Source organism: Candidatus Binatus sp., assembly GCF_036567905.1.
Classification (GTDB): Bacteria; Desulfobacterota; Binatia; order Binatales; family Binataceae; genus Binatus.
The window spans coordinates 1-115343 of sequence record NZ_DATCTO010000035.1 but is presented as its reverse complement, the minus strand read 5'-3'; the positions used below and the strand labels follow the sequence as shown (position 1 = coordinate 115343).

Genomic DNA, 115343 nt, shown 5'->3' with positions numbered 1-115343 from the left:
AAGAATTGATCACGAAAGTGCAGGACGCGATTCCACCACAAAGTCATCCGGAGACCAAACCGACAATGTGCCGGCCGATACGCGCAGGTCAGCCCAACAATTCGAGGCCGTGTTCGAACATTGTTGGCGCCGACAGCGCGGTCTCTTCCCATAACGGATCGTCGCGCTTGCCGCGCCGATGCAGCATCAGGTTGAAACAGGTAATCACCCCGAACCGGTAGCCCGCGAATGCGCGAAACCATCGCACTTGCGCCGCGGAGACCGGAAAGCCCGCGACTTCGGCGTATGCATCGACGATTTCGCCGGCGTTGAGAAGCGAGCCGCGGCCCGGGTCAACGCCGACCCAGCTCCCGGGGTCTGAAAAAAAGCAAATCCATCCGAGGTCGAGCAGCGTTGCGCCGACCAGCGAGATTTCCCAATCGATCAGCGCGACGACGCGTTGTTCGTTGAACAGCACGTTCGACCATTGGAAGTCGCCGTGGACGCATCCGATGCGCGCGCCTGCCGGCAGGCTCGAGCGCAGACGCTCGCGAAGCTCGGGGGCGCGCGCGACGACGGCGGGATCGAGAGTCGGGCGGTCGAGCAGGTAGTCCAGGCGTTTGAGCTCTTCGCTGAGCGCGAACGGCTCGCCCCATGCGGCGCGGCGCGGCTCCCACGGGACGTTGTGCAGCGCGGCCATGGTCGCGATACCCTTGCGCGCCAGGCGTTTCAAGTGCGCGGCCGGCAGCGCGGATTCGCCGAGTTTGAATCCATCGACGAAGCCGGCGACGAAGTACGGCCGATCGAAGAACTCGGGCTCGTCGCCGTACCAGATGATCGGCGGCACCGCGACCGGCGTGTCGGCCAGCGACTCCATCACGCGCGCCTGCCGCACGATGTCGGCGGGGCCTGAGATTTTGACCCCGGGAGGCGCGAGGCGCACGACGAACTTCCCCGCCGGCACCGCGTCGGGCGCAGTGCGCTCGAGGACGAAGCTGTAGCTGAAGCCGGCGTGACCGGGCAGCGATTCGAGCGAATGCGCTCGCGCGCGGGAGTCAGCGGTTTTCGCGCGGACCAGGGCCGTCAGCTGCGCGGTTACTTGTTCGAAATTTCCGGGCATATGCGGACTCGGCGCGTGTCACTGGCGGGCCTCGGCGCGTTCCTCGGCTGGCTGCCTGGCAAAAATGGACTCCGGCGGGACTATACAACAGGCGGCTCGAAAGCGGGAACCCGAATCCGGGACGGGTTGCGCTGGGGGGAAGCGGTAATGTAGGAATTTGCTCATGCGATTTTGTCCTCAATGCGGCGCGCCGCTGACGGCTGGAGCGAAGTTCTGTGTGGAGTGCGGCAGCGCACTCGCGGGCACAGCGTCGGGCGGGGGAGAATCGGGCAAGCTCAGGGACAGCGCGGATCGCGGGCGCAATATACCGATTACCACGGCGTTTGTGATTGTGTTCGTTGCGATCACCGTGGTGGGTCTGGCGGCGGCCGCGTGGATAATGATGCGCACGCCTGAATCGGCACGCGAACAAGTCGCCGTCGCCAACGCCCCAGGCGCTGGCGCTGCCGCGCCCAATGCGGCTGCACCGGAGCAGAATGTCACGGCGAATCCAGCGGCGGGTGGAAGTCAGAACGGCAATCTGCCGCCGGGACATCCGAAGATCGAGCTGCCGACAGAGGCCCGCACTTTTGTTGACCAGACCGAAAAAGCCGCGCGCGCGAAACCCGACGACGTCGCGGCATGGAACAAATTCGGCGCAGTCTCGATGCGCGCGGCGATGTTCGATCAAACCTACTACGCCAAGGCCGAGGAAGCTTACGGCCACGTGCTGAAGTTGGAGCCCGACAACCTCGACGCGCTGCGTGGTGTCGGTGATATCGACTACGACAAGCAGCACTACGACGAAGCGATCGCCGCCTACGAGCATTATCTGAAGAAGAGGCCGGACGATCCGGAAGTTCGCACCGATCTCGGCACGATGTATCTCTACACGGGCAACGCCGATCAGGCAGTTGTGCAGTACAAGAAAGTGATCGCCGCCAATCCCGGATTTTTCCAAGCGCACCTCAACATGGGAATCGCGTACGCGCAGGAGAATAAAGCTGAGGACGCGGTCGCCACGCTCAAGCAGGCGCTGGCGCTCGCGCCGGACGACGCGACGCGCGCCCAGGTGAAGGATCTGATCGCAAAGGTCAGCGGTGCGCCGGCCACAAGCGCGTCGATGGGGGCCGCATCTGCCGCGCCGTCGTCCTCGGCGGGAGCGGCGGCGGCCTCGCCAGCGGCGTCTGTAGCGGCGGCGGAGCAACCCTCCGGCTCGCCCGCGGCTGCGCCAGCGGCCGGAGCGAAGGATTTTCACGGCGCGGTCGAGCAGATGATCAGGGGGTTGCCAATCGCGGGACCGAAGGTCGGCTCCGTCCAGTGGCCCGACCAGCTCAAGGCCAGGGTCCTGATGGACAGCTTTCCGATGGACCAGATGCCTCCGAATGCGAAAGAAACGTTCCTGGCCGAGCTGAAGTTAAAAATCCACAAGGCCGAGAAAGACAACAACATTTCATCGCCGGTCGAAGTCGATTTCGTGGATGGCGCCAGCGGACGCGTGATGGAAACTGTTACTCAGTAACCGGCTGCGCGAATAATAATCTCGCCACGGAGCCAGGTGCGGGGCGAACTGGCCAGGCTGCGCGTCGAACTCGAGGTGCATGACGATGGCATCGAAATCCTTCCAACGGCTGCGCCGGGTCGGGGACAGGCAGACGCTGCGTCTGACTCATTATGGACGCAAAACCGGCCGCCCCTACGAAGTGACTATCTGGTACCTGGTCGATGACGACCGGCTATACCTGGTCTCGGCAAATGCCGCGCGCAACTGGGTGCGCAATGTGAAGGTGCGACCCGCCATCTCGCTTCGGGTCGGCGACGAAGTTTTCAACGGCGACGTGCGCGCGATTACGGATACGCAGGAACGCGAGAAAGTGAATGGCTTGGTCGAGCGCAAGTACTGGTTCGTGATTCCGGTGCTTCGGCTGGGACGATTTCTCGCGTCGATGGGAATCATCCGCGACAACAGCGCCGCCTTCGAAGTTATCCTGGCGGACGACTAGCGCGACGCCTGGCGATCGCTACGACGGCTCTCCGCCTTCGGCAACGCGCTTGAGGCTCTCGACCCAGTTCTGATGCCCGCGCTCGAGCATCGGGCGCAGATACCACCACGCGAACTTCGGCACGAGGCCGTTCTGGCATTCCTCGGTGATGACGCGGCATCCGCCGCCGCCATCGGGTTCGATAAGCTAGCCGTGATAGGCGCTCAGCACCCCATGCGCGTCCCATCCGAGTTCATGCGGCGGTTCGAAGACGATCACGCGGCTGGCGACGGTGGCGCCAAACGTCTTCCATCGAAATTCGGTGTCGGGCGCGAGTTCGGGTGGATTGCCGCGAATGAAATTCACGTTGGCGCTGTTGCTGTACCATTGCGGCCACTTGGCGGCGCGAATGAGCCATCGCCATACGCGCTCAGGCGGGGCGGCAATCGCAATTTCATTGCGCGCGTACACCGATGAGTTGTCAGGTTCGAATCCTGCCGGCCATTTCATCGCGATGAGTGCTCCTTAAATCGCCGCCATGGATCAGGCCGCGTTCCATCGAGGTTGGATTTTCAGACGGCTCAAGACGTCGATTACGCGCGCTGGTTCGCCGAGATCGCTCCACTCGCATCCTCGAACTGGAAGCACCGCAAGATTGGTCGAACGCCTGGCCAACACGTCATGAGAGAAGTCCGTAGCATCTATCGAGGCGTACATGCGCTCGACAGTTCGTTCCTCTGAGGTCGTAAGCAGGCTCGAACTTACGCGAGCAAAGGAGCGATAGAGTTCCGGCACCGTCAACATGACGAATCCCATAAGCGTGGATAATCGAGCCACCATTATGAAGCTATTCCACAGGCAACCGCGATCCAGAAGTCGTTTGGCCAATTCCGCAGACGGTTTCTCCCAGAACTGATGAACGTCGAAAATGTTCGCATGCGCAGTGCCTATAGGCTGCCCGGGTTCGATCCAGCCGTACGCAGTTTCGCCTCGGTCCGCGGCGATGCCCAGTAACACCGTCAGTTCGGGCCTGGATCTGACGGCGTCGAAGGCCTGATCGACGTGGCGCATGAAATGACGATCGTCGCTTACGAAGTGATCCGAAGGAAACAACGCTACGTATGCGGTGGGCTCCAATTTTGACAATCGGAGCAGCGAATAGAGGATCGCTGCGCCGGTGCCACGGTTGTCGGGCTGAATCACGAGATTTCGCTGCCGTATATCTGCGAGCAGGGGTCCGTAATAAAGCTCATGCGCGCGAGTCACCACGACTAGGGTGTGGTCGTCCGCGACGGACAGGCAAACGCGACGACGCGTTTGCTCGATCAACGATGAATCGCCGAGCACAGGGCAGAACTGTTTCGGCCTGCCGTCACCGGCTATCCGCTGCGTCAGCAAAGATAGGCGCTTTCCTTCTCCGCCCGCCAAGATGATTGCCCAACGTCTTTGATTTTCATTGTAGGACTGCATCGGCTGATATCCCTTCAGCGCCAGGGCTGCCCTTAAGCGGTCCGAGCCGCCTGCTTGGCGGGCTCTCCGGCTGGATGAAGGCTGGCGTTGACTCTGGCCAAGTGGCGCTGATGGCGTGCCGTCCCCAGATGCATCAGGCGGTAAACCTCAACCTTCACCATGTCGTTGATGAAAAACCATACGAGCGCATAGCCCCACAGTAACAGTGCGTACTTCCATCCCAGCGGCGTCATGCCCCATCCGTAGACCGCGGCCAGGGTTCCGATGACCTGGGTTGTTTCGCAGGCAACGACCAGGCGCCAATTGGGCCACGGGCGCTGCCAAAACGTTCCCACGCTTCGCGTGATGTAAATGGTGAGGTGACCGGCGACCAACAGCTTGAGGAAGATAAGGCTCTGAACCATGGGCCGGGGCAGGTGAAGGTATTTCTCTGCGATCCAGAAAAGGCCGAATGCAGAGATAACTCCCATCACGCCGAGAACCGAGCTTACCGTGAGTACGCGTTCCATGTCCCAGCGCACCGGGCGTGGAGCTACGATGGTGTTGTCGTAGGCGATCATCATGATCGGGAAGTCATTGAGGACCGCGATGAGCACGATCATGACTGCGGTTACCGGGTAGAAGTTAAACACCACAATCGCGAGCGTCATGAAGAGCAGTACGCGGATGGTTTCGGATATCCGGTAGATTGCATAGCTGTTCATGCGTTCGAATATCTTGCGTGCTTCTGAAATGGCGGCGGTGATTACAGAGAGACCGGTCGCCGTGAGCACCAGATCCGAGGCCGCACGAGCGGCGTCGGTCGCGCCGCTTACCGCGATTCCGCAATCAGCCTGTTTGAGCGCGGGAGCGTCGTTGACGCCGTCACCGGTCATTCCGACGATATGTCCACCCGCCTGAAGGGCCTTTACGATTTTGAACTTGTGCTCAGGAAAAACCTGTGCGTAGCCGTCGGCCACGTCTATCTTTTCAGTGTCGTCAACCTTACCGTCAGGAAAGAGATCGCCCGCAACCGCGATGTTGGGTCCGAGCTTGAGTTCGAGCGATACCTCGCGAGCGATTGCAAGGTTGTCGCCGGTTACCATGCGAACCTGCAGTCCCATCTTTCGCGCGGCCGCGATGGTAGAGGCTGAATCGTCGCGGGGCGGATCGGACAAAGACAGTAGTCCAAGGAATTCCCACTTTCCCTGCGCATCGGTGCGGGCGACGCCAAGCGTGCGATAGCCTTTGGCCCCAAGCTCGTTAACCTGCCCTTCGGCTTTTTTGCGAGCGTCCGCGTCGGGATGGACCAGATCCAGAATCACCTGCGGCGCCCCCTTCGAGACTTTGAAAGTGGCGTTGTCGTGTTTCACCTCGGCCTCGGTTCGCTTACTGATAGGATCGAAAGGCGTGAAATGAGTGATTTGATAGCTCTTTAACACCGACTGATCGCTGAGGCCTTTGAGGACGGCCTCGTCGATGCCATCGCCGCCCTCCCTTCGCGACGCCAAAGCCCCGCCTAGGATCAGGTCCTGCTCGTTGCTCGCCTTGAAAACTACCGGACTGCCCAGCTTGAGCTCGTTCTTGGTCAGCGTTCCGGTCTTGTCCGAGCAGAGAATGTCCATGCCGGCCATCTCTTCGATCGCGACGAGGCGGGAGACGATTGCCTTCATTCTAGCGAGCACGGATGCGCCGACGGCCATCGTGACGGATAGAACGGCGGGCAAGGCGACCGGGATTGCAGCTACCGTAAGCATCAGGCAAAAGAGCACGGTTTGAACGAACGGATCACCACGAAACAGCGCGACCGCCAGGATCAATGTGACCAGGCCGAGCGTGATCAGAATGAGGAAATTGCCTATCTTGAGCACCGCTTTCTGAAAGTGGGAAACGGTCTGAACGCTCTCGACCAGTCGCGCGGTGCGGCCGAAGAGCGTGTTCATTCCGGTGGCGACGACGAGCCCATTCATCTGGCCCATTCGCACGATTGATCCTGAATACGCGACGTCATTTTTCTTCTTGTCGACCGGCAGTGACTCTCCCGTCAGCGCCGCCTGATCGATGCTGAGGTAATCGCTATCGACCAGCTTCAGGTCGGCGGGGATGACGTTGCCGAGTTTGACCATGACAATATCCCCGCTCACCAGGGTCTTTGCTTCGACGTCGCTCCACTTGCCGTCGCGTAGTACTCGCGAATGCAGCGCGAGATTCTTTTTCAGCGCCTCGATCTCGTTGTCGGCCTTGAATTCCTCCCAGAAGCCGACGACCGCATTCAGCGCCAGCATGAAAAAGATGATGACGAAGTCTTCCCAATGTCGAACTACCGCGGAGAGTATCGCGGCAATTTCGATCATCCAGGCAATAGGACCCCAGAGGAACGATAGGAACCGCTTGAGGGGGCTTATGCGCTTTTCTTCGATTGCATTGGGACCGTCATGCTTGAGCCGGTTCGCCGCCTCTTCCTGGGTCAGTCCGTGCTCGAGACTTGACTTGAACTTGGTGAGCGCCTCTTGGATCGTCCCGGTATCAGCTGGCATCTGGACACCTTTGGACGCGTCAGCCTTGGGCGTATCTGCGGAAGCTGACGCCTCTGCCTTTTGCCAGGCGCCGCGCGCGCTCCCGGGCCCACCATGGCGCGCTTGGTATAATTCGTAGGCGTGGTTGCGAGTCTCGTCCGCACTGAGCTTCGACTCATCGGACTTAGCGACAGCCTTGGACCCGTTTGGCGCGGAGTCAGTTAAAGCGTCTGAGGTTTTAGCATCATCTGCGGAACTCTTTTCGGTAGCCATCCTTGAACCCCTGCCAAATTCCTTCCATACAGCGACGACTGACCTTGGTTATGAGTGTAAGAGTAGGTCAATAGCTGGCCGCGCGGGTTCGATAACTAACGGTTGAACACTTAATCCAGGACTTCCACCAGCGTTCGACAAAGGGCGTCGCTTCGGGAAGCTGATTTACGAACGCTCCCGACTGCTAAAAAGTGATCAATGGCTTGATGACTCCATCCAATTTCTTGTCCATTACCTGGAACGCCCTTTCCAACTGGTCGAACGCGAATGTATGAGTCGTCAGCCTGGTAGGATCAACTCGTCGGCTCTGAAGGATGCGCAACAAACGTTCCATACGCAGCCGGCCACCCGGACACAGCCCCGTCCGGACAGTTTTTTCCGCCATGCCGACGCCCCAGGCGAGGCGCGGGATGCCGACGAAATCACCCTTCCCGTGATAGCCGGCATTGGAAATTGTCCCACCGGGTTTCGTGACTCTGACCGCATTCTGAAACGAGAGCTCGGCACCAAGCGCTTCGATCGCGCAATCGACGCCCTGACCGCCGGTGAGTTCCATGATTCGCGCCACGGCGTCTTGTTTTGTGAAATCGACGATCACGTCAGCACCATAAGATCGCGCCAATTCCTGGCGCTTGGGCACCGAATCAACGCCGATCACGAGCCCCGCGCCACGCAGCTTCGCGCCTGCAACCGCCATCAGCCCAATCGGGCCGAGCGCGAACACCGCGACCGTTCCCCCGATTGGTATTTCACCGTTCTCGGCCGCCATAAATCCGGTTGACATCATATCGGAGCAATATACGGCGCTCTCTTCAGCTACATCCTGCGGAATCATCGCCATATTTGCGTCGGCTTCATTGACGTGGAAATACTCGGCAAACACGCCATCTTTCACGTTGGCAAACTTCCAGCCGCCGAGCGCACTCCCCGACTGCGACGAGTGACCGGCTTGTGAGGCGAGTTCTCCCCAATCCGGGGTGATAGCGCCCACAACCACGTGGTCACCCGGCTTGAACAACTTGACTTCGGAACCCACGGCATGGACGAGTCCCACGGCCTCGTGCCCCAGGGTCAGATTTTCCCGGGGTCCGATGGCTCCGTGCGCGGTGTGCGAGTCCGAAGTGCATACCAGCGCCTTGGTCGTTTTAATCACGGCGTCGTTAGGGCCGGGCTTGGGAATCGGCTTGTCCACGAAGCCAACTGTATCGAGCGATTTCATTACGAATGCTTTCATGGTCACCGACTCTTTTTGGCTCGTAACGCTGGTGTTCCAGCGCTGCTCGACGCCGACGCTTCGGGTTTTAGACGAGTTTTAGCAGATTAGATGTCAGACTTTGCCCGCGATTTGCATCATTTGGTTCCTCCGATAACCAAAGGCACTTTCATCTTGATGGCCGTTGCACGCACGTTGGTAATGCGCAGGTGCTTGCGGTGCTCGGCGGGAAAGTCAAAGAGCCCGGCTAAGCGTTCCCCGGTTGGCAGTAAGCGACTCGACCGCTTGGGGCTGCTTGGCCTGATACTGCGCCTCGAAACGAGTCCTGGCGGTCTCGTTATCCGCGCGCAATCTCCCGCTGCATCAAAAGAAGCCCGGAGTACTTCACAAGTAACCCAATTGCCGCGCGCCGAGACGAAGTTGCGCGCGAAATTTTGGATGAGCGATTGCGATCAACGCCTCGGCTCTTTCCGTTGTCGATTTGCCGGTGAGGCAAGCCACTCCATACTCGATAGCGACATACTGAGTATCGGTTCTTGGATCGGTGGTGGGTCCTTCGATCTTTGGGACGATGCGCGAGACGACGCCTTTGGCCGCGGTCGAGTACGCGGTGAGAATCGATTTGCCGCCCTTGGATAGCTGAGCGCCGCGCACGAAATCCAACTGGCCGCCGGGAGCGCTGAACTGCTTGCCCATGATCGCTTCGGAATTGACCTCGCCGTCAAGGCCGAGCTCAAGAAACGCGTTGATCGAGATTACGCGATCGTTCTGCCCGATGACGTTCGGGTCGTTCACATAGTCAACCGGGCGGGCCTCCATGCTCGAATTGTCGTTGAGAAATTCGTAGAAAGGCTGGTCGCCGACCGCCAGGGTGTACACGTTCTTGTATCGATTGAGGTTCTTGTACCTGTTGGTGACGGTACCCGACTGAATCAGCGCCGCCAGCGGCGGCATCATGAGTTCACTGTGTATGCCCAAATCCTTGCGGCCGTGCAGGGCGGCGCATACAGCGCTGGGTACTCCACCGATTCCTACCTGGAGTGTCGCGCGGTCCGGGATCATCTCCACGATGCTCTTGCTGATCACATTGTCCAATGGCGTCGGCGGCCGGGAAGGCAGCGAGAACAGCGGACTTTCATTTTCGACAATCGCCGCGACTTCCGATATGTGCACCGACGAATCGCCGAACACCCGCGGCATCCTGGGATTGACTTCGACGATCAGATGCTTTGCGATTCGTGCGGTCGGGATCGTGTAGTCGGCGTTGGTGCCGCAACTGAAGAATCCGCCTTTGTCCATCGGCGCGACCATCATAATGAATGCGTCGATTCCTATTTCGCGCAATACCCGCGGCATCGCACTGAAATTGCCCGGCATGTAGAAGACCACGCGCCGATTGTCCCGTTGGCCCCGCTCGAAGAGCGTTCGTTCGACAATCGTAGGGAAGAATGGATGCGGCTTGATGACGTCCATGTATTCGTACTTGAGAATCGTGAAGGCGGCGGCTGCGACCGAGTGCGAATAGTAAACGCGAAGCTCCTCGATCTTGCGGCTCTTCACTCGATTCTCGAGCGCTGCTAACAAGGCGGGCGGTTCGCTGAACGCCATGCCCATCGAGAGGGTGCCTCGCGCCGGGATCAATTCCACCGCCGCCGCTGGCGTCCTCAACTTGGATTTGTACTCCGTTTCGTACATGTACTGTCCGTTCCCCTGCCCCATTACCTGGGGATTTCCGTACGGCGTCGCGAAGCAGGCGTGTAGTGGGTCATCTTCTTGTAGATGGCCATCACTATACTGTAGAACTGCCTGCCGCGCGCGTTGGGATATTCCTCGCGCGCGCGGGCCTTCGCGCGTTCCCACGCGATCTCGTCTTCTGGAGTTTTGACTACGCCGACCGGCATAAGCTGGACCTCCTGCTGACTATCCGATCGCACCACTTGGACGCGGAGGCAAGCCCTATGGCAGGTGAATGGATCAACAGCTTGCCTGAGTGTTAGTCTTCGCCGACGATGTTGTCGCGTCACCCCACCGGGAAGCAGCAGTGGACCGAGGAGCGCCGGTATTTCGAATCCGACGGCCGCCCGCTGTACGCAGTGATGTATCGCGCCGAGCGGCCGGGCGCGCCGATTGTGCTCTTCTGTAACAGCTTCTCCGAGAATCATTGCGAGGGGAGAGCCGAGGCGATCGCGGCGCGGATCATCGCGGCAAACGGCTACTCCGCCTTCCTGTATCATCCGCGGGCGCATGGCGATTCGGCAGGCGACTTGGAGGACGTAACGTTCGAGGACTTGATCGATGACGCGGTGAACGCCGCTATCTACGCGCGCAGCCGATCCGGCGCGTCGCAAATCGTGTGGGTCGGCGTTCGGTTCGGAGCGCTGGTTGCCGCCAATGCGATCCGCAGGATTACTGACTCCACCGGGCTTGCGCTCTGGGAGCCCGTGCTGAGCGCGCGCGATTACTTCCGCAAGTCGATGCGCCACGTTATGTATTTCGAAATGTCGCAAGGCGATCGGCCGTCGCTGACCGTCGATCAGATGAGTGAGCGTATTAGGCGCGAGGGCAAAATCTCCGTGCTCGGATTCGACCTCTACCGGAAGTTCTTGGAGAGCGCCCAGGAGGCGGACCTGCTGGACGCTCTCCAACCCTGGCGCGGCCCGACTCTGATCGCGCAGTTTCAGAAGCACTCCAGGCTCTCGCGCGAACACAACCAGTTGCGTGAGACTCTCGTCCGGCGCGGTCTAAGCGTGCGCGCAGTTCTACATCGCGGGCCAGACGGAAGCGACCCCTGGTGGACGCCGGAGGTTATCGCACGACAGATGGGAGACTGGCTCGATGAATTGGCGTGAAACTCCCGCCACGCTGAGCCGCGCACGCGCCGAGCAGCCGCTTGAATTCAAGGGCCCGAAGGGCGCTCTGCATGGGATCTTCACGCCACCGGCGCCTGACGCGTCGCCGGCGAGCGCGTGCGTCGTGTTCCCGGGCGGCCCGCGTTCGGGGGTTCGCCGTCTTCCGGTACTCGCCACCCGAATCCTTGCCGCCGAGGGATTCGCGGCCCTGAGATTCGACCTGCGAGGTCGCGGCGAGAGCGCCGGCGAGGTTGCGCTGCCGAACCGCAACGAGCCGCTTGGTGAGGACGTGGTTGCCGCGATTCGTCACCTGCGTGAAGCGCACGGACAGAAGCAGTTTCTGCTGGCCGGCTACTGCTTCAGCGCGCTGAGCGCGCTCGATTCATTCAAGGATGAGGCCGACGCGATCTCCGGCATGTTCTTTGCCACCGCAGCGGTGCTCGAGGAGAAGCCTGGCGGACCGCTCGGATACAGCCGCGCGGGCAGCGCCACATCGCGCCTGCGCTCAATGGTCGGGCGCGCGCGTGCCCCAAAGATACGGGACAGTTTCGAGATTTCCTTCAGAGCGCTGGCGTGCTCGCATGCGCGCGCGCTCTTTCTCTACGGAGAGCAGGACCGGCTGCGCGCGGAGTTCCGCGTCGCCGAGCAGGCTCTGTTCTCGCAGCTCGACAGCGAAGCGCGCGGGCGGCTCGAGATTGAGATCCGGGCCGGCCGAATTCATACCATCGAGGGCCAGTTCGCGGTCATCGAGCGTGCAATATCGTGGCTGCGCGGATTTCATCCCGCGCGAAGCGAGAGCGGCACTCGGCGCCAGCCGATTTCCCAAGAGTCCTAGGTCGATGCCGCCGCTGCCATCTTTTCTCACCGCGACGGCCTCGCGTCACGGCGCGCGGCCAGCGCTGATAATGGACGATCGGGTTCTCACTTATGCCGAACTTGACGCAAGCGCCAACCGGGTTGCGAACTCGTTGATTCGCCACGGCGTCCACGCCGGAGATCGCGTGGCTCTGTGGATGCCAAAGTCGCTCGAGGCGATCATTTCCATCTGGGGCGTTCTCAAGGCTGGGGCAGCCTTCGTGCCGGTTGACCCGGCCGCGCCCGTGGCGCGCCTGGCGACCATCGCGCGTGATTGCGAAATCCGCGCCCTGGTCACCGCGATGGACCGCGCCGACGATCTGCAGCAGGCATTCGGTGCCAGCGCGCCGATGCGCGCGGTTCTCTACGCCGGCGATGGGACCAACCCAACCCCCGCCGCGAAATGGTCCTCCCAGACATGGAACCAAGTCGAGGCCGAGAGTGCACAGCCGCCGCCGGTTCACATCGACGATGCCGCCCTCGCCCTCGTGCAGTATACTTCGGGTTCCGCCGGGACGCCCAAGGGCGCGGCGATTTCGCATCGCGCTCTAATCGCGCAGGCGGAGTGGACGGTGCCTTCCCTTGGGCTTTCGAACGAGGACCGCATCCCCGGCTACACGCCTCTCAGCAGCGCTATGTCGACGTTCGAGATCTTCAGCGGCGTATTCGCGGGCGCGACCGTGTATCCGGTTGCGCTGCGGCTGGCGCCGTTTCCGGCCGCGGTCGCGAAAGGCTGGAGCGATCAGAGAATCACCGTCATCTATGCAGTGGCGAGCGTTTTCCAGATGCTGCTAAGCCGCGGAAATCTCGGCGCGCTCGACTTCTCCGCGCTTCGAATCATCATGATCGGAGGCGAGCGCTTGCCGGCGCAGCGGCTCGGCGAGCTGATGCGGCTTTTGCCCCGCGTTCGTTTTGTCATCACCTACGGCCGCACCGAAGCGAAGCTTCGCTGCTTGCACGAAGTGAAATTTCCACCCGAAGAAATTGACACGCGCACGATCGGCAAGACTGACGCGGATACTCGCCTGCTGGTGCTGGGCGAGGACGAAAAGCCGGTGGCGGACGGCGCGATTGGAGAGCTGTGGATCACCGGACCGGGCCTGATGCTCGGCTACTACGGACTTCCGGAAATGACCGCGGAGGTTACGCGAACCGTCAGGCTCGGCCCGAGCCAGAGCGTGCGCGCGTGCCGCACGGGAGATTTGGTGCGTCGGCACGCGAATGGAACGCTGGAACTGATCGGCCGCGCCGATGAGCAGATCAAAGTACGCGGTTACAGGGTTGAAACCGCAGAGATCGAATCCGCACTCTGCCGTCATCCTGCCGTCCATGCAGCCGTGGTGATTGCCGTCCCCGAGCCGGAGACCGGCAATCGGCTGAAAGCGGTGGTGGTGCTGAAGGTCGGTTCGGACGGCGGCGAGCAAACGCTGCGCAATCATTGCGCCGCGGAGCTGCCGCCCTACATGGTGCCCGAGACCATCGAATTTCGCGCGAGCATTCCCCTGATGAGCAACGGAAAAGTCGATCGCCGCAGTCTGCGCGAGAGCTGACGCCGATGAAGAGCATCGAAAGCGCCATCCGCGAATTTCTGCTCCAGCTTCCCACTGCGCGGAAGATCCGCGAGCTGAAACCCGGCGACTCGCTGTTCCAACGCGGCCTGCTCGATTCGCAGGGAGTCATCAATACGGTGGCATTTTGCGAGGAGACCTTCGGCATCGAGATTCGCGACGAGGAAGTGATTCCGGAGAATTTCGAAAGCGTGCGCGCCCTGTCGCGCCTGATCAAGCGGGCGCAGTCGCGATGAGCCTTGCTCGCTCAGGCTGAATCGCAGATTTGCGAGGCGGCGCCGGTGAGCGCATGCGCCGAAGCTGGCATTCTGACAAATGGATCGGGAAACGCCCTATCACTCGAGGCTTTAGGAGTTTGCCGATCGCCGTGGGACCTGCTTGAATTCGCTTCGAGGATGGCACCATGAATTCAGAAATCGAGCTGCGCGACCATGTGTTCGTCGGCCCGTTGCGCCGATCCGTCAACAACGCCCGCAATGTTTCGGGCAGCATCCATGATGACGCGATGGCGACCAAGCTCGGTTTTCGCGGTGGCACCGTCGCCGGATCGATCCACCTGGAACTGTTTCCGCCGCTCCTGCTGAAAGCGTTCGGCCAGCGCTGGTTTGAACGCGGCACTATCTCGATGTATTTCCTGAATGCGACCACCGACCGCGAAGCGGTCCGCGCGTTCCTCAAAGAGCCGCCCCGCGATGCGGCCGACGCGCAAGTCGATGCCTGGATCGAGCGCGATGACGGCATGCGTGTAGCCGAAGGCACCGCGTCGGTCGGACGCCCCGAGGATCCAACCGCATTGCTGCGCCGTCCGCTCGATCGATTCGACGCGGGCCAGTTACGTATCCTGGGACCGCTTAAAGCCGGCGATCGCTTCGAGGAATGCGACGCATTTCTGACCAAAGATGCGACGGCCGAACGGATGAAAGTCATCACCGACCCGCTGGAATGGTACACCAAGCCCTCGCCGTGGGGTGGTGCAATCGCCACCCCGGCGACGATGGTGCATCTTCTCTACACGCAATCGATCGCGACTCTGCGCGGCAAACTCGGCCAGGCAGTGGGCCTGTTCGGCGCGATCGAACTGCGCAACATCAACGGCCCGGTCCTGGTCGAGCGTCCATACCGCGTGAGCGGGAGTATCGTGGCGCTGGGCCAGAGCCCCAAGACCGAATTCATGTGGTTCGAGAGCGCGCTGAATGAAGCGGCCGGCAAGCGCATCGCCGAGATGAGGATGCTGCTGCGCTTCATGAAAGCGTCGTCGCCGCTGTACAAGGACGCGATCGCAAGCTGATCCGTCGCGGGTCAGGCGCCCATGCGCCGCTCGTAAGCCCAGTCCTCGGTTATCAGGTAGGCCCTGAGGCCAGCGGCGATCGCCATCCGGATCGGTTCGGGCGGCCACGGAATCACTCTTCGGTTAACGAACGGGCACTGCAGTTCGCTCTTGCGCTCCAGCACCAGGTCGCGCAGCACCTGCGCGTTCAGGTGACTCATCGAGACCCCGTGGCCGATACAGCCGAGCGCGTAAACTGCGCGATGGTCGCCCAGATAGCCGACTGCGGGGGTAAGATCGAGCGTGATCGAAAACGGCCCGCCCCATCGATGGGTGATCCGAACGCCGCGCAGCGACGGGAAGAGGAAGGCGATGTGCTCCTCGAGATGGCGCCACGCGGACTCGGAGCGATCGCCTTCGAGGTCGTTGCCCCAGGTCAGTCCAACCGGACCGCCGCCCATCACCAGCCGTTGGTCGGGCGTCAGTCGATAATAGTGGATGAGATTGCGCGCGTCCTCGATTCCCTCGAACCCGCTCCATCCGATCGGCTCGAGTTGCTTGGCGCTCAGCGGCTCGGTTGCGATCATGTAGGTGAAGGCGGGCACTTGCTTGCGCTTGAGTTCGGGAAAGAGGTGCGAGTAGGCGTTGGTCGCGAACACGAGCTTGGCGGCGTTAACTGCCCCGCCCGGAGTTGTGAGTCTGAAATTGGGCCGCGAGGTGATCTCGAGCACCGGAGTCTCTTCGTAAACCGACGCGCCTGCTTCGAGCGCGATCCGCTTGTCCTCGCGCACCAGTTGCGCCGGATTCACCAGCACCAGGCGCGGTTCCCACAGCGCGCCCAGATAGCGCTGCGAGTTAACCCGGCCGCGCACTTCGTCGCGCCCGATCCATTCGATCCCGCTGAAGCCCAGCGACTTCATGAGCTCGACGTCGTGCTGGAGGCGGCGAACGTAGCCCGGCGCCGTAGCCACGCGCAGGAAGCCGGGGCGAATGCGGCTGCATTCGAGCTTTTCATCCAGGATTAGCCGGTCCAGGTGATCAACCGCCTGCTCCATGTAGGCATGCGCTTCTTTCAGGAATTGCTTGCCGTGCACCATCGCGGTCACGCCCAGCCCAAGCCCGACCACTGTCATCGCGAACGAGCCGTTGCGGCCGCTCGCGCCGTAGCCGGCGGTCTTGGCTTCGAGCACCGCGACTTTCAGCGACGGGTCAGCGCGCCTGAGTTCGCGCGCGGTGGCAAGGCCGGTGAAACCACCGCCGACGATCGCCACATCGGCATCGATTTCGCCCTTGAGCGGCGGCTCGGGCGTGTACGGCCCGTAAGTGTCGAGCCAAAGTGAAAGCGGCGAGTCCGGCAGGGACATTGTCGTCATGGCTGGTTTCATCCGGTCTCCTCGCTCCAAACATGCTCGCCTTTCGGCGTGGCTTGCAACCACTGACGACGGTGGATCGTGGGATCGTCGGCACTTTGGGCTTGCTCATCCGCCGGCTCGCGCGAGCAACCCGCTCAAGGCAGGAGTTTCTTGAGAGCGTTAATCGGGTTCGGAATCGACGGAATCGACGATCCAGCCGACGGTCCAGCGCCAACCATCGAGCCCACCGCGTTCACTCCGCCGCGGATTATGTTGCCGGGCGTGTTAATCGCGCCCATCGCCACGCGCTCCGCCAATGCTGGCACGTCCGGTAGCACGCGCACCCCGGGCAGTTTCCCGGTCACGGTTACCGGGATCGCGACCTGCAGTCCGAGCGCGAGCCGGATGTCGGCGTTCATGCTGATGTTCTTGTCCATGTCGAACCAGCCGTCGCCAGTGATCCTGTAATCCGGCGACTGCGCATACAGATCGTGCGTCGTGAACCGTGGCCCCACCTCCTGATAGCTCATGGTTGCCGATTGCAGTTCGGTATCGGGATCGACCAGCAACCCATGATGACTCGACATGAATGCCACGTTCACGAGTTGGCTGACTCCCGGCGCCGCGGCGACTGCGTTGAGCGCGTCTGCCACGATATTGACGCCCACCAGCTTGCCGTTCGCGATTGCTACTCGCCCGCTACCGCGCAACGTCGGCTTGATTCGATTCCAATCCGCGCCGCTGCCCGACGCCGCCACGTTGCCGGTCAGAAAGCCGTGCACCGTGCTGGCCGCATCGATATTTTGTGAGCGCAGCGCTTGTTCGACGTTCAGATTCTTCATCCCCAGCGTGACGTTGAATTTCGGCGCGGCGCCAAAAACTGCATCCGCTTGCGCCGTCAGCGAGCCGCCGAACGCGCCGATGTTGAATGGATGCGCTGACGCACGGCCGTTCAAGTATGCCGCCGTCAGATCGAGATTGCGGTATGGAACATTTTCGAGCGATCCGTCCGTCGATTGGATCGTCGCACTGATTCGCGGCGAAGTCATCTCGCCGTCGGCCGTGCCTTTGACCGCGAGCTGATTGACAACCTCGCCCGGCTGACGACCGGCGAAGGCGAATACCTGCGCGAGCTTCACTGAGTCGGCCTTCAGCGCATAGCTCGCTTTCAGCGGACGGATGGATTCGACCCGTCCCTCGATATTCGCGTGCGCGGAACCGAAGGTGAAACTCGTCGGTTCGACGACTTCGAGCCCATCGGTCAAACGAATCTTGCCGTTCAGATCGCTGATTGCGCCCGGCCACGACGGCCCCAGCTTCACCGCAACCTGTTTCAGGGTCACGGTTCCATCCATCGCCGGCGCGTTGGTGTCCAGTTTCACGGTACCGTGAATTTCGCTCATGCCCGCCACGCCGTACCCGGCCGCTGCATTGATCATCGGGCTCAGATTGGCAAGGTTGAAGCTGTTCGAATCGATTTGCGCACTCAAGGGTTGCGTACCGCCGCCCGAAAACCTGCTCGCCGTCAATTCGAGATCGGACAGCTTCAAGTTCACGCTCGCTATCTCGAGCTGCTCCGCCCAGATGCCGTTGGCATTCACCGTCATCGCGGTCCCAGCCGGCTTGTTGAAAATCGCCGCGTATGCGACCCGGTCCCCGCTCAGATCGGTGCTCAGCGCAATTGCGAGCTTGCCGAATGTTCCGCGGACAGTCCCGCTCACCGATACGGGATCAGGAATCGAGAGCCCCGGCGGTATTTCCGATCCCACGTCAGCGAGGGGGCGGACACTGTCGAGCAGAATCGAATCGAGCTGCACCTTCAGATCGACCGGGATTCCCGATGCGTCCAGTACGCCTCGCTTGAGCAGGGGTCCGAGCTTTCCCGACGCCTCGACGTTTTGCTTTTCGCCCGCAAAGGCGGACTTGGTTTCGACGTCAAAGGCCGATGCGGCGTCGAAATTTCTCACGTCGAAATCCAGATGATGGACGCGGATTGGCGCCATCTTTTCGCCAAGATCGTTGAAATAGATCGCGCCGTCCTCGATGCTCAGCGCCTTGATCGACAAGTCGGCAAGCGACGATCGCTTCTTTGCGCCCCGGCTCCGCGCCGCTTCCGAAGTCTCTCGCCGTGCGTCATCGGGGCTGCTCCCGATCGTGCTCACGTTCAGGTCGCCCTTTGCGTTCATCACGATCCGGATGTCGGGTTCGACGAGGTCGAGTCTGGTGACCTTCGCCGCGCCGCGAAGCAGCGGAATAAATTCAACTTCGATCGAGACTTCGTTGGCGGCGAGAAACGGTTTAGCCGAAAAGGTCGGATCGTCCGCAATCTTGAGCCCGCTTACTTCGACCGACACGCCCCATCCCATTTCTGCCTGTATTTTCCCGACCTCGACCCGACGGCCAAGCTCGTCGCTCACGCGCGCCAGTATTCGCTTCTCGTTGCGGGCGACGATCGAACTCAAATTGAAGAATGCGTAAGCGGTGAGCGCAGCCGCGATCAGCACCACCGCGCCAACCACGATTCCCGAGATGAGTAGTATCCTGCGCAACGCCGCCTCTGTCGCGAATTGACTAGCTAATCAACTAGTACTCCGGGCGAAATGATCGGCGATCACTTTCGCCACGCAGCAAGTCACCTTCTTCGCGGTTGGGATGTGGAGAAACTCGTTGGGCCCGTGGGCATTGGCGTGAGGTCCCAGCACCCCGGTGATCATAAATTGCGCCTGCGGGAACCGCTCGCCCAACATCCCCATGAATGGAATGGTGCCGCCTTCGCCCATGTAGGCAACCGGCTTGCCGAAGTAGTCGTTCGAGGCCGCCTCCAGGCTGCGCTCGAGCCACGGCGATAGTGCTGGCGCATTCCATCCGCTGGCGCCCCAGTTCGCCTTGAAACTCACTTTGCATCCATACGGCGGATCTTTCTCTAAAATGTTTTTGAGCTTTTGCGACGCGACTTTTGGATCTACCGTCGGCGGCAGTCTGAGCGACAAACTCACCGCCGTGCCCGCGCGCAGCACGTTGCCGGCGTTGCCGGTCGGCGGCAGCCCGTCCGCGCCGATGATCGAGAGCGCCGGCCGCCACGCGCGGTTGAGGATGAGCTCCGTCGTATCGTCGCTTACGGGACGCGCGCCCTCGACGAACGGAAGCTTCGTGCGGAAGTCGTCGCCGAGCACCGCGGCCGTGGCGGCCGCCTGCTTCAGGCGCGCATCGGGGATCGACGCGTAAAATTCCCCCCCGAGCACCTTCCCCGTCGCCTCGTCCTCGACCCGGCTCAGCAACTGGCGCACGATGCGGAAGCTGTCGGGCACGACTCCGCCGGCGTCGCCCGAATGCACCCCCTCGGTGAGCACCTCGACTTGGAGTTTCCCGCCGACCAGGCCGCGCAGCGACGTGGTCAACCAAAGTTGATCGTAGTTGCCGCAACCCGAGTCCAGCGCGATGCACAGGCTCGGCTGCCCGATGCGGGGCGCCAGATGCGCGATGTAGTGCGGGAGATCGAAGCTGCCGCTTTCTTCGCAAGCCTCGATGATCACCACGCATCGCGCGTGTCGAATCGAGTTCGCCTGCAGCGCGCCGATCGCACCGATGCATGCGAACATCGCGTACCCGTCATCGGCGCTGCCGCGGCCATACAAACGCTCGCCGTCGAGCACCGGCTGCCACGGGCCCAGCCCTTCGCGCCATCCCGACATCTCGGGCTGCTTGTCCATGTGCCCATAGAGCAGCACGCAATCCTTCGAGTCGCCGGGGATTTCGATGAACAGCAGCGGGGTCCGGCCCTCGAGCCTCACGACTTCCAGCTTGACGGCGCGAATCGGCTGGCGGCGCGCCCAATCCTCGAAGCGCGCGACGACGCGGTCCATGTGACCGTGCGCTTTCCAGTCGCGATCGAACGCAACCGACTTGTTGGGGATACGAATGTACTCGGTCAGTTCGGCGACGATGGATTCATCCCAAAGCCGCTCGACGTGAGTTCGGATCGATGCCTTGTCCATGACGAAAGCCTACGCGAGATGAGTGGCGATTGGCAAAAAAATGTTATCGCGCGGCAACGGCACATCCGTCGAGGAAGATCGACGTGACGATCTCGACCGCGCGCTCGGGGGTCGTGTACTCGCGACCGTAGCGGTTGATCCCGCGCATCATGCCCAGCAGCGATTCGGCCGCGATTCGAGTGTCGATACCCGGCCTCATCGCACCGCGCTTGACGCCCTCGTCGAGAACTCCGCTGATCAATCGCGACAAGTCATTGCGCTGAGCCTGATACTGGCGCTCCTGTGGGGGCCGCAACGCCTTGGGATCGCGCAGCAGGGCGAAGAACTGGCGGCGGCTCCAGAAAAATCTGACGGCATGACGCACGATCGTCGCGATTTGCTCGCGCATCGACGTGCATCCCGCCAGCGCCGAGCGAATTTCGCGCTGCAGTTCGGTGAATCCGTTGATTACCGCGGCCGCGTAGAGCTCCTCTTTCGATTTGAATTGGCGGTAAACGCTGCCCTTGCCGACCCCGGCGTGAGCGGCGACCTCGTCGATCAAGACCAGCTCGAATTCCCTTTCGGCAAAGAGTTCCGCGGCGCTCTGGAGGATTCTCTCGCGGATGAACGGCGTTGACGGCCTGCCGCGGCCGTCTTTGCGGCGAATCGGCGGCGAAACCGGCTGGCGCTTGACGCTCACGATTGGAAACCTGCGATCATTGGATTCGTAGATCGGTAGCCGCCTCCACCGGCCTCATCTGAAATATGGACTGGCGGGTCCAAAATTGCAACAATAGATGCGGCAGCAGTCCTTGCCTGCTTGGAGACGAGTGCGACGGAGAACATGATGGATTCAGACGCCCCTGCGACCGGAAAACCTAACGCCTCGCGATTTATACAGGATGCTGAAGTGCGCAGTTGGCTCGACAAAGCTATTCAACGATGGCGTCTGTGGCTGGTCGTTTTGGCCGTCGCGGTAGTTGGCCTTTACTTTTTTATCGCCCGCAGCCGCTCTGATTCCGCCACCCAGGCGCCTCCAGGCGCAGCACACACCGTTGTTCCGGTCGCAGCGGCGCCGGCGAAGCTCGGCGATTTGAACCAGTACATCTCCGCGATCGGCACGGTGACGGCCTACAACACGGTCACCATCAAAAGCCGGGTGGATGGCGCGCTCGACAAGATAAACTTTACCGAGGGGCAAATAGTAAAGGCCGGCGATCTGCTGGCTGAGATCGATCCGCGTCCGTACCAGGTGCAGCTCGAGCAGGCCGAGGGCACGCTCGCGAAGGATCTGGCGTCGCTCGAAAACGCCAAGGTTCTCCTCGCACGCGACCAGGAACTTTACGATCAAAAGGTCCTCGCGCGTCAGGACCTCGACAACCAGCAAGCGGCGGTCGGACAGTACGCCGGTTCGATCGAGAGCGATAAGGGCGCCGTGGACAACGCCAAGCTTCAGCTGGTTTACAGCCGCATCACTTCGCCGATCACGGGCCGGGTCGGGCTGCGGTTGGTGGACGTAGGCAACATCATTCATGCCACCGACACGACCGGTCTGGCGGTGATCACGCAGCTGCAGCCGATCGCGGTTGATTTCGGTATTCCGGAGGACGATTTGCCAAGCCTCGAGACCGCGATGAAGGCTGACCCCCAGTTGCCGGTCGAGGCTTACGATCGTGACTTCAAGCACAAACTCGCGGCCGGAACGCTACTCACGACCGACAACCAGATCGATCAGTCCACCGGCACGATCAAGCTCAAGGCGTCCTTTCCCAACCAGGATAACGCGCTGTTTCCAAATCAATTCGTCAACGCGAAGCTGCTCGTCAATACTTTGCACAATGCGATTCTGATCCCGGCGGCCGGTCTCCAGCGCAGCCAGCAAGGTTCGTTTGTGTATGTCGTCAAGCCTGACCAAACCGTCGAGATGCGCAGCGTGACCGTGGCCGCAACCCAGGGCGACGTGATCGCCATAGGCAAGGGTCTTGCGTCCGGCGACATGGTCGTCACCGACGGGGTGGACAAGCTGCAGCAAGGATCGCACGTGAATGTGCAGACGGCGGCTATACCGCCCGCGAGTACTCCGTGAGTCTTTCGCGCCCGTTCATACTCCGGCCGGTTGCAACTTCGCTGCTGATGGTCGGGCTGATGCTGGCCGGGCTCGTCGCCTACGGGCAGCTGCCCGTGTCGGCGCTGCCGCAGGTGGACTATCCGACCATCCAGGTTATGACGTTTTACCCGGGCGCGAGTCCGGACGTGATGGCGTCTTCGGTGACGGCGCCGCTCGAGCGGCAATTCGGAGAGGTGCCCGGGCTTACCCAGATGACCTCGAACAGCTCGTTCGGCAGCTCGGTCATCACGCTGCAGTTCGACCTCAACTTGAATATCGACGTTGCCGAGCAGGAGGTACAGGCGGCAATCAACGCGGCCGCGACCTACCTGCCCGCGGATCTCCCGAACCCGCCCGTTTACAGCAAGACCAATCCGGCCGACGCGCCGATTCTCACCCTGGCGCTGACGTCGAAGGAACTGCCGCTCCCGCAAGTCGAAGACCTGGCCGACACGCGTCTGGCCGAGAAGATCTCGCAGCTGCCCGGTGTGGGCTTGGTCAGTATCGGCGGCGGCCAGAAACCGTCGGTCCGCATACAGGCCAATCCGACCTCGCTCGCGTCGTATGGAATTACGCTTGAGGACCTGCGCGCCGCGATCGCGAGCGCCAACGTCAACGAGGCCAAGGGCAACTTCGATGGCAAGCAGCAGGCTTACACGATCGGCGCCAACGACCAGCTGCTGACCGCCAAGGACTACCTGCCGCTGATCGTCGCCTATCATAACGGCGCACCGGTCAAGCTTTCCGATGTCGCCGGCGCGATCGACGACGCGGAGAACGTCAAGGCCGCGGCGTGGATGGACACCACGCCCGCCGTGATCGTCAACGTTCAGCGCCAGCCCGGCGCCAACATCATCGCCGTCGTGGACCGCATCAAGGCCCTGATGCCGCGCTTGCAGGCCTCGCTGCCCTCGTCGGTGAAGGTCGAGATCCTGACCGATCGCACCACCACGATTCGCGCCTCGGTGGCGGACGTGCAGTTCGAGCTGATGCTGACGGTGGCGCTGGTCGTCATGGTCATCTTCCTGTTTCTGCGCAGTCTGTCGGCGACGATCATTCCCAGCATCGCGGTTCCGCTCTCACTGATCGGAACGTTCGGCGTGATGTACCTGCTCGGCTACAGCCTCGACAACCTGTCGCTGATGGCGCTTACGATTTCGACCGGCTTCGTCGTTGACGACGCGATCGTGATGATCGAAAACATCTCGCGCTTCATCGAGGAAGGCGACCCGCCGCTTCAGGCCGCGCTCAAGGGCGCCGAGCAGATCGGCTTCACCATTCTTTCGCTCACCATCTCGCTGATCGCGGTGCTGATTCCGCTGCTGTTCATGGGCGATATCGTCGGCCGCTTGTTTCGTGAGTTCGCGGTCACGCTAGCGGTGACGATCCTGATGTCCGCGGTCGTCTCGTTGACGCTGACGCCGATGATGTGCGCGAAGCTGCTGCGGCATACGCCCGAGCGTGAGCAGACCTGGTTCTATCGCAGGTCGGAAAAGGTATTCAAAGACACCATCGCGCTTTACGGCCGAACGCTCGAGTGGGTTCTTGAACGCGAAACCGCAACGCTGCTGATCGCGATCGGCACCCTGGTCCTGACCATCGTGCTCTACATCGTCGTGCCCAAGGGCTTCTTTCCGGTCGAGGATACCGGGGTTATACAGGGCGTTTCCGAAGCGCCGCAGAATGTATCGTTCGCCGCGATGGTGCGCGGCCAGCAGGCTTTGGCGCGGATCATTTTGCAGGACCCGGCGGTGGAGAGCCTGTCGTCGTTTGTCGGAATTGACGGCACCAACACCACCGTCAACAGCGGACGAATACTGATCAACCTGAAACCACTCGAGCAGCGCCAGGTGGATATCAGCACGGTTATCAACCGCCTGGCGCCGAAGTTGGCGACCGTCGCGGGGATGACGCTGTACTTGCAGCCGGTGCAGGATCTGACGGTCGAAGACCGCGTGAGCCGCACGCAGTATCAGTACAGTCTCGAAGATCCAAGCGCCGGCGAATTGAGTCTCTGGACCGGCAAACTCGTGGATAAGCTCAAGACGCTGCCCGCCCTGCGCAACGTCGCCACCGACCAGCAGAACGGCGGCCAGCAGGAGCATATCGTCATCGATCGGCTGACGGCTTCGCGCCTGGGTATCACCCCAAATCTGATCGACAACACCTTGTACGACGCCTTCGGACAGCGGCAGGTGTCGACGATTTTCACGCAGTTGAATCAGTATCACGTGGTGCTCGAAGTGGCGCCGGAGTTTCAAAACAGTCCGCACGCGCTTGATGATATCTATATTCGCTCAGCCGCGGGCGGTGAGGTGCCGCTGAGCGCCTTCACCCACTTCGAACCGGGGGCGGCCCCGCTCGTCGTCAACCATCAGGGCCAGTTTCCCGCGGTTACAATCTCCTTCGATCTGGCCCCGGACTACTCGCTGGGCGACGCGGTCTCCGCGATCGACCAAGCGCGCCAGGAAATCGGGATGCCGGCAAGTATCGAGGCTTCGTTCCAGGGCACCGCCGCCGCGTTCCGGGCGTCGTTGAAGAACGAGCCGCTGCTAATCCTTGCGGCGCTGGTCACCGTGTACATCGTGCTCGGGGTTCTTTACGAGAGTTACATCCACCCGGTCACGATTCTCTCGACCCTGCCTTCGGCCGGCGTCGGCGCGATCCTCGCTCTGATGATCTGCGGTCAGGATCTAAACGTGATCGCGCTCATCGGCATCATCCTGCTGATAGGTATCGTGAAGAAGAACGCAATCATGATGATCGATTTCGCCCTTGAAGCTCAGCGCAAGGAAGGCAAGCCGCCGCGCGAGGCGATCTTCCAGGCCTGCCTGCTGCGCTTCCGGCCCATCATGATGACCACGATGGCGGCGTTGCTCGGCGCATTGCCGCTCGCGCTGGGAACCGGCACCGGCTCCGAGTTGCGCCGCCCGCTCGGTATCGCAATCGTCGGCGGCTTGCTCGTGAGCCAGGTGCTCACGCTTTACACGACGCCGGTGATTTTCCTGACCTTCGACCGTTTGGCGACGCGAGTGGCGAAGTGGCGGACAAGAGATGTTGTTCCTGAGACCGTCCCGGCTCAAGCGTCATGAGCATTTCCGAACCCTTCATCCGCAGGCCGGTCGCCACCACGCTGCTGACCATTGCGCTCGCGCTCGGGGGTGCGATCGCATTCCGGCTGCTTCCGGTTGCGCCGTTGCCGCAGGTCGAGTTCCCAACGATTCTGGTCACGGCGGCGTTGCCCGGTGCGAGTCCGGAGACGATGGCTTCGTCGGTGGCGACTCCGCTCGAGCGCCAGTTCGGCCGTATCGCGGGTCTGACGGAACTGACTTCGACCAGCTATCTCGGCGCCAGCATCATCGTTTTGCAATTCGACTTGAACCGCAATATCGACGCCGCCGCGCGTGACGTGCAGGCCGCGATCAATGCCGCGGCGGGGCAACTGCCGTCGACTCTGCCGAGCAAGCCGACCTATCGAAAGGTCAACCCCGCCGATGCGCCGATCCTGATTCTCGGGCTGACCTCGGACGCCGTACGCCCGGGAATGATGTACGACGCGGCTGATTCAATCCTTGAGCAGAAACTTTCGCAAATAGACGGCGTCGGCCAGGTGATGGTCGGCGGAAGCGCGCTGCCCGGTGTCCGGGTCGAACTTAATCCAACGCAGATGAGCAACCTCGGCGTCGGTCTCGAGGATGTGCGAACGGTCCTGGCCGCCGCCAATGCGAACCGGCCCAAGGGCGAAGTGGCGGACGCTAACCAAACCTGGGGGCTGAGCACGACCGATCAGCTGCTCAAGGCCGTGGACTACCAGCCGCTGATCGTTCGCTACACCAATGGCGCCGCGGTGCGGCTTTCCGATATCGCATTGGTTCGAGATTCAGTCGAGAACGTCCGCGCCGCAGGGATGCTCGATGGCAAGCCCGTCATCGGCGTTATCATTTTCCGCCAGCCCGGCGCGAACATCATCGATACCGTCGATCGAATTTACGCTGCGTTGCCCCAGTTGCGCGCCTCGATCTCGCCCGCAATCAAGCTCTCCGTAATCTTGGACCGTACCACCACCATCCGCGCCTCGGTGCGCGACGTCGAGTTCACGCTGTGCATTTCTACCGCGCTCGTGATCATGGTGGTGTTCCTGTTCCTGCGCAATCTGCGCGCCACGTTGATTCCGGGAGTGGTCGTTCCGCTTTCATTGGTCGGAACATTCGGCGTGATGTACCTGCTCGGATACAGCCTCGACAACCTCTCGCTGATGGCGCTTACGATCTGCACCGGCTTCGTCGTTGACGACGCAATTGTCGTTATCGAGAACATTTCCCGCTACCGCGAACAGGGGATGGCGCCGTTCGAAGCCGCGATCAAGGGCGCCGCGGGCATCGGCTTCACGGTGATCTCGATCAGCATCTCGCTGGTCGCGGTCTTTATCCCGATTTTGCTGATGTCCGGAATCGTCGGCCGGCTGTTCCGCGAGTTCGCGGTCACCTTGTCGGCCGCGGTTCTCGTTTCATTGGTCATTTCGCTCACCACGACGCCGATGATGAGCGCGCAGTTGCTCAAGCCGCATGGCGAAGAGAAACATGGCCGCTGGTACCAGGCGAGCGAGCGCTTTTTCAAGGGGATGCTGGACCATTACGAAAGCAGCCTGTTGCGGGTTCTGGACCATCAGCCGCTTACCCTGCTGGTCGCGCTCGGGACGCTCGCGCTGAGCATTTTTCTGTTCATGGTCGTGCCCAAGGGATTCTTCCCACAGCAGGATACGGGGCGCCTGATGGGCGCGGTGCAGGCCGACCAGGACACTTCATTCCAGGCGATGCACGATCGGCTTACCGAACTGGTCGCAACCATCGATAAAGACCCGGCCGTGGACAACGCGATCGCATTCACCGGCGGCAGTGGCGCAACCAATACCGCGAACTTGTACATTGGCCTCAAGCCCTTGAGCGAGCGGAGAATCAGCGCCGATCTGGTTATCGGCCGCATCCGCAAGGAGGTCTCCCACGTCCCCGGCGTCAATCTCTATCTGCAGGCCACACAGGATCTGCGCATCGGCGGCAGAGGCAGCAACGCGCAATATCAGTTCACGCTGCAGAGCGACGACCTCAATGAGCTCAACCAATGGGCGCCGAAGGTGCTCAAGAAATTGCGCACCGTTCACATTCTCACCGACGTCAGCAGCGATCAGCAGAATAGCGGCCTCGAGGCCAACGTCGTAGTCGATCGTGACACTGCTTCGCGCCTGGGACTCTCGCAACAGGCGATCGACGATACGCTCTACGACGCGTTCGGGCAGCGGCAAGTCTCCACGATGTACACGCCGCTGAACCAGTACCATGTCGTGATGGAGGTCGCGCCGCAGTTCTGGCAGAACCCCGAGTCGCTTGACCTGATCTACGTGCGCTCCAACACGGGGCAGCTGGTCAAGCTCGGCACCTTCACGCACTTCGCGCCCGAAATGACCGCACTCGCGGTTAACCACCAGGGTCAGTTTCCTTCCGTGACGATCTCGTTCAATCTCGCGCCGGGAGTCGCTCTGGGCGATGCGGTTGACGCGATCACGCGAGCCGAGGCGCAGATTCACCTGCCCGCCGGCATTCGCGGAACATTCCAGGGGACCGCACAGGCGTTCCAGGATTCGCTCAAGAACGAAGGCTTCCTCATCTTCTTCGCACTCTTCGCCGTGTACATCGTGCTCGGCATTCTCTACGAAAGTTACATCCATCCGATCACGATTCTCTCGACGCTGCCCTCGGCCGGCGTCGGCGCGATGCTCGCGCTGCTCCTGTTCCACATCGATCTGAGCGTGATTGCGCTGATCGGAATCATCCTGCTGATAGGTATCGTCAAGAAAAACGCGATCATGATGATCGACTTCGCGCTCGAGGCTCAACGCGGCGAAGGCAAGTCGCCGCACGACGCGATCTACGAAGCGTGCGTGCTGCGTTTTCGCCCGATCATGATGACCACGGCGGCGGCGCTGCTCGGCGGGCTACCGCTCGCGCTGGGCACCGGCACCGGCTCCGAGATGCGCCGCCCGCTTGGCATCGCGATCGTTGGCGGACTGCTGGTGAGCCAGGTGCTGACGCTCTACACGACGCCGGTGATCTATCTGTATATGGATCGGCTCAGCGCTGGATGGTCGAAACTGTGGAGGCGGGCGCTGGGGCGCCCAACAACGGCGCCGGCCGACTCGCGCGCATGATTCATGTGGCGATTCAGACCTGATAGCCACTTCGTTAGCTACTTAGTAATGGCGGCGGTCGCTTTTTCACCCAGTTGGCCGCCTGATCGTACGCATGCGCCAGTTGCATGCAGGCCAGCTCGGCGTGGTTCGGGCCCACAATCTGAATGCCCATCGGCAACCCGCGTTCGTTGAAGCCGGCCGGTGCGCCGAGCGCCGGGCAGCCCGACATCGAGATCGGAATCATCACTTCCATCCAGCGATGGTAAGTATCCATGGATGCGCCGCCGACCTCTTGGGGCCAATGTAGCGCCGCGTCAAACGGAAAGACCTGGCCGGCGGGCGCGATCATGAAATCATACTTCTCGAAGAATCCGCGCACCGCTTGATACCACGCCGTGCGCACCGTGAGCGCGTCCGCGATTTCCAACGCGCCGGCCTCGAGGCCGTTTTCGACCTCCCACTGCAGTTCGGGTTTCATCAGCGCGCGCCTGGCAGGATCGGCATAGGCCCCGTTGAGCATCGCTGCAATCTGCCACGCCCGAATCTTGCGCCAGCTATTCCACACCGGCTCCAGCGGATAGTCGGGTGTCGCGGGTTCCACCGTGCATCCGAGCGCCTCGAACACCTTGAGCGCGCCTTTGCAGAGATCGAGCACGCCTGATTCGAACGGGATGTGTCCGCCAAAGTCTCCGACCCATCCGATACGCGTCCCTTCGAAGTCGCGCCCGAGCGGCCCCGCAAACTCAGCCGGGTGCTGGCGAATCGAAAGCGGCGTGCGCGCGTCGTATCCGCCGATCACCGACAGAAACATCGCGAGGTCCGGCACCGTCCGCGCCATAGGGCCGTGCACCGAAATCGACGGCATAAAGACCTCGTTGAACGGCGATGGAACCCGGCCAAACGAAGTTCGCAATCCGAACACGTTGTTGAACGCGGCGGGATTTCGGAGCGAGCCGCCGTTATCGCTGCCGTCCGCGACTGGCACCATCCTGAGCGCGAGCGCGACGGCAGCGCCGCCGCTGCTACCGCCACACGTCTTCGATTGATCGTAGGCGTTGAGCGTAGTGCCAAAGACGGGATTGTAGGTTTGCGATCCCAATCCAAACTCCGGGACGTTTGTTTTTCCGATAATGATCCCGCCCGCAAGCCTGATTCGCTCGACCAGGATTGAGTCCGCAGGCGGAACAAAATTCTTGAGCAGCGGCGAGCCCATCGTGGTGCGGATGCCCCTGGTCGGCTCGAGATCCTTGATCGCATGCGGAAAGCCGTGCATCCAGCCAAGGTGCTCGCCGCGAGCCAGTTGCGCGTCGCGAATTCTGGCCTGGTCGAGCAGATCCTGCCGCGGCAAAAGCGAAACGATCGCGTTGACGCGCGGGTTCAGGCGATCGACCTGATCGAGATACGCGTTCATCACCTCGACGCAAGAGACCCGCTTCGACTTGATCGCGCTCGAAAGCGCGACCGCATCGAGTTTTATAATTTCCGCGATGTCCGACGCCTTGCTCACGATTTCGTTGTGTCGATCGCGCAAGTTTGCGCTACGTCCCATCCAATCTCGGCCATCAGCCTCGCCCTCGATCCACGCTCCGCCGCATTGGCGCCGCTTGCGTTGCCAAGTTTCGCGCGCATCGCAATTCCCTGTGCCATGGCGGCGGCACGAAAAAACGAGAACGCCACAAAGAACATCAGGTCGGGGACGCTGACCCGGCCAACGCGCCGGCAGTATGCGGCGACAAATTCTTCCTCGCTCGGAATTCCAGCCGCGCTCAGATCCATGCCTTGAAAACTCAACACGCCGTCGATGCCGGGCGGGCAATGGTAAGGACGCAAGGCCCACGCCAGGTCGCCCAGCGGATGCCCGAGCGTCGAGAGTTCCCAGTCCAGCACCGCGACCACGCGCGGCTCGACCGGATGGAAGACGATGTTCTCCATGCGATAGTCGCCGTGCGCGATCGTCGTCTCGTCAGCCGGGGGGATACGCCGCCCAAGCCATTCGATCAGGCGGTTCATCTCCGGGATCTCGCCGATTTTCGAGGCTTCGTACTGCTTGGACCAGCGCGCAACCTGGCGTGCGACGTACGCATCCGGCCGGCCGTAGTCGCCAAGTCCCACCGCGCGAAAGTCAACCTTGTGCAACCGCGCGAGCACGTCGTTCATCGAGTCGTAGCACGCCGCGCGCTCGTGCGCGCTCGACTCGGGCATCATCGGATCGCGCATGACGCGCCCCTCGACAAAGTCCATCACAAAGAATGCGGTGCCGATGACGCCGGCGTCCTCGCACAGCAGGTGCGCGCCCGGGACCGGCACCTCGGTTGCCGCCAGCGCCTTGATGATTCGAAATTCGCGCTCGACCTGATGGGCAGACTGGAGCAGGGTTCCCGGCGGTTTCTTGCGCATGACGAAACGCGCGTCCAGGGTTTCAAGCAGGTATGTGGGATTGGATTGCCCGCCGACGAACTGTCGAACCGCAAGCGGACCGCGAAAGTTTGGCACCCGCCCGCTCAGATAGTGTTCGAGACGGGCTTGGTCGAAACGATGACTCGCGCGGACCGCTGTGACGCCGTCTTCGATCGTCATTATTTCGCGCTCCCGATCTGAGGCTCTAGCACGCAGCTCTGGATCTCGGTCTGCGCCGCATCAGTGTCGACAGGATTGAGATGCGGCGTGGCAGTCAGGAGGCCCCATCCAAGTTCCTCTCTTATGTAGTAGGACCGCCGCTCGGTTTGGAATTCGACCTCGTCGGTGCCGGCGTCGGTCTGAATGCTGCAAACGATCTTCGCTCCGGCGGGAACGATGAACGCATGATAGCCGCCCGGACCGATCCGCGCCGTGTCCTCACCGCATGTAACCGCGGGGCGAAGCGCCGACGACCCGTAGCTGTAAGGCCGGTACACGTAAATCACCGCGTTGCCGGGGGCTGACGTGATTTTTTCAAACGGTTGTCCCTGCACGGCGCATCCGAATCCGACAGTGGCGACGACGCCGAGCAAAAGTACCAGCAGCCGGCGATTCATCGGCCAACGGCAGCAGTTGGAGATTTGCCGGCGCTGGCGACCGCATCCGCCAACCTGGCCTCATCGCTGTAGAGCTTTTGATCGATCCTATTCCTGACCGCGGCGCGCGCAGCGTCGTCCACCTGCTTGTGGGTGGGCTGCGAGTACATGCTGTACGATTTCGAGACGTGCTCCTTGGCGGTGTAGTCGCCGAGTATTGTGTCGCCGGCGCTGATCGACAAAGACGCAAACGCGGTCGTCCCGATATCGCCGAGTGGAGCACCGACCAGGTTGGCGGGATCCAGCGCGGAAACAATCAGCGGGACGTGATAGTCGTCGTGCGTCAATTCCTCGCGATAGGTGAACGTCACGGGTGAAGTGTTCGACAGGGACATCGCCACCGCGGGTGGAAGTTCAGCCGGGTCCCCGGCGATCAACCGGCCCTTGAATGGCAACGGATGCGCCGGCTGGTCGGTGACCTTGGGCGCGATTACAAGTTGCGAATCCGATAGGGACGCGCTTGCCGGTTGCGATTGCGATTGTTCCGGTTGCTGAGTGCCGCAGCCGAACGCGGCGGTCGCAGCAAAAAGCGCGGCGAGAGCAAGTGCATGTCTCATGACATCGCGGCGTCGTGAGCCGGGTGCTCGGGATTCACTGATTCAATCTCTCGCGACGCCATATAGCCATAGTATCAGAAAATTCCGGCCAAGCTTTACCGGGCATCACGAACGCGCCGCAGCATCCTGCTTGCGGCGCCTGCGCGGGCGGCGCGCAGCGGGAGGAAGGAGAAGAACTTAATTCTAGCGAAACCCACCGTGGGTTCCGCGCCTCCCTGGGCAGGGGCCAGCCCCTGCACCATAGCAAGGAGAAGAAAAGATCCGGGCTTCGCCCTGTGAGAAGGGGTCGTGAGGGACTTACCTCGCCCGCGCGCGCTGGATCGGTTCGGCGCGAGCCAGCGCGTGAGCCTTTGAAATGGTTGCGAGCGGTCGTCGCGAGGAGGGTCCACCTTCGACGCCTCGCCCCCTTCGGATCCCACAGATACAAGCACGGACGGTGCCGCTTCGATTCTCCAGTTGCAGCTGCCGAGTACCGCCGGTACCATCCCAGATGGCAGGTGGGGTGACTACTCGAGAGCGTGGCACTACGGCGGCGTATTTTGGGTTTCTGATATGCTTTATTTAGGGGGTAGTACCCCTCAGACTGGTTACATAGCCGAGATATTTCCTTAGAGCGCGGGCCTGAACAGCATGATGTCGATACAAGGCTCAAGGGAGAAGGAGCGACTGCTAATGAAGCTATTGGTCTTTGCGTTGTGGTTCATGTTTTGGGCCATGCAGTCCAGTTAGCATTCGCTCAAGGATCACCTGCCCCCGTCGCGAGTCCTTCTGCCGCGCCAGATCCCTTCACGGGAGGCATCGCACCTGCTGCCGATCCGTTCGCGGAAGCCTACCATCCGCCGTATCTTGGAGTCTGCCTTACGCCTGGACCAAGATACGATTTCTCTGATCCAAATTGCTCCTGGGGTCCCGCTCCGCCACCACCCCAGACGGATCTTAACATTAGCTCGTCCGCAACCGAATGCGCGCAATTGTATGGCAAAAGCGCGGTCGTGGACCCTTCAGTCCCAACCACATTCAAGTTCAACCTCCCGCAACAGGAGCTCCAAGGCCCTGATTGGTGCTGGGCCTTTGAGGCGCAGCTCATGGCCGCTGGGTACGCCCCGGTCCAGGATCTAAACGATCCGACTCTGATTAGGATCGTGCCTATAGCTCAGGCTACTACGAACTAGCGAGATCGGGTGGAGTGGCTGCGCGGTGTGGGGTCCAGATCGTCATGAATCGTACGGAAGGGCGATAGTAATGAAGCGTTCACTGAAGGCACTTCTCTTCTTCTGGTCCTTCATGCTGACCTCCGGAGTGTCTGCCTGGTCAGGAAATTTCGCTGTGTTACCGAGTACCGATGGCGAAATCAGGGTCACTCCGTTGGTTTTGAAACCCTTCCGAAGAGCTTTGGGGAGTTGCGATGTAAACTGCATGCGTAAGGTCGAGTTGTACTTCCATGAGATCGACCGATCTGAGGATGGTACGCTGAGCATCCAAGTTAATTCAGTAGACTGTGCGACCACACTCGGTGAGCCTTGCCAGCCCCCGTTCGCGGATTTCAGTCCGGAGCCCGTCACAGGCACAGGAAAAAAGGTCCATACTCACCTGGAACTGCTGCCAGACCCGTGCTTTTCTTATACGCTAAACGTTACGTGCGGCAAAGAAGGGGCTACAGAGACAGTGAGTGTGGAGGTGACTACGCGCCTACCTGAAGGAGCGTCATGCACCGAGTAGAAATGGCCGCGTAAGCGCTCCAACGTCCTGCTTGACCCATCGAGCAAATCGACACTAGCGCGCCATCTCATCACGCCGGCACGAGTTCCACGAGCGGAATATCGCGCGAGGTCTTTTGCTGGTAGTCGTTGTAGGTCGGGTAGATGGCGACGAGCTTGGGCCAGGTCTCTTTCTTTTCCTCTGCCGTAAGCGTCCGTGCCCGGTAAGTGCCGCGCGACGAGCCAATCTCCACCTTTACTTCGGGATTCGCCACCAGATTCAGGTACCATGCGGGCGGCTGGTCATTTCCGCCGTACGACGCAACGATGTAAACGCGTTCGTCTTGTTGGTAGTAAAAGAGCGGCTTAGAGATTTCCCGGCCGGTTTTCCGGCCGCGAGTCGTCAGGATCAACGTATTGCGATTGAGCGGAGTTGCGCCACCCCACATCCGGTAGAAACGCAAATGCATCCAGCTTAGCCATCGCACTAACTCGCGCGTCACGGGATCGATCTTCACGGCACACCTCGACTGGTTATTGTAATCGTCCAATCCATTGCTGACCTGGCCCTATCTTCGTCCAGCGACGACGCCGCTGGCGATATAGACGGTGCCGCCGAGCAGCTGCTCCACCTCGAGCTCCGACACCAGCGGCTCGAGATGGCTCCAGGGACGCGCGAGGCCCTCGCGCGTGCTCGTCGATCGCATCGCGGCGTTCCACACCAAGAGATTCAGCGGCATCGCCAGGATAGGCGCCCACTTGAGTCCGGCCGCGACGATCCGCCCGCCCGGCTTGAGATGGCGGCATACGTTGGCGAGCGCGTTGGGCGTGCGCATTATGTCGTGCGTGAAATGAAACAACGCCGCGTCGGCCGCCAGCGGTATAGCGGCTTCCTCGACCGAGGCCGAGACCAGCGCGACGTTCTTCCAGCCGTTCTCAGCCGCCCGCGTGCGCGCCCGCCCGAGCATCTCAGGGCTCTGCTCGATTCCGACGATCGAGCCTTCGGGGCCGACCAGGCCTTCCAGCGCCGTAAAACTCAGCCCGGTGCCGCAGCCGACATCCAAAACCCGGTTGCCATTTTTCAGACGGAGCAGATTGATGACGCGTTGCCGCACGGGCTCGAACAATGCGAGCTCGAGATCGTAGATGCGGGCGCGCGAGCGATATTGGCGCAGCGCGGTGGATCGGTTCGGCGCGAGCCAGCGCGTGAGCCTTTGAAATGGTTGCGAGCGGTCGTCGCGAGGAGGGTCCACCTTCGATGCCTCGCATTACCGAGTATCACGAAACTGCCCCAACATCGTGCTTGTAGTCGATCGAGCGAATCGACACCAGCGTGCCGTTTTGCTACCTAAAACAACTCGTTCGTACAGGTCGCGTGGTTATATGCTGCGTATTACAAAATGGCGCAGTCCTTGCAAGCATTGATGCGGCGGATTGAGTCTATGAGCAAGCGGATATGGGTCTTCGCGATCACCCTGGCGATCGGTGGGTTGGCTGTGGGCATCATCCCGATCTCAGTGCGGGCGCTTTCCGGCGCAACGTCCGCGCCAGCTCAGATTACGGACCCGGTTAACGACAATGACGTTATCTCGATCCCGGGCAATATCCGTCCCGAGGCGACGGCCGCCAATGATCGCGGGCGCGTGCCCGACGATTTTCCGCTTGACCATCTGATCGTTCTGCTGCGGCCCTCGCCACAACGGGAGCGCGCACTGGAGCAATTGCTCGGCGAGCTCGAAGATCCAAATTCGCCAAACTACCACCGTTGGCTGACCGCGGATGAGTTTGGACAGCGTTTCGGCGCAACCCCGCGGGACATCGACACGATCGCCGGATGGCTTCGAGCGCACGGGTTCCGAGTGAATTACATTTATCCGAGCGCAATGCTGATCGATTTTTCGGGGACTGCGGGATCGATACGCGACGCCTTCCACACCGAGATTCATTCGCTGTCGGTAAACGGCCAAAGCCATTTCGCCAATATGAGCGATCCCGGCATACCGGCCGCGCTCTCGCCGGCGCTGGCGGGAGTGGTATCGCTCAATGATTTCCGGCCGCACCCGATGTATCAGCGGCGCGCGGACTACACGACCGGCAGCGGTGATCATCTGGTGGTGCCCGCTGACCTTGCCACCATCTATGACTTCAATCCGCTATTCGCCGCGGGATATACAGGCAAGGGACAGACGATCGTAACGGTCGAGGACACCAATCTTTTCACTACCACAGACTGGACGACGTTCCGCAGCGTGCTGGGCCTTAGCGCATTTACCTTCGGCTCCCTGACGCAGGTTCATCCGGCGGGCACCGGAGGCACCTGCACTAATCCGGGAGTCAACGGCGATGATGGCGAAGCGGCAATCGATGTGGAGTGGGCCAGCGCGGCGGCGCCCAACGCGGCGATTGAGCTGGCATCGTGCGCGGACACGAGCACAAACTTCGGCGGATTCATCGCGCTGGCTAATCTGCTCAGCGAATCCGGCACCCCGCCTGCGATTGTGAGCATCAGCTACGGAGAGGCCGAGGCGCAGCTGGGCGCAACCACCAACGCCTACATCAATTCCCTCTATAGGCAGGCGGTGGCCGAGAGCGTCTCCGTATTCGTGTCGTCGGGCGATGAGGGCGCGGCAAGCGCTGACGCGGGCGCATCGGTGGCGACACACGGCATAGCAGTGAGCGGATTCACCTCGACGCCGTACAACGTGTCGGTGGGCGGCACCGATTTCGGCGACACTTACGCGGGTACGGTAAGTAGCTATTGGGGATCGACGAACAGTTCTACAGATGGATCGGCGCTGTCCTATGTTCCGGAAATTCCCTGGAATGACTCGTGCGCCGGTGAATTGCTCTCCTCGTTTGAAGGCTATCCCTCGCCGTTCGGAACCCTTGGATTCTGCAACAGCACGCCGGGAAAGTCATTTCTAACGACAGTGTCGGGAAGCGGAGGACCGAGCGGCTGCGCTGCGGGAACGCCATCCACCAGCGGTGTCGTGAGCGGAAGCTGCGCCGGTTATAGCAAGCCCCCGTGGCAATCGATTTTTGGCAATCCCGCCGATGGAGTGAGAGACATTCCCGACGTCTCACTGTTCGCCGCCAACGGATTGTGGGGACACTACTACGTAGTCTGCTATTCAGATACGAGCAATGGCGGCGTGTCGTGCTCGGGAGCTCCTGATACCTGGGCCGGATACGGTGGAACGTCAGTTTCCGCGCCGATAATGGCGGGAGTTCAGGCGCTCATCAATCAGCGTACCGGCAGCCGCCAGGGAAACCCCAATCCAACTTACTATTCGCTCGCTGCGGCAGAGTACGGCGCCAGCGGCAATTCGGCCTGCAATTCGAGCTTGGGGAACGCCGTCAATCCATCGTGCATCTTTTATGACGTCACGCTCGGCGACATGGATGTCGATTGCACGGGCACCCATAACTGCTACACGCCGTCGGGCAAATACGGAGGCCTATCAACTTCCAATTCCGCGCTTCAGGCTGCCTATGCGGCCGGGGCCGGCTGGGACTTTGCGACCGGGATCGGCACCGTCAATGCGAATAACCTGGTGATGGCATTTGGATCGCCGGCAGTCACCCCAACCCCGACAGCCACGCCGACCGCCACGGCGACCTCGACGCACACCGCGACAGCTACCGCCACCGCGACGCAAACAGCAACGCCTACAGTGACGGCTACTCAGACCGCAACTGCCACGGCCTCGCCGACCGTCACGGCCACGGCCTCGCCGACCGGCACTGCGACGCAAACCGCAACGCCAACAGTGACGGCCACTCAGACCGCGACTGCAACCGCAACGGCGACCTCGACGCGCACGGCGACAGCTACCGTCACTGCGACGCAAACAGCAACGCCTACAGTGACGGCTACTCAGACCGCGACTGCAACCGCAACGCCAACAGTAACACCGACCGCAACCTCGACTGCCACGGCCACCGCGACAGCAACACCGACTAAGACTGCGACGCAAACCGTAACGCCAACAGTGACGGCCACTCAGACCGCGACTGCAACCTCGACTGCCACGGCCACCGCGACCGCGACGCCAACAGTGACGGCAACACGGACGGCGACAGCCACGCCGACGGCGACGCCGACTACCTCCATGACGGTGACTGCTTCGCTCGCATTCGGCAACGTTGCTGTTGGCCAGGCGGTCACGAAGAATCTGAAGGTTGCCAACACCGGCAAGACCAACCCGCTGATCATCTCAGGCGCGACATCGTCCGACCCGGCTGAATATGCCCTAAGCGGCACAGGGACATGCGGTGCGATTCCCGTGACGGTCGCGCCCAAGAAGTCGTGCACGCTCGGGGTCGCATTCACGCCAAGCGCAACCGGCACGCACAGCGCAACGCTGACAGTCAACGACAACACCGCCAGTAGCCCACAGCACGTGGCGCTCAGCGGCACCGGCATTGTCGATCTGACGACCTCGACGACCAGCTTGGTATTCGGCAGCATGAAGTTCGGCGCCAAGGCGGCGAAGTCCTTCAGCTTGACCAATCATCAGACCCAGCCGGTGACGCTGAGCGAAAACTTTGGCGGGACCAACGCCACCGACTTCTCGATTACCGGCGGCACCTGCACGGCGAAGCTTCCCGCCAACGCGGTTTGCACGATCACCGTGACCTTCACGCCCGGCGCTCTGGGGACGGAATCGGCGACGCTGTCGGTCGCTGACAGTCCCGATCCGCTCAGTCCTTACACGGTTGCGCTCAGCACCGGCCCGACGATCCCGGCGACGGTCACGCCGATCACGCTTGCATATGGCAGGTTGACGGCCAGGACATCGCCGAAGACCAGGACGGTGACGGTCACCAACCTGTCGAAATTACCGCTGCCCGTGAGCGAGAGTTTCAACGGGACGAACGCGGGCGACTTCGCAGTAACAGGCGGCACGTGCGGGGCAACGGCGGCAGCAAATTCATCGTGCACGATAGCGGTGACGTTTAAACCCACGGGCGGCGGATCGTCAAGGAGAGCCAGCATGACGGTGAACGTCGGCAGCGATCCGAGCGCCTCGCATAACGTCAGGCTCTCGGGGACCGGCTCCTGAGCGGCAGGATGCAGGGGCTTGCAGTGGCGTCTTTTTGAAGACTCGCGCAGACTTGGCGCGAAACTCTTCTACTTACCGAACTCGATCGGCTGCGGACAGGCCGAGCCGCCCGCGTTGTAGCCGTAAACCATCTCGCCGCCGATGTCCGCGCCCGCCGCTATCAACCCCATGACTGCGATCAGGCCGGCGAGAAACAGGTACCGTCCCCGCGCCGGCATCGGCCGCGTCGCGAGCGCCCACACCGTCAGCACGCCCGTCACCGCCGACGCCGCGACCATCAGATGCTTATGATTGCGCAGCAGTTCGTGGCGGACCGATACCGAGACCATCAGGCCGGGAGCCGCATAGAGACCGCTGGCAACCGCCGCCGCCGCGCCAAGCGCGCCCAGCATCAGCATCCAGAGCGCCGCCCACTTAAGCCCATCGCTCGCGCTAATCGACGCGAGGAAATAAAGGAGCGCCGCGCCATAGAGAAACGCGATCGGAAAATGCACCAGGAGGGGATGGATATTCTGCAGGTGCGATGCGCCCGGCAGAATGCGCTCCAACACGACGAGGTTTGCCCGCGGCTACTTCACTGACTCGACGACAATGTATTCCGTGCCGTTCTTGTTGTATTCCTTGCCCGTCACCGTCACCTGGTCTTCCATGTGCTTGATAACGCTTTCGGGAAGCGGCGACCCTTCCTTGTTCGGCAACACGATGTAGGATTTCTCGGTTCCTTTTTCGATAAGTATCACCGGAACTCCCTTGGATACGCATTTGATCGCGCACGCCTTGTGGCCCGCGCCCTTCGCGCCCATCGTGGTGTAGCAGTACGCGTCTTCGAGATTGCCGGTGACCGATATCGCGCTGCCGTCGGCCGCCAGCACCACGCCAGCCGGTCCAATCGCAACAACGAAAACGAGTCCAAGACCGAAACCGAAATTCGCCAGTCGATTCATGGTTAACCCCTGAAAAACCCGAAAATGATCAAGTGATCAACGCGCGGCGGCGTGAAGCGCGCAATGCGCTCCCATGCCGTGGCTGCCGCCGGTGCAACACGACGCGCTCGGGCAGCATGACTCCTTCTTTTGGCAACATTCGGGCGTATCCGACGCACGCGTGCCGGTCGCGGAGGAAATTCCAAATGGCGCGACCATCACGGTTGCCAACAAAGCCATGAGCGCGAGTTTCTTCATGATGAAATTCTCCCCGATATTCCAACCGACGGCAAGCCCGGGCTTCACAATCGACGAAATGCAAGCCTAGCGGCGATACGAGCGGGCTTCAACCGTCGAGCTGACATCGCCGCCACCGAACATCTCGCGCCATCCCTTGCGGCGCGGCGCCCCGGGCAATCGCGCACCCAAGCGCTGCAGGTGCAGCTCGAGAATCTGCTTGAGTTCCTCGTTGAGCCGTTCGATTTCGATTTCCTCGGGCATCTTGGGCCGCGGCTGCCCTTCGGTAATTCCGCCGCGGCGCCGGCCGTAGAGCTGCTGCAAGCGCAACTCCGCCTTCGCGAACATCGCTTTGTACTTATAGTCGAGCCGGCTGAGTGCGTCGGTCATCGCGGCCAGCGCCACAAACCGGCGCCGCATCCGCCACCATTCGAACAGCGTCAGCAATATCGCACCGAGCATGAGCAGCGCAAAGAATCCCAGGCTGACGGCGGTTGCACGCCACCACGGCAGCAACTTGTTGCCAAGTTGCAAGTCCTGATTGTCGCCGGTCAGTTCCTGGACTTGCGCCTGGAGCGATTTGACCTGCTCCTGCGCCGAATCGGCCTTCTGCTCCGCCGTTTGCTGCTGTGCGCTCAGCGCCTCGACCTGTCCCTTGAGCGTATTAACCTCGGTGGTGAAAGGATGCGGAACCTTCAACACCTCGTCCACCTGCAGTTCGTCGTCAGGATGAATCCGGTTGGCGTGGGCGAGCTCATCGGCGGTGATCCCGAACATCTGCGCAATTGCGCCGATCGAATCGCCGGGGCGAACCGTGTAAGGGATGATGTTCGCGGGATGATCCGGCTTGGCGATGGGTCTTGGCGCCGGCTGATCCGCGGGCTGTTCCGTGTCGCGAGCCTCAGACGGTTCGGCCTCGCTCGGTGGACGCACGACTCGCGAGGGCGGCGCAGAGGGCGGAATCGTACTCTCGTTGAAATCGGATTGAGCGAACGCAAGTCCGCCGCCGACAACGATTAACGTCGCCGCGAGGGCCAGTCCGGATAAAGTTGAGCTGAACCGTCGCGCGCTCATAATGCACCCTTTGCCTGCCAACCCATTCCAGTATCCATCAGATTCCGGCGAGGGTCTAGGATGTGGCAAACATGCTACGAGCGCGCCGGTGGATGCAGCGCCGCGTAGGCAGCCCCCACCACACCGCCTCGCGGACCCAGCGCCGCACGCACGATCTTCGCCTGCGATGCGATCGCCGTGAAGGCCCGCTCATGCACCTGCGTCATCATCGCTTTGCGCATGTATGACAGCGCGCCGGCGACGCCACCCCCGATCACGACCAGCTCGGGATTGAAGATATTTAGAAAAGACGCAATCGCGATTCCGAGGTGATAGCCCGCCGTGGCGAACGCCTCGAGCGCGATTGCGTCGCCGCGGCGAGCCTGGGCCGACAGTCCGCGCACCGAGAAATTTCCCTCCGAATCAACGATTTGCGCCGGCAACGGCGCACCCGGCGACTGTCCCAGCCGCTGTTCGACCAGGCCGCGCAGCCCCGACGCCGATGCGTATGACTCCAGGCATCCGTTCGCTCCGCAGTCGCATCGCGGACCGTCCGGATCGACCGTGACATGCCCCAATTCGCCCGCCATCCCGCTTCGTCCGTGAACCAGTTTGCCGCCGACGATCAGTCCGCCGCCGACTCCGGTGCCGAGCGTCAGCAGCACGACGTCGCGCCGCCCGCGCGCCGCGCCAGTACTCGCCGAGCGCCCACGCGTTGGCGTCGTTCTCGACGATCACGTGGCGGCCGATCAGCGCTTCGAGCTTGCGCCGCAGCGGGTATCCGTGCCATGCGGCGACGTGCGGCGCCTGCATTACGGTTCCCGAGTGCACGTTTAGCGGTCCCGGCACCGCGACTCCGATCGCTCGCGGCGATCCAAGTCCGCGCCGGCGCGCGGTGTCCAGCAGATGAGTTAGTTGCGCGGCGATATTTTCGGCGACGGCTGCGGCCTGGCGCGACGCATGCGACGGCCCATGTTCCATCAGAATCACATCGCCGCCGCTGGCAGACACGGCTGCGCACCGGATATTGGTGCCACCCATATCCAATCCGACCGCCCATGCGCGCGTCATTTTCCAGATTCGCCCGGGAATTTCATCAGCGCGAGATGTTCGCGATTTCCGGCCCTGCCTTCAATCGGCGATTCGATTGTGCCGACCACATCGAGGCCGATACTCTCCGCGAACTCGACGATCCCCGCGACCGCTTCGCGCCGGAGTTTTTCGTCCCTGACGATTCCACCCTTGCCGACCTTGCCCTTGCCGACTTCGAACTGCGGCTTGATCAGCGCGACTATTTCAGCGCGCGGCGCGACCAGCGCCAGCACCGACGGAATCACCAGCCGCAGTGAGATAAAACTGGTGTCGATCGTCACCAACTCGGGCGCGTGGGGCAAGTCGTCGGGCGAGGCGAGCCGGATATTCATGCGGTCAAGCACGGTGACGCGCGGATCCTCGCGCAGCTTCAGCGCCAGCTGCCCGTAGCCGACGTCCATCGCGATCACGGCCTTGGCGCCGCGGCGCAGCAGCACGTCGGTGAAGCCGCCGGTCGATGCGCCCACGTCCAGCGCGAGCTTGCCCTCAACCGAGATGCCGAAATGCTCGAGCGCGGCGATCAGCTTGTACGCTCCGCGCGAAACGAACTGCGGCGCACCCGCCATCAGCGCGATGGGAGTTTCAGAATCGACCTTGAGGTCGGCTTTGTAGGCCGGCCGCGAGTTGACGCGCACGCGTCCGGCCATTATCAGGCGCTGGGCGATTTCGCGGCTGTCGGCCAGACCGCGGCGCGCCATTTCGGCGTCGAGCCTGAAGCGGACCAACGGCGCCACCGAGCGCCGCGGCTTGGGCTTGGTGCCTGGACCATTGCTAGAAGGGTGTTTCGTCGTCGTCCTTTGCGCCGGCGTGGTGCTCGTCCTCAGACGATGCTTCAAAGGGCGCCGTGCGCAGTTCGCCGCCGGCGCTCCGCGTTAGCAGTTCGACCTTGCGCTCGACTTCGTCGAGTTTCCCATTGAGCGCCTTCACCAGCATGACGCCGCGTTCGAAGGCTCCGATCGATTCTTCCAGCGTAAGCTCACCCGAATCGATCTGATTGACGATCGTTTCAAGATCCTTGAGCTCGTCCTCGAATTTTTTCGTCTTCGTGGCCATCGTCTAGATTGCGCGGGCGATCGCGCGCGCGCCGAGCCGTCCCCTGGCCAGCCTGATATCGAGCTCGTCGCCCGGCTTCACCATGGCCGCGTCGAGCACTGCGCGCGAATTGGTCTTGTTGATCACCACGGCGTAGCCGCGGTCGAGAACTTTCAGCGGCGACAAAGCGTCGAGCCGGCCCGCCAGCGCGCCGAGCTGGCGCCGCCTGCCTTCGAGCGCCGACAGCGTGCCGTGAACAAGGCTGTTGCCGAGCCGCGAGGTCGCAAGGCGCATCTCGCGCACCATCGCATCGGGACTGCGAAGACGCAGCCGCAATTCGCGGATGGTGCGCCGGCGCTCCGCGATTCGCGAAGACACCGCGTCCGCCAGTTCGCCCTCGATCCCGGCCAGGCGTTCGCGCGCCTCGGCGATAGCGACGCCGGGATGACGTATCCGCGCCGCCAGATCGTCGATCGATTCGCGCCGGCCCGACAGTTCCCGTTGCATCACGCTTGCAAGCGACGCGCCCAGCGATGCGACGCGTTCGGTCAACTCGACGAGGCTGGGCACCACCATCTGCGCGGCGGCGGTGGGAGTAGGCGCGCGCAGGTCGGCGACGAAATCGGCGATCGTATAGTCCACTTCGTGGCCGACGGCGGAAATTACCGGAATCGCCGACCGGAAAATCGCCCGCGCGACGATCTCTTCGTTGAACGCCCACAAATCTTCGAGCGAGCCACCGCCGCGTCCAACGATCAGCACCTCGGCGCGGCCGTCGCGATTGAGATCGGCGATCGCATCCGCGATCTCCTGAGCCGAGCCGTCGCCCTGCACCTTCGCCGGCCTGAAAATCACTTGCAGCTTCGGGAATCGATCGAACAAGATGCGCAACATGTCGCGCAGTCCCGCCCCGCCGCGCGCCGTCACGATTCCGATCCTGCGCGGCAGGTACGGCATCGCGCGTTTGCGCGCCCGATCGAACAGTCCTTCGGCCTCGAGCCGGCGCTTCAACTGCTCGAACGCGGCCTGCAGCGCGCCGACGCCGCGCGGCTCCATTTCCTCGGCGTAAAGCTGCAACGCGCCGCGCTGTTCGAAGATTTGCACCCGTCCGCGAACAATCACTTCCATCCCGTCGACGGCTTTGAACCGCATCCGGTTGAACGCCGACTTGAACATCACGACGTTGATCGCGCTGCGGGAGTCCTTGAGCGTGAAGTAAAAGTGATTCGACGGCGCCAGCCGCGCGTTCGAGATCTCGCCGACCACCCAGTGCTCGCCGAGCTTGGCGTCGAGCGCGTCGCGCACCATCCGCACCAGATCCGATACGCTGATCAGGCCCGAGCGATTGCCGCGGATCGAAAGATCGAGCTGCCCACCCATGGTCGTTCAGCTTATCAGAATGAGTTGCCAGATACCTATATGGCGCATTAGAAGAGCTTTTCGACGGCTGTTCTGGGTAAGCTCCAGCTGCCAACGGCCGTCGGCAACAACGACAGGCGCCCGCGTGAAAAAAAACGCGCCGGACATCATGATGCCCGGCGCGTTGCGATCAATTCCATTTCTATTGCCGTCGTCTAGTCGCCCTTCGACTTCGCGCTGTCGCTCTGAGCGGTGGATACCGCCGGCTGCGACTCGCCCTTGGCAAGCTGGAGCTTGAACGTGTTCCAATGCTTGAGGATGTCGATCGCGCGATCGAGCTGCACGTCCTTTTCCGCTTTGGCCTTGGCGCCCTTCGCGCCTGGCCCCTTGCCGCCCTTTTCGCTCCCGGCGCCAGGCGCCGCGCTCTCGCCGGTCGCCGGATTCTTGTCATTCTTCTTCTGCCCGTTCTGGAAATGATGGGGCAAATCAGACTCGTGGATTTCCGGATTTTCGTCGAACTCGGCGCCCTCCTGCGTTAGCGATGCGATCGTTTCCTTGGGCGGCTCGACATCGATGTCGGGTGTGATTCCCACCGCCTGGATCGAGCGGCCGGTGGGAGTGTAGTAGCGCGCCGTGGTCAGCCGCAGCGCGGAATGGTCGTCGAGCGGCAGAATCGTTTGCACCGAGCCTTTGCCGAAAGTCTGGGTGCCGAGAATGACGGCGCGCTTCTGATCCTGCAAAGCGCCGGCGACGATTTCGCTGGCGCTCGCGCTACCGCCGTTGACCAGCACCACCATCGGATAGTCATCGAAATCCTTCTTCTTGTGCGAGAAGTATTTCTGCTGCTGATTTTCCTCGCGGCCCTGCGTGTAAACGATCAGCCCGCCGTCGAGAAAATCGTCCGAAACCTTCACCGCCTGGTTCAGCAATCCGCCCGGATTGTCGCGCAGGTCGAACACAATTCCCTTGAGCTTGCCGTGCTCCTTCGCTTCGAACCCGTCAATCGCCTTCTCGACGCCCTCGCCCGTGTTCTCCTGGAAGGTGGTGACGCGGATGAAGCCGTAGCCGCCGTCAAGCATCTTCGACTTGACCGACTGAATCTTGATCACGTCGCGCGCGAGCGACACCGTAAACAGCTCGGGCACGCCGTTGCGATGAAGCGTCAGCCTGATCTTGCTGCCCTTGGGCCCGCGCATCCGCTTGACCGCCTCGGTCAGCGACATGTCCTTGGTGAAGTCGTCGTCGATCTTGATGATCTGGTCGCCGGCCTTGATTCCGGCGCGATACGCCGGCGTGTCCTCGATCGGCGCAACTACGGTGAGCGCGCCATTCTTGATGGTTATTTCGATTCCGAGTCCGCCGAAGCTGCCGCGCGTCTCGACTTCGAGGTCGCGGTACAGGTCGGGCGTCAGGTAGGCGCTATGCGGGTCGAGCGACGCCAGCATCCCGCTGATTGCGCCGTCGATCAGCTTTTTGGTCGAGACCGGTTCGACGTAGTTTTTCTGCACGATCGCCAGCACGCTCGCGAACGTGTCGAGCTCCTGGTAGGTGTCGTTCGAGAGCGCCTGGGCTCTGCGCACGGCGACCTCCTGCAGGACAAGGAAACAGGCGACCAGAGAGACCGCCAGCGTGATCGACCATCGATGTCTTTTGATCATTGACATTTATTCAGTGTCGCTTGGGACTCGAGATTATGAGTTTAAATATTTAAGCAGATGGCGCGCTCTAATGCATACGGCTGCGACGCCCCCCCCTCGTTACCGTAAATAATAGCAGATTTATCGCCCCGATCCTGCCCGCCGCGCGCCAGTTTTTGCGCCGCACCTCGATTGACGATCAGATGTGAAACCCACCGTGGGTTTCACACTTCCTTGGGCACGGGTGACCCCTGCACCCGGTATTAAGAATACGTGAAAATCTGCGCGGCGCATCTTTTCGCGACTACGCGATGGTAGAGCCGCGGGCGCGCGGTTTCTTAATACTGGCCAGCCGTGCCAACGGCCAGGGGTGACCCCTGCACGCGACGGTAAGAAAGATGTGGGACTTCGTCCCTGTTAGGAGTTTTTTTGTGTCATCCCGAGCGAAGCCGATGGACCCCGAATCCTTGCCCCGCCCGAGTTAGGATGTAGCGTTCCGCGCGACTTATTATCCGCCTCGCCCGCTTGGTTGCGGGAGAGGCCGCGCTCTTGGCGCGGGTGAGGGTGCAGATTTCACGGGAGGTGTCACAGACACACGGCAGCTGGCCGCCTAACGGCCGGTAGGTGAGGGTGCAGCTTCCGCCGCATTATTTCCTCTCCCTGTTAGGGAGAGGATGAAGGTGAGGGTCGTTGTACAGCGAGCATTTTTCGCGAGCGATTCAGGATTCTGCGTCTGCCCGCATTTCTTACCCGCCCGCTCTTATCTTTGCGTCATCCCGACCGAAGTGGAGGGACCCCGGCTCCTAATCTCTCCTTGTTCGAGGACGAGGTCGGCGCGTGCCGAGTGAAACCATTGGCCGCGCTGCGACTAGAAGTCTACTGCCCGCAGTTCCATCGTGACATCACGCACGCCGGGAGATTTCCAGACATCGTCGCGTAGCAGAAATCTATGGCTGTTGGTGCGCTTCACAAAAGTAGCCTGCTTAAAGGCCACTGTGTGGGGGATGAGCGCCGCACGCATGACGCTGTAATCCTCATTGAACAAGACTCCAGCGAGGAAATCGAAATGCGCGCCACCAAGGTCGCGAATCGCGGACAACTGGCGGGAGTCGTTGTGCCTCGTGGTTCGGCGGCCCTTGATCTGATAGCGAATACCATCGGCACTTCTGGCATCAATGTTGGCGCTCGAATTGTCAGCCTGCTTCCAGCCAAACGCCTTGCAGAAGAGGTACTCGGCCAGATCGCCCGTGGGATTATTTGAACTTCGTGTAATGCCCCGTGAGCGAAGCTCATCGGCTACTTGGGCATGGAGGGCAAGCAAAGCTGCAGGGGCCAGATCAGAAAGGTCCATGAGCGATTCCTTTCTTAACACTGGGTCAAGGGGTCACCCCTGGCCGTTGGCACGGCTGGCCAGTACTAAGAAACCGCGCGCCCGCGGCAGTGGCCGCGCGCGACAACGGAGCGCGGCCTTAATACTGGGTCAAGGGGTCACCCCTTGTCCTTTGAGTCGAGCAGTTGCTGCAAGGCGTCCTTGACGTCAGGCCGCGACCAGTCGAATCCCCCCATATGGTGCGCGACTATCTGGCCCTTGCGATCGATTATGAAAGTTTCGGGCACCCCGCTCACGTCGTAAGTCTCGGTGATCTTGTTTTCGGGGTCGAGCAGTATTGTGAAATTGTACCCGTTCTTCTTGACATAGGACGCCACCGCCGAGCGGCCGCTGGTGTCCTGGCTGGCCGCCAGCATGACGAAGTCCTTGTTGCCCTTGAAGTCGTCGTACAGCGTCTGCATCGAGGGCATTTCCTCGCGGCACGGTTCGCACCACGTCGCCCATACGTTCAGAAATACGACTTTGCCGCGCAGCGATTCGAGCGAGACAGTTGTTCCGTCCAGCGTCTCGAGCTTGAAATCGGCCGCTCGACTGCCGGCCGCCACCGTCGCCGCGGACTGCTCGGCGATTCCGGGTGAGTTCGCGCCGACTCCGATGCGTGCGCCGCGATGCCCGCTCAGCGCGACGAGCGCAATGCCGGCGACCACGACGATGGCGGCGACGACGTAGAGGATTTTGTCCTTGATCGCCATCGCTCTCAGGCCCGGGCCGCGTTCATCGCCGGACGCTGGTTTTTCTCGCCGGGCTGCTGGCCGCCTTCTGCCTGGTCTTTTTCCCTGGTGAGAATCAACGCGGCGCCACCGACGATCATCATCGCGATCGCAATCAGTTGCGCCTCACTGAGACCATGGAAGACCCGCGGATTGACTCGCACGAACTCGACGAGAAAGCGAGTGGCGCCCGCCAGCACCAGGTACCAATACATCAGCCGGCCAACCGGATGGTACCTCTTGCGCATCGACCACAATATCGCGAACACGCCGAGATACAGAATAGTTTCGTAAACTGGCGCGGGATGCACGCGGACGCCGGGGAAGAAGCCGGAGACGAGGCGGTAATGCTCGTCCAGTTTCAGCACGGTCTCGGAGTTCCAGCCGACGATCGCGCGAGGATACGCCATCGCCCACGGCAAGGTGGACGGCAGCCCCCAATCGCCGTCGCCGGAGAGCTGGCATCCGATTCGGCCGATTGCCTGCCCGACGGCAATCGCAGGCGCGCACATGTCCATAGTCACGGCGAATCCGATTCGGTACCAGCGCGAAACAAGGTAAGCGCCGAGGATTCCGCCGATCATGCCGCCGTAGAATACGAATCCCGAGCCGGAGAAGATCATCAACTTGGGATCGGCAAGGTAAGTCGGCAGATCGTCGAGGATCGCGTAGATGCGTGAACCGGCCAGCCCCATCACGGCTGCCGCGATAACGATCGAGGACGAATATTCGGGATCGAGGCCGCGGCGGACGCATTCGAGGCGGATAACGTAGTCGCCCGCCAGGAATCCCAGCGCCAGCATCAGCCCGTAACTGTAAACGGTCAGCGGGCCCAGGTGAAACAAGACAGGAATCATTATGATTCGAATTATAGTACGCGACGGCCCGCCCAGACCACAAAGGCTTTCGCCCTGCGGCTTTCGCGATTATATGACGCAGGTATGCGGGCAGTTGTTCAACGCGTCAGCCGCGCGGAGGTGCGCTGCAACGGGCGCATCCTGGGCAAAATTGCGCGCGGGTTTGTCGTGCTGCTGGGAGTTGCCGCCGGCGACAGCGAGGCCGACGCGGCGCATCTTGTAGATCGAATCGCCGGCATGCGCGTATTCGCCGACGCCGCCGGCAAGATGAACCGCTCGTTGGCCCAAGTCGGTGGCGCAATCCTGGTCGTGTCGCAATTCACGTTGCTCGCCGACACGAATTCAGGCCGCCGGCCGTCGTTCACTGGAGCAGCCGCGCCCGACGAAGCGCGCCGCCTCTATCAGCACTTTCTCTCGCTTGCACGGACTGGCGATGTTAAGGTTGAGAGTGGCGAGTTTGGCGCGACGATGGAAGTGGAAATCGTCAATGACGGCCCGGTGACGATCATCCTCGATAGTCGTGAAAAGTGAAGATTGAAGGACTGGGCAAGTAGGTTACGATGCCGCGGGCGGGATTCTATACCGCCGAATCGGGAAAGATCTCGTTTCGGCGCGACGGCAACTGGTACAGCGACGACGAGCGGATCGACAACCCGCGAATTTCCCTGCTCTTCAGCCGGAGCATCAAGCGCAATCCCGACGGCAGTTACTATCTGCAAGTCGCTGAAGAACGTGCGCCGATCACGGTCGAGGACACGCCCTACGTAGTCAAGGCGCTCGAAGACGACGAGCTGGGCGGATTCGCGATGGTGCTGAGCGATAACACCTGCGAGCCGCTCGATCCCACCGCGCTGGAGATCGGCGCCTGCCACGTGCTCTACGCGTGGGTCAAGGGCGGCGATGCTCGCGCGCGCTTCCTTCGCTCCGCCTACTACCATCTCAGTGACCGCTTCGAAGCCGACGACGCCGGACGTTTCTACGTCAATCTCAGGGGCCATCGGTATCCTCTCGGTGGCGCGCCAGCGCCCTGCAACTGATGCACCTGGCCGAGCCGAATCTGCACATCGTCCTGGTTCGCCCCGAAATTCCGCAGAACACGGGATCGATCGCGCGTCTGGCCGCCGCGACCAAGGCCCGGCTGCACCTGGTGGGACCGCTCGGATTCTCGCTCGAGGATCGCTATCTCAAGCGCGCGGGCCTCGATTACTGGCCGCTGGTGGATTTGCGCACGTATGAAGGATGGGAGCAGTTCGCCGCGATATATCACGATCCCCCGGCAACGAGAGTGAAAAAGACGAAATTTTTCTCGACTCACGCCGGCGCGACCTATCTCGACGCGCACTATGCGCGCGGCGATTTTCTTTTCTTCGGCTGCGAGACGGCGGGCCTGGGCCGCGATTTCGTGCTTGAAAGAATTGACCGTGCGTATCGGATACCAATCTTCGAGGCGGGCGTCCGCAGCCTCAATCTCTCCAACGCGGTGTCGATCGTGGTTTATGAAGCGCTGCGCCAGACCGGCGCGCTCAATGCTTCTTGACGGCGCAACTGCCGCAGCCGGTGCCGCAGCCGCCCTTCTCGCCCGCGGCGGCATCGGCGGGCGGCGCGCCGAAATAATAACCCGCCTGCTCGAGTTCGCCGGGCGAGACCCACTTGAGATGGTCGGCGACGGCGGTGTCGCAATGCACGCAGACGCGGCGTTCGGCGCCATCGTCGTCGAGCGCGACGCAGGTCAGCACCGGCTTGCCGCAAGCCGCGCAATCCGCCATCGGAAATGACGCATCTCTGGGCGTGTACGTGAGCGTGCGCATCGCGAACTAACCTACCTCATCGCGCGCAGATGAGAAATCTGCGAGATCACCCCTGCTCACTGCCGGCGATACGGTTCGCCAAGCGCGCTTGGCGCCGCCGCCTGTCCGCCAAAGCCTGCCAGTACCACCAGCGTCAGCGCATACGGCAGCGCGAGAAACAGTTGGTACGGAACGACGGTGCCGAGCGCCTGCAATCCGAATTGCAACGCCATCGCCGCGCCGAACAGCACCGATGCGGCCGCCAGACCCCACGAATTCCATCGACCGACGATGACCACGGACAGCGCAACGAAGCCGCGGCCGGCCGAGATGTTTTCGACGAACGTGTTGGCGTACGCGAGCGTCAAAAATGCGCCAGCCAGGCCCGTCAGCGCGCCCGACACCATCAGCGCCTGCCATCGGATGGCGATTACGCCGAGTCCGAGCGCGTCCGCGGCTTCGGGCCGCTCACCGCAAGCGCGAAGTCGCAGCCCATAGCGCGTGCGCGCGATCACGTACCAGAGGGCAGGCACGAGAATGAACGTGAAGTACACTAGGGCGTTGTGATTGAAGAGCACCGGACCGAGGAGCGGGATTCGCGCCAGCGGACCGAGCGGGATTTTCGCAATCGGCGCCACCATGAACGCCTTGCCGGTCACGCCGAACAGCTTGCGGTAGAAAACGCCGGTCAATCCCAGCGCGAGGATGCTGACCGCGGTTCCAGTCACGACCTGGTTGACGGCGAGATTGACCACCAGCATCGCAAAGATCGCATTGATCGCGACGCCTGCCGCGATTGCGCCCACCAGGCCCAGCGCGGTACTGCCGCTGAAGTACGCGATCGTGAGCGCCGCGAACGCGCCCGCCAGCATCGCGCCTTCGATGCCGATGTTGATTACGCCGCTTTCCTCGACGAGCAGTTCGCCCAGCGCCGCCAGCAGGATGGGCGTCGCCATGGTGATCGTCGAGGTGAGCAACGCTTCAAGCATCCGGCATCTCCGCAACCGGCGGCACCGCGGCCGCATCGCCAGACGCGCCGAAAATCTGCTCGCGAAGTCCGCTCCAGGCCGGGGTGTCGAAGGCGAGGATGATCAAGATGACGAGGCCCTGGATAACCTGCACCAGCTCCGGCGAGATGCCCTGAGTCCGCTGCATCGCCTGCGAGCCGTTGTCGAGCGCGCCGAACAGGATCGCGGCGGGAATGACGCCGAGTGGATTCAGGCGCGCCACCAAGGCGACCGCAATTGCCTCGAAGCCCCATCCGGGCGAGAGCTTCTCGTACAATCGATGCGAAATCGCGGAGATCTGCACCGCGCCGCCAAGCCCGGCCAGAGCGCCTGACAGCGCCATCACCCACAACGTGAGCGCCGGGATTCGAATGCCGAAGAAAGTCGCGGCGCGCCGGTTGCGGCCCATCGCGCGCAGCTCGAATCCGGCTCCGGTACGGAACAACAGCAGGTAGCACGCGGCGGCGAGCGCGACCGCGAGGATCATGCCCAGGTTGATGCGGCTCGGCGCAAAGTAGAACTCGATCTGGGCGGCGCGTGCGATTGGCGAGCTGGTCGGATACGCGCGCGACGGTTCCATCAATGGACCATGCACGACCCAACTGAGCGCCTGCACGGCGACGAAGTTCAGCATGATCGTGCTGATAACTTCATTTACGTCGCGCCGCGCGCGCAGCCATCCCGCCACGGCGCCCCAAACCGCGCCGCCAAGCGCGCCGGCGGCGAGGATGATCGCAATTGCGATCGCATGGGGAAAATTGCCGAGATGCGGGCCGATCGCGCCGGCCGCGATCGCGCCGATCGTAAGCTGTCCGTCGGCGCCGATATTCCATAGCGCGCCCGAGAAAGCGAGCGCGACTGCAAGCCCGGTGAAGACCAGCGGCGTGGATTTCACAATTGTATCCGCGCATGCGTACCAGTTGCCGAACGCGCCTTCGCCAAGCGCCGCGAACACGCCGAGCGGAGACGCGCCGAGCGCGGCAAGGACGATCGAGATGAGCGCGGCGGCGAGCGCCAGCGCTGCAAATGGTTTGGCAATCGTGGACAGCATCGCGCAGCCTGCTAGTCGCGCACCCCGGCCATCAGCAGGCCCAGCCGCTCGGGATCGCGTTCGCCCGGACTGGTCTCGCGGATTTTTCCGCGGCTGATAATCAGCAGCCGCCCGCATATCGCGAGTAACTCGTCGAGGTCGCTCGAAATCAGAATCACCGCGCCCCGGCCGGCGGCAAAGTCCAAAATTGTCCGATGAACTTCGGCGGTCGCAGCGAGGTCGAGGCCACGGCAGATATTGTGCGCGACGATTACTCGCGGCCGCGACGCGATCGCGCGCGCCACTTCCAGGCGCTGGCGGTTGCCGCCCGAAAGCGCGCCGGCGATCGTTTCGGGACCGGGCGCGCGAATCCGAAAACGATCGATGAGTTCGCGGCAAAGATCGACTGCATGGGAAACATTCAACCATCCGTGCGATGTCACCTGCTCCCGGAGCGGACGCGCGAGAATCAGGTTTTCCCACAGCCGCATATCGAGGATGAGTCCGTCGAGGTCGCGATTTTGCGGTATCACCGCCATCGCGCCTGGTGAGCCGTCATGCAGCGTGACTTTCCCACCGCTCGGACGGCGCACGCCCGCAAGCACCTCGACGAGTTCGGTCTGGCCGTTGCCGTCAACGCCGGCAATTCCCACGATCTCGCCGGCGGCGACGCGAAACGAAAGCCGGTCGAGAATCCGGCGTCCGGCATGATCGTCGAGGGTCAGATCTTCGATTTGGAGCACGGGCTCGCCCGGATGCGGCGGCGTCGCGGACGCAGCGGGCTGAGCCACGATTTCGCCAATCATCAGGCCGGCCAGTTTCGCCTCGCTGGTCTGGGCCGGAGTGGTGCGGGCGACCACGCGGCCGCGGCGCAGCACGGTGATTCTATCGGCGACCGCAATTGCTTCGGCAAGCTTGTGCGTAATCAGCACCACGATTCGGCCCTCGCCGCGCAGACTGCGGAGCAAGTCCAGGAATGCGGCCAGTTCCGAAGGTGCGAGCACGCTGGTCGGTTCGTCGAGAATCAGGACCCGCGGATTGAAGCTGAGCGCGCGCAGCACTTCGAGCCGGACGCGCTCGGCAACTGAGCGATTCTCGACGGTGGCGCCCGCCGCCGGCATTTCGAATCCGAGTTTCGCGCCGAGCGAGCGCGCACGCGCCGCGATTGCATCGAGGTCGAGCGCGCCGGTGCCGGTGTCGAAGCCGCCCAACGCGAGATTTTCCTCCCACGTCATCCGCTCGAACAGCATCGGGCTCTGATGCACCGCCGCAATTCCGGCCGCCAGCGCCGCGCGCGGCGAGCCTGCCCGCAGCGGCAGCCCGTCGAGGACGGCTTCGCCATGGTCGGCGGCGAGCGAGCCGGCCAGCACGTTCATCAAGGTGGTCTTGCCGGCGCCGTTTTCGCCGACCAGCGCGTGAATCTCGCCGGGGAGCGCTTCGAAATCGACCGCGTCGAGCGCCAGCGTGCGGCCGAAGCGCTTGGATATGGCGTTGGCGCGGAGCAACTAGGCGGCGCTTACGCCGTAATGGATGCGCACGTATTCGAGCGCGGCTTCGCGGGTTTCGAGCGCGCCGTCGAGTTGATGGTCCTCGATGTCCTTCAAAATTTCCTTGAAGCGCGGCCCCGGCGTGAATCCCAACTGCTTGAGGTCCTCGCCGCCGATCAGACGCGGCGGACGAATCTCGGCCGGGGTCATGGTCGTCATCGCGCGGCGGCAAAAATGCCAGTAGCCCAGGTAGGAGCTCGACGCCATCGCGTCCATAAACGCGACTTCCATCAATTCATCAAAGCCGTCCTCCGCGAGCATTCTCTTGAGCGTCGCCGGGCGCATCCGCGGCGCCATGGAGAGCCTCAGATGATTCTTCACCAGGTACGCGACCCGCTCCTGGACCGCGCGCGAGCGTTTCAGCCGCGCCATGATTTCCGCCGCCTTCACGGCGCCGTCCTCGGGGTGGCCGTAGAAGGTGACCTTGTCGCCGACGACCGCACGGGATTGCGGCTTGGCGATGTCATGCAGCAGGATTCCGAACGCAACGGTCTCGCTGCATCCGGCGGGAAGCATCGCGACGCCAATCCGCGTGTGGGTGTACACGTCGCCCTCGGGATGGAAATTTTCGGGCTGCGCGCATCCGGTCATCAGCGCGACTTCGGGCAGGATCAATTGCATCAGGCCGCTGTCCATCATCAGGTCCATCGCGCGCGCGGCGGCGCCCTCGGTCATCATCATGACGATCTCTTCACCGATTCGTTCGGCCGCAATTCCAATGATCGTCGGCGCGGCGCGTTTCATCGCGGCCCAGGTCGCGGGATCGATCGTGAAGTTGAGCCGCGCGGCGAAGCGGGCGGCGCGCAGGATGCGCAAATGATCCTCGTCGAAGCGGTCGTAGGGATTTCCGATCGCGCGGATAATTCCGGCGCGCAGATCGCGCATCCCGCCGACCAAATCGATCAGGCGGCCGGCGATCGGATCGTAAAACATCCCGCCGATGGTGAAGTCGCGGCGGATTGCGTCTTCCTCGATCGCGCCGAAGCGCACCGACGAGGGGCGGCGTCCGTCGGTATATTCGGCATCGGCGCGAAAGGTCGCGACTTCGATCGGCTTGAGCTCGTCAAACACTACGCCGATCACGCCGAACTTCGCCCCGACCGCCACCGTGCGATCGAAAAGTTTCTGCACAACCTGGGGACGCGCGTCGGTGGCGACGTCGTAGTCCTTGGGCTCGACGCCAAGGATTCGATCGCGCACACATCCGCCGGCGAAAACGGCGCGAAAGCCGGAATCGACGAGACGGCGAACGATGTAGAGCGCCTTTTGCTCTTTGTCGCTCATGGGCGACTCCCCGGGGGCACATCTTAGCAGGGGCCGCGCCCTGCATGAAGGAAGAATCACCTGCGCGGTGGGCGGCAGGGGCTGCGGCCCCTGCACCCGCATCGAGAAGACGCGAAAATCTGCGCAGCGCATCTTTTCGCGACTACGCCACGGCAGGGCTGAGCCCTGCACCCAATGTTAAAACAAAGATGCGGGCTGACGGTCTGTTAGGAGAGCTTTGCGTAACCGGATGTTGGTGCTGAAGCGAGACGCGCTGGCGCGCGAGATCCTTCGCTGCGCTCAGGATGACACAAAAAAAGCAAGCAGCGCTCGTGTCATTCTGAGCGAAAGTCGCTGTAGCGAAGAATCTCGACGGGCGCCCGGGCGTCCGGTGCTAGTTACGCACAGCTCTCCTGATAGCGAGAGGAAAGCGGCGGCGAGCTAACCCTCGCCCAGGCGCGCTTGCCCCAGCAGGATTCCGCCATCGACGGCGATCACCTGGCCGGTCACGTTAAGCGCCTGGTCGGAGCACAGCCACGCCACCGTGCGGCCGATATCCTCGGCAGTCTGTTCGCGGCCGAGCGGAACGAGCTGGCGCACCACCGAGTCGAAGACCATGCGCGCATTCGCGTCGCCGCCGCCGAGCACCGCGCCCAAATCCTGCCATACTTTGGTGTAGATGAGGCCCGGGGCGACCGCGTTGACGCGAATTCCGGCCGGACCAAGCTGGAGCGCGAGCGTTTTGCTGTACGAGATCACGCCGGCCTTGGCCGCGGCGTATGCGGCCAGCATCGGATTGGCCTGCAGGCCGGCCACCGACGAGGTGTTGCAGATCGCGGCGCCGCTGTTCATCCGCGGCGCAACCTCGCGCGACACCAGGTAAACCGAGTTCAGGTTGAGATCGACAAAGCGGCGCCAGGTCTCGACGCTGTCCCACCCGGGTTGATTGCCACTCTCGAACCATGCCCGATCGCCGCCGCCGGCGTTGTTGCATAGCACGTCAGGATGAGCGCCGAAGCGGGAGACAATCTGCTCGACCGCGCCATGCACCTGCTTCTCGTCGGTGACGTCGGCGGCAAAGCCCTGAACCTGGGCGGCGATCGCGGCGGCCGGCGGCGCCAGCTCGCGATCGATGACGGCGACGCTGCCGACCACGTTTTGTTCGAGCAGCGCGCTGACGATCCCGAGTCCGATTCCGCGCGCTCCTCCAGTCACGATTGCGTACTTCACTAATTTCTTCTCCGGGGCGAACTTCGGGCGAGCCAGGCGCTCAGGCTGCTTCCTTGCGGCTGCCCGAGTATTCCTTTCTATAGACGCGCAGCAGAGACGCAAACACCGACATGATCGCGGGGCCCAGGAACAGGCCCAGCGGCCCGTACGCTTCGAGCCCGCCGAGAATGCCGAGAAACAGCGCGATAGTGGGCAGGCCCGTGCCGTGCTTCATCGCCAGCGGCTTGATGAAATTGTCGATGATCGCCAGCGCGATCGAGCACCAGATGACCAGGCCGACCGCCGCCGACCAGCCCGACGCAAAGCCCAGGTAGATCGCCGCGGGAATCCATACCAGTGCGGTGCCGCCGATCGGCATCAGTCCCGCGGCAGCCGATGCGATCGCAAGGAACAGCCAGTACGGCACGCCGAAGATCAGCATGCCCAGGCCGACCGACACGCCCTGCAGCACGGCGGACAGCATCAGGCCGCGCATCACCGACGAAAGCGTGGTGCGCAGGGTATCGAAAATCGCTTTCTTGTCATCTTCATGCAGCGGGGTCAGGTCGCGCAGGCTGCGGTAATAGTAGTCGCCGTCGCGCAGCATGTAGAAGAACGCGAGCAGCGCGATACCGAAGTCAACGATGAAGGAGAGGAGGTTTTTCGCGGCCTGGGTCGCATTCCGGGCCACGTAATCGCTGGTCATCTGCGCCGCTTGCAGCGTGAGCTTGGGCAGCTCCTCATCGAGCTTGTAACCGCGTTCCCCCATTTTTTTGGCGACCCATGCGCCGAGATCGGTGTGGACCGCCCAGTCGTGCAGCTTCGTTACACCCCCGCCATTGACCAATTCCGTGGCCTGCGTGTAGAGCGCCTGCGCCTCGACCACGAGGCGGCCCGAGGCCCAGACGGCCGGCAGAATGACGCCAAGCCCGACGACAATGCTGATGATCGCCGTCGACAGCGATCGCCGCTTGACCAGCTTTTCGACTTCGATCAGCGCGGGATGCGCCATGAATGCGAGCAGGATTCCCCACATCAACGGGGTCAGGAACGGCAACAGCAGTTCGTACAGCTCGTAGGCCATCACGGCCAGAAAGCCGAAGAAGAAAAGCTGCACTATGCGCTCGCGATCCATTCTCGTAGCCGTGGCGTCTCTCCGTCGGGATGCGATACTCGGCGCGAAATCCTAGCAGATGCCCCCGCTACCGTCGCCTGCCAGCTTACGGTGAATCGGGACGCTCGATGCTTCGGTTGCCCGCCAGCGCAAGATCGGTTACCGTCAGCGTTTGCTTGATGTATCCAGTCAATACCGCTGCCCCGTGAAGGCACGTAGCTCAGTGGGAGAGCGCTTCCTTGACACGGAAGAGGTCGGCGGTTCAATCCCGCCCGTGCCTACCAGGTCCGTGCCCACAGCCGCGCGCGCGAATTTCGCCCCGCCAGTTTCCCGCAATGATTAGAATCTTCGCTTGATGAGTTCCGAAGTAACCGTAACCCTCAGCGGCGAATCGCGCGTCGTGCCGGTCGGCACCATCGTTCGCGAGGTACTGGACGGGATTCCAAGCCGCGACCTGGTGGCCGCGCGGGTCAACGGCAAGGTGGTCGATCTCACGCGCAAGCTCGAGCACGACGCGTCGGTCGAGCCGGTGCTGGCCGAGTCGCCCGAGGGTCTCGAAGTAATCCGTCATTCCACCGCTCATCTGATGGCGATGGCGGTGCAATCGCTCTATCCCGGCACGCAGGTGACGATCGGCCCGGTTATCGAGGACGGATTTTTCTATGACTTTGCGCCCGCCGCGCCGTTCACGGTCGAGGATCTGCCGAAGATCGAAGCCAAGATGCGCGAGCTGGTGAAGGCCGACCACAAGATCCAGCGCACCGAAGTCTCGCGCGAGGACGCTATCCGCAAATTCTCGGCGATGGGCGAGAAATACAAAGTCGAGATAATCCAGGGCATCGAGGACGATCACGTGTCGATCTACAGCCAGGGCGACTGGATGGATCTCTGCCGCGGACCGCACGTCCCCTCGACCCGCTATCTCAAGGCGTTCAAGCTCACCAGCGTCGCCGGCGCGTATTGGCGCGGCGATGAGCACAACGCGATGCTGTCGCGCATCTACGGCACCGCGTTCGCGGGCAAAGAGGCGCTCGAGGAGCATCTGAAACTGGTCGAGCTCGCCCGCCAGCGCGACCATCGCAAGCTGGGCCGCGAGATGGGCCTGTACATCTTCGATCCGATCTCGCCGGGCTCGCCGTTCTACCTGCCCAAGGGCGTCATCATCTTCAACGCGCTCGTGGACTACATGCGCCGCCTGTACCGGCGCTATGGCTACGACGAGGTGGTCACGCCGCTGCTGTTCAAGAACGAGCTATGGAACAGCTCGGGGCATTGGGAAAATTTCCGCGAGAATATGTTCCTCTCGCCCGATCCCGACAGCGTTACGAATACTATCGACACCGGCCCCGACGGATGGCATCACGGCTACGGGCTCAAGCCCATGAATTGCCCCGGCCATACCTTCGTGTATCGCGCCGAGAAGCGCTCGTACCGCGATCTTCCGCTGCGCATTGCGGAGTTCAGCCGGCTGCATCGCGCCGAACGCTCGGGCACGCTGCACGGCCTGATGCGGGTGCGCGCGATGTCGCAGGACGACGCGCATATTTTCTGCCGGGAAGATCAGATCGAGGACGAAATCGCGCTGAATCTGCAAATGGTTCGCGACGTTTACGGCGCGCTGGGTTTCGAGCGCGTCGAGTTCAAGCTGGCGACGATGCCCGAGCACCATCTCGGCACCGCAGAGCAATGGCAGATGACCGAGGCCAAGCTCGGCAACGCGATGAAGCGCAACGAAATCAGCTACGAGATAAATCCGAAGGAGGGCGCCTTCTACGGCCCCAAGATCGAGATTTACGTGTCCGACGCGCTCAAGCGTAAGTGGCAGGTCGCGACGATACAGCTCGATTCCAACATGCCCGAGCGCTTCGACCTGAGCTACACCAACAGCGCCGGCGCCGAAGAGCGTCCCGTGATGATTCATCGCGCGATCCTGGGCTCGCTCGAACGCTTTATCGGCGTGCTGATCGAGCATACCGGCGGCGTGCTGCCGTTTTGGCTCGCGCCCGAGCAGGTGCGAGTGCTGTCGCTTAGCGAAAAGGTCGAGACCTACGCCAATGAAGTCACCGGCCTGCTCAGGCGCGAGGGACTGCGCGCCCACGGCGACATCCGCAACGAGAAGCTCGGTTTCAAGGTTCGCGAGGCCGAACTGGCCAAAGTGCCGTACATGATCGTGGTCGGCGAGCGCGAGGCTGCCGATCGATCGGTGTCGATCCGGCTGCTGCGCGGCGAGAAGATCAATGCGATGCCGCTGGCGGCGCTGGTCGAGCTATTGAAAAAGGAGCCGATCCCGGCTTAGGAAGTTCATCCGGCCACCAAGCCGGAGGAGGTGCTATATCCGAAGAGATTTCAGAACCCCGCCCTCAAGGGAGCCCGCGATTCGCGTCAATAACCTGATTCGCGCTCAAGAAGTCCGCGTAATCGACGCCGACGGCAGCCAGGTCGGAATCCTGCCGCTGCGGGAGGCGATCAAAGTGGCGGAGAGCCGCGGCCTGGACCTGGTCGAGGTCTCATCGACGGCGACGCCTCCGGTGTGCCGGGTCACCGACTTCGACAAGTACCGGTACTCGCAGAAGAAAAAGACGCACGACTCCAAGAAGCACACCATCAGCATGATCAAGGAAGTGAAGATGGGGTCGGCGACCGGGAAGCATGATGTGGACTTCAAAGTTAATCACATCAAGCGCTTTATCGGTGAGGGTCATCGTGTTAAGCTCACGGTTTCGTTTCGCGGCCGCGCGATTACCCATCCGGAACTCGGACGGGCGCTGATCGATAGAATCATCGCGCAGGTTACGGAAATCGCGCAGGCGGAAGGCACGCCGCGGATGGAAGGACGTAATATGTCGGTGCTGCTGACGCCGCGATAGGCCGGAAAAGGAAATTTCAGGAAAGAAGCAAAGCGACCATCGTATGCCGAAAATCAGAACCAGCCGTACCGCCGCCAAGCGCTTTTCCGTGACCAAGAGCGGCAAGGTCAAGTTCAAACACGCGTATGCCCGCCATATGTTCTCGGCCAAAAATCCGAAACAGAAAGCGCGGCTGCGCAGGACCGGTATCCTGGGCAAGGCCGACGCCGAAAAAGTTAAGATAATGATGCCGTACGGTTGAGCGCGGCCAACTAAAAATTAACTCACCGGATATCTACCAAGGAAGGATTCAACTCCGATGCCTCGCGCCAAAGGCGGACCCAAGACGCGCCGCCGTCATAAGCGTCAACTCAAGCTCGCCTCCGGCTTCGTCGGCGGGCGGAAACTCTACCGGCAGGCTCGCTCGACGCTCGAGAAGGGCCTCACCTACGCCTATCGCGATCGCAAGCAGAAGAAGCGCGATTTCCGCACGCTCTGGATTGCGCGTATCAACGCGCTGGCCCGCGAAAGCGGAATCTCGTACAGCGCGCTGATGAACGGGCTGAAGAAGGCGGGGGTCGAGGTCGATCGCAAGATGCTCGCGAAGCTGGCGCAGGAGCGCGACGGATTGTTTACCGAGCTGGTGCGCACCGCGATTAGCGCGCTCGGCTCGAAAGCAGCATAGAGCCGCGCCGTTCGAAAGCGCCGCGCACCAGGAAACCATGTGGGTCGTTCGCCCACGTGGTTTTTTGCTTTTGGCGCGCGCAACATTGCAAGGTAGATCACGATGAGAGAACAGCTCGAAGAAATCAGGCGCCGCGCGATCGCGGAACTCGGCGACGACGCCGGCGAAGCGCAAATCGACGCGGTTCGGGTGCGCGTGCTCGGCCGCTCGGGTGAGCTTACGGAAATCATGCGCGGGATGCGCGAGGTCCCCAATGCGGAGCGCCCCGCCATCGGCCAGCTCATCAATCAGATCAAGGGCGAAGTCGAAGCGCGCATCGAGACTCTGAGCGAGAAACTCAAAGCCGCCGCGCTGGCGAAATTGCTTAATGAAAAACGCCTCGACGTGACGCTGCCCGGCATGCGCATCGCGCGCGGCCACCTCCATCCGATCACCGACATTCTCGAAAAAATGCTGCAAATTTTCGAGTCGATGGGCTTCGAAGTCGCGATGACCCAGGATATCGAGGACGACTTCCACAACTTCGCGGCGCTCAACTTCACCCCGCATCATCCCGCGCGCGACATGCAAGACACCTTCTACCTCGAAGGCGGGATGCTGCTGCGAACGCATACCTCCAACGGCCAGATCCGCGTGATGGAGAAACGCCGGCCGCCGCTGGCGGTCGTTTGTCCGGGGCGATGCTATCGGCGCGACGACCTGACGGTGCGCAGCTCGCCGATGTTCACGCAGATCGAGGGTTTCATGGTCGATAAACGCGGGCGCATCACGATGGCGCATCTCAAGGGCGTGCTGACCGAATTCGCGCGCGCGTTTTTCGGCACGACCGCGGTCCGGTTTCGCGCCAGCTATTTTCCATTCACCGAGCCCAGCGCCGAACTCGACATGCATTGCCTTCTCTGCGACGGCGCCGGATGCCCGGTCTGCAAGCATTCCGGATGGACCGAAGTGCTCGGCTGCGGAATGATCCACCCCAACGTGATGCGCGCGGTCGAGTACGATCCCGACGAGTACCAGGGCTTCGCCTTCGGCATGGGCGTCGAGCGCACGGGCCTGCTGAAGCTCGGGGTTGACGACATGCGTCTGTTTTTCGAGAACGACCTTCGCTTTTTGAGCCAGTTCCCGGCGCTGAGCGGAGGTGTGCGATGAAGCTCCCGCTCAGTTGGCTGCGCGACTTCGTCAGCATCGACGCGCCGGTCGAGGAAATCTCGCGGCGCCTCAGTTACGCGGGGCTGGTGGTCGAGAATGTCGAAAAACTCACGCCGGGATTCGCGGGCGTTTTCGCGGCGCGCGTGGTCAACGTCGAGAAGCATCCCAACGCGGACCGGCTGAATCTTTGCGAGGTGGACGCGGGCGCAAAAGGCCAATTCAAAGTCGTGTGCGGCGCGCCCAACGTGAAGGCCGGCATGATTGCGCCGCTCGCCCTGGTCGGCGCGCAGCTTGGCAAGCAGCCGGCGCTGGAGGCAGCCGTCATCCGCGGGGTGCGTTCCGAAGGCATGCTCTGCTCAGAGCGCGAGCTCGGCCTGTCGCAGGATCAGGCTGGAATCCTTGCGCTCGGCGCGGATGCGCCGCTTGGCGGCGACGTGGCCGCGTATTTGCACCTTGACGACACCGTGCTCGATGTCGAAATCACGCCGAACCGGGGCGATTGCCTGTCGGTTCTCGGCCTGGCGCGCGAGGTCGCAGCATTGTTCGCCGCCCGGCTGCGCGCGCCCAGGCTCCGCGCGGCGCATTCGGCCGGCTCGCCCGACGGCGCGCGGTTCACGGTTTCGGTTTCAATCGACGCGCCCGATCTATGCCCCCGTTACGCCGCGGTCGCGATGACCGGAATCAAGATCGGTCCTTCGCCGGCGTGGCTCAAGCGCCGGCTGGAGCTGTGCGGGATGCGCGCGCTCAACAACGTCGTCGATGCGACCAACTACGTGATGCTCGAGCTCGGCCAGCCGTTGCACGCGTTCGACTTCGGCAAAATCGCGGGCGGAAAGATTATCGTCCGCCGCGCCGGCGATACCCGCGAGTTCGTCACCCTCGACAATGTCCCGCGCGCGCTCGATCCCAACGATCTGCTGATCGCCGACAGCGACAAGCCGCTGGCAATCGCGGGCGTGATGGGCGGTCTCAACTCCGAGGTCGGCGATTCGACCGGGACTATTTTGCTCGAGAGCGCATACTTCGAGCCGATGACCATCGCGCGCACCGCGCGGCGCCTGGGCTTGCGCAGCGAGGCGAGTTACCGCTTCGAGCGCGGCGTCGATCGAGCGGGACAAGTCGGAGCGCTGATTCGCGCCGCCGAATTGATCCGCAGGATCGCGCGCGGACGCGAGGCCTCGCCGATCGCCGACTTCGAGCCGCGCAAAGCCGAGCCGCGCGAGATTGCGCTCGACCTCGGCGCGATGGAATCGTTGCTTGGCGCCGCGATACCACCGGCCATCGCCAGGAGCCGCCTCAAATCGCTGGGCGCGCAAGTGAGCACGCGCGCCAAGGGGGTGCTCGCGGTGGTGCCCCCGTCGTTCCGCTCCGATCTGGTCGAGCAGGCCGATCTGATCGAGGAAGTCGCGCGGCTCGGCGGTCTCGAGGACATTGCGGCCCTGCTGCCGCAACGCGTCACTGCGCTGGCGCCGGTCAATCGCGAGCGCGAGTTCTTCAAGGGCACGCGCGAAGTGATGCTGGGATGCGGCCTGACCGAAGCCGCCACCATCGCGTTCATCGCGCCCGCCGACAACGCGCGCTTTTCGGGGATTCAAGCCGCGACCCGGCCGGTCAAAGTAACCAACCCGCTGTCTGCGGAACTCAGCGAGCTGCGCGTGAGCCTGATGCCGGGGCTGGTCACCGCGCTCAGGTTCAATTTGAACCGCGAGGCCCGCGCCTTTCACGCATTTGAAACGGGCAAGACCTTCCGCATGGACGGCGACGCCGCGACCGAGCACCATCATCTCGCCGCCGTCAGCTACGGAGCTTACGCGCTCTCCGCAATCGGCGATCGCAGCGTCACGGCGGGATTTTTTTCGATCAAGGGAATCCTCGAGACGTACCTGGAAGCGATTGGAATTTTGCCGCGCGTGGCGTTCAAAGCTCTCGAGAGCGCCGATGCGCCGTTCCTGCATCCCGGCCGCAGCGCAATCGTTACGCTCGACGACGCGCCGATCGGTTTGATCGGCGAGTTGCATCCGGCCGAGGCGATGCGCCTGGACCTCAACGATCCCTGCGCGGTCTATGAACTTGACTTGAGTAGGCTCATTGCCTATGGTTTCTCGCCGCGCAAAACTTTCCAGCCGCCGCCAAAATATCCCGCGATCAGGCGCGATTTGGCGCTGGTGCTGGATCGAAATTTTCCGGCGGATATGGTAATCAAAGCCATTCGGGAGTGTGGCGCGTCGCTGCTGGAAAGCGTCGAGGTGTTCGACGTGTACGAGGGGACGGCGGTGGCGGCCGGGAAAAAGAGTGTGGCGTTGGCTTGTCGTTACCGTGCAAAGGATCGCACGCTGACCGATGAGGAGGTTAATCGCATTCACGCCGTGTTGGTCGAGCAGGCGCGGATGCGATTAGGGGCGGAGTTGCGGCAGTAAGCGTGCCTAACGCGAGCGGGTGGGGATCGTTACGCCGCAGGGCATGACTAAAGCCGATCTTGTAGATCTGATCTACGAGCGGGTAGGCTCCTCCAGGAAGGAAGCCTGTGAAGTGGTCGAAGCGGTATTTGCGATCATCAAGGATTCGTTGCGCCACGGTCAGAAAGTGAAAATTTCCGGCTTCGGCACCTTTCTCGTCAATCAAAAACATGCCCGCCGCGGGCGCAACCCGCAGACCGGCGAGCCGATTACCATAGACTCCCGCCGCGTCCTGTCCTTCAAGCCCAGCCAGGTGTTGAAGGAGCGGGTTAACAACGGCTCCAAGCCGGCGGCATGACCCCGATGCCACGCCAGCCATCGGTTCGGCGGCAAAAATCCAAGCCGGAGGCGCGCGCCACGATGTCGCTGTTCCCCGAGCGCGGGTTGAAGATCGGCGAAGCGGCGCGCGCGCTGGGGGTCGAGACCTACGTGCTGCGTTTTTGGGAAACCCAGTTCTCATTTCTGAAACCCAGGCACACGCGCACCAAGCATCGCTTCTACAATGAAAAGGATCTCGACGTGCTGCGCCTGATCAAGCGCCTGCTGCACGACGAAGGCTTCACGATCGCAGGCGCGAACAAGCACATCAAGCAATTCGGCATCGACGCCTTGATGACCGGCAAGCCGGTGGCGAAGCCGGCATCGTCGTCATCGGAGCGCGCGCCGGCGCGGCCTGCGGGAATCGACGGTCAAGCTCGCCGGGTGCTCAATGAGGTCCGCCGCGACCTCGAATCGCTCCACAAAATTTTGGAAGACTAAGCAGGGGTGACCCCTGCACCCAGTATTAAGGCCGCGCTCCGTTGTCGCGCGCGGCCACTACCGCGCCCCCGCCCGACGTCGATCAGCCGCGCAATTATGGCCGCCGTCGGCGCGGCCGTGTGTCTGTGACACGTCCCTGACAGGAGAGCTGTGCGTAACGAGCGCCGGACGCCGGAGCGTCCGTCGAGATTCTTCGCTACAGCAGCTTTCGCTCAGAATGACACTGACGGCCGCTCGCTTTTTTCTGTGTTATCCTGAGCGCAGCGAAGGATCTCGCGCGCCAGCGCGTATCGCTTCAGCACCAGCATCCGGTCACGCAAAGCGCTCCCGGCGGGGCGAGGTAATAGGGATGGAGTCTGAAAGAACTAGTCGGCGAGGCGGTCGTGCGAGGCCAGTTGCGCGCGCGCCGGTTTGCGCGCGGCGGCCGCGACTTGCGCGGTAGAAGGCTGACGGATCAGCACGCCGAGCGGCGCGAGATTCAGTTCGGTGGCGCATTGCTCGGTCGCGCGATGCGCGATTCGTCCCGCCTCGACCATTTCGGAAACTATGCACACCGCGCCGGCCATCGTGAGCGCACCCAAGCCAAGCGCGATCTCAGGCAGTCCCGCGATCGCGGCGACTGCCGCGCTGATCGCGCCCGCTGCCAGAGCCAGCTTGGTGATTCGAGTGGACTTTATCCGCGCCAGTACGTGGTTGGTGACCTTGCCTGCCTCGTGCTCTTCGTCGGCGGTCTTGAGCTCGATTCGGGTCCACGGATTCGGCCGCACTTCCAGGTCGTAGTCGTTCCATCCCGCATCGACGATCGCGCCATGGCCGCTGCGCGCGAACAGCTTCAGCATCCTGTCCATCAGGCGGTCACGCGTGATGCTTTCGTCGTTCCAATAGTCCAGCCGGATCGTACGCCTGAGCCAGCCGATGGTTGGGCGTTGGCGCACGCCGTCGGCGCCCGCCAGTCCGGTCAGGGCTTTCGCCCGCGTCTTGTAACGCGTCATCGTTCGCACCATCGGCCCCGTGTAAGCGAGATACGCGATCAGAAGTCGCGCGGTAAAACTTTCGTGAGATTTTTCCAGCGGCGCATGCCACGCATAGTAGAGCGCCCAAATCGGCCCGAGTGCGAGCATCGTAGCCGCGGGAACCATCGACACCCCAAGCACGATCGACGCGGCTAGCGCGATCGCCGAGGCCACCGTCCATTCAAGCGTCTGCGGGAGCACCCTGGCCAGCGTAAGTCCGGGATCGAACAGCGTCTGCGCGCCCGCGGTTGCAGTCCTCCACAGCACGCGTTTGCGGCTGCCGCCCGGAATAGTCCGCGCGAGGCCGGGAATCGTGCCGCGCCACGCGATTTGGCCAATCACGTTGAAGCGTTCGGGATAGCGCGGATACAGCATCGCCTCGGCGCGTCCATAGCCGCGCTGCTGTCCGTAGTAAGCCTTGACCGTGTTGCGCCGGAAGTGCCAGACGAAGGCGGCCGGCGAGAAGCCGAGCTTGAAGCCCGCCTCGAGCATTCGCCAGCATATGTCAACGTCGTCGCCGGCGGAGGTGAACTGCGGATCGAATCCGCCAATCTTGGCGAGCGCCGCCTTGGAGAAGAGCATGTTGCAGCCTGCCAGATGCTCCGCGCGATCCTCGGCGATCAGGACGTGGCACGGCGCGCCCGGCGATGCGGCGCAACTGGCCTCGATCCAGCCGTCTTCGTGCGGCGCGTAGTTCGGTCCGCCGCATCCGTCGAAGTTGTTTTCGGTCATCGAGCGGACCATCAGCGTCAGCCAATGCGGATCGACGACGCAGTCCGAATCGGTGTAGGCGATTATTTCGCCGCGCGCCGCCTGCATCCCGACGTTGCGCGCGAAGCCCAGTCCCTTGTTGGGCTGGCGAATGAGACGGAACTCCGGAAAGTCCAGCGAGATGTCAGCGGTGCGATCGCGCGAGCCGTCATCGACGATGACGACCTCGAAATTGGGGTAGTCGAGGCGGCGCAGCGACTCGAGGCAATCGCGCATGGTGCGCTCGGCGTTGTACGCGCAAATCACCACCGACACCATCGGCATCTTCGGCGGCCGCGGCGGGCAGGTGCCGTTGAGCGTCACGAACGGCATCACATCCGACGCGCGCATCATGCGCACGCCAAGCCAGTCGTGAGAAACCGGAGCAGGAACGGGAGGAGCAACCACGCCAGCCGCACCCGTGCCAAACGCCATTGCGACAGCTTCGTCCTGCCCCGGCGATGCCTGTTTGAATTCGATCACCACCGGCCGCGCTTCCGCGAGGTTATGCAAGGCGACGACGAAATCGCGAATCTCGACCGGCTCGAGCGCGGGAATTTCCGCGTAAAGAAAATCTTCTTCCAGTATTGAAAGGGCGCGGGTTTCCGGGCGCACCTTGATTCCGACAATCGTCTCGGGCGCGCGTTCCTTGATCGTCTTCACCACCCCGCGCAGGCGCCGCCGCGCGTTTTCGAGTCCGCCCGCGCGCAGCACGTCCTGGCCGATTTCGCAGTCGAGGATGTAACCGACCAGGGCAGGATGCGTTGCGAAAATGTTCGCGGTATGCGCGATTCGCGAGACCACGGATTTCCATCCGCGGCGGCTCGTCAGTTCGTCCGCCGTGATTCTCAACTCGACCATGGCGACCAGTCCCGACTGGGCCGCGAGGTCCAGGCAGGGCTGCGACTGCGCCTCGGTCAGCACCACGCCGGTCGTGTGCGCGGCTCTGAGATCGTCGAGCCGCTTTCTTAGTTTGAGCTTGTGAGCAAAATCGAGCGTTGCGCCGACGTCAGCGAGGCGCATCGCCTTGAAAAAGAACTTCTGTCCTGCGCGGGAAAAGAACTTACCGTGTGGGGTGACGTTTTGTCGTTGAACAGGAACGGAATTGGTAAGCATCTGATGTGGACGTCCTCTCGATGAGGACCTGAGTGCCAAAGCCATGCCACCGGGAAAATCCAGCGATTATGGGGGTTTTTCGGCAAACAGCCACCTCGCGCAAACCAATTGGGATGAGCGCTGTACGATTTGCGCCTCGGGCACGGACCCGGAGCGAAGGGTTCGCAGGGTGCAAAATCAGGCAGGATGCTGCCTGGATAAACACGCTAGATTGGTTATTTTGCGAATGTTATACGTCAGTTGGTTGACACATCAAAGCTGGAATCATCCCGCCGGGTTTTACCGCAATGAAACTATTGCTCGCTTGTGGATGCTGCAAACCATCAAAGTCCAAACAACACCGTGAACCAACCGACGCACCAATTGAGGCCACCCCCGAAGAAACGCAGGCGATAAGGCAGCAGCTCGCTGAGATCGAGCAATCGCTCTCGCGCCTATGGGGTCCGACAATTTGGAGCCGGACGCCCGAGTGCATCGAGGTCCGCGCCGAGGCCGCGGATCTAATCGAGCGGCACTTCGACGGCATCGTCGACCAGTGGGGCGATGCGATAACCGTCATCATCGACGGCCACTCCGAAAAAGACGAGAAAGGGCACAGAGCCAATCTGGTCAATGCGCTCATCCGGCTGGGCGATCATCTGCGCGATCCCGACGACATCCGCACCTACGTTTATCTGCGCAAGCATTGTCAGGAGGGGATGCTGGCGCGGGCCAAACCCTCTCAGTTCAACACTATCCACATCGCGCTCAAGCAAATAATTCTCAATCACGTAAAATCTTCAATGACCGGTCCCGCGATGGAACGGGTGCGCGACCTGGTGGTCGCGGCGATCGACGAGCGGCGCCTGATGGTCTCGCAGTTCTACATCGAATCGCGCGAACGGTTGCTGCGCGAATCCGAAGAGAAGTACCGCAACACGATCGACCACGCGCCCGATCCAATGTATGAGATCGAACCGCACACCTGGATCGTGATCGGGATGAATGCGGCTGCCGTGCAGCTCCATCAAATGGTAGCCGACCAAGGGCAAGAAGCGCCGGAGATTATCGGACATCCGCTGCCGGATTCCGTACCGCCGGAGATAAGGGCAAGAGTGATCGAGAGCCTGGAGGCGGGGGAAGAGATGGTTTTGCGCCAGGGATCGACGAAGACCTCGGAATTTCCGATCGGGCCGTTTTTCTTCGACGTAAACTCCGCGCTCATCACCTACGGCAAGAAGCAATTCGTCCAGATGATCCTGCGCGACGTAACCCAGCGCCACGACATGCTCGACTCGCTGATCAAGGCTGAGCGATTGGCCGCGGCGGGCACCTTCGCGGCGGGCGTGGCGCATGAGGTGAACAATCCGCTCGCGTCGATCTCATCGCTGGTTCAATCGATCCTGACCGGCGAGAATGACCCCCAGCGGCGCACCGCGCTGCACACCATCCTGTCCCAGATCACGCGCATCTCGAGCACGCTCAAGGACCTGGTGAATTTCGCGCGACCCATCACCGCCCAGCGCAAGCCGGTTGATGTCAACGGGCTGATCGCCGAGACGCTGCGGCTCATCAGTTACAACACCCGCTTCAACGGGGTTCAGGTTGAACCCATTCTTGCTCCCGATCTGCGCCGCGCTTTCGCCGACGACAACGAAATTCAGCAGGTGCTGCTCAATCTGCTGTTCAACGCCGCCGACGCCTGCGCCGCCGAGGGCGCCGTGATCAAGGTGATCACCGAGAACCAACGCGCCGGACAGGGCGCGGACAAATCGCGCCGGGTGGTCATCAAGGTGGTCGACAACGGCATCGGAATCCCGCGCGAGCATCTGGAGCGCGTGTTCGATCCATTCTTCACCACCAAGCCCGCGGGCGCCGGGGTTGGACTGGGGCTGTCGCTATGCCAGCGCATGATCCTGTCCAATCAGGGCACCATTCGGATTGACAGCGAGGTCGGCCGCGGCACCGCCATCACCATCACGCTGGCGGCCGCCGAGGATTCGGTCCGCGCGCAGCAGTCAGCGGGCATGGCCGCGTCTTGAGAATCGAAATGCGATGAACAACGACGCTTCATGGACCGCACAGGAACGCGGACCTTACCGGCTGCTGATCGTCGAAGACGAACCCTTGATGCGCTCGATCATCGTTCAGCTCGCGCGCAGCGAAGGCTACGAGGTCACCGAGGCGCCGGCCGCCGAGGTCGCGCTGCACATCTTCGAAAAAGAAAAAATCGATCTCGCGATTCTCGACCTTAACCTGACCAGCGGCGGCAGCGGACTCGATCTGCTGCGCAAGATGCGCGAACTCGACCCCCAGGTGATGGGAATAATCGTCACCGCATACGCCAGCGTGGAGTCAGCCGTCGAGGCGCTGCACCAGGGCGCTTACGATTACATCACCAAGCCGTTTGCCAACGATCACTTGAAAAAGGTGATGCGCAACGCGCTCGAGGGCAAGGCGCTGTTCAGGGAGAACCGTTTTCTGCGCCAGGAACTGCGCGAGAAGTATCGCTTCGAGAGCATCATCGGCAAAAGCGACGCGATCGAAAGCGTGTTCCGCGTCATGGAAAAAGTCGCGCGCACCGACACCAGCGTGTTGATCACCGGTGAGTCCGGCACCGGCAAGGAACTGGTCGCCCGCGCGATTCATTTCAGCTCCGACCGCGCCAACAACCGCTTCCTGCCGATCAATTGCGGCGCGCTGCCCGAGAACCTGCTCGAGAGCGAACTGTTCGGCTACAAACGCGGCGCGTTCACCGGCGCCGGGCAGGACAAGGTGGGCCTGCTCAAGGCCGCCGACAAGGGCACCGTCCTGCTCGACGAGATTGGCGAATTGCCGCTCGCGCTGCAGGTCAAACTGCTGCGCGCGCTCCAGGAGCGCGAGGTCTACCCGCTGGGCGCCAACGATCCGGTGGCGTTTGACGTGCGCGTGCTGTGCGCCACCAATCGCAACCTCGAAACCGAGGTCAAGGCCGGCCGCTTCCGCGAGGAACTGCTCTACCGAATCAACGTCATCAACATCAACCTGCCCGGCTTGCGCGAGCGCCAGGACGATATTCCCCTGCTCGCCAACCATTTCCTGCGCAAGTACGAAAAGTCGTTGCCGCGAACTACGATGCGCTTTTCCAAGGGCGCGATGCGCCTGCTCATCAACTACGCCTGGCCGGGCAACGTCCGCGAGCTCGAAAACGCCGTCGAGCGCGCCGCGATTCTGGCCGAGACCGACGTAATCCATTCGCACGATTTGCCCGACAAGCTGCGCAGCACGTCGCCCGTGATGGCGAGTATCGAGAACACGGGGCTGACGCTCGAGGAGCTCGAGCGCGAGCATATCAAACGCGTGCTCGAGAAGGTCGAAAACGACAAGGTGAAGGCCGCGCAGGTGCTCGGGATTCATCTCTCGACGCTCTATCGCAAGGTTCAGCGCTACCACCTCGACGGCGACAGCCCCGTGCATCAGGAGCCTGCGCGCTCGGCGTGAGGGGATGGGGACAGGCGTGGCAATCCGGCACTCAAGGATATAGACTTTTTGCTGAGCCGGCTGAACGGCAGCCGGCCCGGAGAAAAATATGGATCTGTTTGCGCCAACTCACCTGCTGATCATTTTGCTGATCATTTTGGTCATCTTCGGGCCCAGCAAGCTCGGCGATGTCGGCGGCGCGATGGGCAAAGCGATTCGCGATTTCAAGCGCGCGATGAACGAGCCCGACGATGCGGCCAAGACGGTAGCCAAGCCCGACGAGGCGAAGGCCGCAGAGGCCATAAAGCCCGACAAGATTTCCTGACCCGCCCGCGTCACTGACTTTTCCGATCATTCACTCAATCCGCCTGCATTAACGCGCGCTCGGAACGCGCGTCATCGATCCTTTCGATCCGCCAGCAGCATCGGCACGGTCTGATTCGATGCGCCTTGTGCCGAAATCAACACGATTCGGCCGCGCCGCACTCGCTGGTGCGGCAGGCTGCGCGAGCGCGCGATAGAACCCAATTTTGTTCGCGCGCGTCCACAGTGATCGCCACTGCCGTATTAGGTCTATACAGAGCCCACCGGGCCTTCCGGCGCCGCTGGAAAAGCTGTGGAAAAAACAGCCTGGGAATCTTGCATAAGGAAAGCTGTCTGGAGTACAGAGAGAAATTGAGGATGGTTTGCGAACGGTATAATTTTTGCTTACTTGGCAAGCTGAGGTTTTTAGGAACATTAATGAGAGGGTGTTTTCCTTAAGGTCCATAAGGCCGCCGCCGAAGGGCCCAGAACCATGATGGTTCTTTTGGAGACGATGATATCGCCTTTTGGATGCAGTTGCCCCTCTTTTGGGGCACCTCGTCGTTGCGAGGAGCATGTGTAACCGCCGGCGGTAAGCCGCTAGACGGGCGCGTTTGCCGACGGCAGGCGCCCGAAATGGGAGACGGCAAGATGGAGGGGGAACGCAGCTCGCGAAAGTTTTGGGCAGGTCTTTTGGTGGCACTGGTCGCCTTTGGGGTCGCCTCCCTGATTTCATCGCCCCCCGCAATCGGCGCGGAAGGCACCCTGCTTTCCCAAACCGCGGGATCGGGCACCAACCTGCCGCCCGGCTACGTCCATAATAACACCTGCGTCAGTTGCCATGATGTACAGGTCAAGTCCTTCCGCAAGACCATGATGGGCCACATTATGATGGGCCGGCCGCGCGACGAGCAGGAAGGGCTTGCGTGCCAGGCCTGCCATGGTCCCGGCCGCGAGCACTTACGCCATCCGAGCAAGCCGTCGCGGGGATTCGTGAGTTTTCGTGAGACTTCCTTCACCGACATCAAGATTGAGAACGACCGGTGCCTCGCATGCCATCAAAACGGCGAGCGCGGGTTCTGGCAGGCCAGCACTCACGCCACACGCGGCATTCGATGCGTGGATTGCCACGCCGTGATGTGTCCGGTGACGGCGAGCGCGCTGCCGCAGCCGCAACTGAAGAAGTCACCGCTTGGCACGGAATTCGTCAATCCGTTCGTCGTGACGCGCCCCGAAACCCAGGTTTGCCTGCGCTGCCATCTCGACAAAAAGATGGAAATCAATTTGCCGTCGCACATGCCGCTGCGCGAGGGGTTGATGACCTGCACCGACTGCCACAACCCGCACGGCGGACCGTATCAGAAGCAATTGCGGGCGGCGATGGTCAATGAGGTCTGCTACCGCTGTCATGCCGAAAAGCGCGGACCGTTCCTGTGGATGCACGCGCCGGTGGCGATGAACTGCACCAATTGTCACACGCCGCACGGCAGCGTCAACCAGCACATGCTGGTGATCAACATGCCGGTGCTCTGCCAGCGCTGCCACATCGGCACCCATCATCCGAGTTCGCCCCATGCGCGGGGACAGATTTACGTGATCAACCAGCAATGCGCCAATTGCCATTCACAGATACACGGCTCGAACTCGCCGGGCGGGAGATATTTTACGCGCTGAAGCGGGAGGCAGAGGAAAGCACGGCATCGCTGGGCCGCACTGCGCTTTGCAGCCGGCCCGGGAGGAAAGTCATGAACCTGAAGCGGTTGTTAGCCGGATGTGGAACGATGGCGCTTGTGTTGTCGGTGGTCTCGCCGGCATTGGCACAGGTCGATCTCGGGCAATTCACGGCGGATGGTTCGGTCGAGGCGGGCGCCATTCCCCAGCCCGTCCCCTATAACGACGTGGCGAAGTATCAGGAGTATCGCGATCTGGCGCAGCAGTTCATCGTCCCGAAACTCCAGTTGATCCTGGGCGACAAGGCGGAGAACTACTACGTCCAGTTCGACGCGGTCGACGTTGCACAAAAGAACCAGATGTATTCGCTGCGCTTCGGCGAGTACGGTCTGCTCGATGTTCAGGCAAAATTCATCGAGATCCCGCACTACTTCAGCGACCACGTCGCGAGCACGCCGTACGACGAAAGTGGCGGCAATTTCAGTCTATCCTCGAAGCCCACCGCTACCGGCGCCGCCCTCCAGTCCTGGCTGGGAGAGAACAGCAAACCGTTCGACATGAGCCTGCTCGAAGGTGTCGCGGACATCAACGTGCGCTATACGCCGACGCCGTCGCTGAGCTTCAGTGCGAACATGGATTTGCAGAACCCCACCGGCCAACAGCCTTTCGGCGGCAGCTTTCTGTTTGGCGCCAACCCGGGAACTTTCAAAGTAAACGAACTCTGGGTGCCGACGCAGTACTACACCTATAACTTCGGCACCGGCATGGAATACTCGAAAAACGGATGGCTGATCGGTTTCCAGTACCAGGGTTCCTTCTTCGTTGACGACTACTCCACCCTGACTTGGGATAACCCCGCTACTGCCGGAGTAGGCAGCGCATGCACGGATTCGGCAACTTTCACCTCCACCGGGATGACGGGTCCCTGCCAGGGACGGGCAGCCATGTACCCGAACAACCAAGCTCACAACTTCATCGTGAACGGAGCAGGTCAGCTTCCATTCAACACGCACGTGATGGGCAGCCTCGAGTACGGATTCTGGCTCCAGAACGCTCCCTTCATTCCGCTTACGAGCAACAGCACGATGCGGCAGTCATTAGGTTCGGTCGGAGCGCCCAACAGCCTCGGCGGCGACGTGCGTCCTTTCTTCGCCAACTTCACGATCGACAGCAATCCGATCGAGCCGCTGGATCTGAAGGCGACCTATTCCTATTTCGATTACGACAACCAGACGCCGGCGATCACCTTCACCGGCGTTAAGTCGCTCAATGACGTGTCGGACCCGCAGACGCCTTTCACCGCTTATCCCTTTTCATTCTCGGAGCAGGACCTCAGCTTCGAGCCAACCTACCGCATAACTGATACTCTGGCCGCGCACTTTAATATCAAGTGGCAGACCAACCACAACGCCGGGCTGGAGGTGCTGCAGCAGGATCAGACCAGCTATGGACCCTCGCTCGATTGGAACCCATACCCGTGGCTGACTTTCCGGGCGGATTACCAGCACGCGCACCGCGACTCGCCGGGATACAACAACAACCGCACTTCCCTGGTCCAGGTGCTTGGCGGTGACCCGGGAGCGATCGAGGAGCTTCAGGACCTCCGGCGCTTCGACGAGGCCACGCTCGATGTGAACCAGACTTCGCTCTATGCCTCCGTGCAGCCGATCGAAACCCTCACGCTGTTCACCGCCTTCAGTTACGACGACGATAACTATCCCTCGACCGACTTCGGCCTGCAGCACACTTCAAGCTATTCACCGTCGGTGGGAGCCAGTTGGGATCCGCTTGCAGGCGTGCACCTTTTTAGCGACTACGCATGGCAGGCGTACGATTGGAACACACGGTCGCTTGACGAGAGCACAATCCCCGCGCCGAAGCCTCCGGCGGGGAAAACGCCGGCTTGGACCGCCATAGGCCGCAATCAGGGCAGCAATATTGATTTCGGCATGGACATCGCGATACCGCCCAATCGCATCCTGCCGCGGCCGTCGCACCTGAAACTGCAGTACACCTACACGGTTGGCAGCAACAGCACCCACCAGGCGGGGGATACCGCGGCGGCAACCTCGGCGATCGACTATCCCAGTGTCGGCAGCCAGTTTCAGGAGTTGATCGTTCAGTACGAGTACGAATTGCGCGACAACGTCGCGATCAACATCGGCTACTACTTCACCCACTACGGCGAAAACAATTTCATGGTGGACCAGATGGGGAACTACATGCCGCATGCAAGCGCAAACTCGACATTTCTCGGCAACACCGTCATGTCTCCCTACAACGCCAATGTCGGATTCATAACCCTGAAGTACAAATTTTAAGCCAAACCTATTGTCGTACGAACAGCGAAAGGCTGGGACAAACAACGAATAACCTATCTTCCGCCGCGGCCCGGCCCGCAAATCAAACGGCGGAAAAGCAATGGAAGGAAGGAGTGGAGCTATGACGGAGAGTTTGAAAACGAAGATTCGATCGAGGCTGTGGATATTAACCGCGTCGGTTATACCGGCAGTTGCCGCACTGGCGTTGATCTCGACCACCGCCCGCGCAGCCGATCTCACGGCCGCGGCCAGCAGTTTCTCGGATACGTGCGCTAAGTGTCACGGCCCGGAGGGCAAGGGCAATGGCCCCAAGGCGGCCGAACTGAAGGACAAGGACGGCAAGCCGGTCGCCATCGGAGATTTGTCCGACTGCGCCAAGATGAGCAAGATAACCGACGATGACATGTTCAAGGAGCTGAAAGAGGGCGGCGCGGCGGTGGGCAAGAGCAAGTTCATGACGCCCTATGGCGATGCGATGGAAGACGATGAGATCAAGGCGATGGTCGCGTACGTCAGAACCTTGTGCAAGAAGTAGCGGCGCGCGCCACGCTCTGCTGGCGATGAGCCGCTGAACGGGTGCTTTTGCCAACGGCAGGCACCCCAAATGGAAACGGCAAGGATGGAGGACAAGCCATGTCGAAGAGTTTGACAACTAAGATTCGATCGAGACTGTGGATATTGACCGCGTCGGCGATACCGGCGGTTGCAGCGCTGGCGTTGATCTCAACCACTGCCCGCGCAGCCGATCTGACGGCCGCAGCCAGCAGTTACAAGGATACGTGCGCTAAGTGTCACGGCCCGGAGGGCAAGGGCGACGGCCCCAAGGCGGCCGAACTGAAAGACAAGGACGGCAAGCTGGTCGCCAGCGGAGATTTGACCGATTGCGCCAAGATGGCCAAGGTTACTGACGACGACATGTTCAAGGAGCTGAAAGAGGGCGGCACGGCAGTCGGTAAGAGCAAGTTCATGACTCCCTATGGCGATGCGATGGAGGACGACGAGATCAAGGCAATGGTTGAGTACGTCAGAACCTTGTGCAAGAAGTAGCGACGCGCGCCAGACTTCAGAATGAGCCCCGTCGCGCGGGGTTGAAAGCGAGCAGACTTAGGCAGCGGCCGGCTTGCAGTTCGCCGGCCGCATCGTCCGGCAATTGTAGTCGCGCTCGCCCTGACCATCCAAAGCAGCCAAGTGATAGGTTTCGCACGGGTAACCGGCTGAACCTCACCACAGAGCGACCCAGGACAAGCGGGTCCGATCCCCGGGATCGGACCGCTTGCCGCTCGGAAACCGGGCGTCGCTTCCTTAGATTCCAGAAAGAAGCAACGCAGGTGGAATATGCAAACGAGCGGAGATGAGCCGGGCGCGCCGGAACCGGAGCGCCCGGAACGGCAAAATGGCGCCGCAGCCGAGCGCCTATTGCCAAGTTTGGCTCGCAATCGGCTGAGCATCGCTGGCCTGATCATCGCCATCATCGTTTTGGCGGACTTGCTGTCCCTGGTTGGCATGACGGTGTTGGGGGTGGAGTTGAACCCCTACGTCGGCATTTTTGCCTACCTGATCGGTCCGGCCATCATGATATTCGGCCTGTTGCTGATTCCGGTCGGAATGCTACTCGAACGGCGGCGGCGCCGGAAGTTTTTGCCGGGAGAGTTGCCGGCCTTTCCCAAGCTCGATCTCAACGAGCCTTCGATTCGGCGCGGCTTTTTCGCCGCGGCAGGCTTTTCGTTGTTTTTCGTGGTTCTCAGCATGGTGGCAAGCTACCAAGGCTACCAGTTCACGGACTCGGTGATGTTCTGCGGCCAGACCTGTCACGTGCCGATGAAGCCGGAATATACTGCCTACGAGGATTCGCCGCACGCGCGGGTCCCATGCGCGGGCTGCCATGTCGGACCCGGCGCCACTTGGTTTGTTCGCTCCAAGCTGTCGGGTGCCTATCAGGTCTATGCGGTAATGTTCAACAAGTACCCCAGACCGATTGAAACCCCGATCAAGGATTTGCGCCCGGTGCAGGCAGCCTGCGAGCAATGCCATTGGCCGCAGAAGTTCTACGGCGCGCAACTCAAGGTCTTCGCGCATTACGGCTACGACGAGAAGAACACGCCCACGCGCATCCAGATGCTGATCAAGACCGGAGGAGGATCTGCCGAGTTCGGCCGCGCCACCGGAATCCACTGGCACATGAACATCGCCAACCAAGTATGGTTCGCGGCTACTGACAAGCAGTCCCAGGTGATTCCCTGGGTAAAAGTAACGACCCCTGACGGAAGAACCACGGAATACCTGGCCAAGGGCAGTTCGCTGACCCCACAGCAGATCGCGGCGATGCCCACCCAGAGGATGGACTGCGTGAGCTGCCATGCCCGCCCCTCCCATAAGTTTCTTCCGCCCGATCAGGCGGTCGACGCGGCGTTCGAGGGCGGCCAGATCGACCCTACGCTTCCCTTCTTGAAGAGGCAGGCGGTCAAGGCCCTGGTCAAGCGGTACACCTCGCCGGAACAGGCGGCCGAGGGAATCGCAACCGCCCTCGACACCTTTTACCGCAATCGCTATGCCCCGATTTATGCCGCGAAGTGGCCGCAAATCCGGGCTGCCATCGCCGCCGTGCAGCAGATCTACAAAAAAAATATGTTTCCATTCATGCGGGTTGACTGGCGCACGCATCCCGATAACATCGGCCACCTTTATTACTCGGGATGCTTCCGCTGTCACGACGGGCAGCACGTCAGCGCCGATGGCCGGGTGATACCCCAGGCATGCGATTCCTGTCACACGGTCCTTGCAACTCCCACCAGTGTCGCCGAGTTCAAGCATCCGATCGATGTAGGCGACACCACCTGCAGCACCTGTCACACCGGAGGCGTGCTGTAGGCGAATCGGCGCGGGCGAGAGGGACAAATGGCGCACGGATCAAAACGGACGGTTAGCTCACGGCGGATGGTTAGCGGCTTCGGGCGCACCACGTGCGCTATTGCGGCATTGCTGCTGTCCGCGGTTGCGATGGCGCAGGCCGCTCCGACGAAGGCCGCTGCCACGACGAAGGACGCTGCCGCGACGAAGGCCGCTGCCACGACGAAGGATACTGCCGCGACAAAGGACGCTGCCGCGACGAAGGCCGCTTCCACGACCAAGGCGCTCAGCGATAAGGATTGCCTGGGCTGCCATAATCTGAAGGCCAGCGCCAAGTTGCAGGCGCGGGCGGTTAGCGTGTACGTCAATGCGGAGATATACCAGCCCTCGGTCCATTCGACGGTGGGTTGTGTCGCCTGCCATTCTGACATCCATGCCTTTCCACATCCCGATTCGGTCAAGCCGGTTTCATGCGCCGGCTGCCACCCGAGCCAAACTTCGGCCTATGCGGGCAGCGTTCACGCAATCGCCAAGCGGGAGACGAAGCAGCGCTTTCCGGCCTGCCTCGATTGTCACGGAAACCCCCACGGCATACTCGCTAAGACTGACCCGAAGTCGCGAGTCTACCCGCTTAACCTGCCGCGCACCTGCGGCACATGCCACGGTAACCCCGAGCTTGCCAAGAAATATGGCTTTCCGGACGTGTACGCGCTTTACATGGATTCGATTCACGGCTTCGCCCTGACCAGCGACGGACTCCTGGTGGCCGCCACCTGCGCCAGTTGCCATGGGGCGCACGATATTCTCAGCAGAAAGAACCCAAAGAGCCGGACCTTCCCTAAAAATGTGCCTGCCACCTGTGGCGCGTGCCATGCCGGCGTCCAAGTCGAATACCTTGCCGGAGCGCACGGCATGGCGATGGTCGCCGGACGCGCGAATGCTCCGGTATGCACGAATTGCCATACGGCGCATCAGATTGCCCAGGTGGACGTTAAGACCTGGCAACTCAAAACCGTCGCCACCTGTGGCAACTGTCACAAGACGAGGTTGCAAAGCTACCGCGATACTTTCCACGGCCAGGTGACGGAGCTCGGCTTCGTCGCCACGGCACGGTGCTGGAGTTGCCATGGCAATCACTTAATTCTTCGGGCCTCCAATCCCAAGTCCAAGGTGGCGCCGGCCAACCTCCCGGCCACCTGCGGCAAGTGCCACCACGGCGCAGCGGCGAGCTTTGTCAGCTACGAGCCACATCCCAATCCGCACGACCGGAAGCAGAACCCGGGTTTATATTACGCGGCCCTCTTCATGAACTTACTGCTTTTGGTGGTTTTCGTCTTCTTCGGCCTGCACACGGCGCTATGGCTTGCGCGGTCGTCGGTTGGCGGGTCGCGGGGGAATGACAATGGAGTGAGCGGTGAATAGTAACGATTCAGACCGCTATTATTTTCGTTTCTCGCTGGGGCAGCGCTACCTGCACGGCTTGGTGATCATAACCTTTCTGGGCCTTGCCGCCACCGGAATGACCCTGCGGTTCAGTGAGCGGGGTTGGGCAAAGTGGCTGGCGCAAGCCGCTGGCGGATTCACCGCGGTCCTATCTCTGCATAAGCTCTGTGCGGTGCTCATAACAGCCGGCTTCCTCTACCATATTGGAGATATCCTCTTCAGGGCGGTGATAAAGAAGGATCGGGGCCTTTTTTGGGGGCCATACTCGATGACTCCGCAGCCCAAGGACGCCGCTGACCTTCTTGAGATGTTGCGCTGGTTTCTTTGGATGGGTCCGCGGCCCAAATTCGACCACTTTGCCTACTGGGAGAAGTTCGACTATTGGGCGGTGTTCTGGGGAATGGCGATTATCGGCGTCACCGGCTACATGATGTGGTTCGGACCTTTCTTCGCCCGCTTCGTGCCCGGCTACATGCTCAATATCGCGCTCCTGATTCACGGTGAGGAAGCTCTGCTCGCCGTCTGGTTCATCTTCGTCGTCCACTTTTTTAATTCCCACCTGCGCCCTGAGGAATTTCCGCTCGACTCGGTGATATTTACCGGCCGCGTGACCGCTGGGGAATACCAGCACGAACGCCCCCTGGATTATTCGCGGCTTGGCGAGTCCGGCGCCCTCGAAGCGATGCGCGCCGACCCGCCTCCCCTTTGGCTCAACAATTTCGCCCGCTTGATCGCGGTTATTTCGGTCGGAATCGGCTTTTCCCTGCTGGTGCTTACCCTGATCGCCTTTTGGACCGAGTAGGCCGATGACCAAGGTTTACAACATTTCTGTCACGGCGCGCGCAGGCTTGTTTTTGCGGCCTGCTCGCCGTATGTTGGCGCGGATTAAATTCCAGCAACCTATTGAACTGGAGCACCAGATCATGAACGCCGCTATCGCACAAGGAGAATCGCAATGGTATCCGGTGTAATCGCCCTCATCGTCGTAATCTTTATTCTGAGCGGCGTCAAAATCCTTAATGAATACCAACGCGCCGTGGTCTTCCGCCTCGGGCGGCTCATGCGCTACCGCGGCCCGGGTATAATTTACGTGATCCCCTTGATTGAGCGGATGGTCCGGATCGATCTGCGTACGGTCGTGCTCGACGTCCCGCCGCAGGACGTTATCACCAAGGACAACGTGACCGTCAAGGTCAGCGCGGTGCTCTACTTCCGAGTGAGCGATCCGTCGCGTGCGGTCACCGAGGTGGCAAATTACCTCTTCGCCACCATGCAGCTCGCGCAGACCACCCTGCGCTCCGTGGGCGGACAGACCGAACTCGACGAACTCTTAAGCCAGCGCGACAAAGTCAACGCGCGCATCCAGTCGATCATCGATGCCCACACTGAGCCATGGGGAATCAAGGTCATACTGGTCGAGCTGAAGAACATCGACCTGCCGCAGGACATGCAGCGCGCGATCGCCGCCCAGGCCGAGGCCGAGCGCGAACGGCGCGCCAAGGTTATCGCGGCCGAGGGCGAATTTCAGGCCGCGAAGCGCCTGTCCGAGGCGGCGGAAATCATGAGCAAAAGCCCAATCACGCTCCAGCTTCGCTACCTGCAGACGCTGGCCGAGATCGCCACCGAGCACAATTCAACCACGATTTTTCCGCTCCCAATCGATCTGCTCGAGCCCTTTCGCAAGCTGGCGGGCGGCGGCGACAAGCCGAAGTAAGCGGAGGTCACCGCGCCGCCGTGGGCAGGTGGCGCGCGGTGGCTGCGGCGTTGGTGCTGATTTCAACGGCTGCACGCAGCCGCGCGGCGGCCAAATGCCGCGCTCGCGTGGAGATTTTGGCAGGTGGCCCGGCAGCGTCAAGGACCACCGGAGGAAGTCGCGGGCCGGGGAAGCTCGATTACGGTTGACAAACACTTGGAATAAATGTTGATTGCTGATGCTTTAGAGTACGCGGATGAAGGGAGCCTAATGTACTGGGGGAACCGGAACATGCTATCCTCGATTCCCTAACCATAGCGTATCAACCGATTAAACTCGTGGATTTTCGTCGCGATGCTTGATCGCGACGCGAAACGTTCTAAATAAAAGAAGGAGTAGAGAAGTAGAATGGTCATGTCAGAAAGTTCACCGGCCAAAATTCGATCGAAGGGCTGGAGCTGGATGCCCTTGGCGGCGGCAGTAGCGATGATTTTAGCACCGGCGTTGACCTCAACCCCGGCCCGCGCCGCTGAAGTCGATATGAAGGCCGCGGCCAGTAATTTTTCGGATTCGTGCGCAGACTGCCATGGTGAGTCGGGTAAAGGCGACGGTAAAAAGGCCGCCGAACTGAAGAACAAGCCCGCCGACTATACCAATTGCGCAGTGATGACCAAGCTCAGCGACGATTATCTTTTCAACGTCATCAAAAACGGCGGCAAGTCGGTCGGCAAGAGCAAGGACATGGCCGACTTCGGCAAGGCCTACGACGACGACGAGATTCGCGGGCTGGTCGCTTACGTCCGCACCTTCTGCAAAAAGTGAGCGCGGCGAGCCGTGCCCGACGGTAATCGCGCACAATTTGCAGTCTCGGAAGCTGGCGAAGTTATCGAGAACGAACCGCGACGACGGTTCCTGACGCGTCTGTTCTGGGGCGCGATGGGAATTGTCAGCGCCGGTATCGCTGCGCCCATCGTTTCCTATCTGATCGCCCCGCTGTTGCGGCCGAGCGAGAGCAAGGATTGGGTGCGCTTGGGAAAGGTCGACGACCTTCCGCTCAACCTTCCCCAACGGATCGAGGTCGCACGGCGCGTGTCCGAGGGATGGGTGACGGAGGATTCGGCGGTCACCGCCTGGGTGGTGCGGGTGCCGGACAAAATCTACGTTTTTGATCCGCATTGCACGCACTTGGGATGCGCTTACCGATGGGTGGAGGAGTCCAAGCAGTTCTTCTGTCCCTGCCATGCCGGCGTATTTAGCCTGACTGGGAAGGTGGTCAGCGGCCCTCCCCCGCGTCCGCTGGACATTTACGCGTATGAGGTCCGCGAGGGCGCCCTTTATGTGGTCCCGACTCCAACTAAGCAAGTGGTTTGACGAGCGCCTCAGCACGCGGGCGATCCGCGTGGCGCTCTTCGATCGCAACATTCCCAAGAGCAGCCCGCTGGTCGAGTGGATCTACACGCTCGGCAGCGTGCTGCTGTTCTTTTTCATCCTTCAAGCAGTAACCGGGATGATGCTGGCGATGAACTACGTGGCCAGCCCCGATCACGCCTTCGACGCCGCGCGTTATATCTCGACGCGCGCTCCCTTCGGCCAGTTCATCCGCGGGCTTCATTCGTGGGGCGCAACCGCGATGGTGGTGGTGATCGGCGCCCACATGGTGACCACTTTTCTCTCGGGCAGTTACAAGTATCCGCGCGAGATGACCTGGGTTACCGGCGTCGTCCTGTTCCTGATCGTGATGCTGTTCGGATTCACCGGGTATCTGCTGCCTTGGAACCAGAAGGCGTACTGGGCGACCGTGGTCGGCACCAACATCGCGGGCTCGACCCCCTACATCGGGGATTACATCGTGCGCTTCTTCCGCGGCGGCAGCGAGGTCGGGCCGCAGACGTTGACGCGATTCTACGCAATGCACGTGCTGATGCTGCCCGCGGCCCTCCTCTCGCTGGTCGCGGTGCATCTGTTCATGGTCGTGCGCCAGGGCATCTCGGCGCCCCCCAAGCGCCATCCCGAATACGGCAGGCACGGTATCAACGCCCAGCTCGGCCTCGACCCCCAGCTTGGGACCGACCCCAAGCTCGGCATCGATCCCAAGCTCGGCCTCGACCCCCAGCTCAGTATCGACACCCAGCGCAGCCGGGCGGTCGACGAATATCATCACGAGAAAGAGGCGGGAGAGTCCTTCTATCCGTTTTATCTGGCCAAGGACGCCGTCGCCGTGCTGCTGGCGCTTGCGGTGGTGATGGTTTTGGTCTTTATGTATCCGGTCGAGATCGGCGAGATCGCCGACCCGGCCAGCACCAGCTACAACCCGCGCCCGGACTGGTACTTCCTGTTTTTGTTCCAGGCGCTCAAGTATTTTCCCGGCAGCATGGAAGCGGTCGCGGCAGTCATGCTGCCGGGGCTTGCGTTGACGATCCTCCTGGCGGTGCCGTTCTTCGATCGGCGGATGCGCCAGCATCCGCTGGATCGCCCGATCGCCACCGCCTTCGCGATCTCAGCGCTGGCCGGCGTGATTGCGTTGACCGTGATCGGCGCGGAGTCGCCGCTGCTCAATCCGTACGTGCCGGAGCGGCCGACCGTGGAGGAAGGTCACCGGCTCTTTCACACGCTGAATTGCGCATACTGCCACGCCGTCAATGGCCGCGGGAGCAAGATCGGGCCCGACCTGATGCTGGATCCCCTCAAGCACGACAAGGCTTGGATAGTCGTCCATCTCGAGCGGCCCGGCGAAGTGGTGCGGCCCGGCCACCGCACCGCAATGACGGGATTGTTGCCGGAGGAAAGCGCGGATCTGTTCGACTACATTGAGGAGTTGCAGGGCGGTGGCCCCTATAGCGAAAAGGCGTCCCGGTTGTTCTACCGAAATTGCGGCAAGTGCCACACGGTGGCAGGCCACGGCGGCGCCAAAGCTCCCGATCTGAGCGGGATTGGGCTGGTGCGGTCGGTTTCGTTCATCCACCGCTACATCGAGGATCCGAAGTCCCTGTATAGCAAGACCAAGATGCCGGGGTTCTTGCAACCGGAGGGCAAGCTGACGCACGTCGAAATCGAGGACATCGCGCGCTTTCTCGCGCATCAGCGCACACCGGCGCCTCCTAAAAACTGATCCGCGCGAACCCCGCCGCAAGGGGGGCCCGGACGGAGCACGATTAGTCGCGGGGAAAGAATCGTGAGGGTGCAAATCGAGCCCGCCGTTTGCGCCGCTCGGGGCGGGGGTGCCGGGTCAAAACCTGTTCCGCGCGAGCGGAAACACATATACTCAGAGCGATAGGTGAAGTATCCATGATGCCCTCGATCGACTTCGCGAAAGCGCCCTTTCTGGTTATCTGGGAAACGACTCAGGCCTGCGACCTCGCCTGCAGCCATTGCCGCGCCTCGGCTCAACCGTTGCGCCATTGCGACGAACTGACCACCGCGCAAGGCTTCGCGCTGCTTGCCGAGACCGCTGCGATGGGCACTCCGGTGTTCATCCTAAGCGGTGGCGACCCGCTCAAACGTCCCGACCTGTTGGACCTCGTGCGCGAGGGCAAGCGGCTCGGTCTGCGCATGGGAACCATTCCCGCGGCAACTCCAACACTTACTTCGGCGGTGGTGCGCCAGTTGAAGGAGGCGGGCCTGGACCAGATGGCGCTGAGCCTCGATTATCCGCGCGCTGACCTTCACGACGGTTTCCGCGGAGTGCCAGGGGCCTTCAACCGGACAATGGCGGCGGTCGAATGGGCGCACCAATGTGCTCTGCCGCTACAGATCAACACGACGCTGTGGGCTGGTTCAGCGCCGTTTCTGTCCGAGATGGCTGAGCTGGTCGAACGTCTTGGAGCGGTCTTCTGGGAGGTGTTCTTCCTGGTCCCGATGGGACGCGGCGAGGAGCTGGACGGCGTCGCGGCAAGCCAGTGTGAGGAACTCTTCGCGATCTTATACGCGGTTCAGAAAAAGTCGCACTTCATCGTGAAGGTGACCGAGGCGCCCCACTACCGCCGCTATGTCGCACAACACGAAGGGGATAGCAGCGGCAAGCAGCACCAGGGCCACCCTGGCTCGGTGGCGATGCCCGACATGCTTCGGCGCTCGGAAGGGCCGGGGCACACTGTTGGGCTTGCGCCTCACGGCGTCAACGCTGGCAAGGGCTTTGTCTTCGTGTCCCACACCGGTGAGGTCTATCCGAGCGGATTCCTGCCGGTGTCTGCCGGAAACGTGCGATCGCAAAGCTTGGCCGGGATTTATCGCGACTCAGAGCTCTTCCGCACGCTGCGTGACCCAGCCGCGCTGCGCGGCAGGTGCGGGCGGTGCGAGTATAGCGCCTTCTGCGGCGGCTCGCGCTCGCGTGCCTATGCGCTGACCGGCGACTTTCTCGCGACTGACCCGTGGTGCAATTATCAACCTGCCCGCCGGGCCACCGCTTAGCAAAGCCCTGCGGCTGGCGTCATCGCGCTAGCCCCTGCGAAGCGCCACCGCGGCGCGGGCCGGCTCGATCGCGCCGTAGCATACGATCGGATCGAACAGATCGAGTACGGTGCGATCGTCGGACAGCAGGCCGCGCATCGGATGGCGCCCGAGATGCGCCTCAGCGAACAGATGGGCGATTACCGCCTTGCGCGCGCTGCCGGAAGTGCTGAGCTCGTAGGCGGCTTCCTCGAGCAGCAAGGCGGTGGAGGCGACGTCGGCGAGATAGTTGCCGAACACGCGCGCGCGCAATTGCGCGACCTCGCGATCGAGACGCGAGAGATGCGCGAGCGCCTCACGCACTTCGCCGAGTGCGCCAACCACCGTCTCACGCGTGGCGGCAAGCAGGGCGCCTGCGGTCTCGGCGCGTTCGCCGAGCGCGCCGAACGCGGCCTGCATCACCTGCTCGCTGCGCAGCGCGCGCAGGATGTCGAGGCAGATGATGTTCTCGGTGCCTTCCCAGATGGTGTTGCTCTGCGCGTCGCGCAACTGGCGCGCGAGCGGCCAGTTCTCGACATAGCCGTTGCCGCCATGGACTTCGACGGCCTGCGAGGCGAACTCGATCCCGCGCCGGCTGGCGCGCAACTTCGCCACCGGCACGAGCAGGCGCGCCAGCGCGCTATCGTCCGAGGTGGAGGCGAAGACCAGCGCTGCGGCGGCCTCCAGCTCGACCATCATGCCCACCAGCATCTCGCGCATCATCGGGAGATCGCGCAGCGCGCGGCCGAACGCGCTGCGATGCCACGAGAAGATCGCAGACTCGAGGAACGAGCGGCGCATGATGCCAAGGCCCATCACGGCGATGCCGCGTCGCGAGTCGTTGACCATTTCCATCATGCGGTTGATCCCCTGGCCGTCGCTCGCCGTGCCGCCGCTGCCGGCGAGCAGAGACGCTTCGGCGTCGATGAAGTCGACTTCGGCGGTGGGCACCGCGCGGGTGCCGAGCTTGTCCTTGAGGCGGCGAATGGAGATGCCGTTGCGGGAGCCATCGCGGCGCAAGCGCGACACCAGAAACAGCGCGACGCCGCGCAGTCCGTCGGCGCCGCCTTCGGGTCGGGCGAGCGTCGCGATCGCGCTGGCATCGACATTTGAGCAGAACCACTTGGAGCCGTTCAGGATCCATCGATCGCCGTCGCGGCGCGCAGTGGTGGTGAGCGTGGCGAGGTCGGAGCCGCCGGTTTTCTCGGTCATGAACATCGCGCCGTCCCACGCGTCATCGAAGTGCTCAGCGGTGAGATGCGGCATGAACTCGCGCTGCACCTCCGTCGGCGCGAAGCGGCGCACCAGGCCGATCACCCCGCTGGTCATGCCGACCGAACAGAGCATCCCAATCTCGGCCTGCGACAGCATGTAGTTGAGCGCGGTCGGGATCACCTCGGGCAGATGACGGCCGCGGCGGCGCGCTTCAGTGTACAGCCGTGGGCCGCTTACGCCGGCTTCCCAGAGGTCGCGCTTGGTGGCGAGCGCGCCGGGATGGTGGCGCACTTCGTCGAGCGGATCGCCCCAGCGGTCGAACTTGACGAGTTCGGGTGAATGCTTGTCGGTGACCTCAGCGCGCGCGGCGACCGGACCGCCGCACAGCGCCCCGACCTTGCGCAGCTCAGGCTCGAGCCAGTCGAAATCGGCGGGCTCGAGCAACCGGCGCATCTGAAGCTGCAGGTTGGGATCGATATCGTACCAGTTAAGTCCGATTGCGCTCTCGAATTGGGCGTAGTCGATCATGGCCGGGGTCTCCCACTGCGGCAAGGCGCCCGAAATTCGAAGCATGGCGGCGCCGCGCTCGATTCAAAAGCTACTCGCGCGCGTCAAAGCTGTCCATCAAAGCGCCGGATTCTCCGCGCGCGGCTACTTTTGGAACTTGCGGAAGTCCGGCGCGCGCCGCTCCATGAATGCGTTGCGTCCTTCCATGGATTCTTCGGTGCGGTAGTAGAGTCCCAGCGAGATTCCGCCCATCGCTCCGATGCCTTTGATGTGGTCGGTTTCGGCGTTGAAGGAGGCCTTGGCGATCCTGATCGCGGTCGGGCTCAAGGCCAGGATCTCGCGCCCCCAGGCGCGCGCCTCGTCCATCAACTGCGCGGCGGGCACCACCTTGTTTACCAGGCCCATCTCCAGAGCTTCCTGCGCCGAATACTGGCGGCACAGGAACCAAATCTCACGCGCCTTTTTCTCGCCGACCAGGCGCGTCAGGTAGGCGGTGCCGAACCCGGGATCGACGCTGCCAACCCGCGGACCGACCTGGCCGAAGCGGGCGGTATCGGCCGCGATAGAAAGGTCGCAGATTATATGGAGGACGTGTCCGCCGCCGATTGCGTAGCCGTTGACCGCGGCGATAACCACCTTTGGAATGTCGCGGATGACTTCGTGCAGCGCTTCGACGTTCATCCCGCCGCGATAGCCTCCGCCGCTGCGCGCGGCTTGGTCACCGCCCGAGCTGAAGGCGCGGTCGCCGGCGCCGGTCAGAATCACCACCCCGATCGAATGGTCTCGCCAGGCGTCCCTGAAGGCCTCCACCATCTCGTCCACGGTCTGACCGCGAAACGCGTTGCGGACCTCCGGACGATTCATTGTGACGGTGGCGATCCCGTCTTGCTTCTCGTAGATGATGTCCTCAAATGCCATCTGCGTCTCCTTCGGCCGTGGCACGCGCGACCGCGAGCTTTGCGCCACGGCGTTTACGACTCATCCAGAGATTTATTTTCCCTGAAATTTGGGCTTGCGCTTTTCTGCGAAGGCAGTCGCCGCCTCGCGATGGTCTTCGGTGTTAAAGCTCATCATCTCATACGCGATCGACGCGTCCAGAATTAAATTGACCTGCTGCTTGAGCCACTTGTTCACCGCGAGCTTGGTCCATCGGATCGCCCAAGTCGGGCCGTCGGCCAATTCGCGGGCGATTTCCCCGGCCTTGGATAGCACCTGGTCTGCCGGCACGGCGTAGTTGACCAGCCCCATTTTGGCTGCGTCGGAACCGCTGATGAACGTCCCTCGCATCAGGAATTCCTTGGCCCGCGCCGGCCCGACCAGCAGCGGCCAGATCACCGCGCCGCTGTCGCCGGCAACGATTCCAACCTTGACGTGGGTATCGGCGATCCGCGCGGTTTCAGAGGCGACGATAACGTCCGACAGCAGCGCGATATTCGCGCCGAGGCCCATCGCGTCGCCATTGACCGCGGCTATGATCGGCTGCTCAACGTCGAGCAGGTTCTGGATGATCCTGCGGCCCGCCGCGGCGATCTTGAGCGTCCACTTTCTGCCTTCCTCAGTGCCCCAGCGCGCCGCCATCGCCTTCACGTCGCCGCCCGCCGAAAAGGCCTTGCCCGCGCCGGTCAGCAAAATCGCGTTCACTTCCTCGTCGTTGGCAAGGTCGATCCAGATGGTTTCAAGTTCGTCGTGTAGTTCGGAATTGACCGCGTTAAGTGCTTCAGGCCGGTTCAGGGTCACGGTGGCGAGCTTGTTCTCCCTCTCGACCTTGATGCATCGATACTTTGCATAATCAATCATGACGATTGCCTTCTCTCCTGATGCTCTCGGGGCTCATCTCCGGAGCAGTCCGCTACATCTGATGCCATCGGGAACATCGCGTGACCCTGCTCTCGGCTCTGGAGATGCGAGCGGGCGGCAGACGCTAGTGCGCCAATTGACTCAGGCAGCTTCGGTTACAGGCAGCGCGTTCAGGCCACCGGGAGCATCCGTCCATGCGGAGTCTGTTCATCCCGACCGCCGACGTCATCGCAGCGTACGCGGCGTCGACCGTGACCTGGGCGGGCTCGCCATTATCAGGGCAGGTCACCTCCTTGGGTTTTCTGAAGTCCGCGAAGACGCTCAACCCGACGGGTAAAAGGACGTAGCTGATACCGATTGCAGCGATAGCGCCGAGAGTGACCAAGGTATCCATAGGTCATACCTCCTGTTGATGCGAGCGGGGCGAGATCAGGTGCGCATTAATCGTACCGATCTTCGGCGACCTGACCTGTGCCTACTCTGACGTGTCGCAAAAGTCGAGCGCGCCCCATGTCCCGCGCACAAACACCTTGCAAAGGGAGAGCGTATCGGGACCGCAAGGCGCGCGGTAAGCGGGGAGGGCAGGGGCTAGCGGGCGAAGGCCACCCTCAAGGCGTCGGCGGCTTGCCGCAGGCCCTCTTTACCCTTGTCGAGCGCGTCGGCAAGGCTGATGAAGGCGTGGGTCACGCCTTCGTAGCGCGTACAGGTTACTTTGACGCCGGCGGTGATGAGGCGCTCGGCGAATCGCTCGCCTTCGTCGCGCAGCGGATCGTGGCTGGCAGTCAGGACGAGCGCGGGCGGCAGGCCCTTCAAGTTTTTCGCCCGCAGCGGGCAGGCGTAGGGATTGTTTTTTTCCGCGCCGGGGTCGAGGTAATTTTTCCAGAACCATTCCATGTCGGCGCGCGACAGCGCGTAGCCGTCGGCGGCGAATTCCTTCTGCGACGGCGTGTCGAGTGCGCAATCGGTGACAGGATAAAGGAGCAACTGGAAGTTGATCGCGGGACCGCCGCGATCGCGCGCCATCATCGAGACCACCGCGGCCAGATTTCCGCCCGCGCTGTCGCCGCCGACCGCGAGCCGCGACGCGTCCGCGCCAAGCGCGGCCGCGTTTTCGGCTACCCACCTCGTGGCCGCGTAGCAATCCTCGGCGCCGGCCGGAAAAACGTGCTCGGGCGCGAGCCGGTAATCGATCGACACGACCACGCATCCCGCACCGTTGGCGAGCGCGCGGCAGACCGGGTCGTGACTCTCCAAATCTCCGAGCACCCATCCGCCGCCGTGGAAATAGACCAGCACGCCCATCGGCGCGCTGCCCTCGGGGGTGTAAACCCGCGCCGCGATTTGACCGTCGGCGCCCGCAATGCGGCGATCCTCGACGCGATAGATGGCAGGCGGCGGGGCCAGATTCGCCTCGACCAGCGCGCGCATCTTGGCCCGCGCCTGCTCGGCAGTTTCCGCGCGCAGGAACATCGGACCGGCCGCGTTGAACGCGTCGAGTATGGTTTTCATCTGGGGATCGAGGGTGCTTGCCATGCGAGATCATTAAGTTACGCGGGGCTGATAGGCAAGCGCCGTCGCCGTGGCGGGATCGTTCACCTCGGGCGGGAGCACCACCGCCTGGGTGCCGCTGCTCGATGCGTCGGGCTCAACACTCGGGCTGGTGAATGCAGCAAATGTGGACGCGGGACCGGCGACGACATACACTTACGATCCGTCAGGGACGCCGACGGTGAGCGGCGCGGCGAACAACTGGCCGTTTCAGTACCAGGGCATGGAGCACGAATTCATCGACCCAGGCCGGCTTTACTACGGCGGCGGAGGGCAGTTCTACAATCCGCAGATTCAGCGCAGCCTGTCGGAGACCGGCGCCACCGGCATCAGCGGCGCTGGGCCCGTGAGCGGGTGATCTCATTCCGTTTACGGGTTCAGCGATAGATTTCGCAAGCACAGGTTTGGAACAGTTCGATCAGAATAATAACTCTGGAGGAGGATCTGGAGGCGGAATGTGCGAGGAAGGCAAACCCGACCCCGCGCCCAATCCCGACTGTCTGCCTGGCATGGCCTGCGGATGCCCGCCGCCGACAGACGATGACGGTCGCGGGGCAGCCGCAGGTCTCCTACGCGTGGGACAACGCGAACCGGCTGACTGGGCTCACCCAGGGGAGCACCTCGGTGTCGCTCAATTATGACAACGCGAATCGCAGAACGAGCCTGACGCTGCCCAACGGCATCGTGGTGGCGTACACTTACGACAGCGACTCGCACGTGAAAGGAATGGCTTGGACGCTGGCGGGGAATCCGGTGGGAGATCTCGAATACAACTACGACGCCGACGGGCGGGTGATCGGGAAGACCGGGAGTTTCGCGCAGACCAACCTGCCGCAGCCTGTGACAGGCAACACGTTCAACGCGGACAACGAGATGACCGCTTTCAACGGAACGCCACTGAACTACGACGCGAACGGTAATCTAACCGATGACGGGACCAACACCTACACTTGGGACGCGCGCAATCAGTTGACTGCAATGAGCGGCGGAGCGAATGCAAGCTTTATCTACGACGGGTTCGGACGCCGGATGAGCAAAAATGTGGCGGGAAACACCGCCCAGTTTCTCTACGACCGGCTGAATCCGGTGCAGGAAATCCAAGGAGGCACGCCCACCGCGAATCTGCTGACCGGGCTCAGAATCGACGAGCGCTTCCAGCGCACAGACCCCGCCGGCACGGCGAACCTCCTGACCGACATCCTCGGCAGCACACTGGCGCTGACGGATTCGACCGGCGCGATCCAGACCCAGTACGCCTACGAGCCTTTCGGCAACGGGACCTCGATCGGTGCGGCAAGTACAAATTCCTATCAATATACCGGCCGCGAAAACGACGGCACCGGCCTGGATTACTACCGGGCCCGCTACTACAGCCCGACGTTCCAGAGATTCATCGCGCAGGATCCGATCGGAATTCGCAGCGGCGACTTGAATTTATATGCGTATGTCTCCAACAGCCCCCTTAACTGGATAGATCCGTCGGGACTGATAATCAATGTGATCGGAGGTCCTGTCGAACAAGGCGAGTACAATCAAGCGACATCATATCTCAGTCAAGATCCCGGGATGAACCAAATCATTCAAGATCTCAATACCTCCTCGATTATTTACAATATCATGTTTAACAACAATAGTGTCGATTCCTATGACTCGTGGAACCATATAATCCAGTGGGATCCTCACTCCGGAAATCGTTGTACGAATAAAGGTAGGCAGAGCCCGGCCTTGATGCTCGGCCACGAAATGGCTCACGCTGACAATAGCCTCTTGGACCAGTTGACGGGTTGGATTCCCTCCGACCAATACGACAATTGGGAAGAGGAGCGCGTCATCACCGGTCCCGAGAGTAGCGCGGCCGATACGTTGGGCGAAGACACGCGCACTGATCATGGTGGTAGCCCTTACTGGGTCCCTGGTCCGACCTCCAGGTAGGCATGAAATCACGAGCGTTAGTTTGGTTTACGGTGGTCTGCATGCTTTTGCTAGTCTGTGTGGAAGCTAAGGCAGGGGGCGATCAAGCTCAATCGGTAGTTAATGCGATAGAGAAGGCCTTGGAAAACTATCAAGTTTTCAAGGTCGAAATCGTGCAGGTGCCCGGATATGTGGAGTCGCCAATACGAATCGACTCTAAGCGATTAGAAGATCACTTCGTCTATAAGGTCACAATAGGTGATATCAGAGGAAATCCCTATCGAACGGATCTCGTGGCGGCACTGAAATCTTTGACCACTGAAAGTCGGGAAACGCCCGTGGACCTACGGTGGGGCCTTATATTTTACAACGAAGATGGAACAAGAGCCGGGTCAATTTATTTCGACAGGAGCGGTCGCCACGGGGCAGTCAATGATGAGCCGATGAATTTCGACGGGATTTGGTCAAATTCGCTTTTTAATTGGCTCAAAGACAATTTCGGAAGCTGCTTGCGCTGATGGACGCCCGGTGGCGACTAGCCCCTACGGGATCACTCAGGGTACTTCCTCTGTCTCCTCTTCCGAGGCAAGGGTAACCTGACTCAGCATACCGATCGCCGCGGCAAGGTTACGGCCTACCAGTACGACGGACTCAACCGCCGCATCTTCGCGGGCTTCGGCAAGAGCGGCAGCAGCTACGAGAGCACGGTTTCCTACAGTTGGGATGGCGGCGATCGCCTGACCGGGGCGACCGACTCGATTGCGGGAACGATCGCACGGACGTACGATCTGCTGGATAACCTCACCGACGAGCAGACCCAGCAAGGCGAGGTCAGCTATACATTCGACGCAGCCCACCGACGGCAGACAATGACGGTCGCAGGACAACCGCAGGTATCCTACGCCTGGGATAATGCGAACCGGCTGACTGGAATTACCCAGGGAAGCACGTCGGTTTCACTGAACTATGACAACGCGAACCGGCGCACATCGCTGACGCTGCCCAACGGCATCGTGGTGGCGTACACTTACGACAGCGACTCGCACGTGAAGGGAATGACCTGGACGCTGGCGGGGAATGCGGTGGGAGACCTCGAATACAACTACGACGCCGACGGGCGCGTGATCGGGAAGACCGGGAGTTTCGCGCAGGTCGTGCTGCCGCAGCCTGTGACGGGCAACACGTTCAACGCGGACAACGAGATGACCGCTTTCAACGGAACACCGCTGAGCTACGATGCCAACGGCAACCTGGGGAACGATGGTACGAATACGTATGCGTGGGATGCGCGCAACCATCTGGCGGGGATGACCGGGTCGAGCACGGCCGGCTTTGTGTACGATGCGTTCGGAAGGCGCGCGCAGAAGACGGTCAATGGCGCTTCGACCCAATTTCTGTATGACCGGTGGAATCCGGTCCAGGAAGTCCAGGGAGGCACGCCGAGCGCGAATCTGCTGACCGGGCTCAGGATCGACGAGCGCTTCCAGCGCACAGACCCCGCCGGCGCGCGCGACTATCTGACCGACATCCTCGGCAGCACACTCGCCCTGACCGATACGACCGGCGCTATCCAGACCGAATACGGCTACGAGCCTTTCGGTAGCACGACTACTAGCGGCGCGTCGAACGGCAATTCTTATCAGTTCACCGGCCGAGAAAACGACGGGACGGGCCTGGACTACTATCGGTCCCGTTACTACAGCCCGACGTTGCAACGTTTCATCGCGCAGGACCCGATCGGTTTCGCTGGCGGCGACCCGAATCTCTATGGGTATGTACGCAACGATCCGGTTAGCCTTCGCGATGGGTACGGAAGAGGCCCGATAGGCTATGGAATTGTTTTTGGCGGTTGTTTAATTGCGGGCATTATCGACTATCTACAGATTTCTCTCGAAATAGATCAACTAGCCGTGAACGTTAACAGCCTTAATCGGGACATTGGCAATCTGTGGGACCAAGTCAATAACACTGATGACCCCGATCAGATCGTAGACCTGAAGTGCAAGATCGATAAGAAAGAGGCGCAAAGACTGAACGACATAAAGCAGGAGGTATCTCTTAGAGAGGACATGGCTATTACAGGAGGCATTGGGGCCGTAGTATGTGGCGCTGGGGGATATGCTGTGGGGGTTCTTTCTCCATTATGAAGCCGCTTTTCCTCATCCTTTGCTCGAACGGCATGAGACCTTTTCTACGTGCCGGCATAGCTCTCGGGCTCCTCAGTATCGCTTCTTACATGCTTCTGGGCTTTTTGTTGTACCGAGCAGCGCCTCCGTTTCCGAGGGAGTCGTTCAGGCGGCTTCCGATCCGGACGAGGTTCTTCATCTTGCTCCCTTTGACCAAGGGCTGGCAGGATGAGGTCGCTCCGGGACACATCGAAGCGATCCGGAAATACCGAAGAATTGCACTTACCTTGCAATTGGCATTTTATAGCATTTTTGCAATAGAGTTTGGCTATTATGTTATCTTGGGCCATTGGTTGTTCGTAATGGTGGCCAGCGGGCAATGCCAGGGCTAGGCGCAGGCTTTTCCCTCCCGAAAGCTCCATCTGGAGCAGAATTGGAGCGGCTGCGAGAATTGCTGTCGAATTGATGCGATGAAATGAAGCGGGCTGCAATCAGAACCATCTGGAGGGGATGACCGGGTCGAGCACGTCCGGCTTTGTGTACGATGCGTTCGGAAGGCGCGCGCAGAAGACGGTCAATGGCGCTTCGAGCCAATTTCTGGATGACCGATGGAATCCGGTCCAGGAAATCCAGGCAGGTGCTCCAAGCGCCAATCTGCTAACGGGGGGTCGGCTCGACGCTTGAGTGCTGTGGCAAGGTCGCGCCAATGCGCGCGGGGCTAATTCCCGAAGCGGTGAAAGTCCGCGCGCCAGTGCGCGCGGAACCAGGGCTCGCCGTCGCGCGTGCCGTACACGTCGGCGTTGACCATCATGTCGTCGCCGCCGATGCGGCAGTCGAGGTTGGTGGTTTCGTCAACCGCGAACGTTGCCGTCGGTGACCAGGCGTCGGCGCGAGCTCTGTATTCGTCGAAATGCAAGCGCGCGCGCATCGACGCGTAGGCGCGGCCGTCGGTCGCGATCGGCGCCACGCTGCCATGCGGATTTATAATCTTCTCGCTCGGCGCGACGCCGGTCTCGGTAAACGTGAGCGTGAACGGCTGATCGCCGACGCGTTTGTAGCATAGCCGGTAGATCTTCGGGGTCCAGAAACCGATTTTGTGTGCGCCCGGTTCGCGCCTGATCCAATCGAGTTGATTCACCTGTCCCTCCCAGCATCCGCGGAACACCGCAGGCAGAGCAGGAAGCGCTTGCGCCGTCATCGGCGCGGCGTTCACGGGAGCAGGCGGGGGAGGTGGGACGGCTTGGGGCGGCGCGGGCGCAGGCCTCCACAATTCCTGCGGCAGCAGTTGAATCGTGTCACCGTTATCGGCCCCGGAGGGCGCCCACGTGGTCGGCGGCGGCGCCGGACGCGGTGGAACGTACGGCTGATTCTGCTGCGCGGGTCCGGGAACCTCGAGGATTGTTTGCGCGCGCGCGGATCGAATCCCAATCGAAGCCAGTCCGCAGGCGAGCGCAAATAATATAAGGGTACGGGTCCGCATCGCTGGTTCCCATATATTATACTCGAAGACGTGCTGTTGCGTTTCAGCGACTGCGCCGTAGATTGACCGCGAAGCGACAGCTACCATCGGGAAAAGTTCGCAGCAGTTTCCGATCGATGTCGGCTGAGGAAGATGAGCGATCAAAATGTGAATTTCGAAGCCGCGTGGGCGATCAGCCAGGCGCCAGCGACCGGACGCCGCGCCCAGGCGCATCGATTGGCCAACGCGATGCGCCGCGTGATCGACCATTTGGTGCAGGTCGCCGCGCCTGAGGAAGACTTGTCAGCCGCCGCCGACGCGTTGGAGCGCTACGCCCGGCGGTTGTCGAAATATCCGATCTCGCGCAGCTACGAGGGGTTTGCCGAGAGCGCCAACGCCGGCGACCCGCGTGCGTTCTTCGATCACAGCCCGCTGATCGGAATCGCAAATCCGCTTGCGCCGCCGATTCGGCTGGCCGTGCTCGGCGACAGGGTCGAGGGGCGCGGGACCTTCGGCGTCGCATATGAAGGTCCGCCGGGGCACGTGCACGGAGGATTTCTCGCCGCCGCGTTTGACGAAGTGCTTGGAATGGCGCAGTCGCTGACGGGTAATCCCGGCATGACGGGGACGCTTACGATTCGTTACCGGCGGCCGACGCCGTTGCTGACCGAGCTTACCTTCGAGGCGTACGTCGATCGCGTCGAGGGGCGCAAGATATTCACCCACGGAACGCTGTCAGCGAACGGTCTGCTGACGGCGGAAGCCGAGGGACTGTTCATCGCAGTCGGCCAGGAGCGCTTCGCCGCGATGGCGGCGCTGGTCACCGCTCGCGCAAATTCGGCGGATGAAAAAAATCCGCGGGAAAGACCGCTCGCGAGAAGTAAGGATTAGGCAGTAGCCGGCGGGAACCTGTAGCAAGGACTACTCAGTGGAGTATGCGCGGCGTTATCGCATCTACCGCGATATACTATCGAGAGAGTAATAGGATCGCCGATCGATTGGCGATTGGCTATTCGCAGTTCACGCGCTTGACTACACGGCGGCCCTCGCCGCCGAAGCGAACGTTGCGCTCGTAGGTTACCTCGCAGCGCGAGACATTCACCGGCAAGCGCCGGAAGACCTGCGCCGTGGTATTCGCATACTCGCACTGCAGCCAGTAACCGCGATCGCTTTTCGCCAATTTCCAGGTTTGGATGACGGTGTCGCTGGTCGTTTGCTCGCGGTCGGGCACCAGCGATGCTTGCTCGGCGGGTGGACCCTCGAAGATAGTGACGCCCGCAATCGCGGTATCGTACCCGGAGTAAGTAACGGTCCAGTCCGGAGCCGGCGCCGAGGTTTTCTGTTCGACGGCGAGGGTCGGAGGGCAAGTCGCCTGCGCGCACGCGAGATGCGGCGCCGCAATCGCGCACGCGAACGCAATCAGGTTGAGCGCAAGTCGCTTCATCTCGCACCTCCCCGGCCCGGGTGTGAGTTTAGAATGCGGCGCGAGGAAAAACGAGTGCGGGGCGGAGCCACGAACACAATTCGCACTCCGCCCCGCAGACGGGCAAAGCCGCTTGCGGCGCCGCCGCCGGATGCAGGTATGGCCGGCCGGGACTACCGCTCGGCCCTTGGTCTCTTGTAGTAGGGCTTGGCGGGGCCCGCGATTATCACAATCGCAATAGCCACTCCCGCCAGCAAAGATACTGCTTCCATCATCATGATCATGTTCCTAACTCACTTTCGCGCGCGCGGATCTCGCGATCGATCCAACCGCGCGCGATTTCAGCTCGATTGTCCTTTGCCTCGCCGAGCCGCACGTGCGAATCGCTCATGCGTTCGTGCCGCGACGCGCGCATCTGTCAAGGAAGCAACTCGAGAACGCTTCGGGAAGCCGATCGAAGTCGATTCGCTCGACCGGGTCCTTCCCCTGCGTGATATGCGATGCGTCGATTTAGAGGCCCACGAACGAGAGAACGATGTACGCCAGCGTCAGGAATGCGAACGTCACCCCGGGCAATTCGCTGAGCAGACTGTTTTGCGCAATACGATCGGCAGCGGCAGTCTCGGTCTGCTCCCTTATCTGCTGAAAGCCTGCGAGTCTCTGATTAACCGTGGTAGCAGCCATCTTCCTCACCTCCCGTAAAAGTTCGCCGTCAGCAGAGGTGGAGCAAGGCTGATGCCAAGGACCCGAGCGTTCATTTCATTGGACAATTTTCGACCGATGCAGTCTTTACTCTTTGCGATTCGCAAAAAGTTAGCAGCGAGTCGCGAATCCCCCGCCATTTGCATAGCGCCCGCCGCTCGACTCGGCTCACCAATGCGAAGCAGCCGAGCGACTGCATGCAGCGCGATCGCGTCGTCAAGATTGCGGCTATTGTTACGAACGCGTTGCGGCCGCCATCGCATCGCGACGGCTCCCACGGCGCATGCGACGGCCGAGGTCGAGCAACGCGTAGGCGTCGCTCATAGCCGCCCGACGCCCGAGCGCCGGTTTGGGTTGACGGCGCCGCTCGACTCGGCCTTTAATGCCGGTCATGGCTGGAATTGTTTCTTACGGTTCATACGTTCCGTACCGACGCCTCAAGCGCTCCGCGATCGCCGCCGTCCTCGGCACACCCGCCGGCAGGGGCGAGCGCGCAATCGCGAGCTTCGACGAAGACAGCGTATCGATGGCGGTCGAGGCGGTTCGCGATGCGCTGAAAGCGGCGCCGCCCGGCGACGTGCAGGCGCTCATCTTCGCAACTACGACGCCGCCATACGCGGAAAAACTCAGCGCCGCGGTGATCGGCGCAGCCGCGATGCTGCCGGCGGAAATTCGCGCATCGGATATGAGCGGTTCGGTCCGCGCCGGATTGTCCGCCCTGCTGCAGGGCTCCGATGCGATCGGCGGCGGCGCCAAGCGCGCGCTCGTCGCCATCGGTGATTGCCGGCTGGCGGCGCCCGAGGGCAAGGCCGAGCAGACGACCGGCGACGGCGCGGTCGCCTTCGTGCTCGGTGCGCAGGACGTGATCGCCGAAATCGAGGCGAGCGCCTCGCTGACGCGCGAGTTCCTGGACAGCTGGCGCGCGCAGGGCGAGCGTTTTTCGCATTCGTGGGAAGAGCGCTTCACCCTGACGCAGGCGCATTCTCCGCTGCTCGGCACGGTGATCAAGAACGTGCTGGAGAAGGCGAAAGTCGCGCCGGGCGATCTGTCGAAGGTAATACTCGACGCGCCCAACGTCCGCGCGGCCGACGAAATCGCGCGTGCGCTCAAAATCGACCCGGCCAAATTCTCCGATTCATTTGCCTTGACGGTCGGACAAACCGGCGCCGCGCACGCGGGCCTGATGCTCGCGGCCGCGCTGCCGTCGGCAAAGCCGGGCGACCGGATACTCGTCGCGACGGTGGCCGACGGCGCCGATGCGATTTTGCTCCGCGTCACGCCGGCCAACGCCGGCTTCAAGCCGGTGCGTTCTGTCGGCCGCATGATCGAGTCCAAGGGCGACGTGTCTTACGCCAACTATCTCAAGTGGCGCGAAATTCTGCCCACCGAGCCGCCGCGACGCCCGGATCCCGACCGGCCGGCGGGACCGCCGATGATGCGCTCGGAGAAGTGGAAGTTCGGCTTTATCGGCTCGCGATGCACCAACTGCGGGACGCCGCAGCTTCCACCGCAACTGGTCTGCGTGAAATGCCATCAGCGCGGCAAGATGGAGCCCTATGGATTCGCCGACCGTACCGGGAAAATCGCCACCTACGCCATCGATCGCCTCGCCTATTCTCTGAATCCGCCGACTGTTAACGTCGTGATCGACTTCGTCGGCGGCGGCCGCTTCCTGTGCGAGATGACCGACTGCGAACCCGACAAGGTCGCGATCGGCGACGAAGTCGAAATGACGTTTCGCCGGCTGTTTACCGCCGCCGGCGTCAACAACTATTTCTGGAAAGCGCGCCCCAGGCGTTAAGGCCGAGGAGAACCACCAATGGCAAGCAAAGGAATCAAGGACCGCGTCGCGATCGTCGGGATGGGATGCACCAAGTTCGGTGAGCTTTGGGACAAGGGGACGGAGGACCTGCTGGTGGATGCCGCGTACCAGGCCTATGAGTCGGCGGGCGTCGAGCCCAACGACGTCGACGCGTACTGGCTCGGCACCATGGGGTCGGGAATCTCGGGCCTGACGCTCTCCGAGCCGCTCAAGATTCAGTACAAGCCGGTCACTCGCGTCGAGAACATGTGCGCGACGGGATCGGAGGCGTTGCGGCAGGCGTGCTACGCGGTCGCGTCGGGCGCGTTCGACATCGCGATGGCGATCGGGGTCGAGAAGCTCAAGGACTCAGGCTACTCGGGATTGGTGATCAACAATCCGCCCAACGACGGCACCGAGGGCAGCATGACGGCGCCCGCGTCGTTCTCGCTGCTGGCGCCGGCGTATTTCAAAAAGTACGGACTCGACCCCGACAAGGGCAAGGACGTGCTGACGCGGATCGCGTGGAAGAATCACAAGAACGGCGCGAAAAATCCCAAGGCGCAGTTCCAGAAGGAAGTATCGCTCGAGGCAATCAAGAACTCGCCTAAGATTGCCGACCCGCTCGGAATCATGGATTGCTCGGGCGTGTCCGACGGCTCCGCGGCCGCGATCGTGGTCCGCGCCGAAGACGCGCACAAGTACTGCAAGAATCCCATCTACATAAAGGCGCTCTCGTTCATCGCGGGGCCGGCGGAAGGACCGCTGTCGCAGGACTACGATTTCACGACCTTCCGTGAAGTCGTCGCCAGCGCCAAAGACGCGTACGCGCAGGCGGGCATCACCAATCCTCGCGAACAAATCAGCATGGCCGAGGTCCACGACTGCTTCACGCCCACCGAACTCGTGCTCTACGAGGATTTCGGCTTCAGCCCGCGCGGGACCGCATGGCAGGACGTGATGGACGGGTTTTTCGATCTCGAAGGCAAGCTGCCGGTCAATCCGGACGGCGGTCTCAAGTCGTTCGGTCATCCGATCGGCGCGTCGGGCCTGCGCATGATGTACGAGATGTGGCTGCAGCTGCGCGGTGAGGCGGGACCGCGTCAGATCAAGAATCCGAAACTCGGATTGACGCACAATTTAGGCGGCGCGCCGGGCCGATGCGTCAGCTTTGTGTCGGTGGTCGGCAGCCAGATCGGCTAGCCGCGTCGTCATTCTGAGCGGAGAATCCCGGATCTTTGCGGAGCTGTTAGAACGGCCGGCATCGCCGAATGCCGGCCGTTTTCGTTTTTTTCCACGACGATGCGCAACGCCGCTCCATTACTCAAACGAATAGCCACTGCAGCAGTAGTGTTAGTATGTATCTATTACGTCGGCGAATTTATTTCAGTTAAGTATCGAATTCCCGCCAGCCGAGAGCCTTTCGGAACCGTGCAGATCAACAAGTTCTACGCAGTGCCTCAGAAGAGCGGCAAGACCGAATTCGAACCGGGCGAGCCTGAGGCTCAGACCTGCGTTAATTCGATATTCCCGCACCTGGGTTACAGTCCGTGCTGGTACGTCCGACGGCACAAAAACCAGCAGATAAATCTCTGAACGGCGGGCGTGTTTTGGTTACGGCCGTTCTTCTCGATCCGGACCGTTCGTGCCGTCAGGGTTATCCATGTGGTCGAGCCACTTTTGAATCATTTCTTGGGCTCCGGGCTTCTTCACGTCGCGAAAACACTCGCCGCCGTCGAACCCGATGTACCCTGGAGCAGGAACGAAATAGTGGTACAGGACCTCCGTAATCGGCCACTTGTGAGGGTGCATCTGATAGTCCGGATAGCGCTTCTTCCGAAGACTCTCGATGGGTTCAATGAGCATATCGAGGAAGGCTTGCTTGATTACGACTCGCTGTTCATCGGTTTCGGACTGTTCTTCGGCGCCATTGAGGTAGTCTTCCACGATGTTGCGAGGGCGCGTTGACCCGGAGCTCGTTATGCCCTCCCGATTCATCTCGTCTAACCATGCATGGATCGCTCGTTGCGCCTCCGGCTTTTTCATATCATCAAAAAACTTGCCGTCTCCGATCGTCATATCCTGGCGCTTGGGCACAATGTAACGCTCCAGGATCACGGTTATCGACCAAGCGTCCGGACGCATCTCATAGTCCGGATAAGTCTTTTCGCGGAGTTTCTTGACCGGCAGATCGAGCATGTCGGTCAAGGCTTGTTTGAGTACCTGCCGATGATCCTCCCCGCGCGTGTTTTCTGTTGCGCCATCGAGGTATTCAGCGACACTGTTATTTGAATCGCTCGACTCTGACGCTGTCGCATTGCGGGCGTGATCTGCATCGAGAAGCGTGCCTGCAATCAACAGAACGGTCGAGAGCAAGATTGCGTGGAATCTGTCGCTCATCTGATTTTTGGGGCTACCGGATAACATTACACCCCATTCAAACGGCGCAGATTCCGCCGCTAACTCTCAGTCAACATACTATCACAACAGCCGGTTGAATCGTTATTCCGCCGCGGCGGCTGTTCTTTCAGGCTGCTCGCTCACGAGGGCGAACCTCGCGATCAATCCGAGCCGCCAGCTTGTCCTTAGTGTTCTCCAAATCGTAACCCGCCTGCAGATTGATCCAGAACTGCGGCGAGGTCCCGAAGTATCGGCCAAGCCTTAGTGCGGTGTCGGCGGTGATTGCGCGCTGGCCCGCGACGATCGCGTTGATCCGATTGCCGGGCACACGCAGCGCCAACGCAAGCTGATTCATGCTGAGACCCAGCGGCCTCAGGAATTCCTCGCTAAGGATCTCGCCGGGATGAACCGGCGGAATTTCTCTCTTTTGTCGTGCCATAGTGGTGTTCTCTCTAATGATAATCGACGATCTCTCGGAAAGAAAATCGAGAGGTTTGCGGATCGCGTGTCGGCAATTTCGATGAAATTTGCATTGAAAAGCATGGTGCATTTTGAAATGCCGTGCGACTGAAGGATGCAAAAACCCTTGTGGAATCTGCGTTTCCGCATTGGCACGCGTGGTGCTCATAATCCCGTCGCAACAGACGGGACGGAGGCATAGCCGTTCAAAAGTACCGGACGGATCGGACGGCCACGCTGCCTGGTTACGGCCGGAACACTCTTGTCGCTCCGAACTGCGTCCGCACTAACAAGCCGCATTAAACTTTACTAAGTCGGGAAGCATTATGTGGGATTTGATTTCAATTTTCGGGAGCATCGCCTTTTTTGCGATCGCGATCGCCTACGTTTGGGGGTGCGACAATTTATGAGCCCGGTTGAAACGATTCTCGGCGGGGTGTGCGCCGTGTTGCTGGGCGCTTACTTGATTTACGCGTTGATCCACCCGGAAAGATTCTGAACCGCACTAGCCGGTACATACCTACATGCTATCCAATTCGGTTATTCAGCTCATTGCGTTTTTCTTGATCGTCACGGCGATCAGCGTGCCATTGGGCCTGTACATGGCGCGAGTGTTCTCCAATGAGCGCACCTTTCTGGACCCGGTGCTCTCGCCAATCGAGAGATTGATCTACAGGGTCTGCGGGATAAACCCCGGCGTCGAGATGGGCTGGGCGGGATACGCGGTGTCGATGCTCGCGTTCAGCCTGATCTCGATGATCTTCCTGTACGCGCTGCAGCGGCTCCAATATTACCTGCCGCTGAATCCGCAGGGCCTGGCCGGGGTGCCGGCGGGACTTGCCTTCAACACCGCCGCAAGCTTCACCACCAATACCAACTGGCAGGCATACTCGGGCGAGCAGACGCTGAGTTATCTGACGCAGATGGTCGGGCTCACGTCGCACAACTTTCTCTCGGCGGCGGCTGGAATCGCGATGGCGGCGGCGGTGATTCGCGGATTCGCGCGGCGCAGCGCCAAGACGATCGGTAACTTCTGGGTCGATCTCATTCGCGCGACGTTGTGGGTGCTGATTCCGATCTCCGTCATCTTCGCACTGGTTCTCGTTTGGCAGGGTGTGCCGGACAACTTCAGTCCGTATGTAAATGCGACGACGCTCGAGGGCGCTTCGCAGACGATCGCCGAAGGGCCGGTGGCCTCCCAGGAAATAATCAAGGAGCTCGGCACCAACGGCGGCGGCTTCATGAACGCCAACTCGGCGCATCCGTACGAGAATCCGACGCCGCTGACGAACCTGATCGAGATGCTCGCGATCTTCTCGATCGGCGCGGGCCTGACCCACACCTTCGGCAAGATGGTCGGCGACCGGCGGCAGGGATGGGCGCTGTTCGCGGTGATGTCGATTCTGTTTCTCGCCGGTGCGGCCACAGCCATCCGGGCTGAGCAACACGGCAACGCGCAATTCAGCAAGATCGGAATCGATCAACATGCCTCCGCAACGCAAAGCGGCGGCAACATGGAGGGCAAGGAAGTCCGCTTCGGAATCGTCGAGTCCGCGCTGTGGGCGACCGTGACCACCGACACCTCGTGCGGCGCGGTCAACTCGATGCACGACAGCTACACGCCGCTGGGCGGGCTGGTGCCGATGGTCAACATGCAGCTTGGCGAGGTGATCTTCGGCGGCGTCGGCTCGGGACTTTACGGAATCATCGTGATGGCCGTGCTGGCGGTGTTCATCGCGGGCCTGATGGTGGGGCGGACGCCCGAGTACCTGGGCAAGAAAATCGAAGCGCGGGAAATGAAGCTCGCGATGCTCTACGTGCTCATCTTTCCCGCCGTCATTCTGATACCGACTGCGCTCGCAACCGTCTTGCCCGCGGGCCTATCGGGGATTTCCAATCCGGGGCCTCACGGCTTCTCGCAAATCCTGTACGCGTACACGGAAGCGGGCGCGAACAACGGCTCCGCATTCGGCGGGCTCAACGCGAACGTGCCCTTCTACAACGTGTCAATCGCGATCGTGATGCTGCTCGGCAGGTTCATGATGGCGATCCCGGCGCTTGCGATCGCGGGCTCGGTCGCGGCCAAGAAATCCACCGCCGCCAGCGCCGGCACTTTCCCGACCGACGGCGTGCCGTTCGTGTTCCTGCTGATTGGGGTAATCGTGATCGTCGGCGCGTTGACGTTCTTCTGCGCCGTCGCGCTCGGACCGATCGTTGAGCAACTGCTGATGACGTCCGGGAAACTCTTCTAGGTCCGGTGTTTCAACCATGAGTGATCGCAAGGCTCCCGCACTTTGGAATCGCGAAATCGTCTCGCGCGCGGCGATCGAATCGTTCGTCAAGCTCGACCCGCGCCTGATGATCAGGAATCCGGTGATGTTCGTGGTCGAGGTCACCAGCGTGCTGGTGATGTTCACGCTGGCTGGCGACACGCTGGCTCATCGGATGGCGCTGGCCGGGTTCGAATTTCAAATCGCGCTCTGGCTGTGGTTCACCGTGCTGTTCGCAAATTTCGCCGAGGCAATGGCGGAAGGCCGCGGCAAGGCGCAGGCCGATAACCTGCGCAAGACTCGGACCGAAACCCAGGCCAAATTGGTCATCGAAGGCGGCCAGACGAAACTCGTGCCGGCCGCGCAGCTCCGGCGCGGCGACATCGTAATGGTCGCCGCCGGCGACGTCATTCCGGGCGACGGCGAAGTTATCGAGGGCATCGCCGCGGTTAACGAGGCCGCCATCACCGGCGAATCCGCGCCCGTGATTCGCGAAAGCGGCGGCGATCGCAGCGGCGTAACGGGCGGGACCACCGTGATCTCCGACTGGATCAAGGTGAAGATCACCGCCAACCCGGGCGAGACCTTCCTGGACCGCATGATCGCGCTGGTCGAGGGTGCGCAGCGTCAGAAGACGCCCAACGAAATTGCACTCAGCATACTGCTGTCCGGCCTCACGATCGTTTTCCTGCTCGTCATTGTTACGCTGTACCCGTTCGGGCTGTATGGCGGCACGCGGCTGGCGCTGCCGGTGCTGGTGGCGCTGCTGGTATGCCTGATTCCGACGACCATCGGCGGATTGCTCTCGGCGATCGGAATCGCGGGGATGGATCGGCTGGTGCAGCACAACGTTCTGGCGATGTCGGGCCGCTCGGTTGAAGCCGCCGGCGACGTCGATACTCTGCTGCTCGACAAGACCGGAACCATCACGCTCGGAAACAGGATGGCGGCGGAGTTCATCCCGGTGCAGGGCGTGGAAACGCGCGAACTCGCCGAGGCCGCGCAACTCGCGTCGCTTGCCGACGAGACCCCCGAAGGACGCTCGATCGTCGTGCTGGCCAAGCGCGAATACAACTTGCGCGGCCGTGAACTCGGCGAGGTCGGCGCCACCTTCATACCGTTTTCCGCGCAGACCAGGATGAGCGGCGTCGACATCGGCGGGCGGCGAATCCGCAAGGGCGCTGCCGAACAGATCGTACATTTCGTCCAGGATAATCGCGGCACGCCGCCGCCGGACTTGAAGGCAATCGTCGAGCGGATCGCGCGCAGCGGTGGGACTCCGTTGGTCGTCGCGGACGCGTCGAAGGCGCTTGGCGTGATTCATCTCAAAGACATGGTCAAGGAAGGAATCCGCGAGCGCTTCGAGCGGCTGCGTGCGATGGGCTTGCGCACCGTCATGATTACCGGCGACAACCCGCTGACCGCGGCGGCGATTGCCAAGGAATCGGGGGTGGACGACTTCCTGGCCGAGGCCACTCCCGAAACCAAGCTGCGGCTGATTCGCGAGGAGCAGAACCAGGGCAAATTGGTGGCCATGATCGGCGACGGCACCAACGACGCGCCCGCGCTCGCGCAGGCCGACGTCGGGATCGCGATGAACGCGGGCACCCAGGCCGCGCGCGAGGCCGGCAACATGATCGACCTCGACTCGAATCCGACCAAGGTGATGGAAGTCGTCGAGATCGGCAAGCAACTGCTGATGACGCGCGGCTCCTTGACGACGTTTTCGATTGCCAACGACGTCGCCAAGTACTTCGCGATCATTCCGGCGCTGTTCATCGTGGAATATCCGGAGCTGCAGCGGCTCAACGTGATGCATCTGGCGACGCCGCAGAGCGCGATTCTGTCGGCGGTAATTTTCAACGCGCTGATCATAATCGCGTTGATACCGCTGGCGCTGCGCGGCGTGCGCTACCGTCCGGTGGGCGCGGCCGCGATTCTAACCCGCAATCTTTTCATCTACGGCGGCGGCGGCGTGATTATTCCGTTCATCGGCATCAAGGCCATCGACATCGTAATCACGGCGCTCCATCTCGCCTGAGGTCAAATCCGTGCGAAACTTCATAACCGCACTCGCCGTAACCGCCCTGCTCACCGTGCTCACCGGCATCGTCTATCCTCTGGCGGTATGGGGCATTGCGCAGACGATTTTTCCGACCCAGGCGGGCGGTAGCCTGGTCGTTGCGGGCAACCAGGTTGTCGGCTCCAGCCTCATCGGGCAGAATTTTTCGTCGGCGCGCTATTTTCAGAGCCGGCCTTCCGCCGCGGGTGACAAGGGCTACGACGCCGCCAACTCGAGCGGCTCGAATCTCGGGCCCACCAACAAGGCGCTGATCGACGCGGTCAAGTTGCGGCTGAAGAACTTCATCGAGAGCAATCCCGCCAGCAATCCGCGCCAGGTTCCAGTGGACATTGTGACGGCTTCAGGCAGCGGCCTCGATCCCGAGATAAGTCCGGCCGCCGCCGGCCTCCAGGTGGCACGGGTTGCCCACGCGCGCGGCATAAGCGAAGATCACGTGCGGCAGTTGGTTGCCGAGAACACGCGGCCGCGATTTGCGGGAATCTTCGGCGAGCCCGGCGTAAACGTGCTGCTGCTGAACCTGGCCCTCGATCGCGCCGCGGGAAGTCGTGGCGGAACAACTCCCGGGACTTGAATGGACGATGAAAAACGGCCTGAGCCCGAGGCCTTTCTCGATCTTGTGCCCCAAACTCAACGGGGACGGCTCAAAGTATATATCGGCGCCGCCGCGGGTGTAGGCAAAACATACAGGATGCTCGAGGAGGCGCATCAGCTCCGCGATCGGGGAGTGGATGTCGTGCTTGGCTTCATTGAAACGCATCACCGCCGCGAGACGGAAGAGCGGATTGGCAACCTCGAGGTGGTCGCGCGCCGCAAGATTTCGTACCGCGAAGTTACGCTCGAAGAGATGGACGTCGATGCGATCATCGCGCGCAAGCCCGAGGTTGTAATCGTAGATGAGCTTGCGCATACCAACGCCCCCGGCTCGCGCCACGAAAAGCGCTACCAGGACGTCGAGCAGATCGTCGCTACCGGCATCGACGTGATTACCGCGATGAACATCCAGCACGTCGAAAGTCTCAACGCGCTGATGCGGCGCATCACCGGCATCGACGTGCGCGAGACGGTGCCCGATTCGATGCTGGCGCGGGCCGATCAAATCGTTAACATCGATGTGCCGGTGGAAGCGCTGCGCGAACGACTGCGCGAGGGGAAGATTTACCCGCAAGCGCAGATCGAACAGGCGCTGAAGAATTTTTTCAAGCCGAGCAATCTTGCCTCGCTCCGTGAACTGGCGCTGCGCGAGGTCGCGCGCAGCCTGGACCGCCAGCGCCTCGACCGCGAGTCGCTCAAGCGCGAGGGAGGCCGCCACGCGAACGTGATCGAGCGAATCATGGTTGGAATCTCGTCCAACGCCGCCGACACCGGACAGCTGCTGCGCAAGGCTTCGCGCATCGCCGGACAGCTCAACGCCGAATGGTTCGCCGTGCACATCGAGACGCCCGCCGAGTCGGTGAAAAATATCGGCACCAGCGATTTCGTCGCGCTGCTCAACAACATCAATGTCGCCAGCGACCTTGGCGCCGAAACCGTGTGGCTGAAGTCGGACGATGTGGTCAAGGCGTTGATCGACTTCGCGCACGACAAGGGGGTGACGAAGCTAATCGTCGGCCGGACTCATCAGCCGCGATGGCGGCGGTGGCTCAAGGGCGACGTGCCGGCGCGGCTGGCTGCGGACGCACGGGACCTAGACGTGGAAATCGTCGCGACCGACGAACGGGAGGAATCGCGATGAGCGCGCCGTCGCTGCAACGCCAAATTCGCAACGGTACCTTGCTGCTGCTGGCATTGGTCGTTGTGCTGGGACTGTACACGCTGCCGCGGGTCTATTCGCTTGGCGGCGCAATCCGCGAGACCCTCTATCGCAACTACATCAGCATCGAGGCCGCACAGAACATGCACGCCGCGCTCACGACGCTTCAGGTCGCCGAGCACGACGGCCGCGCCAAGGACGTTCTGCCCGGGGCGCGGCAAAATTTTCTGCAGTGGATCGACGTCGAGAATCACGACTTTACTGAAGTTGGCGAGCCGGAACTCGCTGCCGATATCGCCCGGCGCGGCAACCATTTGTTCGCCGGCATCGCCGCCGCGCCGCCCGGCACGTTTCACGATCGCGAATTTGCCGAATTGAGCGGCCGCCTCGACGATCTGATCGCGATGAACAAGGCCGCCATGTTCCGCGCGGACAGCCGCTCGGTAAAGCTGGGCCGGCGGCTGGCGTACGAATTCGCCGGCGGGCTTGCGCTGGTGCTGCTGGTGGGCGCCGCGATCTCGTGGGCTCTCGGATGGCGGCTGTCAAAGCCGCTGACGGAACTCGCCGAGCGGCTGCGCGGAATCAGTCAGCGCAAGTCGCAGGTGCGGCTTGGCCCCCAGCCGCTGGCCGAGCTCGAAGCGGTCGCGCGCGAATTCAACCAGATGGCGGAGCGACTCGAGCAGTACGACAAGCTCAACGTCGAGCGGCTGGTTTACGAAAAGAGCAAGACCGAAGCGATCATCGAAAGCCTCGAAGACGGGGTCGTGCTAATCGACACGGAAGGAATCGTTGCGCACATAAATGAGATCGCGTCGCTGATCCTCGGCGTCGATCTTCAGGACGCACTCGGCAGCCCGTTCGACGATCTCAGCAGCAACCATCCTCATTACCTGCGCGTTCGCGATGCGCTGCGCACACTGCAGAGGGCCGGGCCGGAGGGCCAGCGCACTGAAATCGATCTTCACGTTCGCGGCCGCGAGCATTCCTACGTGCTGAAGTCCGTCCCGCTTCATCATACGGTCGGCAAGTCGCTTGGGACGCTGCTGATTCTGCAGGACGTGACGTACCTCCGCGATCAGGATCGCGCCCGCACCAACCTGGTCGCCACCCTGTCGCACGAACTTAGGACCCCGCTCACCTCGCTGGCGCTGTCGGCGGAGCTGCTGAGCCGCGATATGCCGGGTACAAATCCGAAGAGCAGCGAACTGCTGCAGGTAATCCTCGAAGAATGCTCGCGGATGCGTCAGCTTACCGACAACCTGCTCAATCTCGCGCGCGGCGAGATACCGGCGATCGCCGTTGCGCAAAAGCGTCTCGATCTTGCCCGGCTGACGGCAGACGTGACCAGGCGCTTCGCAATCCAGGCGCGCGAGAAGCACGTCGAGATCGAGGAGCACATCGAATCGGTGCCCGAGATTATCGGCGACCCGGTCAAGCTTTCGTGGGTGATTTCAAACTTGCTCGGCAACGCGCTGCGCTACACCCCGGCCGGAGGAACTATCAAAGTGTCGACGCTCGACGCCAAGCAGGCCACGCGGCTGGAAGTCACCGACTCGGGGCCCGGAATTCCGCCCGAGCTGAAAAACTATATTTTCGAGCGTTTCGTGCAGTACGGTTCCGACGGGCTCGAAAAGGGATCGGCCGGGCTGGGTCTGTCGATCGTCAAGGAAATTGTCGAGGCCCATGGCGGCAGGATTTTCGTCGAGAGCGCCAACTCTCACGGCTCGCGATTCATCGTCGAAATTCCCGCCGCACAGGGGATCTGATGGCCAAACTGCTCATTGTCGATGACGAGCGCAATATCCGGCGAAGTCTCGTTTCGTTTTTCGAGTCGCTTGGCCACGAGGTTCGCGCGGCCGAGAACGGCACGCAGGCCGTGGCCATCCTCGCCGAGACGCAGTGCGACCTGGTTCTGACCGACTACCGAATGGCCGAGATGAGCGGGCTGGAACTGCTCCGCGAGATCAAGCGGCGCGCACCCGAGTGCCTGGTAATTCTGATGACCGCTTATGCGACGGTTGAAAATGCGGTCGAGGCGATGAAGTCCGGCGCGTACGACTATGTCACCAAGCCGTTTTCGCTCGAACAGATTCAGCACACCGTCGATCGCGCGCTGCAGGTCAGGGTCCTTCAAGCGGAAAATCGCGCACTGCGCAGCGCCATCGACGAGCAGCCGCTGCTCGACTCGCACAGCCCCGCGATGCAACGCCTGCTCGAAACAGCCCGCCAGGCCGCCGCCAGCGACGCGACGATTCTGCTCACCGGCGAGAGCGGCACCGGCAAGAACGTTATCGCGCGGCAGATCCATCGATGGAGCCCGCGCCAGGGCAAGCCGTTCGTCGTCGTCAATTGCACCACGCTCTCGGAAGAACTTCTGGAGAGTGAGTTGTTCGGGCACGTCCGCGGCGCGTTCACCGGCGCGATCAAGGACAAGCCCGGGCGGCTCGAGGCGGCCAACGGCGGGACGGTTTTCCTCGACGAGATTGCCGACTTGACGGCGACCCTGCAGACCAAGTTCCTGCGCTTCCTGCAGGATCAGAACTTCGAGCGCGTCGGCGGCGAACGCACGATTCACGTCGATGCGCGAATAATCGCGGCGTCCAATCGCGACCTCGAGTCCGAAGTCGCCGCGCATCACTTTCGCGAGGATCTCTATTACCGCCTCAACGTCATCACGCTTCGCGTGCCTCCGTTGCGCGAACGGCGCGAGGATATTCTGCCGCTCGCGCAGTGGCTGCTGAACGTCGCCGCCGTGCGCAATTCGCATCCCGGCCTGGCATTTTCACCCGGAGCGACCGCGGCGCTCACGCGCTATCGATGGCCCGGAAATGTGCGCGAACTTCGCAACGCGATCGAACGCGGCACCGTCCTGATGCACGGCGACACGATCGCGCCCGATGACCTGCCCGATTCGCTGTTTCACGATTCGACCGAGGCGCTCCGCGGCATCCCCAATGCTGCCAGCCTCGATGAGGTCGAGCGCGAGCACATCGCGCGCGTGCTCGGCGCCAGTGCTACGCTCGAAGAAGCCGCCGACACGCTCGGCATCAACGTCACGACGCTGTGGCGCAAGCGTCGGCGCTACGGAATTGAATAGTCGCAGGCGGCCGTCGCTGGCGGGATGCCGAAGCCGCACGCCGAAAGGAGCAATCGTGGAATATCGCAAGCTTGGCAACTCGGGACTCAAGGTTTCGGCCGTCGGACTGGGATGCAACAACTTTGGCATGCGATGCGACGCGGAGCAGACGCGCGCCGTGGTGCATCAGGCGCTCGACGACGGCATCACGCTGTTCGACACCGCCGACATCTACGGCAATCGGGGCGGCTCCGAAGAGCTGCTCGGCAAGGCGCTCGGAGATCGCCGTGGCGAGGTCGTCGTCGCGACCAAATTCGGCATGGCGATGGGCGACGGTCCCTACCTGCGCGGCGGGTCGTACCGCTACATCATCGCGGCCGCCGAGGCGAGCCTTAAACGGCTGGGCACTGACTATATCGATCTGTATCAGATTCACGCCCCGGACGCGGAGACGCCGCAACAGGAAACTCTCGAGGCGCTGAACGATCTCGTTCGCGCCGGCAAGGTCCGCTACATCGGATGTAGTAACTTCGCCGCGTGGCAGACCGTCGATGCGCTCTGGATATCGCGCAGCCGCGGACTTGTCTCGTACATTTGCGCGCAAAACCAGTACAACTTGCTCGACCGCCGCATCGAGCGCGAGCTCGTCCCCGCATGCCGCCAGTTCGGAGTAGGTATCCTGCCCTACTTTCCACTGGCTAGTGGATTTCTGACCGGAAAATACCGGCGTGGCGCCGAGCCACCAAAGGGCACCCGGCTTTCTCTGGTGCAACGGATGGCGCAGCAGGCCCTCACCGACGAAAACTTCGCGACGCTCGAACGGCTCGAGAAATTCGCGAGCAGCCGCGACCACACGATTCTCGAGCTGGCCGTGGGATGGCTCGGGTCGCAGCCGGAGGTTTCCAGCGTAATTTCCGGCGCGACCAGCCCCGAGCAGGTCACCCAGAACGTGAAGGCGGGAAATTGGAAATTGTCCGCCGAGGAACTGGCCGAAGTCGACAAGCTCACCCGCCGCTAAGCGACAGGGTTGCTCCGGTCAATCGCCGCGATAAGTGGACCGGCGTCGGCGATCCTCTATTTGTAGTTAACATGAAGCGGCCTCGCCGTCATAAGGACCGGCGAGGCCATTCGATCTGAGTATCGGAAGCGATACGCCTGCTCAGGCCGTATCGCTTCTGCGATTATTTCTTCGCTTCGCGTACTCCGCTCTGGTGCCCACCGCCCTGGTGGCCGGCACTCGCTTGCTTGTTCTGTTCAGGCCGTTGGCGAGACGACTGCTGCTGATGAGTCGCCTGCTGATGCGCGGCCTGCTGCGGACGCGCCTGCTGCTGGCGAGACGACTGCTGCTGATGAGTCGCCTGCTGATGCGCGGCCTGTTGCGGACGCGCCTGCTGCTGGCGAGACGACTGCTGCTGATGAGTCGCCTGCTGATGCGCGGCCTGTTGCTGGCGTGCGGCCTGCTGATTGCGAGTCGCCTGGTTCTGTTGCTGGTGCACCGCTTGCTGGTTGCGATTTTGCTGATTCTGCTGGTCGCGTGCAGCCTGCTGCTGCTGACGTGCGGCCTGCTGATTGCGAGTCGCCTGGTTCTGTTGCTGGTGCACCGCTTGCTGGTTG

The 115343-nt window shown here is 61.8% G+C and carries 99 protein-coding genes, 1 tRNA gene and 1 pseudogene; 56 read left to right on the top strand and 45 right to left on the bottom strand.

Translation table 11 applies throughout. The features are described from left to right. Nucleotides 1-88: 88 nt before the first annotated feature. On the bottom strand, nt 89-1099 hold the full coding sequence (locus VIO10_RS05445; RefSeq protein WP_331960530.1) for a phosphotransferase family protein: 1011 nt from the start codon (nt 1097-1099) through the stop codon (nt 89-91). A gap of 163 nt (nt 1100-1262) precedes the next feature. Here VIO10_RS05445 and VIO10_RS05440 point away from each other — a divergent pair, with 163 nt between their 5' ends. Beyond that, entirely contained in the window at nt 1263-2600 is a 1338-nt protein-coding gene (locus VIO10_RS05440; RefSeq protein ID WP_331960528.1) for a tetratricopeptide repeat protein, read from the top strand. 85 nt (nt 2601-2685) lie between these two features. Further along, nucleotides 2686-3081: a nitroreductase family deazaflavin-dependent oxidoreductase gene (locus VIO10_RS05435; protein WP_331960525.1), complete on the top strand. Its 396-nt coding sequence runs from the start codon at nt 2686-2688 to the stop codon at nt 3079-3081. A 186-nt stretch (nt 3082-3267) separates the two neighbouring features. On the opposite strand, the gene VIO10_RS05430 is transcribed toward VIO10_RS05435, so the two are convergent. The 6 genes from VIO10_RS05430 to VIO10_RS05405 all read right to left on the bottom strand — a co-directional run bounded on the left by VIO10_RS05430 (nt 3268) and on the right by VIO10_RS05405 (nt 10412). Beyond that, a complete protein-coding gene (locus tag VIO10_RS05430; RefSeq protein ID WP_331960522.1) occupies nt 3268-3570 on the bottom strand; it encodes an SRPBCC family protein in 303 nt (100 codons plus the stop codon). Nucleotides 3571-3603: 33 nt separating this feature from the next. Further along, the gene (locus VIO10_RS05425) at nt 3604-4488 is read right to left on the bottom strand and encodes a sugar phosphate nucleotidyltransferase (protein WP_331960519.1); all 885 of its coding nucleotides are present in this window, start codon (nt 4486-4488) and stop codon (nt 3604-3606) included. A 74-nt stretch (nt 4489-4562) separates the two neighbouring features. Then, nucleotides 4563-7046 (bottom strand): plasma-membrane proton-efflux P-type ATPase, encoded by a 2484-nt coding sequence (locus tag VIO10_RS05420; RefSeq protein WP_331960516.1) that lies wholly within the window; start codon nt 7044-7046, stop codon nt 4563-4565. Nucleotides 7047-7482: 436 nt separating this feature from the next. Further along, nucleotides 7483-8532, bottom strand: a complete 1050-nt coding sequence (locus tag VIO10_RS05415; protein WP_349259227.1) for an NAD(P)-dependent alcohol dehydrogenase — start codon at nt 8530-8532, stop codon at nt 7483-7485. Nucleotides 8533-8895: 363 nt separating this feature from the next. Then, complete coding sequence (locus VIO10_RS05410; RefSeq protein WP_331960510.1) at nt 8896-10230, bottom strand: acetyl-CoA hydrolase/transferase family protein; 1335 nt, start codon at nt 10228-10230, stop codon at nt 8896-8898. Further along, nucleotides 10230-10412, bottom strand: coding sequence for a hypothetical protein (locus VIO10_RS05405; RefSeq protein WP_331960507.1), 183 nt, complete (start codon nt 10410-10412; stop codon nt 10230-10232). Before VIO10_RS05405 ends, VIO10_RS05410 begins: the two co-directional genes overlap by 1 nt. Nucleotides 10413-10520: 108 nt before the next feature. On the opposite strand from VIO10_RS05405, the gene VIO10_RS05400 reads away from it, so the two are divergent. The 5 genes from VIO10_RS05400 (at nt 10521) to VIO10_RS05380 (ending at nt 15071) form a co-directional block, all read left to right on the top strand. Continuing rightward, nucleotides 10521-11360 (top strand): serine aminopeptidase domain-containing protein, encoded by an 840-nt coding sequence (locus VIO10_RS05400; protein ID WP_331960504.1) that lies wholly within the window; start codon nt 10521-10523, stop codon nt 11358-11360. Beyond that, nucleotides 11347-12195, top strand: coding sequence for an alpha/beta hydrolase (locus tag VIO10_RS05395; protein ID WP_331960501.1), 849 nt, complete (start codon nt 11347-11349; stop codon nt 12193-12195). The genes VIO10_RS05400 and VIO10_RS05395 overlap by 14 nt, the downstream gene beginning before the upstream one ends. Nucleotides 12196-12199: 4 nt before the next feature. Beyond that, nucleotides 12200-13765: an amino acid adenylation domain-containing protein gene (locus tag VIO10_RS05390; protein ID WP_331960498.1), complete on the top strand. Its 1566-nt coding sequence runs from the start codon at nt 12200-12202 to the stop codon at nt 13763-13765. A 5-nt stretch (nt 13766-13770) separates the two neighbouring features. Then, complete coding sequence (locus VIO10_RS05385) at nt 13771-14019, top strand: acyl carrier protein (protein WP_331960495.1); 249 nt, start codon at nt 13771-13773, stop codon at nt 14017-14019. Nucleotides 14020-14186: 167 nt separating this feature from the next. Continuing rightward, on the top strand, nt 14187-15071 hold the full coding sequence (locus VIO10_RS05380; protein ID WP_331960492.1) for a hypothetical protein: 885 nt from the start codon (nt 14187-14189) through the stop codon (nt 15069-15071). An 11-nt stretch (nt 15072-15082) separates the two neighbouring features. On the opposite strand, the gene VIO10_RS05375 is transcribed toward VIO10_RS05380, so the two are convergent. The 4 genes from VIO10_RS05375 to VIO10_RS05360 all read right to left on the bottom strand — a co-directional run bounded on the left by VIO10_RS05375 (nt 15083) and on the right by VIO10_RS05360 (nt 21076). After that, a complete protein-coding gene (locus VIO10_RS05375; protein WP_331960489.1) occupies nt 15083-16423 on the bottom strand; it encodes an FAD-binding oxidoreductase in 1341 nt (446 codons plus the stop codon). A 134-nt stretch (nt 16424-16557) separates the two neighbouring features. Continuing rightward, nucleotides 16558-18951, bottom strand: a complete 2394-nt coding sequence (locus tag VIO10_RS05370; protein WP_331960486.1) for an AsmA family protein — start codon at nt 18949-18951, stop codon at nt 16558-16560. 30 nt (nt 18952-18981) lie between these two features. After that, the gene (locus VIO10_RS05365; protein ID WP_331960483.1) at nt 18982-20397 is read right to left on the bottom strand and encodes a M20 family metallopeptidase; all 1416 of its coding nucleotides are present in this window, start codon (nt 20395-20397) and stop codon (nt 18982-18984) included. A 43-nt stretch (nt 20398-20440) separates the two neighbouring features. After that, entirely contained in the window at nt 20441-21076 is a 636-nt protein-coding gene (locus VIO10_RS05360; RefSeq protein WP_331960480.1) for a TetR/AcrR family transcriptional regulator, read from the bottom strand. A 210-nt stretch (nt 21077-21286) separates the two neighbouring features. Between VIO10_RS05360 and VIO10_RS05355 the strand changes: the two genes are divergently transcribed. From VIO10_RS05355 to VIO10_RS05345, 3 genes are read left to right on the top strand one after another with little or no spacing between them, the layout of a single operon-like run. Continuing rightward, nucleotides 21287-22462, top strand: a complete 1176-nt coding sequence (locus tag VIO10_RS05355) for an MdtA/MuxA family multidrug efflux RND transporter periplasmic adaptor subunit (protein WP_331960477.1) — start codon at nt 21287-21289, stop codon at nt 22460-22462. Beyond that, nucleotides 22459-25575 (top strand): multidrug efflux RND transporter permease subunit, encoded by a 3117-nt coding sequence (locus VIO10_RS05350; RefSeq protein ID WP_331960474.1) that lies wholly within the window; start codon nt 22459-22461, stop codon nt 25573-25575. Before VIO10_RS05355 ends, VIO10_RS05350 begins: the two co-directional genes overlap by 4 nt. Beyond that, nucleotides 25572-28685 carry a multidrug efflux RND transporter permease subunit gene (locus VIO10_RS05345; RefSeq protein WP_331960472.1) on the top strand — a complete coding sequence of 1038 codons (3114 nt, stop codon included), beginning with the start codon at nt 25572-25574 and terminating at the stop codon, nt 28683-28685. Before VIO10_RS05350 ends, VIO10_RS05345 begins: the two co-directional genes overlap by 4 nt. A 34-nt stretch (nt 28686-28719) precedes the next feature. Here VIO10_RS05345 and VIO10_RS05340 read toward each other — a convergent pair whose 3' ends face one another. The 6 genes from VIO10_RS05340 to VIO10_RS05315 all read right to left on the bottom strand — a co-directional run bounded on the left by VIO10_RS05340 (nt 28720) and on the right by VIO10_RS05315 (nt 35227). Continuing rightward, nucleotides 28720-30216, bottom strand: a complete 1497-nt coding sequence (locus VIO10_RS05340) for an amidase (RefSeq protein ID WP_349259226.1) — start codon at nt 30214-30216, stop codon at nt 28720-28722. Then, on the bottom strand, nt 30171-31244 hold the full coding sequence (locus VIO10_RS05335) for a phosphotransferase (protein ID WP_331960467.1): 1074 nt from the start codon (nt 31242-31244) through the stop codon (nt 30171-30173). The genes VIO10_RS05340 and VIO10_RS05335 overlap by 46 nt, the downstream gene beginning before the upstream one ends. Next, nucleotides 31244-31681: a hypothetical protein gene (locus VIO10_RS05330; RefSeq protein ID WP_331960464.1), complete on the bottom strand. Its 438-nt coding sequence runs from the start codon at nt 31679-31681 to the stop codon at nt 31244-31246. Before VIO10_RS05330 ends, VIO10_RS05335 begins: the two co-directional genes overlap by 1 nt. Next, nucleotides 31678-32277 carry a hypothetical protein gene (locus tag VIO10_RS05325; protein WP_331960461.1) on the bottom strand — a complete coding sequence of 200 codons (600 nt, stop codon included), beginning with the start codon at nt 32275-32277 and terminating at the stop codon, nt 31678-31680. The genes VIO10_RS05330 and VIO10_RS05325 overlap by 4 nt, the downstream gene beginning before the upstream one ends. A 1789-nt stretch (nt 32278-34066) precedes the next feature. Continuing rightward, nucleotides 34067-34492: a nitroreductase family deazaflavin-dependent oxidoreductase gene (locus tag VIO10_RS05320; protein WP_331960458.1), complete on the bottom strand. Its 426-nt coding sequence runs from the start codon at nt 34490-34492 to the stop codon at nt 34067-34069. 51 nt (nt 34493-34543) lie between these two features. Further along, nucleotides 34544-35227, bottom strand: a complete 684-nt coding sequence (locus VIO10_RS05315; protein ID WP_331960455.1) for a class I SAM-dependent methyltransferase — start codon at nt 35225-35227, stop codon at nt 34544-34546. 189 nt (nt 35228-35416) lie between these two features. Between VIO10_RS05315 and VIO10_RS05310 the strand changes: the two genes are divergently transcribed. After that, nucleotides 35417-39040, top strand: coding sequence for a choice-of-anchor D domain-containing protein (locus VIO10_RS05310; protein WP_331960452.1), 3624 nt, complete (start codon nt 35417-35419; stop codon nt 39038-39040). Between the two features lie 68 nt (nt 39041-39108). Here the strand turns inward: VIO10_RS05310 and VIO10_RS05305 are convergent, their stop codons facing one another. Together VIO10_RS05305 and VIO10_RS05300 are read right to left on the bottom strand one after the other, a co-directional pair. After that, nucleotides 39109-39591 (bottom strand): DUF2231 domain-containing protein, encoded by a 483-nt coding sequence (locus VIO10_RS05305; RefSeq protein ID WP_331960450.1) that lies wholly within the window; start codon nt 39589-39591, stop codon nt 39109-39111. Between the two features lie 18 nt (nt 39592-39609). Further along, nucleotides 39610-39984: a hypothetical protein gene (locus VIO10_RS05300; protein ID WP_331960447.1), complete on the bottom strand. Its 375-nt coding sequence runs from the start codon at nt 39982-39984 to the stop codon at nt 39610-39612. A 73-nt stretch (nt 39985-40057) separates the two neighbouring features. On the opposite strand from VIO10_RS05300, the gene VIO10_RS05295 reads away from it, so the two are divergent. Next, on the top strand, nt 40058-40291 hold the full coding sequence (locus tag VIO10_RS05295; RefSeq protein WP_331960444.1) for a hypothetical protein: 234 nt from the start codon (nt 40058-40060) through the stop codon (nt 40289-40291). On the opposite strand, the gene VIO10_RS05290 is transcribed toward VIO10_RS05295, so the two are convergent. From VIO10_RS05290 to VIO10_RS05250, 9 genes and pseudogenes are all read right to left on the bottom strand, one after another. Continuing rightward, nucleotides 40288-41274 carry a LysM peptidoglycan-binding domain-containing protein gene (locus VIO10_RS05290; protein ID WP_331960441.1) on the bottom strand — a complete coding sequence of 329 codons (987 nt, stop codon included), beginning with the start codon at nt 41272-41274 and terminating at the stop codon, nt 40288-40290. The genes VIO10_RS05295 and VIO10_RS05290 overlap by 4 nt on opposite strands. Nucleotides 41275-41348: 74 nt before the next feature. After that, nucleotides 41349-42294: pseudogene (locus tag VIO10_RS05285) on the bottom strand (ROK family protein). A gap of 26 nt (nt 42295-42320) precedes the next feature. Then, on the bottom strand, nt 42321-43079 hold the full coding sequence (locus tag VIO10_RS05280) for a TlyA family RNA methyltransferase (protein WP_331960438.1): 759 nt from the start codon (nt 43077-43079) through the stop codon (nt 42321-42323). Between the two features lie 37 nt (nt 43080-43116). Continuing rightward, nucleotides 43117-43398 (bottom strand): exodeoxyribonuclease VII small subunit, encoded by a 282-nt coding sequence (locus tag VIO10_RS05275; RefSeq protein WP_331960435.1) that lies wholly within the window; start codon nt 43396-43398, stop codon nt 43117-43119. A gap of 3 nt (nt 43399-43401) precedes the next feature. Next, nucleotides 43402-44757: an exodeoxyribonuclease VII large subunit gene (gene xseA, locus VIO10_RS05270; RefSeq protein WP_331960432.1), complete on the bottom strand. Its 1356-nt coding sequence runs from the start codon at nt 44755-44757 to the stop codon at nt 43402-43404. Between the two features lie 194 nt (nt 44758-44951). Continuing rightward, the gene (locus VIO10_RS05265) at nt 44952-46394 is read right to left on the bottom strand and encodes a S41 family peptidase (protein ID WP_331960429.1); all 1443 of its coding nucleotides are present in this window, start codon (nt 46392-46394) and stop codon (nt 44952-44954) included. 847 nt (nt 46395-47241) lie between these two features. Then, nucleotides 47242-47724, bottom strand: coding sequence for a hypothetical protein (locus VIO10_RS05260; RefSeq protein ID WP_331960426.1), 483 nt, complete (start codon nt 47722-47724; stop codon nt 47242-47244). Between the two features lie 137 nt (nt 47725-47861). Beyond that, a complete protein-coding gene (locus tag VIO10_RS05255; RefSeq protein WP_331960424.1) occupies nt 47862-48455 on the bottom strand; it encodes a TlpA disulfide reductase family protein in 594 nt (197 codons plus the stop codon). Nucleotides 48456-48460: 5 nt separating this feature from the next. After that, complete coding sequence (locus tag VIO10_RS05250; protein WP_331960421.1) at nt 48461-49330, bottom strand: prolipoprotein diacylglyceryl transferase; 870 nt, start codon at nt 49328-49330, stop codon at nt 48461-48463. 84 nt (nt 49331-49414) lie between these two features. Here VIO10_RS05250 and dtd point away from each other — a divergent pair, with 84 nt between their 5' ends. From dtd to VIO10_RS05235, 3 genes are read left to right on the top strand one after another with little or no spacing between them, the layout of a single operon-like run. Then, complete coding sequence (dtd, locus tag VIO10_RS05245) at nt 49415-49861, top strand: D-aminoacyl-tRNA deacylase (protein WP_331960418.1); 447 nt, start codon at nt 49415-49417, stop codon at nt 49859-49861. Nucleotides 49862-49890: 29 nt separating this feature from the next. Continuing rightward, nucleotides 49891-50367, top strand: a complete 477-nt coding sequence (locus VIO10_RS05240; protein ID WP_331960415.1) for a DUF1285 domain-containing protein — start codon at nt 49891-49893, stop codon at nt 50365-50367. Next, nucleotides 50367-50867, top strand: a complete 501-nt coding sequence (locus VIO10_RS05235) for a tRNA (cytidine(34)-2'-O)-methyltransferase (RefSeq protein ID WP_331960412.1) — start codon at nt 50367-50369, stop codon at nt 50865-50867. Before VIO10_RS05240 ends, VIO10_RS05235 begins: the two co-directional genes overlap by 1 nt. Here VIO10_RS05235 and VIO10_RS05230 read toward each other — a convergent pair. The 7 genes from VIO10_RS05230 to VIO10_RS05200 form a co-directional block, all read right to left on the bottom strand. Further along, the gene (locus VIO10_RS05230; protein WP_331960409.1) at nt 50854-51138 is read right to left on the bottom strand and encodes a hypothetical protein; all 285 of its coding nucleotides are present in this window, start codon (nt 51136-51138) and stop codon (nt 50854-50856) included. The two genes, VIO10_RS05235 and VIO10_RS05230, sit on opposite strands and share 14 nt — an antisense overlap. 56 nt (nt 51139-51194) lie before the next feature. After that, nucleotides 51195-52106: an ABC transporter permease gene (locus VIO10_RS05225; protein WP_331960407.1), complete on the bottom strand. Its 912-nt coding sequence runs from the start codon at nt 52104-52106 to the stop codon at nt 51195-51197. After that, entirely contained in the window at nt 52099-53175 is a 1077-nt protein-coding gene (locus VIO10_RS05220; protein ID WP_331960404.1) for an ABC transporter permease, read from the bottom strand. The genes VIO10_RS05225 and VIO10_RS05220 overlap by 8 nt, the downstream gene beginning before the upstream one ends. Before the next feature lie 11 nt (nt 53176-53186). Then, complete coding sequence (locus tag VIO10_RS05215; RefSeq protein ID WP_331960401.1) at nt 53187-54659, bottom strand: ABC transporter ATP-binding protein; 1473 nt, start codon at nt 54657-54659, stop codon at nt 53187-53189. Then, nucleotides 54660-55985, bottom strand: coding sequence for a CCA tRNA nucleotidyltransferase (locus tag VIO10_RS05210; RefSeq protein WP_331960398.1), 1326 nt, complete (start codon nt 55983-55985; stop codon nt 54660-54662). A gap of 420 nt (nt 55986-56405) precedes the next feature. Then, nucleotides 56406-57194 carry an SDR family NAD(P)-dependent oxidoreductase gene (locus VIO10_RS05205; RefSeq protein WP_331960395.1) on the bottom strand — a complete coding sequence of 263 codons (789 nt, stop codon included), beginning with the start codon at nt 57192-57194 and terminating at the stop codon, nt 56406-56408. A gap of 40 nt (nt 57195-57234) precedes the next feature. After that, complete coding sequence (locus VIO10_RS05200) at nt 57235-58308, bottom strand: AI-2E family transporter (RefSeq protein ID WP_331960392.1); 1074 nt, start codon at nt 58306-58308, stop codon at nt 57235-57237. A gap of 188 nt (nt 58309-58496) precedes the next feature. Between VIO10_RS05200 and VIO10_RS05195 the strand changes: the two genes are divergently transcribed. The 9 genes from VIO10_RS05195 to VIO10_RS05155 all read left to right on the top strand — a co-directional run bounded on the left by VIO10_RS05195 (nt 58497) and on the right by VIO10_RS05155 (nt 66182). After that, nucleotides 58497-58571 (top strand) — tRNA-Val (locus tag VIO10_RS05195). A gap of 71 nt (nt 58572-58642) precedes the next feature. Further along, complete coding sequence (gene thrS, locus VIO10_RS05190) at nt 58643-60583, top strand: threonine--tRNA ligase (protein ID WP_331960389.1); 1941 nt, start codon at nt 58643-58645, stop codon at nt 60581-60583. 7 nt (nt 60584-60590) lie between these two features. Then, nucleotides 60591-61154: a translation initiation factor IF-3 gene (infC, locus tag VIO10_RS05185; RefSeq protein WP_331960643.1), complete on the top strand. Its 564-nt coding sequence runs from the start codon at nt 60591-60593 to the stop codon at nt 61152-61154. A 43-nt stretch (nt 61155-61197) separates the two neighbouring features. Then, entirely contained in the window at nt 61198-61395 is a 198-nt protein-coding gene (gene rpmI, locus VIO10_RS05180; protein WP_331960386.1) for a 50S ribosomal protein L35, read from the top strand. A 57-nt stretch (nt 61396-61452) separates the two neighbouring features. Continuing rightward, nucleotides 61453-61818 carry a 50S ribosomal protein L20 gene (rplT, locus tag VIO10_RS05175; protein ID WP_331960383.1) on the top strand — a complete coding sequence of 122 codons (366 nt, stop codon included), beginning with the start codon at nt 61453-61455 and terminating at the stop codon, nt 61816-61818. Between the two features lie 102 nt (nt 61819-61920). Beyond that, nucleotides 61921-62967, top strand: a complete 1047-nt coding sequence (gene pheS, locus VIO10_RS05170; protein WP_331960380.1) for a phenylalanine--tRNA ligase subunit alpha — start codon at nt 61921-61923, stop codon at nt 62965-62967. Further along, nucleotides 62964-65384 (top strand): phenylalanine--tRNA ligase subunit beta, encoded by a 2421-nt coding sequence (gene pheT / locus VIO10_RS05165; protein ID WP_331960377.1) that lies wholly within the window; start codon nt 62964-62966, stop codon nt 65382-65384. The genes pheS and pheT overlap by 4 nt, the downstream gene beginning before the upstream one ends. Nucleotides 65385-65427: 43 nt before the next feature. Then, nucleotides 65428-65721: an integration host factor subunit alpha gene (locus VIO10_RS05160; RefSeq protein ID WP_331960374.1), complete on the top strand. Its 294-nt coding sequence runs from the start codon at nt 65428-65430 to the stop codon at nt 65719-65721. A gap of 5 nt (nt 65722-65726) precedes the next feature. After that, nucleotides 65727-66182, top strand: coding sequence for a MerR family transcriptional regulator (locus VIO10_RS05155; RefSeq protein WP_331960371.1), 456 nt, complete (start codon nt 65727-65729; stop codon nt 66180-66182). Between the two features lie 365 nt (nt 66183-66547). On the opposite strand, the gene VIO10_RS05150 is transcribed toward VIO10_RS05155, so the two are convergent. Then, complete coding sequence (locus VIO10_RS05150; protein ID WP_331960368.1) at nt 66548-68968, bottom strand: glycosyltransferase; 2421 nt, start codon at nt 68966-68968, stop codon at nt 66548-66550. Nucleotides 68969-69348: 380 nt separating this feature from the next. Here VIO10_RS05150 and VIO10_RS05145 point away from each other — a divergent pair, with 380 nt between their 5' ends. The 16 genes from VIO10_RS05145 (at nt 69349) to VIO10_RS05070 (ending at nt 87184) form a co-directional block, all read left to right on the top strand. Then, nucleotides 69349-71082 carry a two-component system sensor histidine kinase NtrB gene (locus tag VIO10_RS05145; protein ID WP_331960365.1) on the top strand — a complete coding sequence of 578 codons (1734 nt, stop codon included), beginning with the start codon at nt 69349-69351 and terminating at the stop codon, nt 71080-71082. Between the two features lie 13 nt (nt 71083-71095). After that, nucleotides 71096-72520: a sigma-54 dependent transcriptional regulator gene (locus VIO10_RS05140; protein WP_331960362.1), complete on the top strand. Its 1425-nt coding sequence runs from the start codon at nt 71096-71098 to the stop codon at nt 72518-72520. An 88-nt stretch (nt 72521-72608) separates the two neighbouring features. Next, the gene (gene tatA, locus VIO10_RS05135; protein WP_331960359.1) at nt 72609-72824 is read left to right on the top strand and encodes a twin-arginine translocase TatA/TatE family subunit; all 216 of its coding nucleotides are present in this window, start codon (nt 72609-72611) and stop codon (nt 72822-72824) included. 674 nt (nt 72825-73498) lie between these two features. Next, entirely contained in the window at nt 73499-74476 is a 978-nt protein-coding gene (locus VIO10_RS05130; protein ID WP_331960356.1) for a DmsE family decaheme c-type cytochrome, read from the top strand. Nucleotides 74477-74547: 71 nt separating this feature from the next. Next, nucleotides 74548-76794: an MtrB/PioB family outer membrane beta-barrel protein gene (locus tag VIO10_RS05125; RefSeq protein ID WP_331960353.1), complete on the top strand. Its 2247-nt coding sequence runs from the start codon at nt 74548-74550 to the stop codon at nt 76792-76794. A gap of 121 nt (nt 76795-76915) precedes the next feature. Beyond that, nucleotides 76916-77329 (top strand): cytochrome c, encoded by a 414-nt coding sequence (locus VIO10_RS05120; RefSeq protein ID WP_331960350.1) that lies wholly within the window; start codon nt 76916-76918, stop codon nt 77327-77329. Nucleotides 77330-77427: 98 nt separating this feature from the next. Further along, nucleotides 77428-77841, top strand: coding sequence for a cytochrome c (locus VIO10_RS05115; RefSeq protein ID WP_331960347.1), 414 nt, complete (start codon nt 77428-77430; stop codon nt 77839-77841). Nucleotides 77842-78210: 369 nt separating this feature from the next. Further along, complete coding sequence (locus VIO10_RS05110) at nt 78211-79662, top strand: NapC/NirT family cytochrome c (RefSeq protein ID WP_331960344.1); 1452 nt, start codon at nt 78211-78213, stop codon at nt 79660-79662. Between the two features lie 27 nt (nt 79663-79689). Then, entirely contained in the window at nt 79690-81063 is a 1374-nt protein-coding gene (locus tag VIO10_RS05105; protein WP_331960341.1) for a hypothetical protein, read from the top strand. Further along, nucleotides 81056-81886, top strand: a complete 831-nt coding sequence (locus VIO10_RS05100; protein WP_331960338.1) for a hypothetical protein — start codon at nt 81056-81058, stop codon at nt 81884-81886. Before VIO10_RS05105 ends, VIO10_RS05100 begins: the two co-directional genes overlap by 8 nt. A 4-nt stretch (nt 81887-81890) precedes the next feature. Next, nucleotides 81891-82055 carry a hypothetical protein gene (locus tag VIO10_RS05095; protein ID WP_331960335.1) on the top strand — a complete coding sequence of 55 codons (165 nt, stop codon included), beginning with the start codon at nt 81891-81893 and terminating at the stop codon, nt 82053-82055. Then, entirely contained in the window at nt 82040-82798 is a 759-nt protein-coding gene (locus tag VIO10_RS05090; protein ID WP_331960333.1) for a slipin family protein, read from the top strand. The genes VIO10_RS05095 and VIO10_RS05090 overlap by 16 nt, the downstream gene beginning before the upstream one ends. 393 nt (nt 82799-83191) lie before the next feature. After that, a complete protein-coding gene (locus tag VIO10_RS05085) occupies nt 83192-83599 on the top strand; it encodes a cytochrome c (RefSeq protein ID WP_331960330.1) in 408 nt (135 codons plus the stop codon). Nucleotides 83600-83611: 12 nt separating this feature from the next. Beyond that, complete coding sequence (locus VIO10_RS05080; RefSeq protein ID WP_331960327.1) at nt 83612-84148, top strand: ubiquinol-cytochrome c reductase iron-sulfur subunit; 537 nt, start codon at nt 83612-83614, stop codon at nt 84146-84148. Further along, complete coding sequence (locus VIO10_RS05075; protein WP_331960324.1) at nt 84114-85886, top strand: cytochrome b N-terminal domain-containing protein; 1773 nt, start codon at nt 84114-84116, stop codon at nt 85884-85886. Before VIO10_RS05080 ends, VIO10_RS05075 begins: the two co-directional genes overlap by 35 nt. 179 nt (nt 85887-86065) lie before the next feature. Continuing rightward, nucleotides 86066-87184: a TIGR04053 family radical SAM/SPASM domain-containing protein gene (locus VIO10_RS05070; RefSeq protein WP_331960321.1), complete on the top strand. Its 1119-nt coding sequence runs from the start codon at nt 86066-86068 to the stop codon at nt 87182-87184. A 27-nt stretch (nt 87185-87211) separates the two neighbouring features. Here the strand turns inward: VIO10_RS05070 and VIO10_RS05065 are convergent, their stop codons facing one another. From VIO10_RS05065 to VIO10_RS05050, 4 genes are all read right to left on the bottom strand, one after another. Beyond that, a complete protein-coding gene (locus VIO10_RS05065; RefSeq protein WP_331960318.1) occupies nt 87212-88990 on the bottom strand; it encodes an acyl-CoA dehydrogenase family protein in 1779 nt (592 codons plus the stop codon). A 78-nt stretch (nt 88991-89068) separates the two neighbouring features. Next, nucleotides 89069-89842, bottom strand: coding sequence for a 1,4-dihydroxy-2-naphthoyl-CoA synthase (gene menB, locus VIO10_RS05060; protein ID WP_331960315.1), 774 nt, complete (start codon nt 89840-89842; stop codon nt 89069-89071). Between the two features lie 72 nt (nt 89843-89914). Beyond that, complete coding sequence (locus tag VIO10_RS05055; protein ID WP_331960312.1) at nt 89915-90721, bottom strand: enoyl-CoA hydratase/isomerase family protein; 807 nt, start codon at nt 90719-90721, stop codon at nt 89915-89917. Nucleotides 90722-91309: 588 nt separating this feature from the next. After that, a complete protein-coding gene (locus VIO10_RS05050; protein ID WP_331960309.1) occupies nt 91310-92254 on the bottom strand; it encodes an alpha/beta hydrolase in 945 nt (314 codons plus the stop codon). Between the two features lie 46 nt (nt 92255-92300). Here VIO10_RS05050 and VIO10_RS05045 point away from each other — a divergent pair, with 46 nt between their 5' ends. The 4 genes from VIO10_RS05045 to VIO10_RS05030 all read left to right on the top strand — a co-directional run bounded on the left by VIO10_RS05045 (nt 92301) and on the right by VIO10_RS05030 (nt 96327). Then, nucleotides 92301-92627: a hypothetical protein gene (locus VIO10_RS05045; RefSeq protein ID WP_331960306.1), complete on the top strand. Its 327-nt coding sequence runs from the start codon at nt 92301-92303 to the stop codon at nt 92625-92627. Between the two features lie 182 nt (nt 92628-92809). Then, nucleotides 92810-94201, top strand: a complete 1392-nt coding sequence (locus VIO10_RS05040) for an RHS repeat-associated core domain-containing protein (RefSeq protein ID WP_331960303.1) — start codon at nt 92810-92812, stop codon at nt 94199-94201. A gap of 59 nt (nt 94202-94260) precedes the next feature. Beyond that, nucleotides 94261-94698, top strand: coding sequence for a hypothetical protein (locus tag VIO10_RS05035; protein WP_331960300.1), 438 nt, complete (start codon nt 94261-94263; stop codon nt 94696-94698). Between the two features lie 351 nt (nt 94699-95049). Then, nucleotides 95050-96327, top strand: coding sequence for an RHS repeat-associated core domain-containing protein (locus tag VIO10_RS05030; protein ID WP_414645318.1), 1278 nt, complete (start codon nt 95050-95052; stop codon nt 96325-96327). A 697-nt stretch (nt 96328-97024) separates the two neighbouring features. On the opposite strand, the gene VIO10_RS05025 is transcribed toward VIO10_RS05030, so the two are convergent. Then, the gene (locus VIO10_RS05025; protein WP_331960297.1) at nt 97025-97786 is read right to left on the bottom strand and encodes a hypothetical protein; all 762 of its coding nucleotides are present in this window, start codon (nt 97784-97786) and stop codon (nt 97025-97027) included. 132 nt (nt 97787-97918) lie between these two features. Here VIO10_RS05025 and VIO10_RS05020 point away from each other — a divergent pair, with 132 nt between their 5' ends. Further along, nucleotides 97919-98656 (top strand): PaaI family thioesterase, encoded by a 738-nt coding sequence (locus VIO10_RS05020; RefSeq protein WP_331960294.1) that lies wholly within the window; start codon nt 97919-97921, stop codon nt 98654-98656. A gap of 118 nt (nt 98657-98774) precedes the next feature. Here the strand turns inward: VIO10_RS05020 and VIO10_RS05015 are convergent, their stop codons facing one another. Further along, nucleotides 98775-99209 carry an STY0301 family protein gene (locus tag VIO10_RS05015; protein WP_331960291.1) on the bottom strand — a complete coding sequence of 145 codons (435 nt, stop codon included), beginning with the start codon at nt 99207-99209 and terminating at the stop codon, nt 98775-98777. Nucleotides 99210-99698: 489 nt separating this feature from the next. Next, nucleotides 99699-99872, bottom strand: coding sequence for a hypothetical protein (locus VIO10_RS05010; RefSeq protein WP_331960288.1), 174 nt, complete (start codon nt 99870-99872; stop codon nt 99699-99701). Between the two features lie 409 nt (nt 99873-100281). On the opposite strand from VIO10_RS05010, the gene VIO10_RS05005 reads away from it, so the two are divergent. Both VIO10_RS05005 and VIO10_RS05000 read left to right on the top strand, forming a co-directional pair. Beyond that, nucleotides 100282-101691, top strand: a complete 1410-nt coding sequence (locus VIO10_RS05005) for an OB-fold domain-containing protein (protein ID WP_331960285.1) — start codon at nt 100282-100284, stop codon at nt 101689-101691. Between the two features lie 18 nt (nt 101692-101709). Further along, on the top strand, nt 101710-102894 hold the full coding sequence (locus tag VIO10_RS05000) for an acetyl-CoA acetyltransferase (RefSeq protein ID WP_331960282.1): 1185 nt from the start codon (nt 101710-101712) through the stop codon (nt 102892-102894). Between the two features lie 411 nt (nt 102895-103305). Here VIO10_RS05000 and VIO10_RS04995 read toward each other — a convergent pair whose 3' ends face one another. Continuing rightward, the gene (locus VIO10_RS04995; protein WP_331960279.1) at nt 103306-104091 is read right to left on the bottom strand and encodes a hypothetical protein; all 786 of its coding nucleotides are present in this window, start codon (nt 104089-104091) and stop codon (nt 103306-103308) included. A 127-nt stretch (nt 104092-104218) separates the two neighbouring features. Beyond that, nucleotides 104219-104719, bottom strand: a complete 501-nt coding sequence (locus VIO10_RS04990) for a HigA family addiction module antitoxin (RefSeq protein WP_331960276.1) — start codon at nt 104717-104719, stop codon at nt 104219-104221. Nucleotides 104720-104956: 237 nt separating this feature from the next. On the opposite strand from VIO10_RS04990, the gene kdpF reads away from it, so the two are divergent. The 9 genes from kdpF to VIO10_RS04950 form a co-directional block, all read left to right on the top strand. Beyond that, nucleotides 104957-105049 carry a K(+)-transporting ATPase subunit F gene (gene kdpF, locus VIO10_RS16200; RefSeq protein WP_349259225.1) on the top strand — a complete coding sequence of 31 codons (93 nt, stop codon included), beginning with the start codon at nt 104957-104959 and terminating at the stop codon, nt 105047-105049. A 25-nt stretch (nt 105050-105074) separates the two neighbouring features. Continuing rightward, nucleotides 105075-106802, top strand: a complete 1728-nt coding sequence (kdpA, locus tag VIO10_RS04985) for a potassium-transporting ATPase subunit KdpA (RefSeq protein WP_331960273.1) — start codon at nt 105075-105077, stop codon at nt 106800-106802. A gap of 16 nt (nt 106803-106818) precedes the next feature. Beyond that, complete coding sequence (kdpB, locus tag VIO10_RS04980) at nt 106819-108861, top strand: potassium-transporting ATPase subunit KdpB (protein ID WP_331960270.1); 2043 nt, start codon at nt 106819-106821, stop codon at nt 108859-108861. A 10-nt stretch (nt 108862-108871) separates the two neighbouring features. Beyond that, nucleotides 108872-109474 (top strand): potassium-transporting ATPase subunit KdpC, encoded by a 603-nt coding sequence (gene kdpC, locus VIO10_RS04975; RefSeq protein ID WP_331960267.1) that lies wholly within the window; start codon nt 108872-108874, stop codon nt 109472-109474. Beyond that, nucleotides 109475-110635, top strand: coding sequence for a sensor histidine kinase KdpD (locus VIO10_RS04970; protein ID WP_331960264.1), 1161 nt, complete (start codon nt 109475-109477; stop codon nt 110633-110635). Next, a complete protein-coding gene (locus VIO10_RS04965; RefSeq protein WP_331960261.1) occupies nt 110632-112419 on the top strand; it encodes a sensor histidine kinase in 1788 nt (595 codons plus the stop codon). The genes VIO10_RS04970 and VIO10_RS04965 overlap by 4 nt, the downstream gene beginning before the upstream one ends. Further along, nucleotides 112419-113750, top strand: coding sequence for a sigma-54 dependent transcriptional regulator (locus tag VIO10_RS04960; protein WP_331960258.1), 1332 nt, complete (start codon nt 112419-112421; stop codon nt 113748-113750). The genes VIO10_RS04965 and VIO10_RS04960 overlap by 1 nt, the downstream gene beginning before the upstream one ends. A gap of 55 nt (nt 113751-113805) precedes the next feature. Then, a complete protein-coding gene (locus VIO10_RS04955; protein ID WP_349259228.1) occupies nt 113806-114747 on the top strand; it encodes an aldo/keto reductase in 942 nt (313 codons plus the stop codon). Between the two features lie 265 nt (nt 114748-115012). Beyond that, the coding region (locus VIO10_RS04950; protein ID WP_331960252.1) for a hypothetical protein at nt 115013-115343 on the top strand (331 nt) is incomplete at its 3' end.

What these genes read in the sequence shown, in the direction of transcription:
- VIO10_RS05120 (WP_331960350.1), top strand. Translation starts at nt 76,916, where the DNA reads ATGACGGAGAGTTTGAAAACGAAGATTCGATCGAGGCTGTGGATATTA.
- VIO10_RS05390 (WP_331960498.1), top strand. Translation starts at nt 12,200, where the DNA reads ATGCCGCCGCTGCCATCTTTTCTCACCGCGACGGCCTCGCGTCACGGC.
- VIO10_RS05330 (WP_331960464.1), bottom strand. Translation starts at nt 31,681, where the DNA reads ATGAATCGCCGGCTGCTGGTACTTTTGCTCGGCGTCGTCGCCACTGTC.
- VIO10_RS05310 (WP_331960452.1), top strand. Translation starts at nt 35,417, where the DNA reads ATGAGCAAGCGGATATGGGTCTTCGCGATCACCCTGGCGATCGGTGGG.
- tatA (WP_331960359.1), top strand. Translation starts at nt 72,609, where the DNA reads ATGGATCTGTTTGCGCCAACTCACCTGCTGATCATTTTGCTGATCATT.
- VIO10_RS05335 (WP_331960467.1), bottom strand. Translation starts at nt 31,244, where the DNA reads ATGACGATCGAAGACGGCGTCACAGCGGTCCGCGCGAGTCATCGTTTC.
- VIO10_RS04965 (WP_331960261.1), top strand. Translation starts at nt 110,632, where the DNA reads ATGAGCGCGCCGTCGCTGCAACGCCAAATTCGCAACGGTACCTTGCTG.
- VIO10_RS05085 (WP_331960330.1), top strand. Translation starts at nt 83,192, where the DNA reads ATGTCAGAAAGTTCACCGGCCAAAATTCGATCGAAGGGCTGGAGCTGG.
- VIO10_RS05010 (WP_331960288.1), bottom strand. Translation starts at nt 99,872, where the DNA reads ATGGCTGCTACCACGGTTAATCAGAGACTCGCAGGCTTTCAGCAGATA.
- VIO10_RS05150 (WP_331960368.1), bottom strand. Translation starts at nt 68,968, where the DNA reads ATGCGCCTCGCTGACGTCGGCGCAACGCTCGATTTTGCTCACAAGCTC.
- VIO10_RS05375 (WP_331960489.1), bottom strand. Translation starts at nt 16,423, where the DNA reads ATGACGACAATGTCCCTGCCGGACTCGCCGCTTTCACTTTGGCTCGAC.
- VIO10_RS05420 (WP_331960516.1), bottom strand. Translation starts at nt 7,046, where the DNA reads ATGCCAGCTGATACCGGGACGATCCAAGAGGCGCTCACCAAGTTCAAG.
- rpmI (WP_331960386.1), top strand. Translation starts at nt 61,198, where the DNA reads ATGCCGAAAATCAGAACCAGCCGTACCGCCGCCAAGCGCTTTTCCGTG.
- VIO10_RS05025 (WP_331960297.1), bottom strand. Translation starts at nt 97,786, where the DNA reads ATGCGGACCCGTACCCTTATATTATTTGCGCTCGCCTGCGGACTGGCT.
- VIO10_RS05400 (WP_331960504.1), top strand. Translation starts at nt 10,521, where the DNA reads ATGTTGTCGCGTCACCCCACCGGGAAGCAGCAGTGGACCGAGGAGCGC.
- VIO10_RS05380 (WP_331960492.1), top strand. Translation starts at nt 14,187, where the DNA reads ATGAATTCAGAAATCGAGCTGCGCGACCATGTGTTCGTCGGCCCGTTG.
- VIO10_RS05410 (WP_331960510.1), bottom strand. Translation starts at nt 10,230, where the DNA reads ATGGGGCAGGGGAACGGACAGTACATGTACGAAACGGAGTACAAATCC.
- VIO10_RS05430 (WP_331960522.1), bottom strand. Translation starts at nt 3,570, where the DNA reads ATGAAATGGCCGGCAGGATTCGAACCTGACAACTCATCGGTGTACGCG.
- VIO10_RS05000 (WP_331960282.1), top strand. Translation starts at nt 101,710, where the DNA reads ATGGCAAGCAAAGGAATCAAGGACCGCGTCGCGATCGTCGGGATGGGA.
- VIO10_RS04995 (WP_331960279.1), bottom strand. Translation starts at nt 104,091, where the DNA reads ATGAGCGACAGATTCCACGCAATCTTGCTCTCGACCGTTCTGTTGATT.
- VIO10_RS05075 (WP_331960324.1), top strand. Translation starts at nt 84,114, where the DNA reads ATGTGGTCCCGACTCCAACTAAGCAAGTGGTTTGACGAGCGCCTCAGC.
- VIO10_RS04970 (WP_331960264.1), top strand. Translation starts at nt 109,475, where the DNA reads ATGGACGATGAAAAACGGCCTGAGCCCGAGGCCTTTCTCGATCTTGTG.
- VIO10_RS05055 (WP_331960312.1), bottom strand. Translation starts at nt 90,721, where the DNA reads ATGATTGATTATGCAAAGTATCGATGCATCAAGGTCGAGAGGGAGAAC.
- VIO10_RS04960 (WP_331960258.1), top strand. Translation starts at nt 112,419, where the DNA reads ATGGCCAAACTGCTCATTGTCGATGACGAGCGCAATATCCGGCGAAGT.
- pheS (WP_331960380.1), top strand. Translation starts at nt 61,921, where the DNA reads ATGAGAGAACAGCTCGAAGAAATCAGGCGCCGCGCGATCGCGGAACTC.
- VIO10_RS05065 (WP_331960318.1), bottom strand. Translation starts at nt 88,990, where the DNA reads ATGCTTCGAATTTCGGGCGCCTTGCCGCAGTGGGAGACCCCGGCCATG.
- VIO10_RS05160 (WP_331960374.1), top strand. Translation starts at nt 65,428, where the DNA reads ATGACTAAAGCCGATCTTGTAGATCTGATCTACGAGCGGGTAGGCTCC.
- rplT (WP_331960383.1), top strand. Translation starts at nt 61,453, where the DNA reads ATGCCTCGCGCCAAAGGCGGACCCAAGACGCGCCGCCGTCATAAGCGT.
- kdpA (WP_331960273.1), top strand. Translation starts at nt 105,075, where the DNA reads ATGCTATCCAATTCGGTTATTCAGCTCATTGCGTTTTTCTTGATCGTC.
- VIO10_RS05325 (WP_331960461.1), bottom strand. Translation starts at nt 32,277, where the DNA reads ATGAGACATGCACTTGCTCTCGCCGCGCTTTTTGCTGCGACCGCCGCG.
- pheT (WP_331960377.1), top strand. Translation starts at nt 62,964, where the DNA reads ATGAAGCTCCCGCTCAGTTGGCTGCGCGACTTCGTCAGCATCGACGCG.
- VIO10_RS05265 (WP_331960429.1), bottom strand. Translation starts at nt 46,394, where the DNA reads ATGATCAAAAGACATCGATGGTCGATCACGCTGGCGGTCTCTCTGGTC.
- VIO10_RS05095 (WP_331960335.1), top strand. Translation starts at nt 81,891, where the DNA reads ATGACCAAGGTTTACAACATTTCTGTCACGGCGCGCGCAGGCTTGTTT.
- VIO10_RS05235 (WP_331960412.1), top strand. Translation starts at nt 50,367, where the DNA reads ATGCACCTGGCCGAGCCGAATCTGCACATCGTCCTGGTTCGCCCCGAA.
- VIO10_RS05155 (WP_331960371.1), top strand. Translation starts at nt 65,727, where the DNA reads ATGCCACGCCAGCCATCGGTTCGGCGGCAAAAATCCAAGCCGGAGGCG.
- VIO10_RS05295 (WP_331960444.1), top strand. Translation starts at nt 40,058, where the DNA reads ATGCCGTGGCTGCCGCCGGTGCAACACGACGCGCTCGGGCAGCATGAC.
- VIO10_RS05290 (WP_331960441.1), bottom strand. Translation starts at nt 41,274, where the DNA reads ATGAGCGCGCGACGGTTCAGCTCAACTTTATCCGGACTGGCCCTCGCG.
- kdpB (WP_331960270.1), top strand. Translation starts at nt 106,819, where the DNA reads ATGAGTGATCGCAAGGCTCCCGCACTTTGGAATCGCGAAATCGTCTCG.
- VIO10_RS05260 (WP_331960426.1), bottom strand. Translation starts at nt 47,724, where the DNA reads ATGGACCTTTCTGATCTGGCCCCTGCAGCTTTGCTTGCCCTCCATGCC.
- VIO10_RS05440 (WP_331960528.1), top strand. Translation starts at nt 1,263, where the DNA reads ATGCGATTTTGTCCTCAATGCGGCGCGCCGCTGACGGCTGGAGCGAAG.
- VIO10_RS04990 (WP_331960276.1), bottom strand. Translation starts at nt 104,719, where the DNA reads ATGAGCACCACGCGTGCCAATGCGGAAACGCAGATTCCACAAGGGTTT.
- xseA (WP_331960432.1), bottom strand. Translation starts at nt 44,757, where the DNA reads ATGGGTGGGCAGCTCGATCTTTCGATCCGCGGCAATCGCTCGGGCCTG.
- VIO10_RS05090 (WP_331960333.1), top strand. Translation starts at nt 82,040, where the DNA reads ATGGTATCCGGTGTAATCGCCCTCATCGTCGTAATCTTTATTCTGAGC.
- VIO10_RS05200 (WP_331960392.1), bottom strand. Translation starts at nt 58,308, where the DNA reads ATGGATCGCGAGCGCATAGTGCAGCTTTTCTTCTTCGGCTTTCTGGCC.
- VIO10_RS05210 (WP_331960398.1), bottom strand. Translation starts at nt 55,985, where the DNA reads ATGAGCGACAAAGAGCAAAAGGCGCTCTACATCGTTCGCCGTCTCGTC.
- VIO10_RS05255 (WP_331960424.1), bottom strand. Translation starts at nt 48,455, where the DNA reads ATGGCGATCAAGGACAAAATCCTCTACGTCGTCGCCGCCATCGTCGTG.
- VIO10_RS05115 (WP_331960347.1), top strand. Translation starts at nt 77,428, where the DNA reads ATGTCGAAGAGTTTGACAACTAAGATTCGATCGAGACTGTGGATATTG.
- VIO10_RS05125 (WP_331960353.1), top strand. Translation starts at nt 74,548, where the DNA reads ATGAACCTGAAGCGGTTGTTAGCCGGATGTGGAACGATGGCGCTTGTG.
- VIO10_RS05240 (WP_331960415.1), top strand. Translation starts at nt 49,891, where the DNA reads ATGCCGCGGGCGGGATTCTATACCGCCGAATCGGGAAAGATCTCGTTT.
- VIO10_RS05230 (WP_331960409.1), bottom strand. Translation starts at nt 51,138, where the DNA reads ATGCGCACGCTCACGTACACGCCCAGAGATGCGTCATTTCCGATGGCG.
- VIO10_RS05005 (WP_331960285.1), top strand. Translation starts at nt 100,282, where the DNA reads ATGGCTGGAATTGTTTCTTACGGTTCATACGTTCCGTACCGACGCCTC.
- VIO10_RS05030 (WP_414645318.1), top strand. Translation starts at nt 95,050, where the DNA reads ATGACGGTCGCAGGACAACCGCAGGTATCCTACGCCTGGGATAATGCG.
- VIO10_RS05140 (WP_331960362.1), top strand. Translation starts at nt 71,096, where the DNA reads ATGAACAACGACGCTTCATGGACCGCACAGGAACGCGGACCTTACCGG.
- VIO10_RS05020 (WP_331960294.1), top strand. Translation starts at nt 97,919, where the DNA reads ATGAGCGATCAAAATGTGAATTTCGAAGCCGCGTGGGCGATCAGCCAG.
- kdpF (WP_349259225.1), top strand. Translation starts at nt 104,957, where the DNA reads ATGAGCCCGGTTGAAACGATTCTCGGCGGGGTGTGCGCCGTGTTGCTG.
- VIO10_RS05015 (WP_331960291.1), bottom strand. Translation starts at nt 99,209, where the DNA reads ATGAAGCGACTTGCGCTCAACCTGATTGCGTTCGCGTGCGCGATTGCG.
- VIO10_RS05340 (WP_349259226.1), bottom strand. Translation starts at nt 30,216, where the DNA reads ATGGGACGTAGCGCAAACTTGCGCGATCGACACAACGAAATCGTGAGC.
- VIO10_RS05405 (WP_331960507.1), bottom strand. Translation starts at nt 10,412, where the DNA reads ATGCCGGTCGGCGTAGTCAAAACTCCAGAAGACGAGATCGCGTGGGAA.
- VIO10_RS05300 (WP_331960447.1), bottom strand. Translation starts at nt 39,984, where the DNA reads ATGAATCGACTGGCGAATTTCGGTTTCGGTCTTGGACTCGTTTTCGTT.
- VIO10_RS05445 (WP_331960530.1), bottom strand. Translation starts at nt 1,099, where the DNA reads ATGCCCGGAAATTTCGAACAAGTAACCGCGCAGCTGACGGCCCTGGTC.
- VIO10_RS05345 (WP_331960472.1), top strand. Translation starts at nt 25,572, where the DNA reads ATGAGCATTTCCGAACCCTTCATCCGCAGGCCGGTCGCCACCACGCTG.
- VIO10_RS05220 (WP_331960404.1), bottom strand. Translation starts at nt 53,175, where the DNA reads ATGCTGTCCACGATTGCCAAACCATTTGCAGCGCTGGCGCTCGCCGCC.
- VIO10_RS05435 (WP_331960525.1), top strand. Translation starts at nt 2,686, where the DNA reads ATGGCATCGAAATCCTTCCAACGGCTGCGCCGGGTCGGGGACAGGCAG.
- thrS (WP_331960389.1), top strand. Translation starts at nt 58,643, where the DNA reads ATGAGTTCCGAAGTAACCGTAACCCTCAGCGGCGAATCGCGCGTCGTG.
- VIO10_RS05275 (WP_331960435.1), bottom strand. Translation starts at nt 43,398, where the DNA reads ATGGCCACGAAGACGAAAAAATTCGAGGACGAGCTCAAGGATCTTGAA.
- VIO10_RS05415 (WP_349259227.1), bottom strand. Translation starts at nt 8,532, where the DNA reads ATGAAAGCATTCGTAATGAAATCGCTCGATACAGTTGGCTTCGTGGAC.
- VIO10_RS05145 (WP_331960365.1), top strand. Translation starts at nt 69,349, where the DNA reads ATGAAACTATTGCTCGCTTGTGGATGCTGCAAACCATCAAAGTCCAAA.
- VIO10_RS05050 (WP_331960309.1), bottom strand. Translation starts at nt 92,254, where the DNA reads ATGGCAAGCACCCTCGATCCCCAGATGAAAACCATACTCGACGCGTTC.
- dtd (WP_331960418.1), top strand. Translation starts at nt 49,415, where the DNA reads ATGCGGGCAGTTGTTCAACGCGTCAGCCGCGCGGAGGTGCGCTGCAAC.
- VIO10_RS05385 (WP_331960495.1), top strand. Translation starts at nt 13,771, where the DNA reads ATGAAGAGCATCGAAAGCGCCATCCGCGAATTTCTGCTCCAGCTTCCC.
- VIO10_RS05105 (WP_331960341.1), top strand. Translation starts at nt 79,690, where the DNA reads ATGGCGCACGGATCAAAACGGACGGTTAGCTCACGGCGGATGGTTAGC.
- menB (WP_331960315.1), bottom strand. Translation starts at nt 89,842, where the DNA reads ATGGCATTTGAGGACATCATCTACGAGAAGCAAGACGGGATCGCCACC.
- VIO10_RS05040 (WP_331960303.1), top strand. Translation starts at nt 92,810, where the DNA reads ATGACGGTCGCGGGGCAGCCGCAGGTCTCCTACGCGTGGGACAACGCG.
- VIO10_RS05395 (WP_331960501.1), top strand. Translation starts at nt 11,347, where the DNA reads ATGAATTGGCGTGAAACTCCCGCCACGCTGAGCCGCGCACGCGCCGAG.
- VIO10_RS05225 (WP_331960407.1), bottom strand. Translation starts at nt 52,106, where the DNA reads ATGCTTGAAGCGTTGCTCACCTCGACGATCACCATGGCGACGCCCATC.
- VIO10_RS05365 (WP_331960483.1), bottom strand. Translation starts at nt 20,397, where the DNA reads ATGGACAAGGCATCGATCCGAACTCACGTCGAGCGGCTTTGGGATGAA.
- VIO10_RS05070 (WP_331960321.1), top strand. Translation starts at nt 86,066, where the DNA reads ATGCCCTCGATCGACTTCGCGAAAGCGCCCTTTCTGGTTATCTGGGAA.
- VIO10_RS05250 (WP_331960421.1), bottom strand. Translation starts at nt 49,330, where the DNA reads ATGATTCCTGTCTTGTTTCACCTGGGCCCGCTGACCGTTTACAGTTAC.